This is a genomic window from Paenarthrobacter sp. YJN-5 (genome assembly GCF_015040095.1).
In the GTDB taxonomy this organism is placed as follows: Bacteria; Actinomycetota; Actinomycetes; order Actinomycetales; family Micrococcaceae; genus Arthrobacter; species Arthrobacter ureafaciens.
This window is the reverse complement of the sequence record NZ_CP053545.1, coordinates 269,497-378,578: the sequence shown is the minus strand read 5'-3', so window position 1 is coordinate 378,578 and position 109,082 is coordinate 269,497. Positions and strand designations below refer to the sequence as shown.

The window sequence follows — 109,082 nt, the reverse complement described above, 5'->3', positions numbered from 1 at the left end:
ACCCGCCGGGTCGCCCGCGAAGACCGGCGCCGTGCACGCAAGTCCAAGGCAAAGACGGACAAGCAAACATGACCGACGTAAGACTCTCCACTCTGTGCTGATGCCCGATTTCTGAAGACGTCCTGCGGGTGCGCCTGCCGAGCAGCGGTGAGGCGGCCTACGCTGTGGGTATAGGAATGTCCATGGACCGGAGACTCGCGACAAGGTCGCGTGGCAGCCAGTCCTTCACGCGCTCCATCGCGTCCATGTAGAGGTCGAAGTGCGGGTTCGTCATGAAGAGTTCGGGACTGCTGTCGACCCCGATTCTCGGACCCTGGCCCGGGCGGACACTTATTAGGTGGTCGGTGACCCTGTCTGTGGTCACAAGATCCTCTACAAACCAGGAACCGTCGTGCCAGGCGCACAGGCACCGGCGCTTCCCGTTGTCGACAAGTGTTGTGTAGATGTGCCTGGGAGTCGGAGTCGGGTCCCACTCGCTGCGCGGAGCCATTGGCCACTGACCCGAGTCCTTCACTGCCTGGATGTACGACTCAACGAGAGGCCGAATGTCCTCGACTTGCTGAAGGGCCCGCCGGTATCTGGCCGGCGCGTCTGAGGAGTCGGCGTCGGCAACGGCGTCTGACCATGAGATCGGCATGGGCTCATTATGCCAATGTGGCAGCTAACCACCGGGCACATTCTGCCAGGTTCCCCGTAACGGCCTGTCCCGGTGTGTATCGTGACGAGCGTAAGCGATACCGACCGAAAGGGCAGACCGTGGCACAGGGCGACATCGAGACGTATTGGGAAGACGGTTCGTGGAAGAACCGCCGAGAAGGCACTGACCGGGCTTTTGGAGCCGGGTACGGCACCAAGGACGAGGCGATCGCCGCCGGCCGGGAAGCTGCGCAGGCCGACAAGGTCGAGCACGTCATCAAGAACCAGGACGGCAGCATCTCCGAAAAGAACAGCTACGGCCACGACCCCCGGAACGTTCCGGGCTAACCAGCCAGGTGACGGCCGCCGGCACGGACTCTGACCCGACGGCGGCCGTTCCCGTCTCCCCATATGTCGACTCTTCCGCCGCCGCTGCGGCCGCCTCTGCCTCTGGCCGCGGCAAAACCCGTCAACCGCATCCCCGCCCCAACTGCCTTGCCCGGCGGGTGCCTCTACGAGCCCAAGTGGGATGGCTTCAGGACGTCACTGACGGTCACCGATGACGGCGCGGTGCTTTTCTCCCGGCAGGGCAAGGACCTGTCCCGTTACTTCCCCGACGTGATCGCCGCCGCCGAGGAGCAGATCCCGCCGGGCTGCGTCGTGGATGGCGAGACGCTCATCTGGTCGAACGGGCGCCTCGACTTCAACACCCTTCAGCAACGCATGACCACTTCCAAGGCCGCCCTGCCGGCCTTCATCCGGGAACGACCCGCCTCGTTCGCCGCCTTCGACGTCCTCGCCGTCGCAGGACAGGACACCCGGGCGCTGCCGCTACGGGACCGACGCACGCTGCTGGAGGAGCTCGCCCGGACCTGGGAGCCGCCGCTGAACCTCTCCCCCGCCACCAGCGACCCTGACGAAGCCGCCGTCTGGTTCGAGCAGCTGCCCGAGATCGGGGTGGAAGGCTTGGTCGTGAAGGGCTCCGGCCAACCCTATGAGGGCGGCGTCCGGCAGTGGCTGAAGGTGAAACACCGCCAGGACCTGGACGTCGTGTGCGCCGCCGTCATCGGCCGGCGGGACCGCCCGAGCGCCATTGTCGCCGGGCTCCCGATCGGGGGCCGGCTTTGGATCGTCGGCCGGTCTACCCAGCTGACCGCGGCGGCTTCCAAGGCCCTGGCCGCGCACCTGCACATCCCGCGCGAGAACCACCCCTGGCCGGAGGAGATCACCCCGGGCACCTTGGACCGGTTCACCCAGGACAAGTCACCTGTCCGGCTTACTCGTGTCGAGCCGATCGTCGTGGAGGTCTCCGCCGACGTCGCCTGGTCCGGCAGGTCTTTCCGCCACCCTCTGCGCTATCTGCGCGCCCGGCCCGAACTGGACCCGGATACGATCGAGCTTCCGCCGCATCTGGCCCGCGGGTAAAGGAACTCCTGGTTCCGCACACATGGGGTTCATGAGTGAAACCCCTGCCTCCTTCAGCGCCTCCATTGCCAAGGTCTGCGCGTCCAAAGGCCACCGGACTGTTGTCATGCTCAACAGCTCGCTTTACCAGGCACTGCCGCTGGCATTCGTCACCGTCACCCTCCGTAAAGGTGAGCTGTTCATGGCCACCGGAAGCAACGGACAAGTCCGCTACACCGAAGACCTCGAAGAGGCCTGGTGGTTTGCGCACTACAACGGCTCCGACGGAGTCCCCGACGCCATCCAGATCCTCAGCCCCTGCACCGCGGACAAGGGCATCAGCACCCTCAACACTCTCAGTGTCTACGAGCGGGCCGTGGCTGCATGACCTCCCTTGCCGAACTGACTGCCGCGGAGTTCGACGACATCCACTGCGGCTACGGCGAAGACATCTCCGTCACCGACGCCGCCGGACGCATCTACGATCAGGAAACGTGCCGCTGCGGAACGCCACTCGGGATGCACCTGCCCCTGGAACAGCACCGCGCCCAGGAACTCGAGAAGTATGTCCAGGAACGCATCACGAAAGCGGCCGGGAACAACCACACCGAAGTCCTGACCCGGGTTATCGCACAGATCGCCCATCTGGAGCGCGAGATGGCCGACTTCGACTCCGTGCCGATGCACATTCACGCCATCCTTGACCAGATCGGAACCGAAGCAGCCATCGACGCTGATCTTCCAGACCCCCGCCGGGCTGGCCAACAAAACCCGACCCCTATGGAGGACCTTTCATGACCGTCAGAATCACCCGCGAACTCATTCTTCAAATCCGGGACGACGTCGAACTGACCGACATGGCACGCGTCATCGAGGGCGCCCATCGGGAGGCCTCGTGGCAGGGCTTCGGCTCCGACTGGGACATGGCACGTTTCTCCGCATACATGCTCCGCGAAGCGGGGTTTGGCCGCCTGGCACAGGAAGCAGCCCCGGAGGCTGAAGCTGTTGAGATTCCAGAGGACGAACAGCACACCGCATGGTGCCGTGGCGGGCATGAGGGCCCCTGTCGCCGCGGGCGGCTGACCGGCACGGAGAAGTAGCCCCTGCATCCTCGGTGAGGCTTCCTGGCACCGCCCTACACATACGGCCCAGCAGCACACCGACTGCCACGTCCCAGCCAAGTTCGGCGGGGACTGGGGCAGCACCTACATACCAACCGAAAGGCCCGACATGTCCATTGGAACTGCCATCTTCCTGATCTTCCTCATCATCATCGGCGCCGTCGTGGCCTGGTACTTCCTCGTTCGCCGCCCAGCTGCCAAGGCCACCACCGCGCCGCGGGACAACTTCGTCCCCGCCCCTGTTACGGCACCGGCACCCTACGTGGCCCGTCAGGCAGCACCGCAGGCACCCGCCCCGGCCTTCTACGACCCGGCACCGCGGACCATCGTTGACCAGCGCCCCGTGTTTGTCGAGACGTACAACAACCCGACAAACGATCTGACCAACCTGATCATCGCCGAGGAGATCGTTGAGGGGATGCGCGAGCACCGCCGGGAAGAACGCTTCGAGGAGATGCGTGAAGAACGCCGAGAAGAACGGTTCGAAGAGGCCCGCGAGGAACGCCACGAAGCCCCCGCCTACGAGGCGCCGCAGGAGCAGTACCGCGAGCCCGATCGGTACGAGGCGCCCGCCTCCTATGAGACCCCGGACACCAGTGGTGGCTGGGACAGCAGCAGCGACTTCGGTTCCGGTGACTTTGGCTCCGGCGATTCCGGCAGCTTCTGACAGTGGCGGTCTACGTCGACTCCATGCGGATGCGGGCCACTGTCGGGCGCATCACGGCGAACTGGTCCCACCTGACCGCTGACACCACGGAGGAGCTGGTCGAGTTCGCCGCCCGGCTCGGACTGAAGCGGTCCTGGATTCAGAACCCCGGCCACATCTGGAAAGAACACTTCGACGTCACCGACTCCAAGCGGGACCTGGCAATCAAGCTCGGAGCCAAGCCCATCACGATGCAGGAAGCGGCACAGCTCTGGGCCGCCAAGCGAGAAGCAGCGAAAGAGGCAGCATGACCACGACGGATTCGGATCTCGCGCCGACCAGTCCGACGCCAGCAGTTGGCGTACGGCTGGATCACGAGAGGATCCTGGCCGTGCTGGCAGGGCATGTCTTCATCGAAGACGAGGACGGTGACGGCTGGAATGAGCCGCGCGCGTTCTGGTACCGCTGCTCGTGCAGCCGTCGTGAGTATGCGGAATGGACCCAGAAAGATCCGCAGATGACCGGGCTCGAAGAATTCCAGACGGAGGGGCACGACGCCGCGCTGGAACTCCACCACGCCCACGTCGCGACCATCCTCACCGGGACGGCTCCGGTGGAGTTCCCAAAGTCCGAGTACCGCGCCGTCCTGACAGCGGCCGCGATCGAGGCCGGCGCGAACCAGCTGCGGTCCCAGATCAACGACTTCACCTCCCCGGACATCCTGATGCGCAAGCGTGCCAAATTCGTTCTCCGGGCCGCCGTCCCCTACCTCGAGGTTGAACCGGTTTAAGCCGCGGGGAGGGAACACCCTCATGCCTCACACATGAGGCGCATGAACCCTTCCGGCCGCAATCCTTACGACCCCGCCGTCCGCTCCCTTGCCGCAGATCTGCTGGGCTACCTCCGGCTGCCCGGAGGCACGATGCCCAGCGGCTTCACCTACGGGCTGTTCGATCTCTGGTCGAAAGCAGATGAGGACAACCGGGCGCTGATCACTACGGGCTGGCCGTTTGTGGCTTTCGTCCTGCGTGCCCACGAGGAAGACGGCGAAGCAGGCCTGCGCCGCATCGTCGAGGACTAGAGCCATGCCCGGACCAGCCGAAAAAAGCCCCGACCCACCGGAGAAACCGATGACCACCAGCCTGCCGGAAAGCACGCCCCTTGAAGAGCGTGCCATCCGCCGCTTCGAACACGACCGCCAGTTCCACCTCCGCTGCTACGCGAGGGCGAAGCAGCTGGAGGGAATCCGTCAGGCAACCGAGCCCCTGGACTACAGGGGAGACCTGAGTCGGCGCCTGCAGGATGCGATGCGCGAGCTTCAGGCCGCGGACGAGGCGGTCCACGATGACGAGTCGATCGTCCGCGGTGCCCGCTACATCGGTAACGAGCTTCTCGGCATCCTCTACGAGACGGCGTCCGTCCCTGAGCAGGAAGGCCTCAAGGCCGCGGCCCGCCGCGTCCTTGCCGCAGTGGAGAACCGACCGTGACCGGCATGGATGCACGTCCCATGGAACTCATTGACCTGTTGCAGGGCTTCATCGACGCCGAGCCGCGCCTGGACATCTGGCGCCGCTACCCGGACATCACCGAGGCCGAGGACAACTACACGGACACGTGGGCCTGCGCGCAGGTCAGCGGGCAGTTCGCCGCCTTCGCCCGTGAGCACGGGTGGGAAGCCGTCGTGGTCCACGCCGACGAGCCGGAACAGCCTCTCGCCTTCGACCATGCCTGGGTCCGCCTGACCCGCGACGGCCGCTCAACCGACGTCGACTGGACAGCCCGGCAGTTCCACAACCTTCACGCCGCCGAAGGGCACGACCCGAACGTCCTGGCACTTCCCTGGCCGCTGGCCTGGGACCCGGTCGTCATCGCCCCCGACGACCACCTGATCGTGGGCCGCTACGGCACCATCACGAAAGAAGACAGGTAATGGTCCACGCAGACATCTACGACACCGAACCCGTCGAGGCCACCTGCTGGCTCTGGGCGCCCGGCGACCACTGGCACGCCATGGCGGAGACGGACATGGACGAATGGGCTGCCTCGAAGCGGATCACCGCCACCCGCTGGATGAAACGGCCCATCGGCAAGGTCCCCGAGGCCGGCTGGATCCACTACCGCGGAGAGGATGGCACTCCACAGGCGCGGCGTTTCTCCTACACGCCCGCGAAACAGCACAGCATCGACCTGCGCAAAGTCCTCAAATTCGACGACGAGGCGACCGCCGCGGTGCTTGAAGAGTTCGTCCTGGTGCCCCGCGCTTTCCTGCCCATCGCCGAATTCACCGGTGACGAAGGCGCCGTGCAGGCCGGCTCCGCGATCTATCCCGTCACGATGGACACCGACCTGCTGCGCGCCATGGCCGGAGCCCAGCTGGCCGTCGCGGACTTCATTGACGGACTCGGTGAAGAGAAGCCATGACCGCGGTCCTGGACTTCATTGACGCGGCGGCCGCGGCCCTCGCCGGCCATTCGTCCTATGCCTGGAACAAGGCCGGGACCCGCATCCGATGCAACGGAGAGGGATGCGCAGACATCTTGGACGTCCCTGCCGGGCCTGACAGTGGCGACGCCGTCGCTGCCTTCGCCCGCCACCAGGCGGAGCAACTGCCTGCCCCCGAACCGGTCCACATCAAGGATCAAGCTCCGGAACAGCCTGTGGCCGAGGTCGAATGCGCAGCCGACTATGCACCGGCCGTAGACCCCGAACACGACCCGGAGCCGGAAGGCGAACAGGACACCGAACCAGCAGGAGAACCCATGGAACAAGCCCTCTCCGAGACAACCCTCGCCCGCCACGACGCCCGCGAAGCCGAGGCCGACCACGCAGCCGGTCCGAAGCTTCGCCGTGACACCAAGGCCCTGACCGCCACCCTCGAGGAAGTCAAGAAGGGCGACCGTGTGAGCGCCACCTTCGACCACCCCCGCTACGGCATCTTCACCGTCGAGGGCACCGTCATCAAGGGCGGCGCAGGCCAGGACCGCAACCAGCTCATGGTCGCCGGCTGGCACCTCAACCTGAACGCCCGCGCCGCCAAGCACCTGCACAGACTGACCATCCTGGCGCCGGCTGGAAAGCACGAATTCGCCATTCCCAAGCCCTCCGAGCTGACCGAACACGTCGGCATCGGATGAGCACTACCCAGACCGGTATTCCGATTGCCATGTGCGGGGACTGCAGTCGGACACACCCCGTGACGCGGCGGCACTGCCGCGTGTGCCGCGCTGCGACGGTATTCCTGGGCCCCGACCGGGTGTGCATCCGATGCCAGGAGCAGCCACCACCCTCATAAGGCATTCCGGCCTTCTCCAGCTGTTCCACCCTCTGTTTACGAACCGCCAAACCCGAAAGAAGCACCCATGGCCCTGATCACCGACGATCGCACCCGGTTCCCCGTTGCACCGTCCAGCCTGCTCGAAACACGCTACGAACCCGGTGACGCCGGCACCCTGGAGACCCTCTTCGCCATCGGCAACGGACACCTCGGGGTCAGGGGCGCACACTGGGCCGCGGACGACGCCGAACTGCCCGGCACGTTCATCAACGGCTTCCACGAGACCTGGGACATCAAGCACGCCGAGAACGCCTACGGATTCGCCCGTACCGGCCAGCGGATCCTCTACGTCCCGGACGCCACCAACTTCACCGTGAACATCGACGGGGAAGCGCTCAGCCTGGCCGGCTCAACGGTTCTGGACTACGGACGGACGCTGGACTTCGGCTCCGGCCTCTACCTGTCCCGCATCACCTGGCTTTGCCGCTCGGGCGCCACCGTCACCACCACCGAACGCCGCGCCGTCGGGTGCAATTCCCGCGGCTGCCTGGGCATCACCCTGGAGATCAGTGCCGACCGCGAGGTCTACGCCGACGTCACCTCCTCGATTATCAACCGCCAGGACCGGGCCGTCGAAGACCATTCCGACCACGATCCGCGGCGCTCCGGCCGCCACGCAGGACGTGTCCTGCACCCGGTCCGGCTTGACGGCGATGCTGGCTCGTTCCGCCTTGCCTGGCAGACCGCGGAATCCGGCCAGCAGGTGGGCCTGGCCGTGGACCACTGGGTCTCCACCGGAACCGCCCCGTTCGGGACCGTCGTAGACCAGGACGAGAGCAGCGTCCGCTACGTTCTCGCCCTCACCCCCGGGGTCACCTTCCGGATGGAGAAGACCGTCAGCTACGCCGTCGACGGGCGCGATGTCACCGACCTGGCCGAGACGGCCGAAGCTGGCATCAGGAACGTCAACGCGATCTTCACCGAGGCCGCCACCCACTACCGGAACTACTGGGCCACCACCGACATCACCGTCAAGGGCCAGCCGGGCGTCCAGCAAGCGATCCGCTGGAACCTATTCCAGCTCTCCCAAGCCACCGCACGGGCTGGTGTCGCCGGGATCCCGGCCAAAGGCGTCAGCGGCTCAGGCTACGAGGGCCACTACTTCTGGGACCAGGAGGTCTACCTCCTGCCGTACCTGACCTACACGAACCCGTCCGCGGCCCGCCAGGTCCTCGAATCCCGCCACGGAATGCTGCCCCTGGCACGGAAGCGTGCTGCGGAGCTGAACGTCGACGGCGCCCTGTTCCCGTGGCGGACCATCAACGGGTTGGAGGCCAGTGCCTACTACGCGGCCGGCACCGCCCAGTTCCACATCGCCTCCGCGATCGCCTTCGCCACCCACCGCTACATGTGGGCCAGCGACGACCCCTCCTTCCAGCCGGACGCCGGCGCGGAGCTGCTCATCGAGACTGCCCGGATGTGGGCGTCCCTCGGATTCTTCGGCAAGGACGGCCAATTCCACATTCACGGCGTCACCGGCCCGGACGAGTACACCGCCGTCGTGAACGACAACCTCTACACAAACGTCATGGCCCGGTTCAACCTGCTGGCCGCCGCCGCCCTGGACGATCCCCGGATCACCGACGAGGAACGGGACGTCTGGACCCAGGCCGCGACCCGGATGCACCTGCCCTACGACGAGGACCTGCAGGTCTACGCGCAGGACAACGACTTCATGACCCTGGAGCCGTGGGACTGGACCACACCCCGGTCCAAATACCCGCTGCTGCTGAACTACCACCCGCTGGTGATTTACCGGCACCAGGTCCTGAAGCAGGCCGACACCGTCCTGGCGATGTTCCTGCAGTGGCAGGACTTCACCGCCGAGGACAAGCGCCGAGCCTTCGACTTCTATGACCCGATCACCACAGGAGACTCCACCCTCTCCGCGTGCGTCCAGGGGATCATGGCTGCCGAGGTCGGCTACGGGCAGGCCGCACTGGAACACTTCACCCACGCCCTGTTCATTGACCTGGACAACACTCACGGCAACACCGTTGACGGCGTCCACATCGCCTCCACCGGCGGGGTCTGGAGCTCTCTGGTCAGCGGCTTCGCAGGCTACCGGGACCAGGGCGCACTCCCGCACTTCGACCCCCGCCTGCCCGCCGGTTGGGAGGGCCTGTCCTTCCAGCTGAACATCCAAGGCCGCCTGCTGCTCGTACAGCTGGAGCAGGGAGCCATCTCCTTCACCGTCGCATCCGGTGCCCCACTGGAGGTCTCGGTCCGCGGTCGCAAGCATTTGGTCACCGACCGGACGCTGCGTGTCGGATTGGAGCCCGTGGCGGACCTCGGGATGCCCAGCCCGTTCAGCACCGGACTTCCCGCCCATGCCGTCGCTGTCGAAGCGATGGCTGCATGACCCGGCGCCGGTATGACACCCAGCGCCGCCACACCAGCGAGCTGCGGCGGATCAGGCTCGCCGGCTGCCGGCCCTGGATCGTCGGCCCGTATTACCGGGACCGGCTGTCCGCGATGCTCGACATCCCGATGGGCGACCCGAAGCAGATCGAGGCAGCACGGATCGTGGCTGACCGGGCAGCGCGACAGCGGCCTGTCAGCCGGCTGTGTGCCAACGGCCGCTGCACCGTCGTTGTGGACAGCACCACCGGCAGGACCTTGTACTCGATGGGCCCGGCCGGCTGCTGCGACGAATAGCCGGGGAGGGGCGGCAGGCGGTCCGCACACATGTGACCAAAGAACCGCCCTCACTCCTGAAAGGGACCCCATGACACACGAATCAGAGGAACCGAGCGACCTGGACCTCGAGAAGATGCAGGCAGTCCGCCAGATTGCCAGCTCCATCGGCGCCCACCAGATGGTCAAGCGCGACGGCCTCCCCGGTTCCACCTGCCGCAACGCGGTATGCGCCGAGAAGGGCACCATCTTCCTCACCCGCGCCCAGATCTACCAGCACCAGTCCATCGTGGCGGTCAACGACTTCCTCGCCTTCCTCCGCTTCGACCGCGAGATGGACCTGACCGACGAGGGCGTGGCCAAGGCGCACATGGAGCAGGACTTCACCTATTCCCTGCTGACCGACCTGCTGGATGCCACCCCCGCCGGCCGGACCTACGCCGAGCGCACGGCACGGCCCTGCAAATGACGACCAGGACGTTCATCCGCGACCCTCGCGTGGCGGCCGCTGCCACGGCGATCGCCGGCGTCGACTCACGCCGCAGCCGGATCAAGACACCGACGGATAAGCCCAGCGCCTCGGACTTCCACGAGGCTGTCGTCGCCGTGAAGGCCATAGACGAGGCCTCAACGTCTGCGGTGGCCGCAGTCCTCGCGCTGCACACTCCGGTCCGCCGATACCGGGCCGCCACCCGCCTCGACACGCACACCTACCCGACAGCGGAGCGCGCCCACCAGGTCAACACCCGCCACTCCATGCGGGGGTTTGAGGCACTGGTCATGGCCACCCAGGAGGACGTCCCGTTCATCGAGGTCTGCGCAGAATGCTCCCGGGTGGAGAACGCCTCCACCGAAACCGTCAACGGGTACGGCGAAGATCATGATGATCATCAGGATGGCACGGAGCTGTCTATGAAAGCCTCCGTCTGGCCGTGCGCCACGTACACCGCACTCAACAGCGCCCCAGCCCAACCCTCGCTCGAAGCAAAGGCCCTCGCGGCCGTCGCCTCCGTCCTGGAGCGGTGGCAGAACGGTGCCCTCATCAATAAAGGCGCCTACGAAGGCATCACCTGGGTTGAACCATTGTCACCACTGCCGCCCGGCGCCGACGAGATCCGCGAGGCGCTGAAGCAGGCCGGGATCCAGTGAGCGGCAAGCGGCTCACCCGCAACGATTTGCTCATGCGGGTCAGCAGGGAAATGTCCGCCCTTGCTGTCATAATTCCGACCAACCCGATGGACCTCACAGCTTTGGCACACAACGCGCGGGACACAGAGGAAAGACTTCGCCGACTCGCCCAGGTAGTGTCCTCGATGGTTCCGAGCTACAACTACGGCGGAATCGAAGACGCGAACGAGCAGTACCGCGACTACATGGCGGAATTCCACCCGGAAGGCCCAGAACCGAAAGGCAGCTGATGGACATCCCCTGGCGGATCTCCAGTGTTCCCGATGTGCGTGCGGTGCTGATCCACGAAAAGGTTGACGTCCCGGCCTCCTTCGCGCTCTCCCTGGGAGGCAAGTTGGAGAATCTGCCCGACGACATCCGGACCCAGATCGCCTATGACCGGAAAGTCGCCCGCAACCTGGCCTCGGGTGAGATGTTCTGGGTCTCCTCGGACATGGTCGCGCTGGCCCTGGACGCAGCCAGCGACGTTCCCGGCTTCACCCCGGGAGCCGATCTGCCAGCCACCCACGGTGTCATGGTGCTGGAGAAGCCCCTGCCGACGCTGAAGACGTGGATCGTGAACGCCGACGCGCAGCAGGTGGAAGTAGGCCTTTCCGTCGATGTCATCTCCTGGACAATCCTCGAGGGCATGGTCTTCATTGAGTCCTATTGCCGCGGTATCGCCCTGCCGGACCGGCTGCACGCGGCGGCCCTCGAACCGGTCCGCTACTTCCGCGGCCACGCGGACAGGTTCTTCGCCGCCGAGGATGAAGACGTCGACGCGAACAGTCACCGTCTGATGCAGTTCCTGGCGGCAGCCTCCCATCTGATGGCCAACTCGTCCGTCGCCGCCCGCACCATCTCTACACCGAAGACACCGGCAGCGCGGAAGGCTGCGAAGAAGGGCCACTCGAGCACGGTCACTGTCGTGGACCTGCGCGCCCCGGAGCATGTCGAAACCGGGGAGAAGTCCGCGTCGGGCCGGGTCTACACGCACCGGTGGATCGTCCGCGGCCATTGGCGGAACCAGGCGTACGGCAAGAACCGAGCCCAGCGGCGCATCACCTGGGTGCCTTCCTACACCAAGGGCCCTGCCGGCATGCCGCTGAAGGAGACCGATCGGGTGTGGGCCTGGCGACGGTGAGCACAGATCCGGTTTCGCCAAAAAGCGGCCGCCTCGAACCGGACAGGAAGCCCTTACAGCTAACCCCGCCCCCCCTCGGACACATCCCTCAACTTGAACCTCAACCGTCCCACGACAGATTAGAGTTTGGCCATGCCTATCAAACGCACCGTCCATTGGACCCTGCTCGCTGACCCCGACACATCGCTTGAAGCCGTCACCGCCGCCGTCTCCAAAGCCAAGTTCACCCTTGAGACCCAAACCCTCGGCCACCTCAAGATTGATGTCCCCCGCTCACTCCGCCTGAACCAGTGGGCCGCCAAGATCGAGGGCGCCGTGGAAGGTGAGGGCAACCGGACCCACATCAAGTGGACAGTTGAGGGCATGGGAGACAAGCACTACGCCCACATTGCCAAGATCGCCAAGGCCCTCCCTGAAGGAATGCTCTACGACCGGGGAATTCCGGCACTGATGGCCAAGACCCTCGGTCTCGCCTTCGCCATCGGCGAGATTACCCACCTTCCGAACGTAATGGACCGCGGCGAAACTGTCCTGGCGTTGGCCGTCGGCAAGGTCAACGGGAAATCGGCTCTCGGCGTCGTCACAGACAGCCGTGTCTTCTTCCTCGACAAGGGCCTGGTTACCGTCCGGGAGTCGCTTACCGCCTTCGATCTGGATGTGATTCAGACGGTGCATACGACCAAGTCCGCTGGAGGTGAGTCACTGACCATCACCTACTCGGGCATGACCGCCGTGATGACTCACATTCCCCACGGCTCCGGGGACACCCTCGCAGAGGCGATTCGCTCAGCCAAGGCAGCTCAGTCGGCATCAGCACCGGCCGCCCCGAGCCAGGTTCAAAGCCCTGATGTAATCGGGCAGCTGGAGCGCCTCGCATCGCTTCGGTCGCAGGGAATCCTCACGGAGGACGAGTTCCAGGCTCAGAAGTCTTCCCTGCTGGCCAAGGGATAACCGTCCTGGGCATCGTCACCGGGACGCTGCCCAGGGCGGACGGAGCTGCCGCTGCCCCGACTGGTGAGCGGACGCTCCGCTTCCGCACACATGAGCGGCATGGCTACCGCGAAGCGCAAGGATGAAGAGCTTGCCCTGCATATGTTCAAGATCGACACCGCCGACCACGCGATGGAGGTCGCCCTCGACCAGGGCCTCTACCGGCACCTGCGCTTCCGCAAGCCAGGCACCGGCCTCTACTGGTACGACATCGTCACGATGCCCGGCCGGTTGACCTTCCACGGCGACATCGGCACCTACGTGTTTGCCCGTACCGAGGACATGTTCACTTTCTTCGAAGGCAGCGGCGGCCGCATCAACCCCAGCTATTGGGCCGAGAAACTCCAGGCCCAGGACGTGCACAGCCCGGCGCGCGAGTACTCCCGGGACGTCTTCATTGGTCACGTCATGGAGGATTTCTGGAACAGCCGGGAGACACTGGACGACGCCGCCGACGTCTGGCGTGAGATCCGTGAAGAACTCCTCGACGAATACGGACCGTCCGGAGACCAATCCCTGGCCATCGCTGCCGCAATGGACTTCCGCTACGGCGGGTTCGAGTTCTACGACGTCACCGACTGGCGCCTGACCGCCTACAGCCACCAGTTCCTGTACGCCCTGCACGCGATCGTGGACGGCATCCGCCGGTACCGCGAACACAGCGCGTCCCTCCAGCTGGCAGAGGTTGCGGCGTGACACGTCGCATCGACATCAAAGGCCCGGACCATGACTGACTTCATCACCTACCGCGAGGTCCGCGAAATCACCATCCGGCTTCCACGCGACGACTACGAGGCGGAGCACTCCTACGGCGAGGACATCGTGAAGGCCACGGTGGTCTCCCGCGAGGAGATCGGCCGCCGCCACGAGGTCGACTACGCCCTGGGCACCGACCTTGAAGCAGAGCTCTACTACCTCCTGGCCGACGGCGAGAGGATCTTTGAGTCCCGCAGTCACGACGCGGTCGTCGAACACTGCGCATCCCTCGGCGATGACGTCTCCCGCATCTTCCGCTTCGGAGACCTCGACGAGCCTGACAAGTCCTGGAAGATCATGGCCGACAGCAGGGCCGCGGCCGCGAAGGCAGGCACGGAATGAATCTCCCCGCCGAGGCCCTTGAGGCGGCAAAAGAGGCCATGCGCGAAGTCACCCCACCGCCCGGGGTCAGCAAGGAGGACTGGCTTGCCGAGCACGGGACCTGGGCACTGTTCGCCGGTGCGATCGCGGCGGCCGCCCGGTTCATCGCCGCCCAGGCACTGACTGCCGCAGCCAACGACCTGCAGGAATCCGTCGACGTCATCCGGGTCCGCTCCTACGACGCCGGCATCAACAACCACGACACGCTCCACGCCATGACCACCAATGTGGGATGGCTCCAGCACCGCGCCGGCGAAATCCTCGCGGGCCACTGAAACGAGGCACCCATGAGCTACACCCCGATGCCCGCCCACCTCGACCAGCAACTGCAGTCCGTGGTGCGGGAGATCAGCAGCCCCAAGGCCGACGCCGGCAACACTGTCTTCGTCATTCGCGAGGCCCTCGCCCAGGCCTACGCGGCTGGGCACAAGGACGCACACACCCAGGCAATGAGCCACCGGTGGCTCACCGAGGAGCTCAAGAAGGCCTACGAAGAGCGACAAACCACACTGGACGAAGCTCGGGCCGGAGCCAAACCAGCGGAGAACATCGATGACTGACCACATCACCATCCGCGAGACCCTCGAGTACACGGTCCCCCTGCAAGGCTGGGAGAACGGCGACTATAGCCACCTGACTCACCTCGATGCGACCAGCACCAAGTCGGTCCTGCGGGAAATCATTGACCGCAGGCACGAGCCCGACTACGTCATCAGCCTGGACGACGACAGGCAGGTGCACATCCTCTTGGCCGACGGCGCCGAGGTGTTCGCCCACCGCAGCCACGACTCCGTCATCAACCACTTCCGCGAACTCACCGGCTACACCGGGCACCTCGAACTCTTCGGCGACCTCGAAGACACGGACAAATCCTGGAACGGGATGTGAACGCCATGACTCAGACCAGCACTTTGCCCGAACGCACCCCCGCCTCGGATCCCCGACCCGACTGGAGCGAATGGGCGATGAGCATCGCGGCCGCAGTTGCTGCCCGCGCCGACTGCTCCCGCGCACAGGTCGGTGCCGTCATCATGACCTCCGACATGCGCATTGTCGCCACTGGCTACAACGGAGCACCGTCGGGAATGGCCGGCTGCCTCACCAGCGGCGCCTGCCCGCGGGCGACGGTCGGCAAGGATTACGGCAGCTCCTACGACACCGGCCCGGGGGCCTGTATCAGCATCCACGCCGAAGCCAACGCCATCATCCGTGCCAGCTGGGCCGACATGGAAGGCTCGACGCTCTCCACCACGAAGAAGCCGTGCGACGGCTGCTGGAAGCTGATCATGGCCACACCGCTGGCCAGGGTTGAGTGGCCCGGCGGAGGCCACACCCTGAAGTAGCGACCCGTCCGGGGACCGCCATCCCGGGGTCCGCACACATGAGTGCCATGGAAACCTTCTATGGCCGAGTCCACACCCTTGAGATGTTCTTCTCCTATGGGCCCGACGGGAAGCTTCAGTTCAAGCCGTTCAACACCGCTTACGGCGTCGTCCATCCGTCGGACGGGCCGGGCAACGACATCAACGACGTCGAGCTCGTCCTCAACGACGGCGAATACTTCCAGGTTCACGGCTTCTACCGCGCCGCCGACGGTGGGAACTTCCTCAACTACCGTGACGCCTACCGAAAGGCACTCGGCAACGGTGAACAGGGCTCAGTCGCCGACATCGTCATCGTCGCCCCAGCCGAGCCCCGGACCGTAACAGCCCTGGCCGCCGAGGGCACCGAGGTCGTCATGGGCCAGAACACGCAGTGGCGAACTGTTCGCCTTCCGGAGCGAGTCCGCTTCATCAACCGCCCCGCCACAGATCCCGAAACCGCTTAGAGGAACCCATGGACCTGAATATCGTCGACACCAGCTACGGCCGCGACAGCCTGACCGCGAAGCTGACGCAGACCGCACACGCCCAGATACCCCACCCCGGCGTGCCGGCCCGGCACACCATCTTGCAAGTGCGCATCATCAATACCTCGCTCGACAAGAACGCCCACGCCAATGTCAGCGTCCTCAACCATGCGGCCATGACCTGGACCGAGCTGCTGTCCCTGCCAGCCAGCGAATGGCGGGCCGCGGTCCCCAACCCCACCGGGTCCACCGACCCCCAGGCTGCCATGGAAGAACTGGCGGCATCCCTGTTCGCACGGGCGGAACGGATCCTGGGCTACTGACCACGTCGGGCCGGGGAGCTTTTCGCTGCGCCCCGCACACATGTCGCCCATGAGAACACTTACCCAGCACACCGAGCTCCTGGAGCTTCCGCTCGAGTCGATCATTGTCGATGACACAGACACCCCGATGCAGGTCATTGACCCGAACCTGGTCGGCATCTTGGCTGGACCCGAGGCTGGCTTCTTTCGGGTCATCTCCGACCCGGCGGCCGTCGCCCTTCCCGCCACGGTGCGCTGGGAACCGGTGAGCTGATGGACAACCCCGCCTACTTCACCGTCGCATGGCGTGCAGACGACGCCGACTGGGACTTCACAGATGCAGGTCTTTTCGGCTCCTTCCGTGCCGCCAGAGACGAGGCAGCAAAACGCCAGGCCAACACCGACGTTCCCGACCTGATGTTCGCCCCGGCCGTCATCTCGATGCTGGACCAGGACCCCGTCAGCGGAACTCCGATGAGCCACCTCAATCCGCCCAACGCCACCGGCTATGCCATGGCGTCCCTGAGCGTTCCCGACTCGGCGCGCCGCAGCCTGGACCATACTCTCCATGAGGACTTCGAGACTGTGCTCGGCATGGCCGAAGGTGTCCGCAGCCATAACCGGCGCCGCGGCAACGACACCGTCGTCGACGTCGTCGCCGTCACTGTAATCGACCAAGCGGCACCTTTGAGCGCATCAGGGTGAGCGCTGCCGCGGCTGCCGCACACATCAGCGGCAGGGACACACGCCGTGGCCTGCACCCTTGGAACCGGAGACCTCAGATGCCCCCTCGCCTGCTTCCCATCGACACCGAAACGGTCGCCCGCCGCCTCGAACTGAACCCCGGCACCGTCACACTGGCAGCTGCCAAAGTCATCATCAACAGCCTTGGCTTGGATGCCGAGGCCGACGGGCACAGCGGACTCGCGACGGAAGCCTTCGAGCTCGCCATCGAAGTGCAGGCGATCACCGACGCTCCCGAACCTGGCGGACTTGTCGCCTCCGCCCGGATGATCCAGGACATGGACGACATCGTCCTGAAGGCAAACGAGCTGCGCACCACCACGGCCGGCACCTACGACCGCTACGACAAGCACACCGTCCAAGCAACCGAGGCCCTCGAGATCCTCACTGCCGTTGTCGTGAAACTCGAAGCTGCCGACTTCGAACTGCGGACCGGGACCCGCGCCGCCTAGCCTGCACGGGCAGGGCCCTTCAAGGTGCCGCACACATGAGGTTCATCAGAGACCCATGCCAGCCCCGAAGGATCATCATGTTTGCACTCTTCACGGACACCGCCCGCCGCGTTGTCGTCCTCGCCCAGGAAGAGGCGCGGATGCTCAACCACAGCTACGTCGGCACCGAACACCTGCTCATCGCCCTCACCAGTGACCGCGCCCAGGCCAGCCAGGCCCTCACTGCACATGGCGTAACCCGGGAGGCGGTCCGCGGGCACATCCTCGAACTCGTCGGCGAAGGAATAGCCGCATCCCCCGGTCACATCCCTTTCACGGTCGATTCCAAGCAGGTCCTGCTGAACGCACTGAGCAGCGCCAAGGGTTACGGCGTGACTGACATCGATTCCGGCCACATCCTCCACTCCCTGCTCACCGGCGACACATCCACGCCCCCCGTCGCCCATCTGGCCATCGCGGCATGCGGTGCCAGCACAGAGGCAATCAGCCAGAGCCTGACCGAGCTGATGACCGCCACCGGCGCACCGGAGGCCGGACCGGAGCCGATCTCCGTGCTTCTCCACCAAATACGCAGAGGACACCATGAGCGACCTGCCTAAAACCATCAAGCGGTGGTGCTGCGACGCGTACAAGTCATGCGGCAACACGACCCTGTACCTGGCCACGTTCGACGGCCCGGAAGGCTACCCGGCCCTCTACGACTACCAGCGCGGCAACGAGAACAGCTACACCGGCGGCTGGCCCACAGAGCAGTCCATCCGCGACTGGCTCGAAGCCACCAGGGACAACATCCAGAAGGAACGCAATGTTTGAGCGATTCACCCAGGACGCCCGCAACATCATCGTCCTCGCCCAGCGCGAATCCCGCGCGCTCTCCCACAACTACATCGGCTCCGAGCACCTGCTTCAGGGACTGATCCTGGACCGCGGGATCGCCGGCCAGGCCCTCGCCGAACTGAAAGTCATCTACGAGGCGGCCACCGCCAAGATCGTGGAGATCATCGGCCGCGGCAACGTCGCCCCGTCCGGGCACAGCCCGTTCACGCCCCGGGCCGCCGCCATCCTGCAGGCAGCCAATGAAATCTCACACGGTGCCGGCAGGCATCTGAATTACAACCGGGCACGGAACGCCGCTGACGCCGCCGGCGCCCGCGTCCACATCGCCGCCCCCGTAGCCAAAGCCGTCACCGCCGAGACCGCATCAGGCATCGAGGTGAACCTCGCCGAGACCGCCGTCTGGGAACCCGTCCCGTTCGAAGACAGGATCGAGGTACTGGCAGGCTAGGGGTTCGACCAGGTTGCTATTGCCTTGCCGCCACGGTGCTTTCCATCCGGAGAAGTTCCTTGGCCAGAACCGTCTGGATCTTTGAAGAATCCCAGCCGAGCGTTCGCATATAGGTGATGCCCTCACGCTGCGTGTTCAACGGGTAGACGTCTTCCGCGTGGACTCCGCGCGGCAACCCACGCAACTCACCGCCCGCGCTCCCGTTCCCGTTGGGGATAGTCACGATCCACCGCCCCTCCCGCATGACGATGAACTGGTTCCGCAAGGATCCGTGATCGGTCAGGTCCTCCGAGTCGGTGACCAGCCACCCCTCGCCGATCACTTCTCCTACACGGCAGAGGGTCTTGCTGCGGTTGAGGATCAGCGTCCTGACCGTTTCCGATCTGGCTGTCACGACGGTAAGGGGCCGGACCCCGATTGCGTCGGCCTGCCGGGAGAACTCCACCGACAGCCTGGCCATCTCGTCCACGACGTGCGCTTCCCAGCGCTCCCGTTCAGTTTGTTGACGGGCATTTTGCGCCGCCAGGTTCTGAGCGGCACGTCGGGTCTCGGCCAGCCTTCTTTCGAACTCCGTGACCGGTGGTCGCTCCACAGCCTCGCCCGCTTTCTTGCGTGCAGCTGCTTGCCGCGCCTCGAAGGCCGCCGACCCGTCGGATAATCCCATGGCGCAATCGTAGAGCACCCCGACCGGTGACGGGAGGCGGCCGTTCCGCACACATGAGTCACATGACGCACACACCCGACCCGCGCGCTGAAGGCCTGTCCATTAACGACTACTGCGCCCTGCTTCCACGCCGTCGCCACTCCCACGAAGGCCGGGGCAAAATCCTCCTGCTTCCTTCCAGTGGACTCGTCGTCGTCCCCTTCCAAGAACACACCGGAGGCTGGGAGGTCGCCGTTGTCGAAGGCCACGGAAGCTACCCGGTCGGAGGCCACCACCTTTCCGTCAGCGACGCCGAAATCGAAACTGCAATCGAAATTTCCCTCGGCGAGCCCGTCCCGCTGCACTTCGTCAACAGCGGCGCGGAAGCCGAAGCCCTGGAGGACGGGACCTACATCCTGACCCGCTCCCGCGGAGGGCTGTCCAAAGCGACCGTTGACGGCGAAACCCGCTGGGTCCGAACCATCATCGACAAGGTTTCCCTGCGCACAGATGAGATCGCAGACCAGTTCCCCGTTGTCGTCCCGGGATCGGCCACGCCGCCGTCCTCCGGCAACGCTGGACGTTCCCCGGAATTCGTTCACAACCGCGAAGAGGCCGAGGCGCTGCCGGACGGCGAATCGATCCTGACTCCGGGAGGCATCGTGTTCCGCAAATGGGTCGGCTACTACCGCGACGGTGAGACCACCTGGTGCCGCTTCATGCATAACCCGATCACCACCAACCTGCTCAGCGAGGAGATGCACTTCCCGGCCAAGGTCCTCGGCACGACAGACGCACACGTCCCCGAACAGAAGAAGGCTTCCAATGTTTGAGAAGTTCGACGACGCCGCACGGTCCGCCCTCCTCATGGCGAAAGACATCGCCGCCAAGTTCAACCAGGACCACATCAACACCAGCCACCTGCTCCTGGCTGTTACGGGATACACCTCCCCTGAAATCCGCTGGCACAACCCGCCGGGCATCTCCCCGAAGACGGAAGCCGTCATCGCCGCGCTCGGAACCACGCCGGATACGGTCATTGGCCAGACTGTCGCCGCCATGAAGTACGGCACCAGCTATGACGACGGCAGGCACCACCCGTTCACTCCGAACCTGAAGCAGGTACTTGAGTACGCGCTGCGGGCCTCCATGATGCTTGGCGACAACCACGTCGGTCCCGAGCACCTGCTCGCAGGACTTGCCCGCAACAGCTCCGGCACGGCCGGCGCAGCCCTCCTCCGGCTCGGCGTCACCGACCTCAAGATCCACACCGCCATCCAGGACTCCACCCCGGCGCCCTCCCCAACCGCCGCGCGCCCCTGCGCCGTCTATTTGCCGGTCGGCAAGTCGATCTTCAAGAACGGCGGCAAGATCTACCCGGACCTTGCCACCGCGCAGGCAGCGCACCCGGACCAGGACATCGCACCGTTCGTGATCCAGCTGGCCGAGGGTGAATTCTTCGACGTCGGCACCGTGCACCAGCGGTTCAGTTCGTGGGGCAGGTTCGCTTCCTTCTCCGACGCGTTCGCCGCCGCCGAAAAGTTCAGGGACGTCCAGGGCGCCGACGTTCAAATCCGCATCCTGGTCCCCGACGTGACGGAGCTGCGGGGTAAAGACTCCGCGGGCCGCGACGTCGTCCTGGGCCGATCGGTCGAATACACGCACGTGAAGATGATGTCCCGTATCGGAGCCGCCCAACCCGCTGCCGAGGCTGCCTCCGCGTGAAACGTATTGGCCGCATCCGCGGCAGTGTCGTCGCTGATAGGTGACACCCGTGCCGGCGTCCACACACATCAAGAGTGAGACAGGAACGTCCTGTCCGTTGAGCGATTCGGATCCCATGAACTCCCGCACCGCCGCTGACCTTAGCGCCGCACTCGATGATCTGAATGCCCTCGGCTCTGCCCTCATCCGAACCTTCAACACGGCACCGTTCCCGACGTGCTCACGCTTGGCACGCGCCATCCGAGCAACACTGAGCCACTCCGACGCCTGGAAGACGCTGGAACCGGACACACTTGACCGCGCCGACGCCATGCTCCTCGATGCCCAGGGGCTACACCTCGCCGTCGTTGATCTTCCCGGTATCGTCCAGAAACTCACCGCGCGGATCCTCGTCGTGAACACCGCGCTGCTCGAATACCGCGCCCACCTCCTGGAACCCGACAGTCCCGTCGCAACCGCCGCCGAACTCCTCGCCGCCTGAACTTTCCCCGGCTACGCTGGGCAGGACGGAACGACCCGCCCAGCGCGAGACGAGGATGAGCGATGGCTGACCAGCTGCCAACTTTCGAGGACATGCGTTCCAACGCGTTCGCCCTGCTGGGTGACGCCGAAGATGAACTCCGCTCCGACTGGCGTGAAGGCACCGGACCGAACCGTGAACAGGGGGTCGCCCTGCGCCAGGCACGCGAGGCGATAGCCCAAGCCAAAGCCGCACTCGACGCAGCCGCCCGCGCCGGGCGATAGCCGCAAGCTGTTCCCCTTCCCGCGCCGCCGTCAGGTGGTGCGGTGTGTCGGGCCGGCGGTAGCCGCGGCCCCGTTGTGGACAATCCGAACGCCTGGCGGAGCCGGAGCGAAAAGTTTTGAGTGACAGCAGCTGGATCGGCATATTAAGAGGACTCGGGGCTTCGCCCCTCGTCCTTGGCGTGATCCGATTTGTTCATCGTCCAGTCCATCGTGGTGTTCTCCGCGGTGTGGTTCTTCTTTGTGTTCTTCTGGGCCTGGCGGCCCGAGCCCCCGGCCTGGCGGCCGTGAGCTCCGCGGCATGCTTTTCGCCGCGGCACGCGGTTTGTTGTTCGTGCTTCGCTGCGCTTCGCGTCCGCGCTGCGCGCGGCCCGGCGTGTTGTCCTTCTCATCTCCCGCCTCGTGGTTCGTTCCGGGGCTCTGGCCGCTGCGCGGCCGGGGCCGTGTTCTTTCCGCTCTCCGGGGTCTTCGTTGTCGCTGCGCTCCGCCTCCGATCCCCGTTTCGCTGCGCGGTGCCGGTTCCTGCGTCACCTGTTGTTCTGTCCGCTGGGCGTCGTGTTTTTCTCAGGGCTTCGCCCTGGGTCGGGTGGTTCCTCCGTGGCGTGTTGTCTCGTCGTTGGTGGCGCCTGCGGCGGGCGGTCAGGTGCCCGGCTTGTTTGGCGTGTTGGTTCACGATTCGTTTCTCGTTGTCCGGGGCTGCGCCCCGTCCCCTGCACCTGCGGCGCAGTGCTTCGCCGGCGTCCGACCTTTTCATCTCGTCATCGTGATGTTTCTCCGGGGCTGCGCCCCTCGCTTGCCGGCTCGTCTTCCGTTGTGGTTCACGCCGCGTTTCCCAGGGCTTCGCCCGGGGGCGGTGGTTCTTCCGCGGCGTTCTTGTTCCGGCGTCGTGTGCGCCTGCGGCGGGCGGTGACCGTCGTGGCTTCCTCTGCGGTCCACGGAGTGTTTCGCTGGGGCTGCGCCCCGTCATGATGTTCGGAATGGTCACGCCGTGGTGAACAACATGATGAACAGGCGTCCGGGGCTTCTGCGAAGCAGAGGTCCGGGGCAGGACCGAATTTATGACGTCCTGGCTATGCGCCGGTGGCCGTCACGGCGGACACCGGACCGGCGTGACAAACCGTCCACGCCAACACCCATTGCGAAGCAATCCGTCCCGCACAACGCTGCATCATGGCGAACAACGTCACGCCCCAACCTCCAGCGCCGCAGGCATCCCACCAGGTCAGACAAGACCGAAAACCAGCCACCCACACCACCGGGGCGCAGCCCCCACCAACGCCAGAACTTCCACCCACCCTCTATGTGTGCCAGGCACCCACCCGCCGGCCGCAGGCCAACCCCGTCAACACCAATTGACGCACCCACAAGCCACACCCACGTGGCACCCACTGCCCGCCGCAGGCGTGTTAAAGGCCCGCCGCAGGCGACACACCGGCGAGGACACGACGACATAGGACCACCCAAAAGTTTTTGGGTGAAAGTTCGGTCAAAGGCCGTCACTTCCGCGGAGGAGCCGCACACAGGAAATGTAGAAGCGAAAGAGCAGACGGTCTGTCCGGAAGACACCAAAACGCTTGCGCATGACGGTCAGGCATGTTCTCGGCGATACACCATTTTTATAGAGGGGAAGCCTCGGCAGGCTGGCCGGCCCGGCTACGGGCGATTCGGGGATTTTTACAGCGAGTCAAAGTCTGTAAAAAGCCCCAAATCCGCCTAGTCGGGTCTGCAGGGCCTCCATCAGGCTATCTACGCATGTTCCAGGGTATGGAACAGCGTATTTTCCGGCTGGCGCGGGCCGGCGGCATCGACACCAACCCCACAACCTTCACGCAGCGGGCCGGAACCTTCGCGTCCGCCGCAACCAACACCGGACAGGCCACCCTCCTGACCCGCCGCGAGAAGACCGGGCTCAACGGCTACCTCATCCTCCCGGCCGCCGCGCTCGGAACCAACGCCCCGCTGCACTTGGCCCACACCGTCGGTGCCCGCGCTGAAGAGGCGCAGATGCCCGAGGATCTGGGCGACACTCCGGCCATCGGAACGCTGAACTACAAGCCCTCACCAGTGCTGCGGGAGACCCAGGCCGGCATCGACCCGACCGAACTTCCGCGACTGCTCGCCAACGCGATGCCCGAAGGCACCTGGGTTGCTGTCACCATGCGGAAACCGTCGAACAAGGAACGGAAGTTCTACACTCCGTGGCTGGCGAACCGCTTGGGCACCGCGGTTCCGACGCACCACTCAACGTCCCCGAACGCTGTCGTTGTCTCTATCACCGCAGGCGGTTCCTCTCGCGACGAAGTGACATCACTGCTGTCCCAGGTCACCGCGGGTCTGCCGGGTTTTGATCTCGACTCCGGGGTGCGGTTCGCGCCGAAACATCACGGACTGCTGTTCGGTCTTCCCCTCGGCCTTCTGCTGGCCGTGGCCACGCTGTTCGGGTTGCCGATGATCCCCGCCGAGTACGCGCAATTCATCCCGGCTGCCGTCTCCCCCGTGCTGCTTGCCCTCTCCGGCATCGCCGCCGTGCTCGGCGTTGCCGCCCTCACCGGCCGGGTCTCCTCACCGGAGACGAAGCTGCGCAACCGGCTGGCCGTGCCCGACTTTCCGGCGCCAGCAGCACGGCGCGGACGTCCCCGGCCGCCGCGGAGGGAGCAGACCATCCGCGGACATCGGAACGTCAATGGCGAGAAGGTCGCCTTCGAAAAGTTCGTGCCGGCTTCCGACGGTGACTACCCGCTGGCGCCGGACACCTTCATGGTCGGACCCAATGTTGTGGTGGGTATGGTCTCCCCGCACGCCGGTGCCGTCTCCGGTGCTGCAGCGACCCGGGCCCGCGCCACGCCGCCGGTGATGTTGCAGGAGATCGGTCCTCTCCTCGGGACCAACGATGACGGTTCGGCCCACCTGTCCGCGGCCGCCATGCTCTTCGGCGTGGCCGTGGTCGGTAAGCCCGGCTCGGGTAAGTCGCTGCTGGTCCGGTCACTGTTCGGCTGGCACTGCCTGGAGCGGGTCAACCCCTCGGGCAAGCCCGGCTACCCGGGCGCGAACAACACCCTCATCGCTTTCGAGTCCAAGGGTGACGGCGTGGCCAAGTACATCCAGTGGGCGCACACCCTCGGCGACAAGGTCCTCGCCATTGACGTCGCCGACCCCCGCACACCGGCCATCGACTTGTTCTCCGTCCCGGGTGACAACGCGACCAAGGCGGTGTTTTTCACCAACGCCCTCAAGTACACGTTCGGTGCCGAGGCCATCGGTGTCCGGTCGTTCCCGACGATCGTCGCCGTCCTCACAGCTGCATTGTCCGTGGACGAACGTGTCCTGGAATCGATCGAGGACCGCGACGACCGGATCCTCAAGCCCGGCATGTCCCCGCTTTACTACGCCTACCAGCTGCTCGCGGGAACCTCCGACAAGGTCGCCGTCCAGCTGGCCAACGGGATCAAGGCTTTGGGCATCAAACTGCGCGAACGCGGCGAGCCCGACGAAGTCCTGGAGCAGGCATACATCGCCATCTCCTCCCTCTTCGAGGACCGTACCGAATCGGCGCGCCGGCCGTTCCTGGAGCCGCCGCGGAACAAGTTCGAGCAGCTGCTCATTATGGAGGACTGGTGGAGCCCGTCCCGCAGGAAAGTCAGCTGGACCGACATCCTCGAAGGCCACCGCTCCGTTGTCATCAACACCGGGTCTTCCCCGTCCGGCGTCCTCCTCGATGACGAACAGAACCAGCAGATTTCCTCGCTGCTGATGTACGGGCTGCAGAACGCACTCAAGCGCACCTGCTCCGGCTGGTTGGAATCCGGACGGTCCGTATCCGTCTTCGCCGACGAGCTGTCCCTCCTGGCCGGCACCTCCCCTGAGATCATCACCTGGATCCGTGACCAGGGCCGGTCATACGGCATCCGCGCCATCCTGGCCACCCAGCGGCCCGAGCAGCTCGGAGCCGCCCTGCGCAACAACTTCCTCACCTACTCGACGCTGATCTCCTTCGCTCAGACGGACGTGACCACCGCCGGTGAGGTGGCTGCGAACGTCGGCTCCAACGGCGAATGGACGACCGAAGACATCCAGCATCTGGAGCCGTACCACGTCGTGGTCCGCGCCGAAGTGGACCAGCGCCGGCAGTCCGCGTTCATCGTCAAACTCCCCAACTTCGAAGCCGACATGTCCTCCTACGCGACAGCGCAGGGATACACCCACGAACCAGCAGGAGCCTACCCGTGGTAACCGTCGCCCCCGAACGCCGCATCATCGAAGACGGCATCCACGCCGAGATGATGCCCTCGGCAAACCCGGACGATGACCTGGCGATGCACAACCGCCGGGACCCGTACTGGGACCGACTCTGGGCACCAGGTTCGCAGGCGAACTGGATGACCGGCGCGATCGCCCGCTACGAAAAGGCCGAAGGCATCAACCGGGGAAACGCGAAACTGAACCTGGAGCCGGAAGCGGCGCTTCGGACCCTCACCTCCAACCGCGGACGCACCGACCGGCTCGGAGCATGGGGCGTGCTCGATTCCTGGCGGACCGTATCCTCCGAGCAGCTGGCAGCCTTCACCGGCAGCCGGTACTTCCTGGACCCGAACCACTCCACCCTCGCCGCGTCCTTCGCTCTGGACTTGATCGACATCGGCACCTACCCCAACAAGAGCCGGCCGAATCCGGGCATGAACCGCAACGTCATCTACCGCACGTCCAGCTCCGACACCTTCGACAAGGTCATCGAACCAACCCTCACCGGACCTGAGCTGCTGTCCGTCACCGCAGGACACCCATGGTCCTCCGGCGGCCAATACGACCGGCACAACATTCTTTCCACCGAGCTCGCCCTGCGAGCCGCCGAGTACCTTCCCGTCGGAGCCGTCCTGGGCGAGAAGCTCTCCACTGTGGACCTCCTCGCCGGCGCCGGCTTGGGAAAGAAGCTGCCGAAGGCGGACAACCGCCGCGCCGACGGCACCATCATCCGCGAAGACGGAATGCGCATCGTATTCGAACTGACCGCCACGGCATCCGCGTCCTTTGAGAACAAGGTCCGCCGCTGGGCGGAGCTGATCGCGGCCCGCCCACTGGAAACCTCCGGGCTGACCGTGGTGTTCATCGCCGCCCCCCACCCGGACCGGGCCAAGCACACAGCCGCCGACCCCCGCCATGCCATCTACAAGAAGATGGCCGTCGTGCTCCGGGACTTCCCCGGCCGAGGCAAAGACTCCCCCGCCGCGCGCATCGGCGTCGCCCACTGGGAGGAATGGTTCCCGAACCGGCACCTGCTCAGCGAAGCGTTCCTCAACCTCGAAGCCGACTTCGCGATCAACGATGCAACCGGGCCGGACCGGTGGGCGACCCGTGGGCTGCTCAACGACTACGCCTTCGAGCCCTGGCACACCTTCGACGCGACCGCCGTCCTGGAAAACTCGAAGCTGCTCGCCGCGACACCGCACTGGATGCGGAAGGGCGACCATACACATCTGATCGGGTCCCCCATGGACCGGGCCGGCGTCGACGTCCCCCACCCAGCACCGGCCAAACCGCACCTGACCAAGGGCCGGCCGCTGGGAGCTGCGGTCGGCAACGGCGGGGACGCGAAGCTGCCGGCCCGGCTCCGCATCGACTGGTGACCCGAGAGGTAGCCTGTAGCCAACCGGATGAGGAGATGGAATGACCAACCCTTTCGACCATGCCTACGACGCTGCGCTCCGGCGCGAGGAGGATGACCGGAACCGTGAACTGCAGAACCAGCGTGCTGACGCTGCCAACCGCCAGCACGCCCGCGACGTCGCCGAACCGTACCTGCTGAACGTTGCGCCAGCGGTTCTGCGCCGGCTAACCGGCCTGGGGATCGAGCCCATCACCGCTAACGTCGGCGGCCAACCCGCCTGGCTGGCACCTGCTCCGCCGACAAAGGTTCCGTATTGGCCGCTGCAGGCCACGTACGGGCCGGACGGACGAATCACCGCCCTCTACGGCACGCAGCTGTGCCTGACAGCCGAGGGGTACTTCGTGCTGAACCCGAGCCTGCCAGGGCCACAGGGCTTCACTGAATTGCTCGACTCTGTTTACGTCATCCGGCAGCAGCCGCTCTACAGCAACGTTGAACACTCTGCCCCGGTGGTCGTTGAAGACGGGACCGACCGCGTCTGTGTCGCCACCCATGGGTACGACAACGCCATCGTCACGGAGTTCTCGGACCATGTGGCCGAACAGGTGCGGCTCCTCCACCGCGCTTCCCAGCTCGGACCGATCTGGAACCACTAAAGACGCACCTCGGCCCCTCCTTTCCGGCTCCGCATCATCTGGCGGTGCGGCCACCCGGTCCACAGTGAACGTGCCAGATAACAGAGTTCCGGTGATTGACGTCAGTAGTAGTGCTGGTAAAAGCGGGTGTCGGCAATATCGGGCTCGTCGGCCACAATCCACCCGTCATCCTGGGATCCTCCTGCCAGGATCGCCGCCGCAATCGGCACCCCAATGAGTGCTCGCAGGACGTCGTCATCCCCGGGATAGGTAGGCGCCCTCCTGAGGCGGTAATCCGAAAGCAGCGTGAAGGATGAGCGGTGAGCGGGCTCGACATTCGGGTAATAAATGAAATGGGAGTAATTGGCCACTTCCGCATAGCCGCCCTTAATTGCGGTAAGTGATTTCTCGAAAACGACGCCAGCCTTCCATAGGGCTGCGTCTTTTGTTAACAAGACGTCAACTTGACTAAGACCGTCGTCATATTGCCAACCGCGAAGCAGCCAACCGTTGCCACGGTATTCAACGTGAGCCAGCCTCCTCCACTTGTATTGGCCCAGTTCAGGTGCCGCAACAAGTTCGGTTAGTAACCTCTGCGCGTACAGCGGTCTTGTTCGGGCACCACGTTCGACAAGGAGGTCGCGCAACTCCATGGTCCATGGGCTCGTCCACGGACTGAACTCCTCGTCCATCTTAGCCACCTGACGGTCTTTCGCTTCTCGTTGTGCCTGCTGAAACTCAGCAGCGTCATCCAATAGACCCACGGTGTCCCTCCTGCCATCAATCAGGTTGCGGATATGTATCAGGATGCCATCCGGGACACCTCTGCCCCCTATGCCTACGCATGTTTCAGGGCATGAGCGAAAAGAATCTGAAAGAACGCGTCCTGGATCAAAGCGCCAAGGACAAGCAGGCCATTGAAGACTGGATGTTCGGACCCGGCGGCAAGATCCTCGGAGCCATCATCGTCATCCTCGGCATCTGGACCATCGTCCGGTTTATCTGGTCCTGATGACCAACGGCATCTACGGCCGCGCCGCCACCGGCCTGCAGGACACGTCCTGGGCGGTGAACGAGAACGTCGCGAAAATCGGCGCCAAGGGTGAGCAGAAGACCGAGGCCCTGCTGAACGGTTTTGCCAAGAAGGCCGCCGTCCTGCACGACCTGCGCATCCCGCTGCCCGGCTTCAAATCGAACATCGACCACGCAATTGTCTCCGGCAAGTCGGTGCTGCTGATCGACTCGAAGATGTGGAAGCCAGGCTTCTACTGGTCGCTGCTCGGCTACCGCCGCGGCTGGGAGAAGACACCCCACATCGGCAAATCCCAAGAGTACGTCTCCACCGCGATGAACTCATTCCTCAAGGGCACGGGCGCGAAAGTTCTCACCCCGCACCTCGTCGTCTGGTCCTCCCGCGACGGGCAGCCGCTAAGCACCTGGATGCTCAACGTTCCAGGCGCCCAGGTCGTCAACGGACTGGGCATCGTCCCGGTGGTGAAGTCCTTCGTCCGCGGCGGCTCCGCCGACCCCGCCATCGTCCGGCGGCTCCAGGAACTGCTCGTCAGGACGACGCGGCCGACACGGCAGCCGGCTGCCGGTTTCTCCGACTCGGGCCGCTTCGCAACACCGTCCCGGCCGGCGCGTCCCGACGTGTACGCCGACGCTGACCCGTTCGCCTGACTGCCGCCGGTATCACAGGCGCATAGAAAAACCAGAACAGCTTTCACCCTAGAAAGGGCCACCCATGGCGGCACCACGCAGGAACCAGGCACCCGGAAAACCCATCACCGGACTCGTGATGCTCGGCGCCGTCGCCGCGGCCGGCTACCTCGTCTACCAGGGCTACCCCGGCATCGCAGCGATCTGGGCCGGACTGCTCGTCTCGGCCTGGACGTACCCGCCCGCGATGTTCACCGGCAAGAAGGACGCCCGCGGCTACCCATCGCCTGCCCACCCTGGCGAACAGGCTGCCATGAACAAGTACCGGCTCTGGGAAGACCTGAAGTTCAAACTCGCCCTGCCCAACCCCGACTGGCTGCCCGGACTCAAGCCGCGGCTGTCTTTCCTCATCGCCGCATGGGCCGGCGCCGCTGCGCTGCTGGTCCCGGTCAAGGATGAGACCCACACCGGCGGGTACGGCCCGTGGATCAACGCGGCCGCCGCGTTCATCGTCGTCGCCCAATACGCCGCGTCCCGCCGCCGGACCCAGGTCGCGGACGACGAGAACCCCGGTGCGCGCGTCGACTCGCTGATCGCCCTGGCCAAGAAGAACCTCGGCCAGGTCATCGGCCTGAGCATCGGCGGGCTCGCCGTCGGCGCCGTTGTCGGCACCGTCGCAACCGTGCTGCTGCCGATCGCCACTACCGCCTTCGGGGTCCCGGCTATCCCTGAGCCTGCCGTCTGGGGCCTCGTCCTCACCGGCGGCCCCCTGGCCCTGCTGTCCCGGGCTTGGATCACCGAGGCCCTGGAACATTGGCGGGTCGTGGTCGCCGCCCGCGAGGAATGGAAGAGCCGATGGGAGATGCTCAAGCAGGACCCGGCACCGCGGCTCATCGACCGTCAGGAGGTCGGCCCCGCCATCATCGACACCTTCGACGCCCCAGCAGGCACTGGCTCGGCTCCGTACTTCGTCATGGCCGACAAGATCAACCCGACCCTGGGCACCGGCGCGAAGTTCGCCGTCCTGGATGTTCCCAACCTGGACTCCAACAACTCACCGGTCCCCGGCACCAAGAACCCGCTGCGGTTCGAGATCGTTCGCTGGCCGGCAGACCAGATGCCTGACATCACCGACCCTGCAACACCCAAAGAGGTCGTCTACCAGCTGGCCCGCTGCGCGATCGCCTGGGCCGCCGACGGTGTCTACTCCCGCCCCGTGATCGACGACGTGCACCTGCTCACTGTCCCACCGGCACCGGCGGAAGAAGGAGAGGAACCTGCCCCTGCTGGCGGCGCCGCCTGGGCGATCACCTGGTACCTGCCAGACGGTCCTCCCGCTTCCTACATCCGCGCGAACGGCCGCAACGAAATGTCTGAAGCTCTTCAGGCCCTCGTCCTGGTCGACCACCGAGCACAGAACGGCGCCGGCTGCGCCTACGCCGGGGCGCTCCTGGATGCCGACACAAACTGGGACCCCGCCTGTGGTCTGACGACCAAAGACATGAAGAAGATCGCCGACGAGGACACCTGGAACCAGCGCTGGGCCGAGGCTGCGCCCAAGCATAAGGCGAACCCGCCGATCATGGAGGCCTCCACCGCTGCCACCGCCCGGTTGAAAAACGGCGTCACCGTCCACAACCTTGCGTTCATCACCCGGCAGGGCATGACCCCGCACGACTTCTTCCTCTTCGAAGACAAGCTGAACTCCACACTGAACGCCGCACCGTTCGTCTCGATGACCGGGTTTCAGGGATCGGGCAAGCGCCCGGGCGAACGACACCCGCAGGCCTTCTGTGTCCGCTGGGCCACCGAGGCGGTGCCGGCCAAGCCCGATGACCTGGCACCGGTCCCCCGTTCGGAGGCACCCAAGTGGGTCCTCGCCGGCCTGGTCAATCAGGCGTTCAAGGCCGCCAAACTCGCCGACCGGCCTGAGGTCGCCTCGGTCACCTGCCTGACCAAGCCCGAGTCGCGCCAGCACATCTGGCGCATTGACCTGCGCCTCTACGGCGGCGTCACCCTCAACGAGGTTCGCGGCATGGCGCAGAAGATCCGCCAGCACTGGGCGTCCGAATGGCTGCGGGTCGCCGCAGCCCCCGACGGCTGTACCATCGTCGTCGGCGCCCGCCCCTCCAAGGTCCAGCTCGCCAGCCCCCGCCACGAGCAGTACCTTGAATCCCTGAACTGGGACCAGGTCTTCCTGGACTCCGGCCTGTCCGGCATCGGCGGTCTCATGCCGACCCTGACCAACGTCGACCACATGCCCCGCAACCAGCAGGTCTCCATCCTGGACTTCGACCTGACCGGCACCGGCCTGGACTTCACCTCCTTCACCGGGGTCCGGAACAAGCTGGAGTCCAACTCCATGAACGCCTTCGTCGAACCGCGACGGGTGAAGAACAGCGCCACGGCGATCCAGCTGCTCACCTGCGAAGTGAACCCGATGCCCGAGAAAGCCGGCTACGACTGGGACTACGTCATCGACTCGGACTTCATCCCGTTTGCGGCTGGCGTCGACGGCGAGCCTGTCGAATACAACTTCAAGCTCGACCCGCACCTCCTGGTTGCCGGCGCCTCCGGTGGCGGTAAATCGGTACTGCTGCAGTCCCTGGCGTTCGGTGCCCTGATCCGCGGATACGAGCTGTACGTCGCCGACCCCACCAAGGGCGGCGCCGACTTCAAGTTCGCCGAGCGGTACGCCCGCGCGTTCACGGCGACCCCGTTCGAAGCCGCCGCGATGATGAAGGGCATCTACACCGAGGTACTGCGCCGCAAAAACCTCAACACCGAGCACGGCGTCGGCAACTACCGCGACCTGCCCGAGCACCTGCGGCCCAGGCACATCGTCATCCTGCTGGACGAGTTCACCTCGCTCATGGGGCAGGACCCGGTCCCGCCCCTGAGCGATGACCCGGAGATGGAGCTGGAGCGTGACCTGGTGATCGCCACCAACCGGGCCAAGATGGAGATCGGCGTGTACGCCGGCAAAATCGCGCGCGAGGCGCGCTCCGCCGGTGTCACCCTGTTCCTGGCTACCCAGAAGCTGGCCGCCAAGATGCTCGACACGATCCACGGCGCGGGCGACCTGAAGGTGAACCTCTCCCGCCTGCTGATGGGTAAGGCCACCTACGGCGACAAGCAGTCGGCCCTGCGCGCACCGCAGGATGCGCCGGACCTCGGGGACGCCATCCCGCCAGGACGCGGCCTGTTCGAAACCACCGCCGGCGCGGCCATGGCCATCCAGGCGTGGTACGACCCAAGAGAGCAGGAGGTGCTGAGAGAGAAGCTGGCCGAGCAGATTGAACCTCTGGACGAGGACGAGAAGCTGGACCTGTCCCCGTTCATGATGAAGATCCCCGAGCCCGCGGGCGCGGCCCCGGAGGCATCGACTCCTGCACCGCAGCCTGCCGCCGTTGTTGATCTCGGCGAGATCGAACTGGACCTCGATGACCTGGACTGGTCGGACATGGACGTGGACGCAGATGACAGCGACACCCCGGCCGCAGCTGCGGGCACCGCAGCTGGCCAATCAGCTTCTGGAGAAGACCCGGACTGGGCCGACGAGGATGTTGCCGTGAACGAGGAATCGGCCCTGCTCATCGACATCGACGGAAGCCTGTCACCCTTCACGTTCCGTGACGGTCTGCACCACATCGCGGCCCCCGGACACGGCACCATCATGTTCGACCCGGCCATCCTCGACCGCCTGGCGGCCTTCCCGGTCACCCAGGCGTGGCTGAGCTCCTGGGAAGACGACGCTCCGGACAACTTCGGACACATGTTCCCGAGGGCCACCGAGGTTCTCATCGCGGACACAGAGGACTCCGGCTGGTGGAAAATCGACGCCGCACTGGACTGGCTCAAGGAGAACCCCCAGATCCGCCGGGTGGCCTGGGTGGACGACGAGCTCGCCTCCGAAGACCCGATCCTTGGCCTGACCTACCGGGCGATCGCCGAGGACGCGTTCGAAGCCGCCGGCGTCGACACGCTGCTGGTGGTTCCCGACGCCGACCGCGGCATCACCGACGCCGAACTGGATGGCGTCGAGGCGTTCTTCGGCACGGCCGGCCCCACCTCTGGGGTTGCCGCGGCAACGGAGGTGCCGGTGGAAGAACCGGTGCCCGCACCGCAGGCTGCCGCTGTCGCCTCCGCTGACCTGGACTGGGCTGCCATGGAAGCTGACGTTGACGTTGCGTGCGCATCCGAACCGGACGTGGAGGACCCGTTCGCCGGGCCGGCTCCGGCCGACGCCATTCCGGACCCGCTCGAGGACCCGTTTGCCGATCCTGCCCCGCGGAAACGGTTCGTCCCCGACGACGAGGATCCGTTCGCCTAGGCCGCTAGAAACTCTCTTGCTCTGACAGACATCCGCCGTGCAGCCCAAGTGTGAGCAGTCCCAAGCATCCACCGCGAAGGCCACGCCGTTCAGACCAAATCACGCTAGTGCTGGCTGCTGTGCAGCAGTGTCCCCTACCACGATTTGGCGACCGCTCGGAAAAATAGCTTCAATCACCGCTGACCTCCAATGGATCCAGGCAATTTGACCCCCTAGGGCTGGCCTTCGGCGCATCAGACACCTCACCACTCGACATCTAACCCAGTTCTACCTCCGATCCCGTGGACGAATATATTCCCCACCAAGGCAGCGCTCGGCCATCTCGATCAGACCGGCAGGAGTGATCTCCGGAAGATCATCTGTCTTGGATTTTCGTTTGTCCCATCGGCCATGTTTTGACACAACCTGGGGAAATCTATGTCCACCCAGGCCGTAGGAGTCCGAGACAGCGAAGAGAAGTTCCCACCCCTTGGACCCCCGCTGGCTCATGGCTTCAGGCGAGAGAAGCAATTTGGGAGCTATGTGCTCCATTACAGATTCCAAAGCCAAAGAGATCGCATCAGAACCCTCCGCAGAACCAATTCCCTCGAGGACAGCCTTCTCAATCTGACTCAACTCTGGATCGTGTCTAATCCCCTTAACCCAATCTGAGAGTTTAGATGTGAGTTCAGCGCGAAGCCTCGCTGGACCATAGACCTTTCCAGGCTCAAGCCCATCGACTTCGGCAGGGTGTTTCTCCCACAGCCAACTTCCGTCGCGGAAAACAGTGAACTTTACTACCGGGTTTGGATAATCGCTCCAGGCGCCGTCCCCTACGGTAAGCGTGAACTTCGCCCCTTCCCAATGCCTAAGCAGCATTTTGTCGGTGAAATCCAAGGCACCTGCGAACTCATCGATTAGCGGTGTCAGATCCAAAGCTAGCCGTTCGCTCAACCTGTCTCTGGCACTGACCGCCGAGACCGTGCGCGCCTGATCGCCATCAATCTGTCGATTTGCGTCCTCTAGCATTCCCATGAATTCACCCGATTCCCTATCTTCACGACTCCTGGGGCGATTTTACGAGGAAAACCTTGTCTTCGAGATGACTATGTCTTCGAAGGAAAACCTTTCAATCCCAAAAGGAGGCGAGCCCGAGCCGCGCGTTTCGGCACACCCCTGCTGGGAGTGGCCAGCGTGTGGCGGCCCGCGATCAACGCCCTACGTCTCGTGCGCCCCACGCCCGCTCACTCCGGGTAGCTACAACAGCTTCTCCGCACACATCAGAGCCATGACTACTGCACGCACCATCAGATCCGAAGCCCACTGGGACTCGCTCCCGATCGGAACACTCGCCCGAGTCGGCTACATCGATCACGACGACGACGGCAATGAAGCTGACGGGGGGACCATGACGATCCTGCGCGTCGAGGGCAACTTCCGCGCCAACGCCGGGGACTACATGCTCGCCGGCGGCATCTACTGGACCGAGATTTGGGGCTGGGAGCAGGGCACGGTCGTCCTGAACACCTCCACGATCCCCGAACCGGAATTCGATGACACCGCGGACCCGTCCCACCTCGACGCGATCAGAGCCGTCGATGCGGCCATCGCCGGTCACGCCCAACGCGTTGCCGACCTGAACGCGACGCCATACGCCGAGTATGTCAAGATCCCGCGCGAAGCCCACCCGAACGAAAGCCCGGCGCAGGACATCGTCGAGGCGCTGGCAGCCCACGGCTGGGCACCCACCTTCGTGCCACAGGAACATAGGAAGCCACACACAGCCAAGACATGACACACCACAGACCCGCATCTCCCGCGGCATCCCCTCCGGCGGCCAATTCGCCGCCACCGCCCACTCCGAACCCACCCTGTCCCTGGACGCTTCAGCCACCGACCTGGCCGTTCGGCCAACCTGAACAGGTCACGGGTGCAGGTGACACTGACGGAGGAACAAGCAGCGAACCTGCGTCGGGCCACGACACCCATCGCCAACACCGCCGCCCGTCTCGACACTGTCCCCATCACCGTCGATCTAACCGCAATCGACAACCACATCCGTGACATCCAGGCGCGCCTCCGCAGCCGCTGACCATCGCCGCCCGGCCAAGGGTCCCCGTCTCTTCGGCGGGGACCCTTAGCCATGAGGCCGCACACATGAGGAAGAGAAACCAATTCTTCCGATTGTGAAAGGACTGCCCGCCGCCATGATGGGAGCCCACCACGCAGCCTGCGGTGCCGCCGCCTGGGTTGCCCTGACCACCAACATCCACGTCGACATCTCAGCCGTTGCCGACAAGGCCGCCTTCTTGCCGCACAGCCTGAACATCGGCTTCGGACTACTTGACGTCAGCCCGGTCGGAATCGTCACCGGCGCCCTGGTTACCGCCGGAGCCGCGATGCTCCCGGACGCAGACCACCACAACGCCACCATTGCCCATTCCCTGCCGCCGCTGTCCAACGCCATGTGCGCCGGGATCGGAAAGGTCGCAGGCGGCCACCGCCACGGCACCCACTCCGTTATCGGCATCGCCGCGTTCGTCTTCGTCGCCTGGCTTGCCGGGCTCTGGACCTACGACCTGCAAGGTTTCGGCACCATCTACCCCGGCGCCGGTATTCTCTCCGTGCTGTTGGTGGCCTTTGCCGCCAAGGCCTTGAAAATCATCCCGGACCGGATGCGCAAATCCCCGTGGGCGGTCGGGTTGAGCATCGGTGCCCTCATCACTTTCTTCGCCCCGCAGGAACAGGGCTGGTTCCCCATCGCCATGGGCATCGGCGTCATCATCCACATCCTCGGGGACATGATGACCACCGAGGGCTGCAACCTCGCCTGGCCGTTCGCCATCAAGCCTCCCAAGGCGATCGCCAACCTGCCATTCCTCAAGCAGTGCTGGCACTCCAACGGCTACATGACCATCCCGGTCCTGGGCCACGCCGGATCCATCCGTGAATGGCTGCTGCTGGTTCCGATCGGCGCCTACGCCATCTTCGGTGTCGGTTCCACCCTGGTGGGCATGGGCCAGTCCGGGCTTCACGAAATCGTCGCCATGGCCACCGCCCGCTGACCCGGTCGTCGCTAGAGGAACACCAGGACCGGCGGCGCGGCGGTAACAGCGGTAACGGGTAACGGCGTTACCATCGTTACTGACGATTGGAGCTACCGATGACCGCAGAGCAGACTCCCGGGCAACAGCAGGAGCAGACCCCGGAAGACCGCGCAGCCGCCGCGGCGGAAATCCTCGCAGCCGAAGGAGTGCCGGTAACAGCACGGGCCGTCCGGGAACGTTCGGGCGTCCGGATGTCCCTGGCCGCCGAAGCTGCCCGAGCCTGGAACGACCAACAGTCTACGGAACAGGCCATCCCTGAAGCGCCGGCACCGGTCCAGGCCCGCTTCACAGCACTATGGCGGGAAGCAGTCACTCTTGCCCGCGCCGAATTCAACGAGGCCCGGGCCGGCTGGCAGGAGAAGATCTCCAAGGCCGAACAGGAGCGCAACGACATGGCCGACGACCTCGGGAAGGCCGAGGACGACCGCGACAAGGCGCTGAAAGCTGCCGCGAAAGCTGACGGCGCCACCGCCGCCGAGCGCTCACGGGCCGATAAAGCCGAAGGCCGGGCCGAGGCCCTGGAAGCGGAACGGGACCGCCTCCTCGGGGAACGCGATGGCTTGTCCGAGCAGTTACGCGAGCTGCGTGAGCAGCTGGCGGCCGGCAAGGCGCAGGAGGCAAAAACCGAGGGCTAGCGCACGTCCCCGGGCATCGCCCCGGTGTACAGCCTGGCCATGCCGTTCAGGCCAGCGATGGCGTCATCAATTGTGGTCCTGAGCATCTCGTGCTCCACAAAGGCCGGCACCGCCTCGGCCGTCCGTTTCGCTTCGACGAACTGGATGACCTCCTGCGTTCTGGCTTCCAGGACGCTACCTGCCAGGTGCACCATCTCGTGCAGGTGGCCGATGGCGTGCCGGATGTAATCACGGACTTCAAGCGGGGTTCCGGCGAGCAGCTCAGGATAGTCCGGGTCCACGTCGTGGGCAGGCGCAGTCGCAGTGCCTACCGACAGCCAGTGCTCCGGAATTTCATCTTCGTCATCCTGCTTCCAGTAGACCTGCAAATCCGTCGAGGTTCTGCTGATCGGATCCAGAGTGGTAGCCCTGATGTTCAGGTTCCCGAACGGGCTCTCCTCCAGCATCACGCCGGCCAGGAAGCCCAGGCGGCAGTGACCGCTGAACTGATCAGCCCACACGTGCCAAGGCCGTGCGCCAGGGTGATCTTCCCCAACGCCGCCGTTCATCGCCAGGTACGCGACCGCGTTGAGCAGATCGAAGGCCATGTATGGGTTTGTGGGCTCAAGTTCATCAAGAATGACGGCCGCGGCTTCATGGATCTTCGCGAGCTGACCCGCCAAGTCGGCAATCATGTCCGCTTCATCCTGGCTCGCACCGGGGAAGACCAGTTCCGGTGAATCCATCCGCTGGACCCGGCCTGCGACCTGGATCCAGTCGAAACCGTCCGGGTCCGACCAAACAGTCAGCTCGATCTGGTCGTCCACGTCAACAAAGGCACTGGCAGTCATCAGCACTTCGCCGTCAGCGTCACGGGACCCGAACTCGACCGACTCAAGGTCGCTGTCGGCGCACAGGTGCTCAAATTCCGCTACCGCCTCGTCATCCTCGTCGAAGTCGTACTGCCCGGGGTGCGGATGGCTGTGCTCAGACACGGATGCTGCCTTTCGAATGAGAGGTTGTTCCGCGACAAGGCTACGCGTCGAAAGCGACAATTCAACCGGGGCCTGAGGTGATCCGGGTTGAGTGCTTTCCCCGCGGCCCCATCGAGGCCGGTGTCGTAGATTCCCCTAAAATCCAAGCCAGGGAATAGTCCGTCCAGCGGGCGGCTGTAGCCACCCCGCCGCGCTGCCGCACACATGGTCGGCATGGAGAACATCACCAACCGGGTCCCTGCCGGCATCGCCACCGGCGGCCAGTTCGCCCCCACTGGGCACAGAGAGCCATCCATTGCCCTCGTTCCGGCACCGATCGACGATCCGGACTTCGACTACGAGTTCGAAGCTGACCGCGGACCAGGCCTTCGCAAAGAACTGGAGGCCCTGCCCCGGATCTCGGCGAAGGCGGCCATCAATGCAGGGAAGGTAGCTGACCTGCTCCGGGACTCGTACCCGGAGTACTGGACAGGCGAGGACGGCGCACCGCAGACCCGTGCCGACGCCGTAAAGAACCTCGAGCAGGAGCTGCGCCACCTGCCACGGGACCAGCGCGAGCACCACATCGAGCTGGTCCGCTTCGCGGTCCACGAGGAAATGAAGCACTGGGCCGACCGCGGCCACGTCCTGAACCCGGAGCACCGGTACGAGCTGATCATCGACACCTCGGACTACGCCGACGAGGATGACTTGCTCGACAACGGCCAAGAGGAGAACCGCGAACGCTGGGAGCTGCTCGCCAACACCGCCGCGTACTACGCCGTGGCCGCCGACAATTCCTGCTCAACCCACCAAGGCGCCGCCGCCTGAGGTGACACGAAAAGAAGGCCCGCCTGAGTCACCAGGCGGGCCTTCGTCGCATGTCCCCGAGTTCAGCGCCGGTTCTTCTCCAGGACGATCACCACGCCCGCGAAGGCAATGGTCACCAGAGCCGCGATCATTGAGATCTTGTCCCCGCCCGCGGTGCCGCTGTAGTCCATGCCGCCCAAGCCCAGAGCGGCGATCAGGATGGCGGCCGCGAAGCTGCCAACAAGCCAGGGCGTGGCGCCTCCCCGCTTCCGCTGCTTGACGATGATGACGATGCCGGTGACGAGGCAGCCGATAGCCCCGACGATAATAAGGAAGTTCATCCAGCCCACAAACGGGGTGCTTGGGCCCAGGCCCTTGGTAAACAGCCGGACAGTGGCATACAGGACGCCCCAGGCGCCGAAGGCCAAGGCAACAACTCCGGCCGTGATCCGCCAAGGCGACGCGACGTTCGCGGTTCTGTTTTGGCGGCGGACCTTCTCCGCGGCATGTCCTGCTTCAGTAGGTGTTTCAGTGCTCAATGATTCTCCTTGGAAAGCTGCTTGTAACCACGCGGGAGAGCACGCAGCATCCTAAAGAAGTGCGAAATTCCCCCCATCCGAGAGCAAGTGTAAGTGCGGGTGTTCCCCGATCGGGTGCACGCCACTCATGTCGTAATTGTCAGAGGCAAGCACTACTGTCCGGCCATGAAGACATTGCTTGGAAACGCCGCACACATGCAGCCCATGATTACACCCCTGCCCGGCCGGCCCCTGGTCCTTGTCGATATGGACGGCTGCTTCTTCGACTGGGGCAACGCCCTCAACCGCATCCTGCTGCAGCTGGATCCCAACTACCCGATCGTGCCCCTGGGCGAGCAGATGGACTACAACCACCTGTGCGGTCCTGGCGGTGACCGCGCCATCCTCCTTCAAGCGATGAACACCGAGGGCCTCTACCGGAACCTCGACCCCATGCCCGGCGCTGTCGAGGCGATCCTGGCCATGGAGGAATCCGGACTGAATGTCTTCTTCTGCTCAACGCCTTTCGCGACGCATCCGACCTGCGCCTCCGAGAAGCTGGCCTCCATCGAGGAGCACCTGGGGAGCCGCTGGGTAAACAGGGTCATCCTCACCCATGACAAGACCCTGGTCCGCGGCGATGTGCTCATTGACGACAAGCCCGGCATCACCGGAAACATGGAGCCAACGTGGACGCACCTGCTCTTCGACCAGTCCTACAACCGCGCCCTCAGCGACGCTCCAAGGCTCAGGGAGTGGAAGGACTGGGAGGCAGCCCTCTACCCCCTTTTGCAGATGGCCGCCGCTTAGGCACTGTAACTCAACACTTGAAGCCGTACCGAAAGGTGCGGCTTCTCCTATGCCTGGACAACACCCAGTGCAATCCGCAGCGCCCGTGGTTCACCCGAATTCCGGGAAATCGATGAACCCGACGGCATTCCCTGGCGCCTTCGAGATGGGTGCGATCCGTTTTCCGGTGCTCAAAAGCAGCGCTGAAAAAAGCTCCTGGAAAGCAAAATGGCCCCCGTCCGGGAGCCATGTGATAACCATCGTCTCTAAGAGGCCAATGTCGTTCCTCAGGTTATCACATGAGGAGAAAGGCCCGTCTCTCACGAAAAGGGATTGCTGCACCGCGAAAAAGCAGGGAACAGCGGTGGAACTACCGGCGGTCGTGCCGGAAAACGGCCCTGCTTCCCAACACTGGCGCGGTTTTTGGCATCGGCATGAGCCTCACCCGACCCAAACCACCCGGGAGAGGACATATATATAAGGCCCCAAAGTACTCTCTTACTAAGAGCTGGAGGGGTCTCTGGGAAGAGAACAAGGGGGCCCCTTATATATATCTATCTTTTTGGTCGTTTAAGTAGAGTAGTAGTAGTAGGGGGCCCTATATTCCCCGCCATTCCGGGGATTTTTCCACCCAACCAGACGGCGGGTTTTCGGACGGCCGGTGGGAGCCAGGCGGTAGGGCGACCAATTGGGCCCCGAAGCCCTTCCGGCCGAACCCGCAGTCCCTTTCGGTGGCAGCCGCACACATACCTGGCATGACCACCTCTCAGAACCGGCAGCCCAAAGGCATCAGCACGGGAGGGCAATTCGCTCCCGGCATCCATGCCGAAGCCACCCTCCTGCTTGATCCGGCCCACCGCCCCGTGATCCTCGCCCCCGGCGACAGCGACACCTTCACCGAACTCGCCGACGGGGACGTCATCGAAACGCTGAACGTGAGCCGCTCCGATGATGGCTCCGGCTACTGGGTGTCCCCCGCCAAGACGGTGAACATTGCCAGCCTCATCACCGACAGCGACCCGCGCCTGAACGGTAAGGCCCTGGACGCCTGGCTGGAGCACAACAGCCCCGTCATCGAGGACTTCCTCGCCGAACGCTACGAGGCCGTCGTGACCACCGACGAAGGCTGGAGCGAAGCCGGCATCGAATGCACTGCCCAGCTCCCGGATGGTCCCCTCACCGAAAGCCAGGTTGTGGACGGCGCGTGGAACGGCACCAAGATCGTCCAGCTGCACAACGAATCCGACCACGGCTCCTTCGGTTCCGAAAACCTTGGCCGGCTCATCATCGAGCGGGTCGAAGGTGCCACCGTCATCGAAGACCCCTACGTCGCCCGCGGCGCCGGCCTCCGGCTTGGTCACGACGTGGTGGCCCGCCACGTCGATGAACGCCACGGAAAGCGTCCTGTCAGTGATGCCGTGGCCGTTGCAATCGCCAAGGAGCTCAACGGCATACGCAGCTCCCGCGGCATCATTGCCTACCCTGCGGTCGGTCGGCTGGCCACCCGCGGCTATGTCGACAACGCCGCCGTCGACCTCGAGCTGGAACGAGCCCTGACGGCAAACCAGCAATCCTTCTACCCGGACCGGAAGCTGGCCCGCCGGATCGAGTCGCTGCGGACCTGGCTGCGCGACGGCGGTGACAACGCATGAGCATCACCGCCCGGCACCCGCGCGGCACCCGTTCCGGTGGCCGCTTCGCCCCCGACGTCCGCACGGAACCGTCGCTGACCCTCTCCCCTGGCATGGCCTCCGCCGAGGTTTATCGGCGGTACACGGAGAACGAGATGACCAAGGCAGAGCAGCGTGACATGTCCCGGCGCCTTGTCCGCGGCGCCTACGACTCCAAGGTGCTGCACAAGATGGCAGGCACGGCGAACATCAATGAAGCTGGCGACGTTCTGGCGGCCGCCCAGGACGACGAGAAGCTGGACGCCGCCATCCACGCCGTCGTCACCAACGAACAGCGAAACCCCGGCACCGTGCACCCGGACAGCATCGGCTTCCAGCTGTGCCGGCAGCTGCTGAACGCCCAACGGGCCACAAAGCGCCCAGCCTAGGACGAGTCACCCCGAAACCCTGCCGCCCGGTCAGCCTGTGGGTCGCAGGGTTCCGACGCCTTTCGGCCCCGCCCCACACAGCACCGGTATGACCTTCACCGCCATGGAACACCCGCGCGGCGCCGGCGGGCGCTTCGTCCCAGCAGTCCGTGCCGAACCCGGCACCACCCTGACAGCACCAGAAACACCGGAAGCCATCCATGCACGCCGGCTCCGGGCAGCGCGCGAGATCCTGGCCGAGTATCCGGACCTGGAGATCATGGATCACTCCCCTGCCCGCCAGAAGACAGTCCGTCTCGAAGAGCTTAAGATCCGCGCCTGGCCTTGGGAAACTGCTGGGCCGCCACGAACGAAATCATCGAACAAGTTGGCGCCCGCGGGTTCGGCGCCGACTGGCTTGATGAGATCACGATCCGCCGGCGTCGCTTGGGCGGCCAGCATGTCGCACTCCTGGCCGGGGACCGTGACGGAACCTATGTCATGGACTACACCGCACGCCAGTTCCACCCTGACCTCCCGTTTCCGTATGTCGCCGGCGTCGAGGAATGGAAGGCAGGAGTGGAACGCGCCTCCGGCACCCGCTGGGTGGCCGCCGACTGAGCTGCGGCACGAGCACCATCAAACAAAAAGTGATACAGCCGCACACAGACCAGGCATGACCGAAATCTCCCGTCAGCCCAAGGGCATCCCTGTCGGCGGCCAGTTTGCCGCCACTACCCACTCTGAACCGGGCATCGCCCTGGAACCCAAGGTGACACCCGGCCAGGACGCCGACGGCACCCGCTGGACGTTTGACGGTGACGAATACACCGATGTGTACCTCAGCTCCGAGAACGGCATCGAAGCCCGCGTCACCACGGACATCCGCGAAGGTGGCGCCCGGGCCACCGTCGTGGACTTCCGCGGCCGGCATCCTCTCGAGGTCTCCGAGCAGACCCACTTCGAATCCCTCGACGAGGCCAAGGCCCACGCCAAGGCCGTCCGCGCACAGGCGATGAAGCACGAGCACGTCTACATCTCGCCCGGGTTCCGGTCCCCCTGGGGCGAGGTCCAGGAGACCAAGACCCTCGCCGTCGGCATCGACGCCGTCTACACCGCCGGCCATGGCGGCCTGAAGCTGAGCCACACCCGCGCTGCTGAGATCGACCCGGCCTGGGCTGAGACGGCTGGCTGGTTCGAAGAGGACTGCGCATGGGCCAAGGCCGCCATCACCCACCACCAGGACCTGCCGGCCAATTACGTCGCAGAAGCACACAAGATCGCCAGGCGCTGGTATCCGGAAGAGTACGAGGCCATCGTCGGCAAGGATCCGGCCCGGTATGGCCTGAAGGAATTCACACCGCAAGGCTGATGACGGTGCCGAAGCCGCCCGAGGTGAATCCTGGGCGGCTTCGGTATTTCCGGCGCCGGCCGTACACAGACCGGTTATGAGCACAGAGACCCCAGCCCGCCAGCCCAAGGGCGTTCCCGTCGGTGGCCAGTTCGCCGCCACAGCCCACGCCGAGCCCGAAGTGAGCCTGACCGCGCCTAAGGTCAGCTCCCGTGGCCGGACCACATCCGTGACCCTCCCCAACGGCACCGTCGCGACCCGCACCTCGAAGACCAAGGAGTACACGCACGCCGTCGTCCTCGGACCCGAAGAGCCCGAGCTGGTCATCAAGAACCGTGAAGCCCGGATCCGCAGTGCCCAGGCCGACATCGCGGCCCGCGAAGAGGCACTGAAGGATCCGAAGTTCGCCAAGAAGCAACGCTTCCGTGACAGCGACCCGGACCATGACCACCGTGGCGAGCCGGTCTACTACGGCTTTGAGTATTACCTGATGCCGGCCGACGGCAGCCGGGAGCCGCTGGAGACCATCCGCGGCAACTCGAAGGGCGACACCAGGGGCTGCTACGACCCGGAAACCTTCGACTACGACGTCCGCAAGGTCGGCCGTGCCATCCCGGAGCTGAAGCACCAGACCCTGCTGCGCATCAAGCAGGCCAAAAAGTCTATCGTCGAGAACCAGGCCGACATCGACGCCGTCAAGAACGGCACCTACAACTTCGGTACCTACGGCGTCCCCGCCTGGTCGAGCCGTCTGGACCTGGCCCAGAAGGCTGCCAACCAGTACGCCGGCTGGACCCGCCGCGCCACGGTGGTGCCCGTCGACGGCTAAACACCGCAGGAGGGGGTCGGATCTCCGGCCCCCTCGTCCTTCCCTCGTCTGGGCAGACTTTTACCGGCCGCCGCACACATCAGGTTCATGACCACAACAATCGCCGCAGTACGTCCCGAGTTCACCTTCGCCGCCGCCGAACAGGACTTCAGCCTGATCCGCAACGCCAGCGACCACTACAGCATCCTTGACTCCGCCGGCTCCACCTACACCATGTTCAGCTACGGCGGTGATCCGGAGGACAGCTTCGAATTGGAAGCTGCCGCGGTTGCCGCCGTCGAATACAAGATCACCCACGGCCTCTAATACCGGCCCCCAATCGACGCAAGCCCCGGCACATCGCCGGGGCTTGCTCTGTTTGCCGGCGATGTGATGCGGACCTGGGCCCTGGACGCTCAAGGAACAAGCCGACAAAGCCGACACCTCGGTCGAAGCAGCTGAAGCGAAGCTGAAGAACTTTGACTGGGCGGCCAGTTATCCGGGAGATGCCGCAGACTGCCCTCCGCGGCCAGGTACGCGGGCATGATTTTGGGATGGCCGGGAATCCTCCCGAAATCATGCCCGCCTTCCGCAATGAGGGGTCAGGCAGCGTGCCTGCTCTGATGCGGGTGCCGGCTGGCAGTACCGGCGATCCGACTCCTGGCAGAGTGGTCCGCGGGACTCTCGCCCGTTGAGCATCGGGGGCACAGGCTGAGGTCGGTTAGATCCCATCCGCTGCGGATGGCCATGCGAAGACTGGCGGCCACGTGCAGGTTTGCCTTGAACGTGGCACCGCAGGCGCATTCCGAAGAGGACCCGTCGCAGGAAATTACTACATTCCGCGTCGTTCGTACGCCCACTGTTGTCCCCTTTTTCGATAACCGCACCGCCGTCCAGCCGGGCTGCGAGATGTCCCCTACAGAAAAATTAGACATGTCCAATTCTTCCCCGTCGAAGAGTAGACACCAAAAAATTAGACATGTCCAATTCTGGTAACGTCGTATACGCAATATGCATTGGGGAACCAGCGCCTGCCGAGGCAGGCCAAGAAGGAGCACCATTGACTGCTGACGGGAAACATACACCCACGCCCGGCGCCGACCTGGCGAGGAAGATCAACCTCCTGATGGATACGGCGGAAGCTGAGGGCCGGAAAATCAGCGTCAACGACGTTCTCCACGCCATGGCGGAGGCTGGAACACCGCTGTCCCGCGCCAGATGGCACTACATGCGGGCTGGGACCGGTCCAGTTGTCAAGAAGATAGAGCTCCTGAAGAATCTCGCCAAATTCTTTGGTGTCAATGAGGAGTACCTCCTGGACACGAACAGTGACGTCCCGGTGAGGGTCGAGGCGCAGATGGAGCTGCTGGCCACGATGCGGGAAAACAAAATCAGGAACTATGCCGCTCGACAGCTCGGGGAACTGAGTCCCGAAACTCTCTTGCAGATCCGGGACATCATCGACAAGCGGCTAAAAGACCACCGTTCCGAGCAGTCCGACTGAGCCCGATGAGCCCCAAACCTGTGACCCTTCGCTGATACCCTCAGAGGGTGGGGGCTGGGGTCCTCACGGTCTCATCGAAACACACAAGGAACCACGCCATGGACTACGCCGCAGCCCGCGCTCGGGCCAAGGAAGCAGAAGACAGCCTGATGCTCACCGAGCCGGTTTCGTTGCGTTCGACACAGCGACATCTTGAGGTCCTTCGCGGCCGCCAGATTGTCATCGAGCCCATGGAAGATACCCCGACCGACAAAGTTTGCGGACTCTGGTTCGGCCTGGATGACGTGGACCTGATCCTCCACGCGGCAGCTGCCTCGGAAATGCATAGGCTGCAAATCGTTCTTCACGAGTTCGCGCACATGATCCTCCGCCACCAGCAAGAAGCGGTATCGCCGGAGTACGCCCGAATGTTCTTTCCGGACCTGGAGCCGGACAGGGTCATCATGGCGCTGAAACGCTCAGACTTCCTCGATGAGTTCGAGGTCACCGCAGAGCTCCTCGCGGATCGCCTCGCCGCCCGCATCCGCCGGTCACAACGTCTCAGCGCAGGTCAGCCTGGGAACTTTGCAGGTGTCTTCGGGTGACTTCGCTTCTTATGGCAGTCGCCCTGGCCATGCTGGCGGCCGCCCGGATCCCAGCCTCGCGGCGCAAGGGCTCCGATACCGTCTTTTTTGCCGCGGTTTTCGCGAGCCTGTCGGCGGTACTCATCTACCCTCCGATCTATATTCCGCTCGATGGCCTGCTCGGCGGAACCAATGTAGTCAAACTGGTGCTGCAAAGCCTCATGGTCCTTGGGCTGTGGTTCCTGCGGACCGCGATCATCGATGCAGTGTCCCCGGAAACCAGCAGCAGCCAGAGAACAAGCCTGCACCGAATCCCTCTGTTCCTTGCGCTGGCCGCCCAGACCGTTACGTTCATCCTCTCCGCCCCGACCCGGACAACAACGCAGTGGAGCGACGATTACGGTGCCGAGCTGATGCCGGCCCTGTTCTCGTTGACCGTTGACTGGTATGTGGCTTGGGTTTGCGCTGAGATTGCTTACACCTGCCTAAGGTTTATCCCCCGCATGTCCGGGACGTTCCGGCGAAGCTTCACACTCGTCGGAACTGGCTGTGGAATCGGTGCGATCACCATGTTCGTCATGGGCGTTGAAGCTCTATCTTTGGCCACCACGGTGATACCGACGTTCAACCTCCGCGACACCGCCACTTACAAACTCCTTGAACTGACCAGCATCGCGCTTGTAGGGATCGGGCTCACGCTGACCTCAATTATTGGGCGACGCGACAGGTTGCGGATAGCCCGATGGGAAGTAGATACCCTGAAGCAAATCAGGCCAATCCACGATAGAGCTCTTGGCTGTGTCGGGAAGAACCGCGCCTTGAGGGCCGACGAAACGGCCCCAGCTCAGGATCGTTTACACCGCATGGTTGTCGAAATTTGGGACGCAGAACTGGCCGCAGGAAGCAGCAGCGTCCTCACCGCTGAAGAACGCGACTACATCCTCAGCGTCGAACGGCGGCTAGACCTCGAACACTCTCACTGACCCGACACTAACTCCCTAGGATCACTTTGCGCTTCACACACCCCTCGCGACTTGCTGATAGGAATACGGCTGCAGCCTTCGACCTGTACCGGGACATGGTCCTGCACACGTTTAAGTCAGAATTTCGGGCCGGATTCTTCATCGCGTACTACCGAAATTTCGCCATTCCCACAATCGCAAAAACACTGGTCTCCAGGGGCGAGACAACAGCCCGCCCAATGAAACGCTCCTACGACACCGGCATCGTCATCCACGAAATTATTGTCAACGGCTTCGACAGCGAACGCGGCAGCGCGATGGTCGAGTTACTCCGCCGCGTTCACCGCAGCGTTCCTGGAAGCTCCGAGGATTTCCTCTACGTTCTGATGACCCTTCTGGTCATTCCAGTCCGATGGGCGGACCGGTACGCCTGGCGGAAACTAACTGAAGCGGAGCGGGAAGCATCCCTGGCGTTCTATACCGAACTTGGTTCCAGGATGGGTCTTGCCGAAGCACCACACTCATTCGCTGAAGCCGCCGCTTTCCTGGACGACTACGAAAACCGGAACATGAAAGCCAGCCCCGAGGGTGCGGCACTTATGGATGCCACGGCTGAAGCCCTGGCAGTGACCCTGCCCGGGCCGTTGAAAAGCAGAACCAGGACTGTCTTGGCTTTGATGATGGACAAACCGGAGGTCTCTGCCGCCCTGGGAATGAAGCCGGTCAACCCGGTATTCAAGCGTGGATTCGACATGATCGTTCGCGCGAGGGGCTTCATGACCAGGTTCAAGGAAGTACCGTCCCAGCCGGCGTTCATCCCGGGCACGTCCGGATCTGCGGTCTACCCAAACGGGTACCAGCTGGAGGAGATCGGACCGAGCTGACCTCGGCCACACAAAGTGTCGCGCAGCCGTACACAAACAGGGCATGACCGAAAACATCACACGCCAGCCCAAGGGCATCCCTGTCGGCGGCCAGTTCGTCGCCACCACCCACGCAGACCCGGTTGTGGATCTTTCGCGGGCAGCCGACCACCAGGCCGCTCTGGCTGAGATGGGTGCCGCAGCCCGCGCCGGCGTCACTCACTCCTCCGCCGGTTACATCGCGGCCCTGATGAAAAACAGCCCCACGGCGGTCTACGACGAGAACGCCGCCACACTGGCAGCAGCCAACGGCTGCACCATCGAGGACATCCGCGGCATCGACGCGGTCTTCAACAACGGCCAGCGACCGCTGCAAGTCACCGGTACCGGCGATGAGCTTACGGACCAGGTCGCCGCCGGAGGGCTCACCGGACAGCTCGCGCCCTACACCGGGTCCAACCCGGACATCGCCGACGGCGCCTGGACCTATACCTCTGACAGTGGACGCGAGCTCGTGCTCAGCCGCAACGAAGATGGTGACTTCATCGTCTGGAACGAGGACCGCGACGACGACTTTTCCTTCCACATTGAAACGGCGGCCGAGGATGTGACGCCCGAGTCAGCGGTCGCCTCCGTCCGGGATGCGCTCTGGACCGTGGCGGTCACCGACGCGAACTACAACATGCCCGGCGGCCTGCGCTCAGGCGATTTCTACGAGCTGCGCGAGGTCACTGTAGAGAAGGACGCCAACGGAAACCCCTACGGCGAAATTCTGGCCAGCAACGACGACGGCATGTGGACCACCCTCCGGCACGATTTCAAGACCGGAACCACCACGGTGGACCGGGACAGCCAGCGCCTGGACGGTGTGGCCGCTGACTGGGAAATGGCAGCCGTTTTCGAAGGCCTGCACAGCGAACCGGACAACGGCGACTTCCACGCCCACGCTAAGAACTTCTTCGGCGCCCTCCTCAACGAGTCCGCCAAGGACCTGGACGCACCCCGCTGGGCAGCGGAGTCTGCCAGCATCGAGGGTGCCCGATGAACGCCGCACGCCAGCCACAGGGCATTCCCACCGGCGGCCAGTTCGCCCCGGACTCCCGGTCCGAACCGACCATTCACCTCTCCCCTGCCGGAGACAAAACCTACACCGCCCCGCTGACCGGCGCTATCGAACTGCGCAACGCCAGCTTCGACCAACTGCCCGAGTGGCCGGCCGGTCTGCCGGACCCGGAAGTAACCTTCGACTTCAGCGACGGCAAATGCGAAACGAACATCACCGTCGAGAACAAGATGATGACCTTCTGGGACTCGGACAGCGACGGAACCATCAACGACGCCGACAACGGCAACAACCCGTGGGAAGACTTCGACGAGGAGGACCAGGAAAAGGCCCTCGAATGGGGAGAGAAGGTCCACCAGCGGATCGACTCATCCACGTACGGCATCATGATCGAGGCCTCGCACCAGCCGGCTGTCCACGACATTGTCCTCGCCCACGCGCTCGGCAAGGACCCCGCCGCCGCTGCCGGGCCCGACCTGAGCGACCGGAAGACACGGGATGCCTACGTGGTCGCCGCCTCGGAGCGCCTGGCTGCCGCAAACCAGGAGCTGCAGAACGTCTACATGATCGGTGCCGCCCAGGAGCTGCGCGCAGCCTGCCCTGTCATCGACTCGTTCGAACTCACCGTGGACGAAAGAGGACGCCTGGAGGTCGCGGCAGCCTGGGACGAAGACGGCAACTCCGTCGACGGCGAGGAGGTCTACGCGGCAAGCCACGAGGTTTTCCGCTACCGGAACGAGGACGACTTCAACACTTTCCTTGACGGACGGACCATCACCGTCGGGGAAGCGATCGCCTTCCGGCCCGCCGGCTGACCGCTGTACGTCCAGAGGAAGGGCCCTGCTTCGGCGGGGCCCTTTGCCGTGCCTGGACAGCAGCCGCACACACTCAAGGCATGACCAGCACCCCTAACCGCCAGCCCAAGGGCATCCCCACCGGCGGCCAGTTCGCCGCCACCGCCCACGCCGAACCTGACGTCATCCTCGCCACCACCCCTGCCGCCGGGCTGGACCTGCCCGAGGGCGCCTTCCTGGGCCGGCACGCCCGCTGTCCCGAACCCCGGCCCGAGGAATGGGTGTTCGGCGAGGATGCCTCCATTGACGCCGCAGTCGGCACCGTCATGGATGGGCCCCTCTCCCGCGGAGTCGTCAACGCCCAGCGCCGCGACGCGTTCCACGCCTGGCACGAATGGGCGATGGCCCGGGCCTTGGAAACCAAAGACCCCGCCTACGACGACTTCGTCGCGGGCCTTCGCACCGGGGTCGCTGCGCTCTACGAGAGCCGCATGGATCATTACGACCCCTCCCTGGACCGGTTCGAACCCGGTGGGACACCGGTCTACGTCGCCGACCACGCCCTGCAGATCTCCGGAACCAAGCGCACCTCCGGCAAGGACCGGGAGCACTGGCGCAAGCTGCTCAAGCACACACCGTCTGGCGCCTGGCACCGGGGACACCTCGCCGCCGGCCTGGTGCTCTCAGGAGCGGACGGGTACTGGGGAATGCGCCAGCACCCGGAAGACGCCGTTCACGGGCCGCAGGACGATGCACCGGATGACGTCGACGACGCCACGGACGAGTCCAACCAGATCTTCGACTTCGAGGTCATGGGCGAGGAGGGCCTGTCCACGTACAGCGTCGACAACCTCGGCGGCGGCAACTATGCCATGTACGACGAGGACGGAACCAGCATCGAGTTCGAACACCACGGTGACCCGGAGGACCACTACAGCATCCAGGACAAGGCGACAGCTGCCCTGAAAGCGCGGGGCATCATCGACGACGACACCTGGACCTTCTGACCGTCCGGGCCGCCCGGTGTTTCGGCGCCGGGCGGCCCGAGCCGCACACATCAGAATCATGACCACAGCCACAGCACGCCAGCACAAGGGCATCCCCGCCGGCGGCCAGTTCGCCGCCACCGCTCGCACCGAGTCCGGCATTGCTCTCCGCCAAGAGGCTCCCGTCATCCTGCCCGGATCATCGGTGGCCTACGGAGAAATCGTCGCCGAGCACATCCACGCTGACGGCAGTGAGAGCACGCTCCACGCCATGACCACCTCCCCGGAATTCGACAGCCAGCTCCGCGCCTACCTAGGTGTCGAGGACCCCGAGGCGCTGGTCACCATGACGATCGAATCGGTCTACTACGAAGTGGACGAGGGCCAGGTTTACACCGCGACATGCGGCGGCCAGGAAATCACCTTCGAAGTCCTCTCCAGCTTCCTGGACAAGATGGGGGCCGCCGTCGCCGCGAACGCCAACGCACAGGGCCGGCCGGTCCGCGTCCACCGACTGTTCCTGACCGCCGGAGAGCACGCGGCGGGAGGTGCGCCCATCAGGGAGGTCGAGCCGGAAAACAAGGCAGAGTCTGCGTCCCTGCTCAACAACCGGGCAGGGCTTCCCGACGGGGAGGTCCTGCACCTGGAACTGCACCACGAAACCACTCCGGACCACGGACGCGATGGCTACGTCGAAGTCGCAGGCCCAGCCGACGGCCGTCCGCTGATCGTTCACACCGGGTCCACCAATCACCACTTCCGAGTCGCTGCCGGCACTGCGGTCATCCGTGCGGACTCCTCTGCCGGCAACCACCTCGTCATCGGGTCCGGCGCCCGGGCCACCATCGTCTCCTCCCCCGACGCGCATGTCAGGGTCCACGTTGAAGACAGCGGTCACGCCCTGTTCCGCTGCGAAGCCGAAACGGACCGCTTCCTGGCTTTCACCGAGGGCACTGGCACCGTCGAGGTCCAGTACGGCACTTCCGGTCCCCTCCCCTACAACCGGCGCACCTGAGTGTCAGCCGCACACATCAGAACCATGACCACCACACCAACAGCACGCCAGCCCAAGGGCATCCCTGCCGGAGGCCAGTTCGCCGCCACCACCCACGCCGAACCTGGCATCGTTCTGGTCGGCGGCCGCGCCGAATTCGTCTCCGACTCCCACCTCTACGCCCGTGAACTCGAAGCCCTCGCCGGCCCCGGCGCGGTGATCGAAGAAAAACACCCGGCCACCAAGTCCGAGGCGCGCCGGCTGTTGAAAAACACCCGGGGCGAAGCCGGCGGGAAGATTCGACTGGTGCGCCTGGAAGCGTACAGCTCCCCTGACACGGAGCCCGGGGAGCGCGTCGAGATCGTGGGGCCCAAGGACGGCCGCCCCATCATCGTTGATGTCCGCTCAGGCATCCCCAACTTGAAGGTGGTTTCCGGCACCGCGATCGTGCGCCCACTTTCGAACTGGGGCAACTCCGTGGACGTCGGTCCGGGCGCCGAGGCGGTCATCGTTGCAGATGCCTCCTACAAGATCACCACCCGGTGTGACGAGGGCGGCAAGGTGACCTTTGTCTGCCCGACCGAGAAGAACCGGTTCCGGCCGTTCGGTGACGGCGAGATCTTCATGGCTACCGGCACTGATGCGGACCGGGTGCCCTATGAGCGCCCCGTTTACGAGCCGTTCTGAGGTTTCCGGAGTGGTGTAGAAGCGCCGGAAGAAGCTCTTCCGGCGCTGAATGCTGCCCTTTTCAGGGACCGCCGCACACATCCCAGTCATGAGTAAACTCGCACAACGGTCCGCACGGATCGTGGGCGGTCTGATGGCTACAGCATTCCTGGCCTGCACCCTCGGTGCGCCCGCCCACGCCACACCGATAAACAAGTATCCGATCAGCGGCTTCTTCATCAATGCCAAGACCACCGACGCGTTGAACGTCGACAAGCTGAAGGCCATCAAGGCCGTCGGCGGCGACACCGTCATCACCTTCGGCAACACACTCCGGCCAGCGACCATCAACAGTGCCGGACAGCTGGTTACGGGCGACAAAGTCAATCCCAATTTCAATGATTGCAAGATCAATGGGAGCTCATGCGTCACTGCTGTGACAGCCGGCTACAAAATCAACCGCGCCTTCACCTTCGAGAACTACAGCCGCATCTCGGGGACGGCGATAAAGTGCGCCAAGGACAAATCCTTTGTGAACAACGGTCAGTCCTACACCCTGTTGCTCATCCCGACCATCGACAACGGTTGCACCTCCTCGAACAATGCGTACGACCTGGTTGCCACCTACGGTGGTTCTGTCACCAACGCCGACCCGGCCCTGTCCGTGGCGGCGGCAGCAACTTCGCTGGGCATGAAGTTCTATGTCGGTCTGCCGGCACCCGCGAAGGACACCTTCACTCCCTGGCTGCCAGACATGTCTTACAGCGCCACCCTGCAGAAATTCACGGAGCGCTTCGTGATGTTCCATGCATCGCGGAACGACGTTGCTGGGTTGGCTGGCTTCTACCACCACACCGAAATGCCGATGACCCCCTCCGCGCATTACGACCCCATCCTTGATGTCTACCGGATGCAAAACGCTGCCATCAAGAAGTACATGCCGGGCCGGGAAGCTCTCGTCAGCCCGTACATTGATGCCCGCATCGGCAAGGGCGCCCTGACTCCTGACCAGGCCCGCGACGCGGCCAAGAAGATCGCTGACACCAATTCCGGGATCCATCTCAGCATCGCCATTCAGGACGGCATGGGAACGTCCAAGGGAGCGGCCTACATGGGCAACGAGGCTGGTTTGAGCGTTGATCCCTTCGCCGAAGCCTACGTTGGCAGTGGCACCTGGGGAAGCAAGTACGTTGCCCCAGTCAGCGAATACTTCAAAGCCGCCGCAGAAGGTGTCAAGGGTACTGGTGCCAGCCTGTGGTCCAACCTGGAGGGCATGGCACCGACCAACGACAAGACCGCCAACAACTGCGACAACCAGCTTCGTGGCAAGACCACGAAGTCCCGCCTCGACCGTCAAGTCCAGGCCGTGGGCACCACGACATCGAAGAACATCTCGTTCATGTGGGACAACTACTTCATCTGCGCAGTAGCCCCAGGCAGTAACACGCTGGCCCAAGACCTGACCGCAAGGGGTAACGAGCCGATCATCAGCGACACCAGCCTTTCCGCAAGCGGACAGATCATTGTCAGTGGCTACAACCTGTCCGGTTCCAAGGTCTCAGTGAAATTGCTCAACCAGGGCCGCAAGGCAGAAACGAAGTCAGCCAACCTCGAGTGGATCGACGTGACATTCGGTGCCCGAACCGGCCTGGATAAGCGAATGGAAAGGGCCTCCTTCAATCTTGGACCCGTATCCGTCCCTGCAGGTTCCTACTACATGGTGAACATCACGAACTCGACGGGCGCCACCAACTCATCCTTCTACTCCAAGCTCTACTAGGAACAGAACCGGCAGCAGCATATGGCCCTGCGAACACCAGTCTCCCCAAAGGGTCGCTGCTGTCGGTCCAGTCTCTATCCCGAACACCCTCACTGATGACTCGCGAGGATCCAGCTTCCCCGACTCAACACGGCCCGAGTGCTTGATTCACCTCGCGAAAATCAACTGACAGTTCGTTACCGAATACTCCACCCACAACCAAGGAGGCGTCTTGCATCGCCCATTGAAAAACGAAGCTGGCGCCTTCGACCTGCCGTCCATCATTGTCGGCGCTGCGGTGGTCGCAATCCTCGCCTTGGGGGTTCTGGCCACCCTCTTCGGCGTCATCCCCTGGTCCCAGGACCTTGCGGCGAGGCAGGACCTGAAGGCGTTGGCCGATGCGGAGAAGACCGTCAAGGCCATAGGCGGTCAGGACACGGCGCCACAGAACATACACGGTCTCACCGGATACCAGGACTATCAGGTGCTTGTTGATCACGAAGTCCTCTCCGAAAGCGACGGCCTCGCTGCAGAAGCCGGCCAGCTCGGTAGCTGCTTCGTAGCAACAAGCACGTCCGCCACCGGGAAGGTCTTTTGGACCGACAGTATGAACGGGGAAATTACCGAATACAGGTCTGGGGACACCAGCGGATGCGGAGACCTCCAAAAACTGGCAGGAGAAAGCCCCCGGACGCCCAGCATCGCAATGGTGTCGACATGGAATACATCCGCTCCAGGTTGCGGGACGATCCAACTGCCGATCGACGGTGCCGTTTCCGGGACCATCGACTGGGGAGACGGAACAACGGATCCAATGAGTATCCGTCCCACGCACGCATACGCCAGCCCCAGCCCCTCCCAGAAGATCGCTCTCTCCGGGACCTTTACACAGTGGACGGGGACGAACGCGGCGCTCACGGCGGCGCTGCCCTGGTCGAGGGACTGCATAACTTCTGTCGACGAATGGGGTGAAGGTACCGGGGTGCAATCAATAGTCGGCGGCTTCGCGATAGCCCCGCGCCTGACCGATGTTGCCAAACCGCCGACCACCGTAACCGATATGACCGCCGCCTTCTACTACTCACAGGCCTTCAACGGTGACATCAGCGACTGGGACACCAGCAATGTCACCAGCATGCGTTCAATGTTCAATGACGCTCAAGCCTTCAACGCGGACATCAGCCGCTGGGACACCGGCAGCGTCACCGATATGGGCATGATGTTCTACCGCGCCAGCACGTTCAACCAGCCCATCGGCGGTTGGAACACAAGCAAGCTCACGACGATGGGCAGCATGTTTTCGTCCGCTACTTCCTTTAATCAGCCCGTGGGATCGTGGGACACCCACAACGTGAACGACATGCGAATGGTCTTCTCTGGTGCTAGCTCGTTCAACCAACCAATCGGCACCTGGAACACGAGCAAGGCCAACAGCCTCATCTGGATGTTTGCCAACGCCCCCGCTTTCAACCAGCCGATCGGCGATTGGGACATCAGCAATGTCACGAGCACATCCATGATGTTTGCTGGCGCATCCTCCTTCAATCAGCCCATCGGCAAGTGGAATACCGGAAAAGTAACTACCATGAGCGGCATGCTCGAAGGCGCTTCTGCGTTCAACCAGCCCATTGGAGCCTGGGACACCCGTAACGTCGAAAATATGGCCTACTTGTTTGCAGGCGCCTCCTCCTTCAACCAGCCGCTGGATGGTTGGAACGTCGACCGGGTAACAATGAAGGGGAACATGTTCACAGGTGCTGCATCCTTCAACCAGGACCTCAGTTCCTGGAAGGACAGCCTCCCGTCATGGGACACAGCTGGGTTCCCAGCACAGTTCCCCCGGGAATTTTGGCCGACCGTCCGCTAGCGAACGCAGCCCCGCCTTTCGTTGGCGGGTTTACGGTGAGCCGCACACCTCATGGGTATGACGACAATGAACCCCGCACGCCAACCCCAAGGCGTCCCCACAGGCGGACAGTTTGCCGCTGTCCCCCATGCAGAGCCTCGAATCTGCCTCGCCACCTCACCAGAGCTGGCCCCGCTCGGAAAATACCAGGTCTCCGCACCGGCACTCCAGGCCGCACGCGAAGTGTGGGCTGCCGTGGAAAAGGAACCCGGCTGGAGGCGGCATGAGGCCGCAGAGGTCTGGGCAAAGGAACGCGGCTTCGAAGCCGACACCTTCGACTACTACCCCGCCGCCGACCAGGCCCACGGTAACGGTGTCGTTCTGGTCAGTGAATGGGGCGCCGCCGTCACGCTCAGCGGCCAGGGCCGGCGCAACTTCTCCGTGGACCTCGACGGCGACACCGACACCCTCGACACCGGAGATGACGGAGGCAAGATCGCCCCGGTCACCTTCATCTACGTCTGACCCGCCTCAACTGAAAGGCCCCACATGACGACAGCCGCCATGTCTGCCCGGCACGCCGCCCACACCCTCGTCGACCCTGCGCTGGGCAAGAAAGCCTGGGCTCACGAGTCCACCGGCAGGCACTACGTTCCCCAGAGCCTGCGTGGATACCTGCTCGGCCGGGCCCTGGACGTCGTCATCGTTGCGGCAGCATCCTTCGCCCTGGCCAAGGGAAGGACGGCAACGACATCACCCCGGACGACAAACATTGGCACCTCCGCCGCACAGAGGGCGATGACCAGCTCGACCCCGGCGCGGCCGTCCACCTGTACCGGGTAGCAGCGGCTTCTTCAGCTACGAGCACGAAGGCGTCGGCTACGACACGGAGACGAGCACATTCGTCATCGACATGGACCACAAATTCTCCGCCTGACCAGACCAGCAGAAAGCAGGACAATGACCACCGCACGACAGCCCCAGGGCATCCCCACCGGAGGCCAGTTCGCCGCAACCACCCACTCTGAACCGCAGATCACCTTGCCGGCCGGTTCGACCAGCATCGAGGAATTCGTGGCGCAGCGCGACGCCGTCAGGGAACGCCGGGACGATGCCCGGGACGACTACGATGGCCTCGACATCCTCGCCCAGCGTCTCTCCGCCCGTGGAGTCGCGGCCTCCATCCTGGCCAAGTACCCCACCGCCGCAACGCTCAGGGTCGCGGAGAACCAGGACGGCGAAAACCAGTTCGACGCCATCTCGATCACCGCGGCCGACGGCACCGTGCTGGAGCATGTGGACGACGATGACGCGTGGACGTGCCACGAGATGACTCCAAACGGTCCGCAGATCCAGGAGCTGGTCTGGGAGTTCAACCCGAGGGACGACCGTTGGGCCCATAAGATCGGGGAGATCACCAACAGCAAGTTCGACGGCAAGACCGTCGACATTGACCTGCACGCGGCACTGAACGCCTCACTCCCCGACGAACAGAAGGACTGAGACAGCTGCTGCCAATAAGTGCCGGGGCGCCACCGTCCCGGCACTTTTGCGTCCCAGCCGTACACATCCCAGGCATGACCACAGACATCAGCCGCCAGCCCAAGGGCATCCCCGCCGGGGGCCAGTTCGCCGCCACCGCCCATGCCGAACCAAGCCTCGAGCTCGTCCCGGCGAACCCGAAGACCGTGACAGAGCACTTCCTTGGCCGCGAAGCGATCTTCGCCAAGCGGCGCCGGATCCACGAGCAGCTGGAGCGGCTGGAACGGATCCAGTCCGCACACTCGCTGCGCAGCGTTGCGGCCACGGTCCTGGCCCGCTTTCCCGGCGCAGCCACGCTCCGCGTCGGCGCCGACGAGGACGGCCGGGACGAATACGCACCTGTTTCCATCGCCAACGCCGACGGAGGTCTCCTGCAGCTGAACACCACACAGGCCGACTACGACGACGAGTGGATGTTCGAGCAGATGGTCCAGGACGGCCCCGACATCCGGGAACTCGTTGCCGATCTTGACTTCCATGACGACAGCTGGACCGAAGGCGTCGGCTTCATCCACGGAACCGGTAAGCGCCAGCGCAAGACAGTGGACATCAACCTCCAGGCCGCCCTGAACGCCCCCGACCCGTTCATCGCCGAAGAGCATGACCCCCGCACCCGGACGCTCTCCTCGGATGAGCAGACTGACCTGGTGGAGGCCGCCAACCACGGCGTCGCTGCGATGGAAGACGTCCTGGAAGACAACAACAGCTTCGATGAGCACCGGCAGTTCGAGGTGCTGGAGAACCTCAAGGACCGGGTCAACACCCTCCTGACGGTGACCAAGCAGCCAGAGTAGAAAACGAGAGGGCCCGTCCGGCACACGCTGGACGGGCCCTCTGTCATGTTGAGGATCAGACTGGCTTATAGTCCTCGACGGTCAGGCTGTCCAGGTCCAGAGAGACGAGATTGCCTGCCTTGTACTCCTTGTCCAGGACGTGCACTCGGGTTTCCAGGCCCGGCATGAGCCCGGTACGGCGCTGGTGCCAGTGGCCAGAGAAGACCAGCTTCGGCTCAGTGTTTCGGACCGCGTCACGGAGCAGGGAGCGGACAATGTAAGACTCGCGCTCGAGCGCCTCGGGCAGGTCGAACATGGTCTCCACGTCGATGCCCGCCGGCACATCGTGGGTGATGAGGACATCCAGCGGCTCCGTCCCCAGCAACCCGACGTCGCTTGGGACGGTTGTCTCTTCCAGGAACCAGTCCCGTCCTTCAGTGCCGCGGTACCGGTCTATCGAGTACGCACCGCCGAGCGCCCCGAAGCGCACTCCCCCGAAGTTCCACCGGTGCCCCCGCGGGGCGTACAGCAGCCGGTCGCTGATGACTCCGAACCCGTCCATATTCAATAGCAGGGCCCGCAACTTCGGGTGAACGTCATGGTTGCCGTCGACGAAGATGAAGGCCAGGCCCAGTTCCTCCAGCAGGCGGGCCAACTCCGCGGTGAAACCGCCGGGTTCGGGGTAGTCCGGGTACTCGTCGTACCAGAGTACCTTCAGGTCCCCGACATGGACGATCACCTTGTAGCCGTCCCGTGCGGCGCAGGTCAGTGCCTGGCGCATCCAGCGGTGTTGCCGTGCCAGTCCCCCGCGACAGCGATCTTGCGAATCTCGTCGGGCTCAATCCCGAGCCGCATCAGTGTTTCCATTCCCATCATGTGTGCGGCACAGGCGATGTCCGCACTCCCCCGTGCCGGCGGAAATGCATCGAGCCGCACACGTTCCGGGTATGACTACGATTACGGCCCGCCAGCCCAAAGGCATTCCCGCAGGTGGCCAGTTCGCCGCGACCGCCCATGCCGAGCCCGGCACCGTCCTGACGGCACAGCCCTCGTTCCAGGCACACTCCCATGCTGAACTCCTCAGCGACCGTCTGAACCACCTGGACGAAGCACGGGTCGCCCGGTCAGCGATCTACGACGCCCTGGAGCGTGGCGAATTTGGCGACGCCGGCGTCGTGGTCCGTGATCTCCGCAACGACGACCGGCTCCTCCGGCTCGCCATCGACCGCTACGTCGTAGCCGAGCACCAGGAACCCGGCTCCGCAAACCCCGAAGCTACGGGCCACGGCCTCGGCCAGCACCTCATCGACCTGCAGAACGAGGACATCGAGGACGGCGTCTACGCCCTCAAGGACGTCCGCTCATGACCGTCACTGCCCGGCAGCCCAAGGGGATCCCGGCCGGCGGCCAGTTCGCTGCGAGCACGCACGCTGATCCATCCATCCAACTGCAGCTGCTAAAGGAATCGGAGGACGTGTTCGGCATGTCCCCCGGCACGCGTGTCATGGCCGGAAACGAGTTCGGCACCATCTCCGAGGCCGGCAAGGACCGCAACGGCAACGTGACCGTCGACCTGGACGGCGGCGGCTCGCTGCACCTGAAAGCCGACCGTGTCGTGCCGTGGGAGGCATACCTAGACACGGTCATGCCGGCGGTGGACTACGACCCCGACCCGGAGACCCCTAAGATCGACCAGGCACAGGCGGACCGCGCCCTTCGGGGAAGCTTCGTCCGGATGCGCAACGCCCTGGACTCCGCCAACCGCAGTGGCGACACCTACTTCCAGGGCGTCGCCTTTGGCGAGGCAGAGGTGGCCGCAGCGCTGATGAACGCTGACGCTGATCCGGAGACGATCGGACGCAGCCGCGGTGAAGTGCTGAAGCTCGGCCTGCCGCTTGGCGCCGACCATGAGGCACTCTCCGCTGCTGAGATCAAGAAGCGCACGTCGGCACCCCTGACCTCGCTGCGGGCACGCCGTCTGGCCGGCTACTTCACGGCCCGGGCTGTCGAAATGCAGACCCACAACGGATCCATCCCCCAGCGCGACTGGGGTACGGCCGAGTGGACGAAGCAGGGTGCCCTGCTCGCGTACTCCCAGGCTGCTGTCCGGCTGGCTGATGGTATCCCCCACAGGGAGGACAGCTACCGCGAGAAGCGTTTCACCCGGCTCCTGGCCGATGGCGAAACGAACATCAACACGATCATCGGCGAGACGTTCGACGACGGCGCCTGGTAGCCATCAGGTCAGCGGCGCTGTGCGCTCCTAGTAGGCCCCGGGATCCGTTCCGCCGGCCTCCTCTCAGTCCACCGTTTACTAGCCCTGGACACTGGCTCCGGACCCTCAAAGCGTGTTAGCAGAACGGGCAGGTTGCCTCGTCGGTGATGGCCCAGCCGGAACGCTGCGCTGCGCGGACGGTTGCAGCGATCGTGATTGCTTCAAAGGTTGCAAATGACGACCGCAGGCACGTGCCTGACACGCATCCGTCACCCGCGAGTGTAGTGCGGTAGCTGACCTCGATGCTCATGAAGTCCCCTCACAGAGCGGCCCCATGCCGCGCTGATGTCCAGGACAAATCTACGAGGCCCCCGGACCATAGGGGCCAGTGGTGTGAAGACTTCACCCTGCCTTTCACCCCGTCAAACGGACTGAAGGACCGGCTACGAACAGATCCACTGGCTCCAGGCACTCCGAGAGCCTGTAACTACCAGAGTCACGGAGTGCCAGACAGGCGGACACGCAGGCACTCCGACCTTCAGGCCGCCATAGTCCGCGACTCTGTTGCATACAGACTGACAGGCGCTGGCAGTGGCCTGACCGCCAGAGTCCCTAGGGCCATAGACCCGCGCACCCACGGCCTCAGTGACTCTGTTTCCCCCGGATGCGCGGGGCCCGTGACCCTGTGACAGCCAGACTCGCGGATGTCTGTGACACCCAGACCCACAGACGCGGCGACCCTGTGACAACACACGCCGAGAGCCACAGACACTGTAGTTCTGTTCCTTCCAGAGTCCCTTGGTAACGGAGTCTGCGACCCACGGACTTACAGCGCCCCCGGAGACTGTGACACACAGACCAGCAGCCGCACGGTCTCTGTGACAACACACGCCGAGAGCCACAGACACTGTAGTTCTGTTCCTTCCAGAGTCCCTTGGTAACGGAGTCTGCGACCCACGGACTTACAGCGCCCCCGGAGACTGTGACACACAGACCAGCAGCCGCACGGTCTCTGTGACTCTGTTCCTCACAGACTCACCTACCCGGTGAGCCTGCGGCTAACAGATACACGTGATACGAGAGTCCGTGACACACGGACTCACAGACGACCGTCCGGGACCAACATAGCGACAGCCCGAGTGAGTCTGTAACTTCCTGCGCGACGGTGCCTGCGAGTCTGTCACTTACAGGCTCGCCGTGCGACAGAGTCCCGGACAAACAGGGTCCCTGACTCACGGTTCCCGTGCACGTGCAGACCCGAGAGGCCGCATGACCTTGTGACAACGCGACTAACAGAGTCCGGGACCGCGCGGCCCACGGACTCGCAGACCAACAGTGCCACGGACCACGAGGCCACAAAGGGGCTAATCCCTGGAATGGTGCACGGAGTCACGGACTCACTGCGTAACAGCGCCCGGGGACACGTGACTCTGTTACTACCAAACCAGCAGAAGACTCCGAGAGTCGCCGACTAACAGACTCACAGCCCATGTCAGTCACGGCGCCACAGCGACACGAAGTCACAGACACGCCGATGAACGGACTCTGTAAAAACTTTCTCGGCCCGCATCTCAGGGCGTCATGACGTGGCCCGAAAGCGACAGCGAGCAGTAACCGTCAGCGGAGCGGGGGAGTGGTCGGCCACTATGGCCCTCTGCAGCGGCCTGGAGCAGGGCCATACAGACGGCGAGGGCCGCGGGCGCGCAGCAACCCCTGCAGGCGCTGCCGGGAGCGCAGAAAGAACCGCCACAGACTCACAGAGTCGCGGACACACGTGCTCTGTCGTACGTTGAGTTTGAATACTGACGGCGGTTCTCCACGATGGGGGAGGTGTTGCCTGCTAACTTCTTCTTAGCGCTTCCCGGCGGCAACGAACCAGAGTTCCATCAAGGTCATCTTTTGGCCCATGAACTATTGGTACCTTCGTCAACCCGTCTGGCCTCAGCGCACGACGACGTTATCTATAGAAGGAAGCCACCATGAGGATCGTTGCGGTCATCAATCAGAAGGGCGGCGCGGCCAAAACCACCACGGTGATGAGCCTGGCGGCCATTGCCGCGCAGCATTCCAAGGTCCTGGTCGTCGACGTTGATCCCCAGGGATCGGTCGACCTCTGGGCAGCCAATGCGGAAAGCCTGCCCGAAAACGAACAGCTTCCCTTCGACGTCGTGTCAGAAACCGACCCCACGCACCTGCTTCGGATTCGAGAACTCGACTACGACATGGTCTTCGTGGACACCCCGGGCAACATCGACAACACCGCCGTACTACAGGCTGTCGTCGAGAACTCGGACTTCGTGCTCATGCCGACCGAGCCCGCCGGCCTGGGTCTCCTGCCCCTGATCAACACCTACAACAAGGTCGTGGCCAAGTCAGGGAAAGATTATCGCGCAGTCATCACACGAGTTGACACCACTTCTCTCGGTGACGCCGCCGATGCCCAGGAGTTCCTGCGCAACCACGGCCTCAATGTCTGTGACACCATCATCCGCCGTTACAAGGTGCACGAGCGGGCGCCACTGACCGGAGCCGTGGTCACCGGCTACGAGAACAGCAGGCACGCCCAGAAGGCTGCCTTGGATTACAAAGACCTGAGCCTGGAGCTGATGAGCATCTGGGCCAACAACAACAAGACGCTGGCCGGCGCCGCGTCCGGAAAGTAAGGAGTAGCAGCGATGGCACGCTTAGGCGCTATGAGCAGCATGTTGTCGGCCCGGGCCGAAGAACTGGTTGAAGTGACCAACCAGCCGCAGGTGCCCAAACTGGTTGCGGTGCAGCAAGACAACCAAGCTACGGATGCTCCCGCAGCCGTGGATCCGGAACCGGAAGCTTCGGAGGCCGCTGATGCCGAAGCACCCGCCGGCGACACCGCCCCGGCAGAAGTAGCTGCCCCGGAGGATGAGGAGGAAGACGACGCCGAAGAGGAAGAGTCCGCCCCTGCTGCTGCAGCTCCCGCGGTCGTACAGGAATCCAAGACGGTAAAGAAGACCAAGTCGACGGCAGCCAGGCGCAAGCCCAAGCCCGAGGCACCCGTGGTTCCGGCTCCGCCTGCCGAATCCAATGGCCGGGCCCATTACACGGAGCTGATCCGCAAGGAGCTTCGCCTGCACCCTGGGCAGTCTGCAGACCTGACAATCCTTACAGTCACCATCCACAACAAGAAGCGGGGGAGGGGTGAGCGCATTACGGACAACACCCTTATGCGCATTGCCCTCGACCTGCTCCTGGAGCGCAAGCACGAACTCCAAGGAACCACCGAGGATGAGCTGCGCGCTTCGGTCGGCCTACCACCTGTACAGTACGGCGACTAACGCGTGGGGGAGTAAGGCCCGCATCCCGGTAGGGGAGCGGGCCTTTTCTGTGTGGTCCGTGACTAACAGAGTCCGGGTGTGCGCGACTCCGTTAGTCCGGTTCTCCGTGTAGCTGTTCGTCACGGAGGATGTACGCCTGCGAGTCTGTTGCGCTGTGACTCTGTGAGCGTCACGCCGGGCGACTACATGTCATCGTATCGCCAGTCCGTGGCGTGGCCGGGGGAGGCCACATCCAGCCGCCCCACCCACGGTCAAGCAGGACGGCTGAACGCGATGTCGGCGAGCATCCAGTCGTCGGGAGGCCCTTCGTACTCATGCCAGGGATAGTCATCGTCGGGTGAGAGCAGCTCCGCGACCGTTCTGACATTCCGCGCCAGCCATTCGCGCCAGATGGTCCGTTCGATGCGGTAGCGCTGCAACTGCGCCGCCACTGCCTCCAGAACGCCGAAGTGTTCCGCCAGGGCCTTCAAGGAAGTGGACGCCACCCGCGACCACGCCAGGTCCCGACCGCGACGGGTGAGATTCCATGCGGAGAGCAGTTCCAGCGCCTCAATCACTGCGGTGCGGGAGAGCCTGGTAGTGCGGACCAGGGCCATCGTCGATAGGGGAGTGGGGGAGTGCTCCAGCGCTTCATAGACGAACGCAGCCGGTAGTCCTAGTTCCCTGAACACCGGCCGCAGCGCGTGTATCTTGCCCTTCTGCCAGGACACATCCTCTGCTGCCTCTTTCAGTTCTTCGGGCACGGTGAGCATGTAGAGATCGCCCTTCGTGCCGCGTCCCTGTTCGATGAGCGTCACGAGTGGATCCGGTTCGGCCCTGAGGGCCCGGAGGTGGACGCCGACACTGGTGTGGTCCATCCCAGTGGCCACAGCCAAGGACCTGATCCCGAACTCGATGAACCTGCTGCCCGTCATATGGGCTGCTTCTCCAAGGGCACGCAGGAGCATTCTCCGGCCAAGTCCGCTGCGGGCGTCCTGGTAGCGGACTTCCCGGATCCGGAGTGCATTGCGCCAGGTCCGTATGTACCGGTGCTCGGCATCGGAATTTTTCACAGGTGAATTACTGCCCTGTAATCCTTGCGGCTGTGTATTTGGCTGGCTTGTGGGGGATTTACGGACATGTCTTTGGCCTGACTGGCTAGGGGGATTTTTCTTGAGGTGCTCGATGGCCTTGAGCCAGTCGCGCTTCAGGGAAGGCGCACGGTGCCGGGAGGCGTAGCGGGCGTAGAAGGAGGCCAGACCTGGCCAAAGGCCCTGCTTGAGGCGGCGGTCGACATCGGTCAGGCTGAGCCCTGCGGCTGCCGCGCCGGTAATGACTGCCTGCCTGGCGTCCGAATCCGAGGTGTACCGTTTGGTGTCGTACAGTCCCGTCGTGGCGATGAGCTGCATGGCGCGGGACATACGCCCGGCTGAAGGAGTCGCTGTAGGAGCGTCAAGATCCGGGGCGAAGGCTTCCTGGTTGCGGCGGGCACGGACGGCCGCGATCTCTGCAGCCAGGTCGCCGGCCAGTGCTTGCCATACCTCTGCACTGTTGGGCCTGCGGACGACGTCGTAGGCGTGGGACAGGCTGCCCTCGAGCTGCTGGTGGCCGCCGCGTTTGTGTGGGGATCCCGGGGTTCGCATGCAGCCGTGAAGGAGGTTTTGGTGCGGTGTCTTGTCGAGGCTCCGTAGCCTGGTGCCAAGGGCTTCAACGAGGTCGCGGGCTGCGGCGAACGGGACACGCTCTGCCAGGGGAACGTAGAGGTGGCGGCCGCCAGTGGGGGAGTGGTCCTCAATCCACCGGGCCCCGAAGCGGCTCAACCAGGCTTTCGTGGCGTTGGTCTCCGCGTCAACCAGAGTTGTTCCGCCGACAGAGGTATCAAAGTCGAGGAAGATAGCCGTGCAGCAGCCGTCCTTGCCGAAAATACGCACGGCGGCGGGGACGGAGGGGAGACCCTCGGTCAGGTTGCGTTCGTGCTTCAGCGGATAGGACTTGCCGCCATCACGGGAGAGGCGCACCCGTGCCTGGCCGGCCAGGCACGGTGAAAGAGCGGCCCACACGGTGGCTGGGTCGTCAAAGCTGGGGGACACGCCGTGACTAACAGAGTCACGCAGGACGTGAGCGTGCTGGGGTACGATATTAGTATTCCTTCAAGAGGGAATGGCTAAAGGCCGGTCCTGGCAGACCGGTTTTTGCAAAAAGAAAGCCTGAACAGGGCTTTTGTCTGATTTACGAACTGTCCGCCGGGAAGCAAAGCAGTTCGTGAATCACTGGCTTCGAAGGCCCGCCTCGTGCGGGCCTTCATCATTTAAGAGGCTATTTGGATCGGTAGCTCCTCCTGGCGCCTGATCTTGCTCAGGTCCGTGTGGTCGATGCGTTCATTGACGATGTGGGCCAGCCAGTCACTGACGTACTCGAAACCTTCGGCTTCGGCCAGCTCCCGGACAATATCCGCGCGCGGCGTGGCGAGGCGGAACGCCATGACGCGTCGGTCGCCCTTGCCGGGCCTGCCGGCCCGTCGGTTTGTTGTAGCCATGTTTCTCACTGTCCTTTGAATTCCAGCGCCCCTTAGAGCGGCTCGATTTGTTCTCGTGACACCGGGCCAATTGGCCTTCAGAAACTGCCTGGCAGCAATTGCTGAAATCGTCTCCGATCCCCTTGAACGTATCACTCACCTGTGTTAACTCCGTGGATTAAGCAATTTCTGAAATTACAGCGTGTCCTCTCACCTGCGGAAACAACGGGCGGCTGTGCGCGCGCTCCTTACCGCTGGCCGAATGCAAGATCGGCCAGGCTCCATTCGTCCGGTGGCCCCTCGAACATCTCCCAGGGGTAGTCGTCGCTGGGGGATAGGAGCTCGGGAACGGTGTTGACGTTCCTGGCCAACCATTCACGCCAGATGATCCGCTCGTGGCGGTAACGCTGGATCTGCTGCGCCACGGCTTCCAGGACACCGAAGTGTTCGGCCAGCTGCTTCAGGGAGGTTCCGTGAACTACCGACCAGGCGCGGCCCGTGTCACGGTTGACCAGATTCCAGGCGGCCAGGATTTCCAGAGCTTCGTGAACTGCAGACCGGGACAGCCTGGTGACCGCAACGACCTCCATAGTGGATAGCCCGGGGGATTGCTCCAGTGCTTCGTAGACGAACGCCGCCGGTAGACCCAGTTCCCGGAAGACCGGGCGGAGGGCGTGGATCTTTCCTTTCTGCCAGGTGGCGTCCTCGGCCGCGGCCTTCAGATCCTCGGGGACGGTAAGCATGTATAGGTCGCCCTTTGTTCCGCGGGCTTCCTCAACCAAGGTGACAAGGGGGTCCTTCTCCGCGCGAAGCTCCCGCAGGTGAAGGCCGACGGTGGTGTGGTCGAGCCCGGTGGCCACGGCGATCGACCGAACCCCGAACTCAACGAATCGGGAAGCCGTCATATGGGCTGCTTCCCCCAAGGCCCGCAACACCATCCTCCGAGCCATACCGGTCCTGAACTGCTGATAGTTCATCTCTCTGATCCTGAGAGCATTGCGCCAGGTCCGGATGAACCGATGCTCTGCATCGGGATTTGAAAGTGAGTTTGAAGCCTTTATCGCTGCCGCCTGTGTATTTGGCTGGCTTGTGGGGGATGTGCGGACATTGTTCTTCCCTTCCCGATTCGTCGGGTTTTTGCTGAGGTAGGTGACGGCTTTCATCCAGTCCCTGCGCAGGGCCGGGAGTCGGTGCCGGGCTGCATACCGGGCGTAGAAAGAGGCAAGTCCGGGCCAGGTTCCCTGGAGCATCCGGCGCTCCACATCCACCAGCTCGAGGCCGGCGGCCGCGGCGCCAACGATGACTGCCTGGCGGGCGTCGGAGTCCGTGGCGTAGCGGTTCGTGTCGTACATCCCGGTCTGGGCGAGTACCTGCATGGTCCTGGACATTCGGCCCACGGGCTGGTCGAGGATGGGGGCGTCCGAGGATGCCGGGTTGAACGTTTCTTCCAGGCGTAGCGCCCGGACGGCCTTGATCTCGGCAGTCAGGTCTTTGGTCATTGCCGCCCAGATGCTCGGGCTGTTGGGGCGGCGGGCAACGTCGTAGGCCATGGACAGGCTCATCGCCAGCTCCTGGTGGCCGCCGCGCTTGTGCGGAGAACCAGGGGTGCGCATGCAGCCGTGAAGCAGGTTCTGGTGCGGGGTCTTGTCCAGGGTCCGGTATCGGGTGCCTAGCGCCTCGACAAGATCCCGCGCTTCGGAGAAAGTGACCCGCTGCGCCAGCGGGACGTAGACGTGGCGGCCACCGTTGGGGGAGTAGTCCTCAATCCAGCGGGCCCCGACTGAGTGCAGCCAGGTTTGGACGGCCCGGACGTCGGCTTGGACCCAATCGGGGCCGGCTACTGACGAGTCAAAGTCGAGAAAGATGGCGGCGCAGGTGCCGTCCTTGCCGAAAATACGGACTGCCGCGGGAAACGACGGGAGCGCCTCGGTGAGGTTCCGTTCATGTTTCTGCGGGTAGCTCTTACCGGCGTCGCGGGAGAGGCGGACGCGTGGCTGTCCGGCAAGTAAGGGGGAGAGGGCCGCCCAAACTTGGGCAGGGTCGTTGGACTGGCGCGACACGCCAGCCTCGGGCAGGGCTGGCAGCACGCGCGCGTGCTGATGTACGATGAGGACATTCCTTTCAAAGTGAGCGCTTCGGAGGGCTAACAAAGGGCCGGCCCGCCAAGACCGGTTTCATAGCACAACAACTGGTGGACCCGCCAAGGTCTACCACTCGACTTACAGACTGAGCGCCGGGAAGCAATCCAGAATGTAAGTCTCAAGCTTCGGAGGCCCGCTTAGTGCGGGCCTCCATTTTTATGAGGCGATGCGGATGGGCAGTTCCTCCTGGTGGTGGAAGTGGTTGCGCAGTGCCCTGTCCTCGATGAGCGACCGGGCAACGGCGGACGAGACGTAGTCAGAAACTGTGATGCCCTTCGCTGCGGCGACCTGGGCAACTTCTTCAGCCGTCTCTTCCTGTACGCGGAAGCCAATGTATTTGCGGAGGCCCCTGCTGGGTCGTCCGCGTCCACGCTTGATTTGTGCAGCCATTGTCTCGTCCTTTGAATCTCGTCCAGCTGCCGGGCCGGACTGCTTCATCGTTGGTGTTGCTGGTAGCCGATCTGGCCCTGCATTTTTGTTTGCAGGTTTGCGGCTGATTCGAAGTTAGCACCGGCGCCGATAGCAACCGGGTATTTGTTAACTGCAAACACTAGGCGTGTCGCAGGCAACGCGGGAACATGCCGACCGACGCAGTGTCCACCGCATCAATGTCCTCCTCCCAAAGGTTGAGATCGAATCTAGCCCGCCAAGCCGGGCCTCGGCGCTGTATCGGCCGTTCTTCACCCCTCGCTTAACCCCTCCATTCGTCCCAGGCCGGCTCGAGCCCGGGGGAGGGGTGACAAAGTTAGTGATAGCGGAAAATCAGGTCCAAGCCGGTCCGCTGGCAGCAGGTGGTATTTTCAGCTATCACTAAGTGCGCCGGTTGCTCATCAGGTCGACGCTACTGAAGTGGCCAGGCCGAAGGAGAGCCTCGGCGCATGCTGGTCCGGAGAGCATCGTTGGAAGAGCCCGGCGCGGGCTCACACGCGCGGGCGCGCGGAACCAACGTTAGTCGCCGGAACCCAGACGACCCTCTATGTCGGCTGAGCAGCTACTGCGCCTGGTCCGGATCCCAGTCGTCGTTCTCCAGGCTCTTCAGGGTTTCGATGAGTTCCTCAGACCGGGGTAACTGGTCGGCCGGCAGGGCCGGTGAGGTAGTCCGCAGCTTCTTTGGCCGTAAGGTCCCCGTCAGCCGGCAGTCCGTCCCGTCGTTCTTGGTCCAATCAGGCCCCCTCGTTGGTGGACTAACACCCGTAGGCACTCTTGACCGGACTCCAGTCATTTACCCGGGTCATCATAGGCCGAGCATCGTTTCTACGTGGCGCCACCTGCATGTGCTCACTCATAGTTCGGGGGAGTCGGTGGTCAAGACCGTGGTGGCAACATCGGCGGCGGTGGCTGGAGCGCTGGCATGGTAGCCCCGTTGCCCCACCCCATGGCTCTGGATATGCTCATCTTGCCCGTGCCCCGTCGGTACGGCATCACGGCTTGAGGGACTTGATGCGACGTTTATTTTTGGGTGCTTGCGTAATTGCCGCCACGATGTTGGGCAGTGTCGCCTTCGCTGGACCCGCCCGAGCCGAGGACTTCTCGTGGCATAACCTTGTCCAAGATGACCGGGACGGCGGCCTGATTTTTGGGGACCTCGTCACCATTCGCGACGATGGACTCGCTTACGTCTACGCAGACAACGGTGTCTCCCAGCCTGAGCGGACAGCCGGTTACGTCGGACCGGACGTCAACGCGATACTCATGCCGGGGGACTGGGACGGCGATGGCTACGCAGATTGGATCTATCGAAGTACCGATGGATCACTCCACCGGATGCCAGGCTGGAGCGGTGGCACACCAAGGAATCAGATTGGCTGGGGATGGGACGTCATGACCGCCCTGACATCCCCGGGGGACTGGGACGGCGACGGCGCCCCGGACGTCTTGGCCCGGGACGCCAGCGGTGCGCTGTGGCTGTACCGCGGTGACGGGGATGGTCATTGGTATCCTGGCCGCACACAGGTGGGCTCCGGATGGAACATCATGAACGCAATCTTTAGCGGACATGACTTCAACGGTGATGGATCATCAGACGTCCTCGCCCGTGATGTCTACGACGCCCTCTGGCTCTATCCGGGAAACGGCACCGGTGGCTGGCAAAACCGCGTACAGATCGGCAGGGGCTGGCAATCGATGGCAAAATTCGCCGCACCGGGTGACTTTGACCGGGACGGCGTCGGAGACGTCATAGCGCAGGACATCAACGGGAAGGTCTGGCTATACCCAGGAAACGGCACCGGCGGCTTCACGGGCCAGCGCTTCCTGATGGACGTTCCGGCGTCCAAAGTCATGGGGTAGTGGCCCGCTAGCTTGCCGACCAACTGTTTTCCGCAGAGCCGAATTGATGCATCAGATGCAATATCAACCTCTTTTAGTGGCGTCCCTGCGGATTGGATGTGGACGTATTCCTCGTTGTGAGGTGAACCGTTCGGCTACTTCGGTGGCCAGGGCCCGTCGAGGAGCTTCTTTGCTTCGTCGACAATCAGCTGACCTATTTGGTGTCGGTCAATGGTCCAAGATGGTGTCCAATCGTCCCACTCGCTCACTTGGCCGACGAGTGGTCTGAGTGATTCGGGATATCCGAGTTCGTCCCATCCTTCCCACCAGATGAGGCGACCCGCATACTCGGGCTTTAGTTCCCCGTCTACCAGCGCCTGGCACAGCCATCTGACCAAGTTCCAGCGTTCGGGCGTCGTCTTCGCGGGCGTCGGCGGCGCAATGTTCAACTCGTTTACGACTGCGTTGAATAGATCATGCGCGTCGCCTTCCTCCCGTCGCGTAAGGCCAGCTAGGAGCGGCAGCGATGGAGAATCTACGCCATCCAACAGAGCGTTTAGAGCTGTTGCAATCAACACGTCGGCGCCCACAATTTCCTCGTAAAGGGCTTCCCGGATGGCAAGCACGCGGAGATCGTTTCTATGCGTCATAGGACGAGTTTCGCAGAGGGCACGACTGCGTCGATACATTCGTCAGTGCGGACGTCTCCATGCTGGAGAATATCCCGTGTGGATAGAACGAAATTGGTCGAGTCGGCCTTCGCTGGCGCTTTCAAGTTGCGTGGTTTCCGTAAGCGGGGTCGGAACTGGTTCCGGACGACGTCGGCCGGTGAGTATCAGGTGGTTAATCTTCAAAAGTCCCGGTGGGGGAGCGGAGACTTCTATCTGAACCTGGGTTGGGACTCATCGGTCCCTAGTGGGGAGTTCCGTTCAGAAAATTTCTGCCTTCTGAGCCTTCGAGCCGAAGAAACAGACGTGATTCCGACGATCGATTTTGCTCGACCTGATGGCTTGGTTGCACGGGACCTTCCGGGAACCATCCTGCTCGACGCTGAAATGGGTAGCCGGATCCCCGAGGATTCGTTCCTCAAACAGCTCACTGAGGTTGTCATCAACCCGGTCGCAGACTTTATGGACAGTACCCCGTCTGTGGTCGATCTGGTTCCGCTGCTTTCTGCCAAGCCCCAGTTCGCTTTCGTTCCCGTGCGGGAAGAACTTAGCCGCCGAGGATATGAGCTGCCCCAGCGCTAGGACACGGCGGGATTCATGGCAACCAGAAATCGTGGTCGTCCACAATCCGATTATCGGCGAGAGCCGTGGTGCCAGAGGCCTAGACCCTCAGCAGGGGCAGCGGCACGACGTAGTATTCCTTTGCTTTCCTGTTTGTCACGAAGGTGCGGCATCGGGATTGGGCTTCTTCTTCGGAGTTGAACCGTAGTGCCTGGTTTTCTCTGGGGGTCCATTCGTCGCCGGGCCGGTCGGGATGCAGGTAGTAATAGAACGTCTCGCCCGTGTCCAGGCGCACGACGATGCCCCACGCGGCCGGTTTACGCTTACCCATTCTGGTCCTTTCGTTTGGTGTCTTTCAGCTTTTCTGGAGTGTGGTTTGTCCGCCGGTTGACGTAGCGGGTCCATGCGTCGCCGGCGTTGTCGGCGTGAATGAAGGCTACTTGGTGGCTGTAGCCGAGTGCGTCGGCGACCAGCGGTGGTGGTGTGATGGTGAGGAGTTCATCGAGGGCGGTGTTTCGTGCCCCGCGCAGGTCGATGCCGAGGCTGCGTAGCCTGTCCATGATGGTATTGGGGTGAAGGTGTTGACCTGCGCGGGTGCCTGGGAAGAGCCAGGGGCTTTGGGTGTTTGATCCGGTTCTGAGGTTGGGCCGGTCTGCCAGGTGCTGTTGGATGAGGTCTGCTACGGGTGTTGGGACGGGCACTGGGTGCAGGCCCAAGCTGATTCTCATGTTGCCGGTGGTGTAGTTGGTCTCTATGGCGTCGGTCCGGAGTTGGGCGACTTTCACGAGCGGTTGGGCGTAGAGAAGCAAGAGGGCGCCGGCGACGCGGTAGGGCAGGGATTCGCTGGTGCCGGTGAGGAGTTCCCGCAGCCAGGCGAGGCGCTGGTCCTGGGTGATTGTGGGTCGTGTTTTCGCGGTGTAGTAGCCCATGTTGACGCGGTGGTTGGTGCCGGTGTTCTTGATGAAGATGATGAACGTGCGGATCTGTTTTCTGGTCGTGGGTCCGGCGGCGAGCCAGGCGTCGATGTCTTGCTGGGTGCAGGTCGCTGCTGTTCGTTGGTGCGTTTCCCAGAGCCAGAGGAGGAATTTGGTGGTTTCGGTGATCTCTTGTTTGGCCGAGTGCACCGGGCCGCGGGCGTTCTTTTCCGGTGTTGTGGTGGTCCGGATGCGTCGGAGGTGGTGCCAGGTCGCGAAGTGCTCGACTGGTTTGGCGACCTCCTCGGGCAGGGGGTCGAGTTTGGCTTTGATCCAGGTTTCGAACCGGGCCACGTAGGGGTCTTGGTAGGGGAGCAGTTCGTGGTGGACGAGCAGGGCGCGTAGGTGGTTTGTTGCTCGTTCGGCGGTTTTGGCGTAGGTATCGAGGCCTTCGTGGGTCAGGGGTGTTGTCCCGTTGGCGAGTGATCTCAGGAGGGCTTGGACTGTGGCGGAGCGTTTCCAGGTGATGATGCTTTCGGGGCGCTGGGCTTGGCAGAGGACCTCGATGAGCCGGGTTGCTGTTGAAGGTTCAGTGGGGTTTGTGGGGAGTAGTTGGGTGAGGTCGTCGCGGAGGGCGCAGCGGGCGCAGATGCCCGTTCGGTAGAACTCGCCTTCGTGGTTGCAGCGGGTGCAGTGGAAGTCGTGGGTGATTCCGGCGCAGGGTGCGCATCGTGGGCCGCCGTTGGGTTCGGGTGGGCCGGGCAGGAGCCGGTGTTGGCCGCAGTCGGGGCAGGTCCCGTGGGTGCGTGTTGCAGTGGTGAAGCAGGGGCCGCAGATTTTTCCTTCGGGCCAGGTGGCGCGTGTTCGTCCGGCGCTGCGGCTGCAGCGGGCGCAGGTGGCGGTGCCGGTGGTGCGTGGCCTGCCGCGGGTGGTGTTGCGGGCAGTCAGGCCCGTGGGTTGGTCAGTTGTCATCGTTGATGATGCGGGCCCGGCGTGGGCGGACGGTGCGGTTCAGGTCGACGACGTTGGGGGAGTTGGTGCCTGTTTTGCGGGCGCGGATGTCCGCGGCTGTGACGGTGATGAGGTCCTCGGGTCCGCAGGAGAAGATGTCGCAGATCGCTGCGATGACTTGTAAGGCGACGCGTTCGGGTTTCTGGTTGACCAGTCGATAGACCTGGGGTCGTGACAAGGTGATGCCGCGTTCGGCGAGCAGGGGGATGAGGTCGGTGGTGTTGTGCAGTCCCCGTGCTGCCATGAGCTCGGCGAGCCGCCATCTGTATTCGACTTCGCGTTTCACCATTGGCCTCGCATCTGCGTGCCGAGGACGTCGTTCATGGTGCCGTCCAGGGCTGCCCGGAGGGCGGTGTTGCGGAAGTCGTCGCTGACGAATTGGTAGATCCCGGTGGTGGAGGCGTGTTCGTGGCCCATTTGATATTGCACGAATCTAGAATCCCACCCATCCTCGAGCAGGTGCGTCGCATAGGAGCGTCTGAGCGAGTGAAGGTCCAGGCCGTCCATGGGCATGCCCAGTTCTTTCAGGTAGCGCCGCAGGCGGCGCAGCAGGGTCGATTCGCAGATCACCCCGCCCCGCTCACTGGGAAACAGGTCGAGGGTGTCGAGGGTTCCGCGGCCGTTGGCGAGCCAGTCGTCGATGATGCCGGAGGTCCAGTCGAACACGGTCAGGACGCTGCGGGATTTGTAGGGGGAGCCTTTGAGGGACTTGCCGAAACGGACTTTGCAGATTCCTGTTTTCCCGAACCTTCGTGCTTGCGGGTTGGTCGCGAAATCGACCGTTTGCAGGTGGCGGAGCTCGTTGAACCGGAGTCCGTAGGAGTACGTGACTTTCAGCATCACGGAGTCTCTGTAGGCTGCTTGCCAGCCCTTCTTGCCGGAGGCCGCGATGAGTTCAACCTGGTCATCCGCGTGGTCAAACAGCCGTTGCAGCTCAGCCCTGGTGAACGGCCTCTTCGAGGGCCGGCCTTCGTACTCCTGGGTGTGGGATGCGGTGTTCCAGTCGAAGAAAACCTGGGACGGGTGGGTGCCGAAACGTTCCTCGCAGACTCGGTCCCAGCCGTAGTCGGGATTGGAGACGTAGGAGCAGAACCGGCGAAGGGAGGACTGGTAACCGCGGATAGTGGACTGCTTCAACTGGTAGATCGAGCGCAGGTCACCGAAATACTCCTCGACATGCTCCGGCCCCCAGTTCCACGGAAACTCGTTCACATGGTTCACGAACCTCTTGACGCAGGCGATGCCCTTATCGATCGTGTCGAACTGCAGGTTCCTGGAGAGCTGCTGGTTGCGCCACCCGGTGAACATGTCCTCGAGCGTCTGCTCCTCTGGATGCAACAGGCGAACAGCACTCAGCTGCAGCACACGCCCGGAACCATCGACCGCCATTATTCGCCTCCAAAATCGCCCGAGAAAACATGCTCAAAACTTGAATCAATGATTCATCAAATGCATCATCAAGGCAAAACAGCAGGTCAGAGGCGCTTCTTGTGTCGTCATCCACGCGCAAAGCATCACGCCAGGCCACCAGAAGAATCTCCGTTCAAGGCCAACTGAGCGCCCAGATTCCGCGGAACTACGGGCCGATGCGGCAGGCCCAGGCAGGGACAGGGGATCGGACGTATTGATTCATCTGATGAGATACGCAGACTATTGGTTGACATAAGCTCTGTTATCGGCGTTTCCAAACCACGCAGGGGAGAGACTCGGAAAGACCGCTGAAACACCCCTGCACAGTGCCCTCAGACGGCCGGCCGCTTACCGGCCGAATAAGGTTCGATCTGCTGGCACGACGGCTTGCCGGTCGTCGTCGATTCGGTAGATCGTCCTGAAGTTGGCAGTGAGCAGTGTGATGTCTTCAAGGGTGATGCTGATGAAAGCTGATCGCTTTTTCAGGTACAGGAAGAGCTCCTGCGACGGCCACATCAGCTCGTCCATGTAGGTGTTGAAGGATCTGCCGCTGGCCCTGGTGTAGGCCCTGAGTGCCGCCTGGTCAGTGATCCGCCGGCCGTAGGTGAGTTCGATGTCGACGTCGCCGACAGGGTCGACCTCGGGATCCAGGTAGCTTCCGAAGACCCGCAGCGTGTCGATGAACATCGGCTTGGACGTATCCGCGTTGTATGCCCTGGCGCGGCCCAGCAGCTCGACGACGAGCCGGTCTGCGGTCTTACGGCTGATGGGCCTACCGAAGCTGGCCATCGCCAGCGAGTTGCCCAGAATGGTGGTATCCCACCAGACGTCCCCGTCCTGGTCGGTCCGGATCTTCTCAAGGTAGCCGGCAGCTTCCAGATCAGCGAAGACAGTCTGGAGGTCGAATCCGGTGCCGGCGAGCAGGTCCTCGGCGATCTCGGCGACCGTCTCCCGGCCGCGGAACTTACGGCAGATGGCGCGGGCCAGCTCGGCCGGCAGCCCGGCTATCACATCGGTTTTCGAAACCCTCACATGGGACAGCCTAGACGACCTCGGATGGGACTAGCTCGCCTCATCGATGGGTGCGGGCTCGATCAGCGCTGGACCGTTGTTGCGGACGCTGTTGACCCTGGTGCTGACCACGCGCGGGACCAAAGTCGGCTCCGGCAGGGAGTCCAGCAGATGCTGGATGTCGCCCTTGTCGGTCAGGTCCGGGTCGAGCCACTCGGCGTACCGGTCCCGCGGGATGATGACCGGGCTGCGGTCGTGCACGTGGCCCAGGGCGTCCTGTGCGGTGGTGGTGAGCACTGTGCAGCTGAGCAGCCACCGGCCAGGGTCGTCCTCGGGCAGCGACGGGTCTGCCCACCATTCGTACAGGCCGGCGAAGCCCATCAGGTCCTCATTCTCGGAGTAGAGGTAGTTGGGGATCTTCTTGCCGTCTTCGGTCTTCTGCCACTCGTAGTAGCCCTCCGCCGGGACGATTGCTCTACGCTTGACGGCGGCCTTTCGAAACGAGGGCTTCTCCAGGATCGATTCGCTGCGAGCGTTGATCATCTTTGCGCCGATCTTGATGTCCTTGGCCCACGAAGGCACGAGGCCCCAGCGGGCGACCAGCAGGTGCCTGTCAATGCTGCCCTCGTCCAGCCGCTCAGCAACGATGGGTATGGCCTGCGTTGGCGCCACGTTCCAGCTGGGAGGTGGCGGGGCGCCCTCCACTTCCTTTGCCTCAAAATGGCTCAGCAGGTCACCAGTAGCCTTGGACATCACGTATCTGCCGCACATAAGCCAATTCTGCCTCACCATGGGTGCCTTGGTTCATCCGGAAGGCTGCATCAGCTACATAGAGCAGGGCCTTCTACAGTGGTGTTCCGCAAGCCGGCATGCTGCAAGGGCTCTGCACTCCTGTCCCGTCAGCGGCAGCCGTTAGGGAGCGGAGTTGGTTGTGAGAGACCCGCGACTAGGGAATGCGGGCACCGTGCTGTACGTTGCTTTCCGAGCAATCCGAACAGCAGAAAAGAGATGCACCGAAGTGGCAACTGATTACGACGAGCTCCGCACTGACGTCAAGGAATCCCAGGACAGCTCCCTTGAGGCTCTGCAGTCGGCGAAGGCCCCTGATGCGAAGTCCGTGGTCCTCGAGCTCGATGAAGCAGACGTACTGGACGGACTGACCCCGGGGGGAGAATTCATCGCCGAAGAGTTGACCGTCGACGTGGTCCCCCAGGCTGCCGATGAGTTCACCTGCTGGTCTTGCTTCCTGGTCCGGCACCGCTCACAGATCGCCCGGCAGAAAAACGGCCACACGTACTGCACCGACTGTGAAGGCTGAACCAGCCCGAATACCGGCGATGCGCGGCGAAGTGCCCGAGAGCGTCTGGGCCGCCATCGAAGCCGAGTTCACCCTGCCGTCCCTGGAACAGGTCCAGCAGAAGCTCGGAGAGCAGACCGCAGACCCTGAGCCTCTGCTGCGCCGACTGGTCCGCGTCTTCATCGGCGAGGGTACCTACTGCCCCGGCTTCCAGTTCACGGCCGCAGGCGGCCTGCACCCCGCCGTGACCGGGCTCTTCGAGCGGGCCATGGAGCTGAAGATCCCGCACGACTACTTCACGCCGTGGATGATCACGCCGTCCACGGATCTGCAGGGGGCCCGGCCCGTTGATCTGCTCAACGATCCCCTCCGATTAGGGTCGGCGCTCGAGGTGTTCGCGCGCCGCTAGCGTCCTGCCCGGCCCGCTAAAACCTGCTCGTGAGTGCCTTGGCGATCGCTTGCTCCTTGCTGAAAAAGAAGCCCGGTCTGGCCTCCGGGCGGAATGGGCCTTCGAGGACTTTCCTCGCCTCCTCCGCGTACTGGGGAGCGTAAAAGTAGATGCCGTGCTCCGGCCGGCCGTGCTGAGCTGGATGGCGGACCCCGCTCGCTCCGACAAAAATTGTCGCTGACTCGCTGTAGCCGTCATCGGTGTAGGTTGCCGAGACTGGCCACGCCCTGATCGGCGCCAGGTCAATGATAGATTCGACCCGTTCCGTCCGTCCGGTCCAGGTCCTGCGCTCGGTGAAATGCTTCACTCGGATCAGCGTTTGGGGCGGCTCGCCCTGGCTGCTGGCAAACAGCCGGCCAGCGGTGTCCAGTGAATCCGGGTGCGACCATGGCACATGGTGCCCGGCGGCCCGCAGGGTCTTCTGCCCCACCGTTTCGCTGACATGCCATTCTCTGCCGGTTGTCCATGACTCATTCCGGAGCAGGACCGAGGCGATCGTCTCCGGCCGCGCGTCGGTGTGATCCCGAAAAGCCCGCGCATACTCGGCCGCCACCTTGTCGGTAGCCCGTGCGTAGCAGCGGGAACACAATGTGCCGACTGGGGCCCACGCTTCATGCAGGGCGATGAACAGTGCGTGAGACGGCTTGCCCTCGTGATTCCGGGCGGCCTGGAACAGGGCGGTGTTGTGGTACGTCTGGGGGTGGTACATATGAGACGTGCAGATCGTCGCGGTGCACCGGCACCGGAACGTCGCTTGGTTTCCGCATTCGCAGTAATCAGACACTTCAGTCCCCCGTCGCTGCCGGCCCTGTTGCCGAAAGTATAGCCACCTGACCGGCCCGCCCTGGAAAGCCCGCGCCCTGCTAGCCTCTCCCCTTCGGGAGGCCCCAGCGGCCGCATGAGTCCGCCGAAACGCCGTCGTCTACGCATGTTTCCGGGTAGAGACATTGGCGAGACGAAAGGCCAGCACAGCGTGGCTTCCAGCACTGAACGCATCCGGGTGCGGCTTCCCGACAGGTTCGATCCGGCCCGGCACATGGCCCAGCTGATGAAGAAGATCACCGACACCCACGGTGAGGGCTTCGAGGTCGACTCCATTGAGGACGGAATGGCTGTGGCGACCCGGCAGGTGGCCGTGACTGAAGTCAGCCACAACGACAAGTCCAAGACCAAGGAGGTCCGGCTCCCCCGGTCAGTGAAGCCCAACGACGGCGAAAAGATGGCCGTTAAGCTGGCCGACCAGCACGGGGACGGCTGGGAGATGACGAAGTTCGAGCCGTTCCTGGGCAAGGCCGTCCTGACCCAGCTGAGCCCCGAGACCGCCCGCTGCCGGGGCGCGGCCGCACTGGCCCTGGGAGTGAAGCCCTGGGAGGTCCAGGTGAAGCCGCGCCGCGATGGTGGCTTCGATCTGGAGCTGCCGCGCACTTACATGCCCTCCAAGCATGATTCCAAGCTGGAGGAGGTCGCGACCAGCGTCGTCGGCCGGGATGGCTGGTACGTGAAGGTGAACGCCCAGAAGCTCACCGCGTCGATCATCCCGTCCGCTCCCCCGACGTTCCCGGCGATGATCCCGACGCCGATGGATTCCGTAGTCAAGTTTGACCACACCAAAAAGGAGACCTTCAAGATCCCGCTGGGCATGAAGCTGCCGCCGGCAGGGGAAACCGTCGGCGAGACGTTCTACCTGGACATGAACGCCGGCGCGCATCTGCAGATCGGCGGTACCTCCGGTGCCGGTAAGTCGGTCACGATCAACTGCTACCTCTCGACCTGGCTGGCCAAGGGCGCCGAACTTGCCATCATCGACCTGCCGACGAAGAGCGCTGACTTTGAGTGGGTCAAGGATTTCGTCCGACCGGGCGGCTGGGGATGCGCCTCCCCCGCCCAGTCCGCGGTAGCGATCCGGCTCATCATGGAAGAAGGTGAACGCCGATCCAAGCTCATCAAGAGCCACGGCGTCAACGACTGGAAAGACCTGCCCAAGTCGGCGGCCCTGAAACCGCTCATCGTGGTGGTCGACGAGCTGACAGGCCTGTTCGCGCTCGAGTCGGTGCCCAAGGCCGGCAAGGACGCCCCGCAGCTTCTCAAGGACATGGCGGCCGACGCTAACCGGACCAACCTGTTCAAGGAGATCCTGAAAAACGGCATCAAGCGGGTCGCTGCCGAGCTGCGCTTCACGGGGGTCTTCCTTCTACTGGCCACCCAGGTGGCGTCGGCGAACACCGGCATCGACCCGTCCCTGCGCACCAACCTGCACCACAAACTGCTCCTGGGTGCAAAGCCGACCGAGGGCAACCGCCGACTGGTCTTCTCCGACCCGGACCGTGTGCCGCTGATCCCCGAGAATGTCCGCTCCGACAGCGGCGCCTCCCGCGGTGTCGGCTCCTCCGAGCCTGAAGGTGACGAGCCGGCCATCTTCAAGTCCTACTTCGCCTCCGTGGCCGACTACCGCGCCTGGCTGGAGAAGCTGGGCGTGCCCAAGACGTCGCAGCCGGAGCCGACCAAGGCACAGATGGCCCAGCTGGAGGACGCCTTCGAATCTCCGGAGGACCAGGACGATGTCGCGACCCGGCGCGCTGCCATGCGGGACCCGATGGCCGATCTGATGGGCGATTCGGGTTACGACGAGAACGGACGGCCGCTCAGAGGTGCCGCACTGGCGGCTTCCCAGTCCCGGCAGCTGTCCAACATGGCCGGCAGGGCCTGACCGCATCTGGACACGAAAAAGGCCCCGGCAGGTTTTCTGCCGGGGCCTTTTTGTCAGGTCTCGCCTTAGGCGTTCTGGGCTTCCTTCTTGCGCCCGAAGAGCCCCAGCCCGGGCTTGGGTGCCTCGGCCTGCTTTTCTTCGGGCGCAGGGGCTTCCGCCGACTCACCAGCTGGCGGATCCAGCGGCGCCGGTGTGTCGAAGAAGCTCGGGTCCAGAATGGCGTCGCTGTGCAGGTCCGGGGCCGGGATAAGCACCTGGGTCATGGGCTCCGGCGCGGTTTCATCGGTCCGGGTTTCCGGAGCTGAGGGCGCTGCTGCCGCGATCACCTGCTCCCAGTCGTCCTCAGCGGAGGCCGGTTGCGCCTCCGGTGCCGGTGCCAGGTGTGGGGCGGGAATGCCGGCAAAGAAGTCCTCCGATGGCGCGGGCGCGTCGGCTTCCGGTGCCGGAACAGCCTGGTCCTGGCGAATCTCTTCGCCGGAGGCCTCTGCCGGGAAAGCCACGGTGAACAGGTCGGCTGCTTCGGCCAGTGCGGGGTTGTCTGCGGCGATCGCTTCAATGATGCGCACTGCCTCCACCCGGATACCGGCCTCGGCGGCCCGTACGCCCTCGGAAAGGCGCTGGTCAAAGGTCTCCTGGGCTTCGCGGACGTAGCGCGTGTGCGCTTCGTTGGCGGTGCGCAGCTTGCCGTCGGCCTCGTCCAGGGCGTCATCGCGCTTGCCGATCTCACCGCGGAGTCCTGCACTGACGTTCCGTTCAGCTTCGAGATTGGCGCGGAGCCCTGCGCTGACACCCCGCTCTGCCTCAAGGGCGGCGCGCAGTTCAGCAATGATCGGGGATGCTTCCTCGGTGCCAGGGCTCGCTACGGGGGCGGGGGCAGCCACCGGGGCGGAGTCTTCTGAGTCGCCGGCAGCGAAAAAGTCTCGCGTGTCCGGGGTGGCGCAGACGTGGGTGCGGTACTCCTTGAGCTCCAGTGCCTGCTCGCCCAACTGGTTTTCAGGGGTCGTTTGCGGGAGGGGGCGGAATCCTACGCTAAGGCTTTGGCCAGCGATATTCTCCGGTGAGATTGATGTGTTCCCATCCGAGCGGCGAAACATGGGCCAAGAGATCGGGCGATAGCAGCTTTCCATCGCGTTTCTGGTTTGCAACGACCTCGCCGAGCTTCATGGTGTTCCAGAAGATGATGATGGCGGCGAGCAGATTCATGCCGGCGATGCGGTAATGCTGGCCTTCGGCGGAACGGTCGCGGATTTCACCGCGGCGGTGGAAGCTGATTGCCCGCTTCAGCGCATGATGAGCTTCGCCTTTGTTGAGCCCGATCTGGGCACGCCGTTGGAGTTCGGCATCCAGAATCCAGTCGATCATGAACAGGGTGCGCTCGACGCGACCGACTTCCCGCAGGGCTGTCGCGAGCTCGTTCTGCCGCGGATAGGAGGCGAGTTTCCGCAGAATCTGGCTTGGCGCGACGGTACCGGCAGCAATGGTGGCGGCGATGCGCAGGATGTCGGGCCAATTGCGCTCGATCATGGCTTGGTTGACCTTTCCGCCGATCAACGCTCGCAGGTGCGCCGGGGCGGCCGACGGATTGAACGCGTAGAGCCGTTTGGATGGCAGGTCGCGGATGCGCGGAGCGAACCGGTAGCCGAGAATGGCACATGCGGCAAAGACGTGATCGGTGAAGCCGCCCGTGTCGGTGAACTGCTCGCGGATATGGCGTCCAGCATCGTTCATCAGCAGGCCATCGAGGATGTAAGGCGCTTCGCTTGCCGTTGCAGGAATCACCTGGGTTGCGAACGGCGCATATTGGTCGGAGACGTGGCTATAGGCTTTCAGGCCCGGGGTATTGCCATATTTCGCGTTGACCAGGTTCATGGCCTCACCTTGCTCTGTAGCGACGAAGAACTGTCCGTCGCTCGAAGCCGACGTGCCCATGCCCCAGAACCGGGCCATGGGTAACGCTGCCTGTGCCTCGACCACCATGGCCAGCGCCCGGTCATAGGCTTCGCCCTCGACATGCCACCGTCCAATGCGGATCAATTCCCAGAAGGTGTGGGTGTTTGTCGCATCCGCCATTTTGCGCAAGCCGAGGTTGATCCCTTCCGCCAAGATAACGTTCATTAGCCCGATCCGGTCAGCGCAGGGTGCTCCTGTGCGCAGATGGGTGAACGCTTCGGTGAAGCCGGTCGCCGCATCCACCTCCAGCAGGAGATCGGTGATGCGCGTGGGCGGGATCTGCTTGTAGAGATCGAGCACCAGATCTTCGGCGCCTGTCGGCGCGGCGGCTTCGAGTTTCTCGATATGCAGAACGCCGTTTTCAATCGACCCGCCCGGGATCGTGCCTGCGCGAGCGGCACGGCCAAGCTCGCGCAACCGCATGTCGAGGCGAGCTTGCCGGTCTGCCAGCCATTCCTCCGGCCGCAATGGCACAGCGAGACGACCGCCTTCCGCGATGGATTGTGCCGGAACGAGTGCGTGTTTCAGATCGCCATAGCGCCGGGACCTAGTAAGCCAGACATCTCCGGAGCGGAACGCATCGCGCAGATGGAACAGCACCGCGATCTCCCATAGGCGAGCGTCGCCAGCCCTCTGGGCCCGAAGGTGGCGATGCCATTTCGAGCTGGGCCGCAAGAAGCTGGTCATCGCGGCATCGTTCAAACCGGTACGAAGGGCCGTCACCGCTTCCAGAAGCGGCAGTGCAACGGGCGCAGCTCGCAGATCGAGCAGGCGCAACATGCGTGGAGCGTATCGGCGGAAGCGGTGATAACCGTCGAGCACATGATTGAGCGGATCGTCGGCCATGGTGGCGGTCAGCCTGGTTGCCATTGCAACAAGGGTTTTTAAGCCGTCCCACCCTGACCCACTCGCGATGACATCGCCCAGCGGCTGGCCATCATCCTGTGCATCGACCAGGGCGCCCCCGATCTCGGCGAAGGATTTCAGGGTGTCACGCACCACCCCCGCTTCGTCTGCGACCTTTGCATGGCAAATACGCTCCGAAGCACGGTAGAGACGGCCGACGATCCGGTCGTGGGTTTCGACCACTGCGTCGGCCAACATCGCCTGCCATTCCGAGACGCAAACAGCCAAGATCGCAAGCCGCCTGTCCTCCGGGAGATCGCGCATGCCGTCGGCATAATACCGTTCACCCTGCCTGCGCAGACGAGTCACCCGATGGGCAGGAACGCCGGCAAGCAGATCCTCGGGGAGATCGATGCGTTGCAGATATTCGAGCCGGTCGAGCAGCCGGTTGGCCGACGAAGAGTTCGAGCCAGGCTCGAACTGGCGCAGCCACACAAAACGGGTCACCCGATCATCAGCCGTCTCCTCGAGCAATGCCAGCAACTGTTCTCGGATCGACATAGGCAGCCGACTGGCGATCCTCGTCTCGATGCGTCGCTCGGCATCGACGAGAGCCGCGGCACAAAGCCGCTCGATCGTGGATGTCGCGGGAAGGACAGTGCGGGTGCGTCGGCACTCGGCTACGAAGCGACGGGCGATATCCTCGTTCGACACCGCCATCTCGGCTTCTCGGAACAACCATTCCTTCAGCTCGCTCGCACCACGTCCGGAGAAGGTGCGGAAGCCGTAGAGCCCCCGTAACTCGGCAAGATGCTCGTGCCGTGTTTCCTCGCGGGCAGCATAGTCTACGAGATCGTCGGCACCCAGGCCAAGCTGCGCTCCGATAAATTCGATGACCTCTGCAGGGATCAGTTCGCCTGGAGCCAGCACCCGGCCGGGATAGCGCAGGACACACAATTGCAGGGCGAAGCCGAACCTGTTGTGAGCGCGCCGACGCAGCCTGATATGCCCAAGGTCTTCATCACTCAGCGTATAGTGCTTGAGCAAATCCGTCTGTGAAGTCGGCAAGCGCAACAGCGCGTCTTTCTGCCGATCGGTTAGAGTGACGCGACGCGGCATACATGTTCCTTTTTCAAAATCTGATAGCGTTCAAGACGCTTTGTTTATGAAGCTGGTTGAGATACATTTCCAGAGGTCAATGCAATCGTGGCCGAAGCGCCGCCTCAAACCAACGTTTGTGATACATGCTGATCGGATATGCCCGCGTCTCCAAAGCCGATGGCTCGCAGTCTCTCGACCTGCAGCACGACGCCTTGCGCGCCGCAGGTGTCGAACGGGACAATATCTATGATGATCTTGCTTCCGGCGGTCGTGATGATCGCCCTGGCTTGACTGCCTGCCTCAAGTCATTGCGTGACGGCGATGTGCTGGTGGTCTGGAAGCTCGATCGCCTCGGACGATCGCTTGCCCATCTGGTCAACACGGTGAAGGAGCTGTCAGACCGCAAGATCGGCCTGCGGGTTCTGACTGGAAAGGGCGCTCAGATCGACACCACGACTGCGTCCGGTCGCATGGTGTTCGGAATCTTCGGCACCTTGGCCGAGTTCGAGCGGGATCTGATCCGAGAGCGCACCATGGCGGGTCTCGCCTCCGCGAGAGCGCGCGGTCGCAAGGGCGGACGAAAATTCGCGCTCACCAAAGCTCAGGTGCGTCTCGCGCAAGCCGCCATGGCCCAGCGCGATACTTCAGTTTCCGATCTCTGCAAGGAACTCGGCATCGAGCGCGTCACTCTCTACCGATATGTCGGTCCCAAAGGCGAGCTCAGAGACCATGGAAAGCATGTTCTCGGACTTACGTAGTGGACTTGCCTCGGTTTCGTTCCGGTCTTTTTGAGAGCATTATTTGTTATCAAGGAGACCATATATGTCATTAAAGCATAGTGATGAATTTAAGCGTGATGCAGTTCGCATAGCACTCACTAGTGGCTTAACACGCCGTCAAGTTGCGTCAGATTTAAGTATTGGGCTTTCCACGCTTGGGAAATGGATCGCATCAATTTCCGATGAAACTAAAATTCCTACCCAAGACACTGATCTTCTGCGTGAGAATGAACGTTTACGCAAAGAGAACCGTATCCTTCGGGAGGAGAGGGAGATATTAAAAAAGGCAGCAATATTTTTCGCAGTACAAAAGCTGTGAGATTTCAGTTTATTACGGATTACCGTGGCTCTCTCTCACGTTCACGCATATGTCGTTTGATGGGCGTAACAGATCGTGGTTTACGTGCATGGAAACGCCGTCCTCCATCACTGCGCCAGCGTCGTGATCTTATACTTCTAGCGCATATACGTGAGCAGCATCGGTTGTGTTTGGGGAGCTATGGTAGGCCGCGTATGACAGAAGAGTTGAAAGCGCTGGGCCTGCAGGTTGGGCAGCGTCGGGTTGGACGTTTGATGCGCCAGAATAACATTACAGTTGTTCGAACGCGTAAATTCAAACGGACAACGGATAGTCATCATACCTTCAACATTGCACCGAACCTATTAAAACAAGACTTTAGCGCAAGCGCACCCAACCAGAAATGGGCAGGCGATATCACTTATGTTTGGACCAGAGAAGGATGGGTCTATCTTGCTGTTATCCTTGACCTGTATTCCCGTCGCGTGATTGGCTGGGCAACAGGTGATCGATTAAAGCAGGATCTTGCATTAAGGGCACTGAATATGGCGTTGGCTTTACGCAAACCACCACCGGGTTGTATTCAACACACAGACCGTGGGAGCCAATATTGCGCTCATGAATATCAAAAGCTACTGCTCAAACATCAATTGCTGCCGTCCATGAGCGGGAAAGGCAATTGTTTTGATAACTCCGCAGTAGAAAGCTTCTTTAAATCATTAAAGGCTGAGTTGATTTGGCGCAGACACTGGCAAACAAGGCGAGATATTGAGATTGCAATCTTCGAATATATAAATGGCTTTTATAATCCACGCCGAAGACATTCAACACTCGGCTGGAAATCGCCGGTGGCATTTGAGAAAAAAGCCGCTTAAAATGAGAGATAGACCGGAACACAACCGGTGCAAGTCCATAGCAACTCGTTTCTTTTCGCAGGTTGAGCCACCTCCGCGCTTCATCAGAAAACTGAAGGAACCTCCATTGAATCGAACTAATATTTTTTTTGGTGAATCGCATTCTGACTGGTTGCCTGTCAGAGGCGGAGAATCTGGTGATTTTGTTTTTCGACGTGGTGACGGGCATGCCTTCGCGAAAATCGCACCTGCTTCCCGCCGCGGTGAGCTCGCTGGAGAGCGTGACCGCCTCATTTGGCTCAAAGGTCGAGGTGTGGCTTGCCCCGAGGTGATCAACTGGCAGGAGGAACAGGAGGGTGCATGCTTGGTGATAACGGCAATTCCGGGAGTACCGGCGGCTGATCTGTCTGGAGCGGATTTGCTCAAAGCGTGGCCGTCAATGGGGCAGCAACTTGGCGCTGTTCACAGCCTATCGGTTGATCAATGTCCGTTTGAGCGCAGGCTGTCGCGAATGTTCGGACGCGCCGTTGATGTGGTGTCCCGCAATGCCGTCAATCCCGACTTCTTACCGGACGAGGACAAGAGTACGCCGCAGCTCGATCTTTTGGCTCGTGTCGAACGAGAGCTACCGGTGCGGCTCGACCAAGAGCGCACCGATATGGTTGTTTGCCATGGTGATCCCTGCATGCCGAACTTCATGGTGGACCCTAAAACTCTTCAATGCACGGGTCTGATCGACCTTGGGCGGCTCGGAACAGCAGATCGCTATGCCGATTTGGCACTCATGATTGCTAACGCCGAAGAGAACTGGGCAGCGCCAGATGAAGCAGAGCGCGCCTTCGCTGTCCTATTCAATGTATTGGGGATCGAAGCCCCCGACCGCGAACGCCTTGCCTTCTATCTGCGATTGGACCCTCTGACTTGGGGTTGATGTTCATGCCGCCTGTTTTTCCTGCTCATTGGCACGTTTCGCAACCTGTTCTCATTGCGGACACCTTTTCCAGCCTCGTTTGGAAAGTTTCATTGCCAGACGGGACTCCTGCAATCGTCAAGGGATTGAAACCTATAGAAGACATTGCTGATGAACTGCGCGGGGCCGACTATCTGGTATGGCGCAATGGGAGGGGAGCAGTCCGGTTGCTCGGTCGTGAGAACAATCTGATGTTGCTCGAATATGCCGGGGAGCGAATGCTCTCTCACATCGTTGCCGAGCACGGCGACTACCAGGCGACCGAAATTGCAGCGGAACTAATGGCGAAGCTGTATGCCGCATCTGAGGAACCCCTGCCTTCTGCCCTTCTCCCGATCCGGGATCGCTTTGCAGCTTTGTTTCAGCGGGCGCGCGATGATCAAAACGCAGGTTGTCAAACTGACTACGTCCACGCGGCGATTATAGCCGATCAAATGATGAGCAATGCCTCGGAACTGCGTGGGCTACATGGCGATCTGCATCATGAAAACATCATGTTCTCCAGTCGCGGCTGGCTGGTGATAGATCCCGTCGGTCTGGTCGGTGAAGTGGGCTTTGGCGCCGCCAATATGTTCTACGATCCGGCTGACAGAGACGACCTTTGTCTCGATCCTAGACGCATTGCACAGATGGCGGACGCATTCTCTCGTGCGCTGGACGTCGATCCGCGTCGCCTGCTCGACCAGGCGTACGCTTATGGGTGCCTTTCCGCAGCTTGGAACGCGGATGGAGAAGAGGAGCAACGCGATCTAGCTATCGCGGCCGCGATCAAGCAGGTGCGACAGACGTCATACTAGATATCAAGCGACTTCTCCTATCCCCTGGGAAAACATCAATCTTACCGGAGAATATCGTTGGCCAAAGCCTTAGCGTAGGATTTCGCCCTCTCCCGCAAACGACCCCTGTACGTGCCCCTCGCCGAACCGATGGACGGGGCAGAGGCACGCGAGCTCGTGGCTGCTCTCGCCCGCACCGCCCCCAGCATGGACGCGAGTCCGCACCAGAACCCCTCCACCGGGTGCATCCGCGTCCCTGGCGCCCTCCACAAGCGCGGCGGCCGCCAGCAGCTCGTCACTCCCCTGTCCTCGGCCTACGACATCCTCAGGCGGCGCAATACAAGCGGCGACGTCGACCGGCTCCACAGGGCACTCGTCCCCGAGCTGCGCCGCAACCGCCAAGAGGCCGCGCTCCGGGCCAAGACCGCAGCAGCCCCCCGGCCGCCGCAGGACGCCAGTGCGCCCCGGCTCTGCACCCCGGCCGGCGGATGGCAGTCACCGCTGCGCACGATCGCCCAGACCGGCCTGTTCGACACGGCCCGCTACCGCACCCCCTCAGAGGCCCGCATGGCCGTCCTGAACCACTTCGCCGCGTGCGGCTGGACCCTGGAGCAGGTTCGTGGCGAGCTCGCAGGCCAGTTCCGGGGCCTTGCCGCGCTGTACCAGTCCCCCGCCCAGCTCACCCGGCTCCTCGAGGCGGAGTGGGCAAAGGCCCTCGAATTCACCGCCAGCGGAAGAGGGGAGAGAACTGCCCCTAAAAGCGACACAAGCCCCACTAAACCCACCGGGGGGGCACTCAGCGTGGCTGCACTTCACCAGCTGGTCAACGATCTGGAGAACGTGCTCTACGCGGTACTCGATGCACGGTTCCAGAAGTACGGCCGCGAGGGGATTGGCCTGCGGTTCCTCATCAGGGGCGTTCTGGCCTACATGAGGACCATGGAGACCAATACGCTCGACGTCGGCTGCCGGACCTTCGCACTTGCCCTGGGACAGCACCACAGCACCGTGGCAAGGCTCCTGCGTCGCCTGGCGCAGCTTTCGGATGGCATGGTCACCAAGGTCGCGGACGCGCGCCACCGCAATGCCGACGTCTACCTCGTGGAACTCCCTCAGCAGTACCGTGAGCTCGCCCGCTCCCTCAGTTGGCGGCAGGGCAAGATCCACGCCATGCGACCTGTCTTCCGCGTCCTGGGTCCCGCCGCAGCACTCGCCTACGAAGTCATCGAACGCAGCCGCCTCTCCCCCACCACCAAGGAGGTCGCCCAGCAGGCCAAGATCGGTGCCAGCACCGCCGAGCGCGCTCTGGCCGAGATGTCAGCGCTCGGCATGCTCCACCGCGACCAGGACAAACGCTGGCACATCACACACACCACAAGCCTCACCCAGCTCGCCCAGCGACTCGGTGCCGACCAGGACGTCGCCGCACAGCTCACCCTCCACCGCCAGCAACGCGCCGCCTGGCATGCCTGGCTCGACCGCCACCACCCAGACCACCAGTTGGCAGAAGCAGACCTCTACGACCCGGAGATAGACGAATACTGGCCGCCCCCCGGCATGTACGCCGATGCCGAAGGGATGTGGAACATCCGTGCGGCATGCTAGACACCGGTTAGGTCGTATTGCTTGCAATATTGCACCTTGCAAGCATGCAATACGGGAGATAGGGTGCTTGCAATACGGCAAGCAATACCGCCGTATTGCAAGCAAGAATGCAATAGTGCAACAAGGACTTTGGAAGGATGCCAGATGGCCCATGTGATCGCGGTAGGGAACAGGAAGGGCGGGGTCGGCAAAACCAGCTACGTTCTGAACCTCGCCAACGCGCTCCAGATCATCGGTTGCCGGGTCCTGGTCGGCGACCTCGACCCGCAGCGGAACCTCACTGATGTGCTCGTGGGCAATCAGACCGAATTCGACTTGACCATCTTCGATGCTGTCTACAACGAGCAGGCCGGAACCCTCGGACAGGTTGTTGTCTCCACGGACTTCGAAGGAATCAGTCTGCTGCCCGGAGACGAGCAGCTGGCGCGGATTGAAGCCGAGAACCTCATGGCTCCAGAGCAGCGGCTCCGCAACGCAGCAGACGGTTCCGGGATAGACGAGGAGTACGACGTGATCCTCCTGGACATGCCGCCGGCCCTTGGCCGACTGACGCTGAACGGACTGATCTATGCCAACGAGACCCGAGTTGTGGCTGACGCTGAAGCCTTCAGCGTCAAAGGCGTGGTGAAGTATCTCGAGCTCGTGGACCGAGTGCGGGGGAGCGCCATGTACAACCGGTCCCTCGGAGAGCCCAAAGTTGTGATCAACCGCTACGCCAGGACCGCGGAGCACGCTTACCAGCGGCAGGCCCTCGTCGATGCTTACGGGGAGGCTGTGGTTGAACCCGAGATCCCACGCACGACTGCCATCGCTGACGGGCAGTCGGCTCGTGTTCCGCTGACGCGCATCTCATCCCGCGGTGCGGCGAAGGCGGCTGAAGCATTCACCCTCCACGCCCACGCCATCAAGAAGGAGCTGAACATTCGATGAGCGTCAAACGCCAGCCACAGATTCCACTGTCCAGGGCACCCCGCGAAGATGTCGTCGGCGCGGTCGCCGCCGGCGCTGCCCGCGAAGAGTCGGCCGCCGCTGCGCAGCCGATGGGGGAGGCCAGGCAGGACCGCAACCCGCAGCACTTGGCCCGGCGCCCCAAGAAGAGACTCGTCACCTTCACCAATCGACTGGACCCTGATCTGCTCGACTGGCTTTCAACGTACAAGGACGAACAGGGCACCACGATTGCCGCCGTCCTGGACGAAGCTGTACGGGACTACATCGAGAAGGTCACCGGCGCGCGGCCGAAGCCCTGAAATATTGCAATATTTCGGGATAGACCCACACGAGACCGCGGGGAGGCACTCGAATGAGCGACTCGACGTTGCCCCACCCCCATCGGCACCTCGGCCGCGCAAGATCCAGGCCCTCAAACAGGCCTCCCGTGCTCCCCATCCCGTTCGCCGTGCAGCAGCTGCTCGCGGTCCTCGCCATCGTCATCCCCTCCGCCATCCTCACCCCCGCGGCCGCCCTCACGGACTCTCTCCCGGGTGTCGCAGCGACCGCGTCGCCGTCGCCCGCCGGCGGCGTACCGGCGAAGCAGCAGGCCGCGAAGAAGCGCGCCACCGCTCCGGTGCAGGCCGCCGGCGTATCCCTCCCGCCGTGGCAGGCGCCGCAGCCGGCGCACCCGCAGAACCCGACGAACCCGCTCGCCAACCGCCTCTGGGGTGTCTACCACGGCCCCCAGGACCAGCTGTACAACGTCTACGAGTCCGCGAACGCGCAGACGCGCGCCGCCCTCGACACCATCCGCGTTCGCCCGCGCACGAAGTGGTACGGCAACTTCCTCGCCGACCACGAGATCCAGTCCCGCGCGAAGGACTACATCGTGAACTCCCAGGCAGGGAACCCGACCACGCTGTCGCAGATGGCGGTGTTCCGCATGAAGCCGTGGGAGCACGACGCCTGCACGCGCGTCCCCACGCCGGTCGAGCAGGCCAGCTACAAGACGTGGATCCGCAACCTCGCTGCCGGCATCGGCGACTCCCCCACCCTCATCGTCATGCAGCCCGACGGCCCGTTCCTGTGGTGCGTCCCGGACATCAAGACGACCTCGAAGCTGCTGCGCTTCGCCACCAAGACGCTGTCGAACCTCCCGAACACGTCGGTCTACATCGACGCCGGCGCAGCCGACTGGTGCGAGAACGGTCGCCGCGCGACCGCGGCGCGCTGCGCCGGCATCCTCAAGCGCACCGGCATCAAGTGGGCTCGCGGGTTCGCGATGGACTCCACCCACTACACCGGCCCGGTCGACAACATCCGCCTCGGCTCCCAGATCGTCAATCACCTCCGCGCACGCGGGTACGGCGAGAAGCACTTCATCGTCGACACTGCGAAGTCCGGACAGCCCACCAACTGGCTCGACATGAAGCCGTCGGCCCCCGGAGAGCTCAAGGACAACGCCCGCACGTGCTCGCGCCCTGGCATGAAGCGGTGCGTCACCCTCGGCATCCCGCCGACCGCAAGGCCCGGGGACCCGCAGTGGGGCCTGCCGGCCGACGTCGCCGAGCTCGCGGCCCGCAACGTCGACGGGTTCGTGTGGTTCGGTCGCCCGTGGCTGTACAACCAGGCTGACCCGTTTGTGCTGCAGCGCGCCATGGACATGGTTCGCACCACCCCGTGGCCCGAGGCCGGCTGAGCACGACCGGCTCCCCGCAGCCAGAAACGACGAACCCGCCCGAGCGTTGCTCGGGCGGGTTCGGTGCTTGAGGCGTCTCGCTCAGGAGGTCGCCTCGTACGGGTTGGGAATGGAGGTGCCGGGGCAGTTGGAGCGTGCCTGGCGGTGGATGTAGTAGTACTTCTTCGACTCACCGCGGCGACCGCAGTCGCGGCAGCGCCACCGCCAGCGGCGGTAGGTCCGGACGCTGAGCGCGAACGGGACCCAGGCGAACCAGAAGACGAGCGCGAGCTTCTCCTCGCGTGACCAGCGCCTCGCCTCCTCGATGGCGACGATCGCCAGGACGCCGAGCATCCACACGTTCGTGCAGATGAGGATGACCTCGAGTGTGGTCATGCCTGGCTCCCGGCGAGAGCCTCGAACTCGCGGTCGCGAAGGACTCGGACGCGCTGCTCCTGCACCGAGATGCCGTGCAGGCGCCGAATGAGGCGGTGGTAGCGACGCCGGGTCTCTGGGTGCGACAGGACGTAGTCACGCGTGCGGGCCTCTACCTCCGTGAAGCGTGCCGTGACCGGAAACTGGTCCCGGGTCAGGTCGACCGTCGTGCCGTCCGGCAGGAGGTTGAAGTAGTGGCTGACGCCGTCGGCCGTGGTCCGCATCAGCTGGCCGCCGAGGCGGTTCTGGATGACCAGCGCGGTGACGGCGCACTGGCCGTACGACTTCGTCGCGTCGGGGTCGGCGTACCCGTCGGGGTCGGCCGTGGTCTCGGACGACCAGGCCTCGAGCAAGCGCTCGTGAAGCCCAGCCAGAACATTATCGATCATGAGCCCTCCTTGAGGGTCGTGGTTTGGGTGCGATGTCCAGCACCGTCCGGGCCACGTCCGGGGCACGCAAACGCCCACCGTCCCAAGGAGGACCGGTGGGCATGGGCGCTGGATGAGATGGGACCCGGCCGCGGCCGGCGGGGTCAGTCCCAGAGGGCGCCGAGGTTGTCGGCCACCCAGCGCAGGGAGCTCTTCACCGCGGCTTCGGCGGCCGCTTCGGCGTCCTGCATCTCCTTCCACGCCAGGTCGGTGCGGACCTCGTCCCCTACCTCGCCGGTCCGGTCGCTGGCCATGCGGGCGTCGTGCCAGACGTCGAGAAGCCGGTCTGCTTCGTTCGGGTCGCCGTAGCCGCCGGTGGTGAGCACGACGGCGTGACGCCGGAGCTCGCCGGTCCAGTCCTCGAACGTGGCGTACTTCGATCCAGCCGGCCACCCGCAGGCGTTGTCGGCGAGCCAGGCGAGCTGCTCGCCGACGTGGCGCGGCAGGCTCGTGCCGAGGTTGTAGGCGTCGGCTGCGACCCATCCGCGGCGCACGCGGTCGACCGTCTCGACGAGCACAGCGGTCAGGTCCGAGAGCTTCGCGCGTTCAGCGCGCGCGGCGACGGGCAGCCACCAGGGGTCGGGCACGAGCTCGGTCTCGATCTCGCGCTGCCGCTCGAAGTGGCCCCAGTTCAGGTGGTCGTCGAGCAGCACCTTCGCGGACCCTCCGGTGGTGCGGCGCTCCTCAATGGCCGCCCACTCGGCGTTGCGAGCACCTGCTGCCTGGCGACGCTCCCACAGGGCGTCGTCGGCGCGGCTGGCCAGCTGCGAGGGCGAGAACGGGAGGGAGTCCAGCTTGCGCGCCAGCGGGTGCAGGGCCCGGACCCAGCGCGGCGCGCCCGCGCGCACGACCGGCACCGGGGCCGCCTCGGACACCCGGGGTGCTGTCGGTTCGGGCGAGGTCGCGGTCTCGTTGCTGGTCATGCGGGACACCGTGCCCCTCCCTGTCTCCAGCGCAAGCGGCTCGCGCGTGCTTGCCCTGTCGCGGTTGACGGCCACGAGCTCTCCGGTCAGGACGGTCCCCGGGCATGTCTTCCACCTCCCCGCTACCGGCTCAGCCCGGCACCTCACCTGAGCCCACCGAGCCCCTGAAGCTGCCTGCGTCGAACTGGGGGACCAAGACCTCCCAGGTCGTGTACGAGAACCCGTGGCTCAGCGTCCGGGAGGACATCGCCATCCGCCCCGACGGCACCGAGTGCCTCTACGGCGTCGTCACCGCGAAGGGCACCGGCGCGCTCATCGTCGCGTTCGACACCCGCGACCGCATCTGTCTGGTGACCGTGGACCGGTACCCGCTCGCGGAGGTGCTCGTCGAGGTCCCCGGAGGCGGGGTGGACCCGGGCGAAGATCCCGTCACCGCTGCCACTCGCGAGCTCAAGGAGGAGTGCCACCTCGAGCCGAGCACGGTGGAGCTGATCGGAACGATGAACGTCCTCGGCGGCCTGGTGTGCCACCGCAACGCCATCGTCGTCGCGCGCGGCTGCCGTCCGGCTGCTGGCGAGGCCGAGACGCCCGAGGGAGACCTGCTCGGGCACACGTTCGTCGACGTCCGGGACGTCATCAAGATGATGGCTCTCGGCGCCATCACCGACGCCGAGAGCGTCACCGCGCTCACCCGCGCGATGCTCCACACCGGACATCTCGCCGCAGCCATGCCGACCGTGTCCCTCTGACGCCGCCGCAGGGCTAGCTGCGCGAACCGGCCACAACCTGGATGGTCACAACCCGAGCAGCGCAGGCAGGGTGACCTGGCAGTCGCCTGGCACCTGGACGAGCCTCGACGCAGCATCGCGGACGGTCACGTCGACATCGGGAAGCATCCTGGCCGGGTCCAGGTCCAGCCAGGCGCCGGGGATGCCACGGGACACGGGCTCGAGCACCAGGTCCGCTGCCGGGTGCACCTGCAGACTCGTGCCGACGGCCAGCACGACGTCAGCCTCCTCGGAGGCGCGCCATGCCCGCGACCAGACCGCCATCGACAGCCGCTCACCGAACAGGACCACGTCGGGTCGCAGACGTGCGTTGCACTCCTGGCAGCGGGGGACGTCCTCGGGTGACTGCGGCATCGTCTCGAGGCGCACCTCGGTTGCGTGCTCGTACTTTGGGTTGAGGCAGCGGGCACGAGCGATGGTGCCGTGCAGGGCCAGCTCGGTGGACCCGGCGAAGGCGTGCAGGCCGTCGATGTTCTGCGTAGCGACCGTCACGGTGCGGGCGGTGTCACCGAGAGCGGCGAGCGCGCGGTGCAGCGGGGTGGGTCCGCCAGCACGGAGGCCTCCGACGTGCTGCCAGACCTTGTGGATGCTGCGCGAGGTGGCGTCGGAGGCGGTCAGCGGGATCACGCCGCCGTCCTTGTAGAGGCCCCCGTTGCCGCGGTACGTCGGCAGGCCGGCCGCCACAGACACCCCGGCGCCGGTGAGCACGAGCACCCGAGCGTCGGGGCGCTGCAGCCGCTCACGCACGTCGTCCAACGTGGGGGCCGGGCGGGCAGCGCGGGGCAAAGTCTCCATGCACCTCATGGTGCAGACCGCCGACGCGCCGGCAGTCACCCCGGGGGTCAGGCGGAGTTCGCTGCTTCACCTGGCGCCAGATCAAGCCATTCGGTTGATTCGCCGACTCCCGGCTCTGTCTGCTCCGTTGCCTGCCTGCCTGTCCCGCCTGATGGTGCCGCTCCGACTCCCCCGTCGGGCACGCGAGGCCCACGTGTGCCCATTGACGACCCGCAGGCGAGCCGGACCGTGCCCGCTACCACCACCACAAGGCCCGACCCGCGGGCCACCAGGATCAGGAGCAGCACCGTGCAGGACTACCAGGACGCCCCGCCTCCCCCGGACAACGGCCCGGACCACGGGTCGGAGCTCGCGCCGTACGACCAGCCGTACCCGCCGTCCCAGCACGCACCTTCCCCGGAGCCCTCCGACCGTGTCTCCGCGGTCGACTTCGCCGCCGAGGCCCGCGTCCTCGCCGCCCTGTTCACCGACCAGTCCCTTCTCGACGAGGTGGCCGAGAAGCTGAGCGGCGCCGACTTCGGCATCGTCGCGCACGAGCTCATCTTCGACGCCATGCTCGCCTGCGACTCCTCCGGCCGAGCAGTCGACGTCGTGACCGTCATCGACGAGATGACCCGCGCCGGCTCCCTGCGCCGCGCCGGCGGGATCGAGGCGGTCCGCAACATCGCCGCGGGCCGAGCCGACTTCACCGAGACGAGCGAAGGTCTTCTCGGCGCAGCCGTCGCCGAGTTCCCCACCTGGGTCGACATCGTCGCCGACCGCGCCGTCCGTCGGCGCCTCGCCATCGCCGCGCGATCCATCGCCGCGTCCGCCAGCTCCGGCGAGCGTGACTCCGCCGACCTCGTGAACGAGGCCGAGCAGGCGCTGTACGCGGTCTCCGACGCCAAGTCGGGCTCCACGATGAAGACGATGGCGCAGGTCATGGCCGGCGTGACCGCTCGCATGGCGAAGGTCCGCGACTCCCTTCTCGTCGGGCACTCCTATGGGTTCAAGGTCCTCGACGAGGTCACCGGCGGCCTCCAGCCCGGACAGCTCATCGTCATCGCCGGCCGCCCCGGGACCGGCAAGTCCAGCCTCGCCGTGCAGATCGGACGCCACATCGCGGACACCACCGACACGATGGTGCCGCTGCTCTCCTACGAGATGGAGCACGACGAGATCGGCATGCGCATGCTGGCCTCCGCGTCCGGTGTCGGTCTCGGCGAGCTGATGCGCAACCGCATCCCCGAGGGCATGGACCAGATCGTCGCCCGGGAGATCGAGAAGCTCAACGAGTCCCGCATGCAGATCGACGACGCCCCGAACCCGAACATCGCAGCGGTGTGCTCGGCGATTCGCCGGATGTCGCGCCGCGCCGAGCTCGGTGCGGTCGTCATCGACTACATCCAGCTGATGCAGGGCTCCGGCAAGCGACGCGACGCGAACCGTCAGGAGGACGTCTCGGAGATCACCCGCGCGCTCAAGCTGCTGGCCTCCGAGCTGAAGATCCCCATCATCGCGCTCTCCCAGCTCAACCGTGGCCTGGAGCAGCGGCCCAACAAGCGGCCGATGCTCGCTGACCTTCGCGAGTCGGGGTCAATCGAGCAGGACGCGTCGGTCGTGATCTTCACGTACCGCGAATTTCTGTACAACCAGGCCGTACCGGAGACCGAGGCCGAGCTCATCGTCGGGAAGAACCGTGGCGGCCCCGCACCGGTCACCGCGTACGTCGACTGGCACGGCGCGCAGACCCGGTTCGTGGACTCCGACCGCACCGAGCCGACGGCCGGCCTCGTCATCCCGAACGGTGACGGCGGCTACGGTGGCGGTCACGGCGGCGGACCGGCTGCTCCCGGCGGCTTCGGCTTCGGTGGCGAAGGCGGCTTCGGTGGTGGCGGCTTCGGCGGAGGTGGTTTCGGTGCCGGTGCGCCGGCGCCCGGCGCCGACCCGTTCGGCAACAGTTTCAACTGACCCTCCAGCCTGCACGGTGGCGCTCATGACTCCTCAACCACATGACAGCGACGTTCCGGTGACTGCCACCGGTTCCGTCCCGACCCGCGAGAGCGAGGTCTCGGCGTACGCCGACCCCGAAGGCGACACGCCTTGGGCGATGCAGCTGGTGGTGCGCGTGGAGAAGGCCTCCCCGCCCTCACGGCAGCAGGTCGCCGCCCTCGCGGCCACCGCCGTCGCAGCTGTGCTCGGCGACCCTCGCGCGGTCAACGGTGGCGAGTGGCAGGACGCCATCGCCCGCTGGACCGACGGACGCATTCGCAAGCACTGCCGCCGAGCCCGCGGTGCCGCCTGGACGCGTGCCGAGGCCGCCGGCCCCGGCATCACCGTGAAGCGTGACGGTGTCGAGGTGCGCGCCTGCGTGCCGACCGCGGTCGACCAGATCCCCGCCGACATCGCACGCCTGCAGCTCACCTCCACCTCCGAGCTCCCCGACGTCCCCGTCGACGAGGCCCCGGAGCACGCACTGCACGTCCACATCCCCGCGGACCTCCCGTGGGGGAAGGCCGCTGCCGCGGCCGGGCACGCCGCGCAGCTCGCCATGCCGCCGCACTACCGGGCCCACGGCGTGAAGGTCGCGCCCTGGTGGGACGCCGGGTTCCCGGTGCACGTCACCTACCACGGGCCCGACACGTGGCCGGCCGTCGTCGAGGCGTGCCCGCTGCAGATCGTCGATGCCGGTTTCACCGTCGTCGAGCCCGGCACCGTCACCGCGGTCGCCTCGTTCAACCCCTTCGCGTCGGCCTCGCTGCCGTCGACCAACGATGCCGTGGTGATGTGCCCGTCGACCGTGCACGAGGGTGAGCCGGTCCCCGCCGCGCTGGCGGGCATGTTCGACCCGACCAACATCGGCAACGGCGCGAAGGCCCATCCGGCGTCGTACTGCGTGCGGTGCGCGGTCGCCCTCGAGGAGGGAGGCATGTTCATCCCGCAGGTGGCGCTCGTCCCGCAGACCGACGAGTCCTTCAAGGCCGCGCTCAACCCCGAGTTCGTCGCCAACTGGGACGTCACCAGGTACGAGTCCTACCGGATTTCCGTCGGCTCCTGACTGCTCCGGGAACTCACCCCGGCAGCCCGAGACAGTCAGCCCGCAGCATCCCGAGCCCCCGTCCGCACCACGCGGACGGGGGCTCGTCCGTGCACGGGGGACATGGCGCCAGAGGCCCCGTACGGGACCAGTAGAAGCATGCGCTCCTCCTCCGCCCGCCCGACCCGTCCTGTCCGCCGCACCGCTCTCGCCGCGTCCGTCGTCACCGTCGCTGCGCTCGTGTGCGCTCTTCCCGCCACCGCGGCGGTCAAGCCGAACAAGCCGGCCGCTGCCGCCGCGAAGGACACGAGCAAGAACGCTGCCAAGCCGAAGCCCGGGAAGAAGGCTCCGAAGACGAGCAAGGCGATGAAGGCCACCCGCGGGGACGACGTCCTGCTCGGCAACGGCAAGGCCAACCACATCACCGGCTGGGACGGCAACGACCTCATCAAGGGCCGCGGTGGTGCCGACCTGCTTCAGGGCAACAACGGCGACGACACCCTCGACGGCGGCGCCGGCCGCGACACCCTCGAAGGCCAGCCCGGAGCCGACAAGCTCATCGGCGGAGCCGGACACGACAACCTCGCCGGCGGCCAGGAGAACGACACTCTCTACGGCGGCACCGGGAACGACGAGCTCTCCGGCGGCACCGAGGACGACCTGCTCTACGGCGAGGTCGGCAACGACAAGCTGTTCGGCCACCTCGGGAACGACCAGCTCTGGGGCGGCCCCGGCGACGACATCGCCGACGCGTTCGGCGGCAACGACGTCATCTACGGCGAGGACGGCCGCGACACCCTCACGGGCTCCGACGGTGACGACGTCATCTACGGCGGTCCGGGTGACGACAACCTCCCGCCGTTCAAGAACCACGTCGGCGCGAACGGCAAGCCCGGTCCCGGCGGCCTCCTCGGCGGACCCGGCAACGACCGCGTCTACGGCGAGGACGGCAACGACCACGTCTCAGGCGGCGATGGCGACGACTACATCGACGGTGGCGTCGGCAACGACGAGCTCGACGGCGACCCCGGCAACGACACGCTGGTCGACGGCCCCGGAGACGACGACATCACCGGCGACGAGGGCAACGACATCGTCTACGTCGGCACCGGCGCCGACAAGGTCTTCCCCGAGGAGGGAGACGACATCGTCTACCTCACCAACGACGGGTCCCCGGACGTCATCCGCTGCGACGACATGGACGACGCTGCCGGGAAGGCCACCGCGGGTCTGAACGACCGCGTCATCTACGTCGGCTCCAAGGACCCGCTCGACGTCATCTGGCCCAGCTGCGAGTCCATCGAGGTCATCGAGGCCTCCCCGGATGGCTGGCCGTACGAGCCCATCCTCGCTCCCGTCGCCGTCCCGGCTGCCGCCGTGGCGGCTGCGGCCGCGGTAGGAGCTGTGGCTGCAGCGGCCGCCCCCGCACGGTCGATGCAGCCGGCCGCAGCTCCTTCGGGCGTGGCCTACATGTCCCGCGTCTGGTGACCAGCAGCTGGCCACGTCGACCGTCAGCGACGCGGCTGGATGACGAGACGCACGAGGACCGGGCTCGGTCCGGCGACGCGTTCCATCGTCGCGATCGTCGTCCGCGGCGTCATGCCACCGATCCCCGCCCCGATGAGCGGCAGCGCGACCGAGGCCACCTCGTGAGCGCGAGAATGCTCGAGGACCGCGATCAGCGCTGACTCCAACGCCTCATCGGTGGCGTTGCGGCCTGGCTCGTCCTGGGAGGCCAGGTTGTACACCCACCTGCCGTTCGGCAGGGGCCAGGGGAACAGCATCCCGGGGCGCAGGCGCTTGGCGAGGCACTCCTCGCGGTAGCTGTCGAACATGTCGGAGAACCGGCGACGGAACTCCACGGCGATGCCTCGGCCCATGACGCCTCGGCAGTTCACGCCGTGACCGATCGCTGCGACGTCGCGCTGGGCGAACAAGTCTCCCTGCACCTGCTCGAACGTCACACCTGTCTCCTTGCCGTGTCGTGCGGGCCCGGATGCCCGACGCCCTCCACTGTGCCCGCCAGCCGCTGCAACGCACTCGAGCCGACCGCTTCCCACGCGCGAACCCGTCCCGGTCGAAGAAGTTCCGCGGATCTGCCGTCCTGCCGTTTGCGGGACTCGGCGCGAGAGGCACGGTGCCCTGCAACGGCCCCCACCGCGGGCGCCGAGACGACTGTCGAGGACGAGCTCGAGAGTCGCACCGGACCAACAGGAAGGCGGCTCAGTGAGCAGGCAGGTACTCGCACGCAGCTGGCTTCGCGACATCGCACGCACGCACCGCCCCGGCACTGTCCCGCCGATGGTGCTGAACCTCGAAGCGCCGGACGTGGACACCATGCGCGACCCCGCCAGCCTGCTGCGCTCGTGCGTCCGCCTCACCGCTCTCCCCCACCCCAGCATCCACTCACTGCTGATCGCGGCCGGCGCTCGTCGCAACGACGGCGTCTACACCGTCGAGCTCGCACACGCTGACCTCCCTCAGGTCGCTCGGGCGCTCGCCCTTACCCCGTCGTCCACGTGGACGACAGCGAAGGGCACCACTCTTGAGCAGGCACTCGCTCCCCTGGTCGGACACCTCCCGCCGCTCGACGCCGGCAAGCGCCGACCCGACCGCATGGCCGGCATGCGCATCGTCATCGCCAGCAGTCGCCGCACCCTGCACCTCGACATCGCACTCGACGGCCCCCTCGTACGCGGATGGCCCATCGGTGAACCCGTCGGCCGCGGCTCTGCACGGACCACCACGCTCGACCTGACACCCAGCGACGCCGACGCGATCTCCGACGCGGCGCTGCAGCAGCGCCTCATCCTCACGACCGGAAGCCCTGCTCGGCTCGAGGAGATGTGGCAGCGAGTCGACTCCGGCGCGACCATCACGGCCGCTCCCGGTGCCCCCGGTCTCGCGCTCATCAACACCGGTCGCGACCTCCAGCGCCCACCGGCCGGCCCGGTCCCTGCTGCCACCGCTACTGCCTGGCTTCCCGCGCGCTCCACGAGCTACGCAGGCCGCGGGCCGCTCCCCCAGGTTGCCGTCTCCCCCGCAGTGACGCAGGCCGCAGCTGTCCACCGCATCCTGTCCGCTCCGACCCCGGTCGCTGCGCGCGAGCGCCTGCACCCGTGGCAGGACGCCTTCGTCGATGCGTTCCTTGCCTCCGGACCCGGCATGGTGAACTCCCTTCCCCCGGGCACCGGCAAGACGGTGTGCGCGTCCGCCGCCATGGCCGAGCACGCCGCCAGCGGCACCCGCTACCTCGGCGTGGTGATCGCTCCCAAGGTCCTGCGTGCCCAGTGGACCCGTGAGCTCGGCATCTTCTGCCCTGCGGTCTCCGTCGTCTGCCCGCCCAACGCGCACGAGCTGGCCTCGGCCCTCGCGGAATCCGCCGACCAGCCGGGCAAGCGCGTCGTCATCGCCACCCCCGCACTCCTGGCCGGCGTGTACGGCGAGTTCGCTCCCGCCCCGATCGACGACCTCGTCGTCGACGAGGCCGTCTACCTCAGCGCGGCCTCGTCGCTGCGCACGGAGGCGACGTGGTGGCTACGACGTCACGCCCGGCACGCGATGCCGATGTCCGGGACCCCGGACCAGCACGGACCCGAAGGGGTCGGCCGCCTCCTTGCGTTCGCGCGCGGCGAGGCCGACCTGTTCGCCGAGGTAAGCCTGCCCGCGGACTGGCGGCCTGCGGTCGGCCAGCTCGTGTACGCCGGCAACGACTCCCTCGGCAAGCAGCTGCCGCAGGTCCACGACACCGTGGTCACCTGCCCCGCCGGCCGGCTCGAGACTCTCATCGACGAGGCGGCCGCGAAGATGTCCGTCGAGCTCCTCGGACGAGCCAAGCCGTCCGCGCTGGAGGCTCGTAGGCTCCTCGACTCCTGGCGCCTCGGCCTCGCGTCACCGCGGGCGCTGCTGGAGTCTCGCCATCCGCTGGGCCGTCGTCTGCGCGATCAGCTCGAGGCCGACGAGGCAGACCTGAACTCGGAACTGGCTGCGGCCGGTGAGACGGGGAAGGTCGGCTGGGTGGTGTCGTGGATCCGCGGACGAGTGGACTCCCCCACCCTCGTGTTCTCCGACTTCCCCTCCGCGCTGGATGAGGTCGCCGCTGAGCTGCGCGCGCACGGCATCGCCTGCGCTTCCATCACCGGAGCCACCTCGGCCGCGGACCAGCAGGGTGCCGCGGCAGCGTTCACCACCGGCGACATCAAGGTGCTGCTGCTCTCCGGCGCCGGGCACCTGGGCTTGAACCTGCAGGTCGCTGACGCGGTCGTGCACCTGGACGTGCCGCCCAAGGCTGCAGCGATGGTGCAGCGCACCGCCCGCGCAGCTCGACTGGGCTCGGCGACCGACCAGGTGCACGCGATGGTCCCCGTCATCGAGAACGCCGGCGATCACCTCCTGCACGCAGCACTGCACCCCGACCTGCATCCCGAGCTCAACGCCGGACGCAGCACCGGCAGGGCGCGGTCCGGGAGGCGCAAGCAGTCGTCCGCACCTGCGCTGACCGATGGCGCCGGCCCACTGGACGTTCTCGCCGCTCTCGTTGGCTGACGGGGCGGCTCTCGCCCTGCCCCGCTCCGGAACGCAACGAGACCCCAGCAGAAGCTGGGGTCTCGTGGTGGTGCGGGGTCCGAGCCGTTGGCTCAGGGGAGGTTGATGTTGTCCTCGGCCACCGCGGGGGGCTCGGTGACGTTGGTGTAGGGGGTCAGGCCGCGGCCCTCGTGGACGATCGAGCCCACGTAGTGGGCGCCGGTCTTCCCCTTGTTCTTGCCCTTGGACTTGCCCTTGTCCTTGGTGCCCTTCTTGATGCCGTCGAGCGCGAGGGTCAGGGTGCCGCACTTGGCGGGGCCCTTGGCCTTGGTCGGCTGCATGCCGAGGACGCTGGCGTCGAACGCCAGGTGGCCCCTGCTCGGTAACCCACGAACATGTGTGAGTAAGGCCCCGGCCCGCAACCACTCAGCGAGTCTGAGCGGTCACCCCATACGGTCTAGACCGCGATGAGAAAGCAGAAATGTTTCGATTTGACAAGGCGGACTGAGGGACCGGGTGCAACAGTGTTCGCGACGTGCAGGTCAGGCCGTCCGACCCAGCGGGAGACCAGTGCCACGCGGTGTGACTCGACCGACGAGGAGCGGCGCCGGGGAGCCTGCAGAGTGTGCACCGTGCACTGTGGTGGTGGAGATCATGTGCGTTGAAACCACAGACGAGGAAGCTGCGGAGACCTAGCGTAGAGCCATCGACGGACGATCGTCAGTTGAGTCGTAACGCCACCCAAGGGGAAGTCATGTCAGATCAGTTGTGGTCAAAGAGTGCTACCGAGCTTGCCGGATTGGTTCGCTCCAAAGTCGTCTCAGCGACCGAGGTCGTAGAAGCACATCTTCAGCGGATCGAGGACGTGAATCCGGAGCTCAACGCCATTGCCGTCGTGCTGGCGGATGATGCCCGGCAGTCTGCCCGCATCGCTGATGAGAAGACTCGAACGGAGCCAGACCAGCTGGGCAGACTTCATGGCGTCCCGATCACCCTCAAGGTGAATATTGACCTCGTCGGTTCGGCGACCTCGGACGCCGTACCCGCTTTCAAAGACTTCTACCCGCCTATGAACACGCCTCTAGTGGATCGACTCTTGGGGGAAGGCGCCATAGTTGTCGGTCGAACGAACATGTCGGACATGGGCATGCGCATGACGACCGACAGCACGCTGCATGGACTCACGAGAAACCCATGGCATCCGGGGCGCACGGCTGGCGGATCGTCAGGCGGCGAGGGCGCCGCCCTCGCATCTGGCATGTCGGCGCTGGGAGTCGGGAATGATCTCGTTGGTTCTCTGCGGAATCCTGCGCATTGCTGCGGCATCTCGACTCTGAAGCCCACCCCCGGCCGTATTCCGTGGGCGGACTCAATCCTGCCGCCTGACGGCCCGCTCTCCTTCCAAATGATGTTGGTGCACGGCCCCATGGCGCGTCAGGTGGCGGACGTTCGGCTGGGCATGGAGATCATGAGCGGTGCTCACCCACGCGACCCCTACTCGGTTGACGTTCCGCTGTACCGCGCCGATTCCAACCAGCCGTTCAAAGTCGCCGTCATGGCGGCGCCTCCTGGAGCACCAACAGACCCAGAGGTGTCCTCTGTGGTTCGCAAGGCAGGGGAGGCGGTGGCCGCGGCTGGCTACGAAGTCGACGAGATCGATGCTCCCGAGTATTTAGAGACGAGGCAGATTTGGCTCGACTTCCTGATGACCGAAGTCAATGTTCTTCAGGATCTCATAACCGAACCGATGGGCCCTGCGGGACGCCAGTTCCTGAGCGACTTTGTCGACCTCGCGGCCCCGCTTGACCTTCCCGGGTACATCGACCTGTTTGTGCGGCGTCGTCGGATGAGCAGGGTCTGGAACGACTTTTTCCAAGAGTACCCGGTGATTATCGCGCCCACGTGGCTTGATGTCGCGTTCGAGCACGACTGGGACTTGAAGTCGGTTGCGGACACTGTGGATAACTGTGGGCCGATCGTGCCTGCCAACGTTCTAGGTCTTCCGGCGGCTGTGACCTTCGGGGGCCTCGCAAAGGGTATGCCTGTTGGTGTCCAATGCATCGCTGCGGCCTTCCACGACGATCAAGCGATGCAAGTCGCTGAGGTCATCGAGGCCGCTGTGGGAGCAACCCGCCCCGTCTCGCCGTTCATCAACGCTGGTTAGACCGACGATCGGCTCCGCCGCAGCCGTCACGCGATGCCCGAGCTTGCCATGTCTTTCCGCAAGCGGCTCGGGCCGCCTGTACTCGGTAAGGCCATTAGAAGTCTACGGATTGCGTGTGGGAGACCGCCGCTCTGGGATGAGTGTGTGGTGTGCCCACGATCGCGCGTGTAGCGGGCCACGGGAGATCCATCTGACTCGCACGGCGGACATTTCGGGCCTCAGGCCACTTGGTTGTTAAGAAAGGACGGCCCGTGACATTCGTCATCACCGGCGGTTGCTGCAACGACAGTTCCTGCATCCCCGTCTGCCCGGTGCAGTGCATCCGTCCAAGACCCGGAGACCCGGACTTCACGACGGCCGAGCAGCTCTACATCGACCCGGCGACGTGTATCGATTGCGGCGCTTGCATGGACGAGTGCCCCGTCGACGCGATCCACGGGGAGTGGGACCTGCCCAACCAGCTGGGTGATCACCTAGCCATCAACGCCGAGTACTTCGCTGACAATCCGATCGAGGCCTCGCCGCCGCCAGACCGACACCGGCGGGCGCTGCCGGCGGGATCGGAGGTGCGAGTCGCCGTGGTCGGCACAGGACCAGCCGGGTCCTACGCGGCGGCTGAGCTTTGCGAGATCGAAGGAGTTCAGGTCTCGGTCTTCGACCGCCTGCCCACACCGTTCGGCCTGGTCCGCGCCGGTGTGGCACCGGACCACGACAGCACGAAGCTGATTACCCAGCGCTTCGCCTCGGTGTTCCGCCGCGCCAATGTTCACTGTTATCTCAACGTCGAGATTGGCAAGGACCTCACGGTCGAGGAGCTGCTCGACTCGCACCACGCCGTCATCTGGGCAGCGGGCGCCTCGGACGACCGCAGGCTCGGGGTCGAGGGGGAGGACCTCGACGGCTGCGTGCCTGCACGCGAGTTCGTCGCTTGGTACAACGGTCATCCGGACCTTGGCCGCGTCGGACGCGTTCACCGCGACACGCTGCGACGACGACACCGGCGCGTCGGCGTTGGCCGGGGCGGCGAACGTGATGGCAGCGATGACGGCGACGGGCAGGAGAGCGAGCTTCTTCATGATTCCTCCGAAGAGTCGGTCCGCAGTGTGCGGCTCTGGTTTGTGGTTCCAGAGACCGTGCGGGCCCCGCCGAGCGGGCCAACCCCTACCAAGGGAGGCACTGCTCACGGAGGCGCTCACTGAGGTGCTCACGGAGGCGCTCACGGAGCTGGTGCGTGCCTCGAAGTGCCGCGACGGTCAGCGCATCGCGAGCATGAACACCGAGTCGTAGACCAGCCAGCAGCAGGCCACGACCCAGCCGACGCTGAGCCAGGGCCCGAACGCGAACGGCTCCTTGCGGTGCACGCGGCCGGCCAGGCGCGCGGCGAACCAGCCGAGGCCGCCGATGACGAGGCCGGCGAACACCGACCAGAACCCGACGCGGTAGTCGGATGCCAGGACGGGCGGCACCCCGACGGTCGCGATGATGAGCAGGGTGTCGCCGAAGCCCTGGCCGTCCATCCCGCGGACGAGGCGGAACAGCAGGTTCGTGCCCTCCAGCGAGATCCCGATGATCGCGACCATCATCAGTCCGGCGAGGATGCGGCCCGGGTCGCCAGCGGCCAGCGCTGAGGCGATCGCTGCGGCCCATGCGAGGCCGGTGCCGGCGGCCCACACGGGGACGTCGATGTAGAGGGTGTCGAGGTCGACTAGCGAGACTGCGACCGACATCGCGCCGAGCGCCACCAGGGAGACGAGGGCGAAGACCCAAGCCGCACCGGTGACCGGGAAGACGGTCAGCCAGCCCGGGATGAGCGCCGCGCCGGCCGCGCAGACGAGTGCGGTGACCGCGCCCCGCAGCCGGGTCGTGGGGGTGGCGGCGCGCGCCAGGGGCGGGTCGTCGGTCGAGGTGGAGTTCGGGTTGGCGGTCGGCACGACGAGGCCGGACCCGGAGAGGCGGTTGCGGTCGTTGCCGCACGCGATGACTTCCTCGGCCGCGGTGACGGTGGCGACGTCGAGAGCATCGCTGCTGGCGGTCACGTCCGCTGACAGCTCAACTCCGGCGACGAGCTCCTCGAAGCGGGCCAGGTTGAGCGCCGGCTGCGAGCTCGCGGTGGCGAGGAGGTGCCGGACCTGGTCGAGGACCTCGCTCCGGTGCGGGGCGAGCTGTTCGCCGATGCGGGCGCAGTCGTCGGCGTCTGCGTTCTCGCCGATGACGCCGTTCTCGCCGAGCGCGCGGACGAGCGCTTCCCAGATGTCGTGGTGGTGGGCGGCCGCG

Annotated in this window: 126 protein-coding genes and 1 pseudogene (2 of these 127 only partly in view); 97 read left to right on the top strand and 30 right to left on the bottom strand. The window is 64.4% G+C overall.

The features are described 5' to 3' along the window. Positions 1–72, top strand: the 3' end of a protein-coding gene (locus tag HMI59_RS23435; protein ID WP_193593993.1) for a hypothetical protein. It extends 339 nt beyond the left edge of the window; 72 of the gene's 411 nt are visible here — the last part of the coding sequence; its start codon lies beyond the left edge, outside the window; it ends in the stop codon at positions 70–72. Between the two features lie 85 nt (positions 73–157). Here the strand turns inward: HMI59_RS23435 and HMI59_RS23430 are convergent, their stop codons facing one another. Further along, the gene (locus HMI59_RS23430; protein WP_193593992.1) at positions 158–637 is read right to left on the bottom strand and encodes a hypothetical protein; all 480 of its coding nucleotides are present in this window, start codon (positions 635–637) and stop codon (positions 158–160) included. A 119-nt stretch (positions 638–756) separates the two neighbouring features. Here HMI59_RS23430 and HMI59_RS23425 point away from each other — a divergent pair, with 119 nt between their 5' ends. The 34 genes from HMI59_RS23425 to HMI59_RS23260 all read left to right on the top strand — a co-directional run bounded on the left by HMI59_RS23425 (position 757) and on the right by HMI59_RS23260 (position 18,848). Further along, positions 757–984 (top strand): DUF2188 domain-containing protein, encoded by a 228-nt coding sequence (locus HMI59_RS23425; RefSeq protein ID WP_193593991.1) that lies wholly within the window; start codon positions 757–759, stop codon positions 982–984. Positions 985–1,047: 63 nt separating this feature from the next. Continuing rightward, on the top strand, positions 1,048–2,061 hold the full coding sequence (locus tag HMI59_RS23420) for an ATP-dependent DNA ligase (protein WP_193593990.1): 1,014 nt from the start codon (positions 1,048–1,050) through the stop codon (positions 2,059–2,061). 31 nt (positions 2,062–2,092) lie between these two features. Then, positions 2,093–2,428 (top strand): hypothetical protein, encoded by a 336-nt coding sequence (locus HMI59_RS23415; RefSeq protein ID WP_193593989.1) that lies wholly within the window; start codon positions 2,093–2,095, stop codon positions 2,426–2,428. Further along, positions 2,425–2,838 carry a hypothetical protein gene (locus HMI59_RS23410; RefSeq protein WP_193593988.1) on the top strand — a complete coding sequence of 138 codons (414 nt, stop codon included), beginning with the start codon at positions 2,425–2,427 and terminating at the stop codon, positions 2,836–2,838. Before HMI59_RS23415 ends, HMI59_RS23410 begins: the two co-directional genes overlap by 4 nt. Then, complete coding sequence (locus HMI59_RS23405; protein WP_193593987.1) at positions 2,835–3,140, top strand: hypothetical protein; 306 nt, start codon at positions 2,835–2,837, stop codon at positions 3,138–3,140. Before HMI59_RS23410 ends, HMI59_RS23405 begins: the two co-directional genes overlap by 4 nt. A 130-nt stretch (positions 3,141–3,270) precedes the next feature. Continuing rightward, on the top strand, positions 3,271–3,828 hold the full coding sequence (locus HMI59_RS23400) for a hypothetical protein (RefSeq protein WP_193593986.1): 558 nt from the start codon (positions 3,271–3,273) through the stop codon (positions 3,826–3,828). Between the two features lie 2 nt (positions 3,829–3,830). Beyond that, positions 3,831–4,118, top strand: coding sequence for a DUF4031 domain-containing protein (locus HMI59_RS23395; protein WP_193593985.1), 288 nt, complete (start codon positions 3,831–3,833; stop codon positions 4,116–4,118). Further along, entirely contained in the window at positions 4,115–4,597 is a 483-nt protein-coding gene (locus HMI59_RS23390; protein ID WP_193593984.1) for a hypothetical protein, read from the top strand. Before HMI59_RS23395 ends, HMI59_RS23390 begins: the two co-directional genes overlap by 4 nt. 42 nt (positions 4,598–4,639) lie before the next feature. Continuing rightward, a complete protein-coding gene (locus tag HMI59_RS23385; protein ID WP_227471675.1) occupies positions 4,640–4,888 on the top strand; it encodes a hypothetical protein in 249 nt (82 codons plus the stop codon). A 49-nt stretch (positions 4,889–4,937) separates the two neighbouring features. Then, positions 4,938–5,294 carry a hypothetical protein gene (locus HMI59_RS23380; RefSeq protein WP_193593982.1) on the top strand — a complete coding sequence of 119 codons (357 nt, stop codon included), beginning with the start codon at positions 4,938–4,940 and terminating at the stop codon, positions 5,292–5,294. Between the two features lie 5 nt (positions 5,295–5,299). Next, positions 5,300–5,737: a hypothetical protein gene (locus HMI59_RS23375; protein ID WP_193594379.1), complete on the top strand. Its 438-nt coding sequence runs from the start codon at positions 5,300–5,302 to the stop codon at positions 5,735–5,737. Next, positions 5,737–6,228, top strand: coding sequence for a hypothetical protein (locus HMI59_RS23370; RefSeq protein WP_193593981.1), 492 nt, complete (start codon positions 5,737–5,739; stop codon positions 6,226–6,228). Before HMI59_RS23375 ends, HMI59_RS23370 begins: the two co-directional genes overlap by 1 nt. Beyond that, entirely contained in the window at positions 6,225–6,941 is a 717-nt protein-coding gene (locus tag HMI59_RS23365) for a hypothetical protein (RefSeq protein ID WP_193593980.1), read from the top strand. Before HMI59_RS23370 ends, HMI59_RS23365 begins: the two co-directional genes overlap by 4 nt. Before the next feature lie 225 nt (positions 6,942–7,166). Beyond that, positions 7,167–9,503 carry a glycoside hydrolase family 65 protein gene (locus HMI59_RS23360; protein WP_193593979.1) on the top strand — a complete coding sequence of 779 codons (2,337 nt, stop codon included), beginning with the start codon at positions 7,167–7,169 and terminating at the stop codon, positions 9,501–9,503. Further along, positions 9,500–9,799 carry a hypothetical protein gene (locus HMI59_RS23355; protein ID WP_193593978.1) on the top strand — a complete coding sequence of 100 codons (300 nt, stop codon included), beginning with the start codon at positions 9,500–9,502 and terminating at the stop codon, positions 9,797–9,799. Before HMI59_RS23360 ends, HMI59_RS23355 begins: the two co-directional genes overlap by 4 nt. 70 nt (positions 9,800–9,869) lie before the next feature. Then, positions 9,870–10,247, top strand: a complete 378-nt coding sequence (locus tag HMI59_RS23350; protein WP_193593977.1) for a hypothetical protein — start codon at positions 9,870–9,872, stop codon at positions 10,245–10,247. Continuing rightward, positions 10,244–10,927: a hypothetical protein gene (locus tag HMI59_RS23345; RefSeq protein ID WP_193593976.1), complete on the top strand. Its 684-nt coding sequence runs from the start codon at positions 10,244–10,246 to the stop codon at positions 10,925–10,927. Before HMI59_RS23350 ends, HMI59_RS23345 begins: the two co-directional genes overlap by 4 nt. Continuing rightward, positions 10,924–11,196, top strand: a complete 273-nt coding sequence (locus HMI59_RS23340; protein ID WP_193593975.1) for a hypothetical protein — start codon at positions 10,924–10,926, stop codon at positions 11,194–11,196. Before HMI59_RS23345 ends, HMI59_RS23340 begins: the two co-directional genes overlap by 4 nt. After that, entirely contained in the window at positions 11,196–12,089 is an 894-nt protein-coding gene (locus HMI59_RS23335; protein WP_193593974.1) for a hypothetical protein, read from the top strand. Before HMI59_RS23340 ends, HMI59_RS23335 begins: the two co-directional genes overlap by 1 nt. A 132-nt stretch (positions 12,090–12,221) precedes the next feature. After that, a complete protein-coding gene (locus tag HMI59_RS23330) occupies positions 12,222–13,040 on the top strand; it encodes a PH domain-containing protein (protein ID WP_193593973.1) in 819 nt (272 codons plus the stop codon). A 99-nt stretch (positions 13,041–13,139) separates the two neighbouring features. Next, positions 13,140–13,775, top strand: coding sequence for a hypothetical protein (locus HMI59_RS23325; RefSeq protein ID WP_193593972.1), 636 nt, complete (start codon positions 13,140–13,142; stop codon positions 13,773–13,775). Positions 13,776–13,805: 30 nt separating this feature from the next. Then, on the top strand, positions 13,806–14,177 hold the full coding sequence (locus tag HMI59_RS23320) for a hypothetical protein (protein WP_193593971.1): 372 nt from the start codon (positions 13,806–13,808) through the stop codon (positions 14,175–14,177). After that, a complete protein-coding gene (locus tag HMI59_RS23315) occupies positions 14,174–14,491 on the top strand; it encodes a hypothetical protein (RefSeq protein WP_193593970.1) in 318 nt (105 codons plus the stop codon). Before HMI59_RS23320 ends, HMI59_RS23315 begins: the two co-directional genes overlap by 4 nt. Positions 14,492–14,503: 12 nt before the next feature. Beyond that, positions 14,504–14,776, top strand: a complete 273-nt coding sequence (locus tag HMI59_RS23310; RefSeq protein WP_193593969.1) for a hypothetical protein — start codon at positions 14,504–14,506, stop codon at positions 14,774–14,776. Continuing rightward, a complete protein-coding gene (locus HMI59_RS23305) occupies positions 14,769–15,104 on the top strand; it encodes a hypothetical protein (protein WP_193593968.1) in 336 nt (111 codons plus the stop codon). Before HMI59_RS23310 ends, HMI59_RS23305 begins: the two co-directional genes overlap by 8 nt. Before the next feature lie 5 nt (positions 15,105–15,109). Continuing rightward, positions 15,110–15,559, top strand: a complete 450-nt coding sequence (locus HMI59_RS23300) for a deaminase (protein WP_193593967.1) — start codon at positions 15,110–15,112, stop codon at positions 15,557–15,559. A gap of 47 nt (positions 15,560–15,606) precedes the next feature. After that, a complete protein-coding gene (locus HMI59_RS23295) occupies positions 15,607–16,044 on the top strand; it encodes a hypothetical protein (protein WP_227471674.1) in 438 nt (145 codons plus the stop codon). Positions 16,045–16,052: 8 nt separating this feature from the next. Further along, on the top strand, positions 16,053–16,388 hold the full coding sequence (locus HMI59_RS23290) for a hypothetical protein (protein ID WP_193593966.1): 336 nt from the start codon (positions 16,053–16,055) through the stop codon (positions 16,386–16,388). Between the two features lie 49 nt (positions 16,389–16,437). Next, on the top strand, positions 16,438–16,641 hold the full coding sequence (locus HMI59_RS23285; RefSeq protein ID WP_193593965.1) for a hypothetical protein: 204 nt from the start codon (positions 16,438–16,440) through the stop codon (positions 16,639–16,641). Continuing rightward, positions 16,641–17,072 (top strand): hypothetical protein, encoded by a 432-nt coding sequence (locus tag HMI59_RS23280; RefSeq protein WP_193593964.1) that lies wholly within the window; start codon positions 16,641–16,643, stop codon positions 17,070–17,072. Before HMI59_RS23285 ends, HMI59_RS23280 begins: the two co-directional genes overlap by 1 nt. A 77-nt stretch (positions 17,073–17,149) precedes the next feature. Next, positions 17,150–17,563, top strand: a complete 414-nt coding sequence (locus tag HMI59_RS23275; RefSeq protein ID WP_193593963.1) for a hypothetical protein — start codon at positions 17,150–17,152, stop codon at positions 17,561–17,563. 77 nt (positions 17,564–17,640) lie between these two features. Further along, positions 17,641–18,162, top strand: coding sequence for a Clp protease N-terminal domain-containing protein (locus tag HMI59_RS23270; protein WP_193593962.1), 522 nt, complete (start codon positions 17,641–17,643; stop codon positions 18,160–18,162). Further along, entirely contained in the window at positions 18,146–18,376 is a 231-nt protein-coding gene (locus HMI59_RS23265; RefSeq protein ID WP_193593961.1) for a hypothetical protein, read from the top strand. Before HMI59_RS23270 ends, HMI59_RS23265 begins: the two co-directional genes overlap by 17 nt. Further along, on the top strand, positions 18,369–18,848 hold the full coding sequence (locus HMI59_RS23260) for a Clp protease N-terminal domain-containing protein (RefSeq protein ID WP_193593960.1): 480 nt from the start codon (positions 18,369–18,371) through the stop codon (positions 18,846–18,848). The genes HMI59_RS23265 and HMI59_RS23260 overlap by 8 nt, the downstream gene beginning before the upstream one ends. A 16-nt stretch (positions 18,849–18,864) precedes the next feature. Here HMI59_RS23260 and HMI59_RS23255 read toward each other — a convergent pair whose 3' ends face one another. After that, positions 18,865–19,512 carry a hypothetical protein gene (locus HMI59_RS23255; RefSeq protein WP_193593959.1) on the bottom strand — a complete coding sequence of 216 codons (648 nt, stop codon included), beginning with the start codon at positions 19,510–19,512 and terminating at the stop codon, positions 18,865–18,867. Between the two features lie 62 nt (positions 19,513–19,574). Between HMI59_RS23255 and HMI59_RS23250 the strand changes: the two genes are divergently transcribed. From HMI59_RS23250 to HMI59_RS23235, 4 genes are all read left to right on the top strand, one after another. Then, positions 19,575–20,324, top strand: a complete 750-nt coding sequence (locus tag HMI59_RS23250) for a hypothetical protein (RefSeq protein ID WP_193593958.1) — start codon at positions 19,575–19,577, stop codon at positions 20,322–20,324. Continuing rightward, positions 20,317–21,216 carry a Clp protease N-terminal domain-containing protein gene (locus HMI59_RS23245; RefSeq protein WP_193593957.1) on the top strand — a complete coding sequence of 300 codons (900 nt, stop codon included), beginning with the start codon at positions 20,317–20,319 and terminating at the stop codon, positions 21,214–21,216. The genes HMI59_RS23250 and HMI59_RS23245 overlap by 8 nt, the downstream gene beginning before the upstream one ends. 97 nt (positions 21,217–21,313) lie before the next feature. After that, the gene (locus HMI59_RS23240) at positions 21,314–21,697 is read left to right on the top strand and encodes a hypothetical protein (RefSeq protein WP_193593956.1); all 384 of its coding nucleotides are present in this window, start codon (positions 21,314–21,316) and stop codon (positions 21,695–21,697) included. Between the two features lie 62 nt (positions 21,698–21,759). Then, positions 21,760–21,960: a hypothetical protein gene (locus tag HMI59_RS23235; RefSeq protein ID WP_193593955.1), complete on the top strand. Its 201-nt coding sequence runs from the start codon at positions 21,760–21,762 to the stop codon at positions 21,958–21,960. Between the two features lie 143 nt (positions 21,961–22,103). Here the strand turns inward: HMI59_RS23235 and HMI59_RS23230 are convergent, their stop codons facing one another. Next, entirely contained in the window at positions 22,104–22,349 is a 246-nt protein-coding gene (locus HMI59_RS23230) for a hypothetical protein (protein ID WP_193593954.1), read from the bottom strand. Positions 22,350–23,721: 1,372 nt separating this feature from the next. On the opposite strand from HMI59_RS23230, the gene HMI59_RS23225 reads away from it, so the two are divergent. From HMI59_RS23225 to HMI59_RS23215, 3 genes are read left to right on the top strand one after another with little or no spacing between them, the layout of a single operon-like run. After that, positions 23,722–26,187 (top strand): type IV secretory system conjugative DNA transfer family protein, encoded by a 2,466-nt coding sequence (locus HMI59_RS23225; RefSeq protein ID WP_227471673.1) that lies wholly within the window; start codon positions 23,722–23,724, stop codon positions 26,185–26,187. Continuing rightward, entirely contained in the window at positions 26,181–27,578 is a 1,398-nt protein-coding gene (locus HMI59_RS23220) for a hypothetical protein (RefSeq protein ID WP_193593952.1), read from the top strand. Before HMI59_RS23225 ends, HMI59_RS23220 begins: the two co-directional genes overlap by 7 nt. 40 nt (positions 27,579–27,618) lie before the next feature. Continuing rightward, positions 27,619–28,215: a hypothetical protein gene (locus HMI59_RS23215; protein ID WP_193593951.1), complete on the top strand. Its 597-nt coding sequence runs from the start codon at positions 27,619–27,621 to the stop codon at positions 28,213–28,215. Positions 28,216–28,316: 101 nt separating this feature from the next. On the opposite strand, the gene HMI59_RS23210 is transcribed toward HMI59_RS23215, so the two are convergent. Then, on the bottom strand, positions 28,317–28,958 hold the full coding sequence (locus tag HMI59_RS23210; RefSeq protein ID WP_193593950.1) for a hypothetical protein: 642 nt from the start codon (positions 28,956–28,958) through the stop codon (positions 28,317–28,319). Positions 28,959–29,050: 92 nt separating this feature from the next. Here HMI59_RS23210 and HMI59_RS23205 point away from each other — a divergent pair, with 92 nt between their 5' ends. The 3 genes from HMI59_RS23205 (at position 29,051) to HMI59_RS23195 (ending at position 34,186) form a co-directional block, all read left to right on the top strand. Continuing rightward, complete coding sequence (locus HMI59_RS23205; protein WP_193594391.1) at positions 29,051–29,206, top strand: hypothetical protein; 156 nt, start codon at positions 29,051–29,053, stop codon at positions 29,204–29,206. Beyond that, entirely contained in the window at positions 29,206–29,874 is a 669-nt protein-coding gene (locus tag HMI59_RS23200; protein WP_193593949.1) for a nuclease-related domain-containing protein, read from the top strand. Before HMI59_RS23205 ends, HMI59_RS23200 begins: the two co-directional genes overlap by 1 nt. Before the next feature lie 64 nt (positions 29,875–29,938). Beyond that, entirely contained in the window at positions 29,939–34,186 is a 4,248-nt protein-coding gene (locus HMI59_RS23195) for an FtsK/SpoIIIE domain-containing protein (protein ID WP_193593948.1), read from the top strand. Positions 34,187–34,453: 267 nt separating this feature from the next. Here HMI59_RS23195 and HMI59_RS23190 read toward each other — a convergent pair whose 3' ends face one another. Continuing rightward, a complete protein-coding gene (locus HMI59_RS23190; protein WP_193593947.1) occupies positions 34,454–35,200 on the bottom strand; it encodes a hypothetical protein in 747 nt (248 codons plus the stop codon). A gap of 253 nt (positions 35,201–35,453) precedes the next feature. On the opposite strand from HMI59_RS23190, the gene HMI59_RS23185 reads away from it, so the two are divergent. From HMI59_RS23185 to HMI59_RS23170, 4 genes are all read left to right on the top strand, one after another. Continuing rightward, positions 35,454–35,960 (top strand): hypothetical protein, encoded by a 507-nt coding sequence (locus tag HMI59_RS23185; RefSeq protein ID WP_193593946.1) that lies wholly within the window; start codon positions 35,454–35,456, stop codon positions 35,958–35,960. A 141-nt stretch (positions 35,961–36,101) separates the two neighbouring features. Further along, positions 36,102–36,257 (top strand): hypothetical protein, encoded by a 156-nt coding sequence (locus HMI59_RS23180; protein WP_193593945.1) that lies wholly within the window; start codon positions 36,102–36,104, stop codon positions 36,255–36,257. Positions 36,258–36,351: 94 nt separating this feature from the next. After that, positions 36,352–37,230, top strand: a complete 879-nt coding sequence (locus tag HMI59_RS23175; protein ID WP_227471672.1) for a metal-dependent hydrolase — start codon at positions 36,352–36,354, stop codon at positions 37,228–37,230. A gap of 98 nt (positions 37,231–37,328) precedes the next feature. Beyond that, positions 37,329–37,907, top strand: coding sequence for a DNA-binding protein (locus HMI59_RS23170; protein WP_193593944.1), 579 nt, complete (start codon positions 37,329–37,331; stop codon positions 37,905–37,907). On the opposite strand, the gene HMI59_RS23165 is transcribed toward HMI59_RS23170, so the two are convergent. Then, the gene (locus tag HMI59_RS23165) at positions 37,904–38,881 is read right to left on the bottom strand and encodes a hypothetical protein (protein ID WP_193593943.1); all 978 of its coding nucleotides are present in this window, start codon (positions 38,879–38,881) and stop codon (positions 37,904–37,906) included. The two genes, HMI59_RS23170 and HMI59_RS23165, sit on opposite strands and share 4 nt — an antisense overlap. Positions 38,882–39,094: 213 nt before the next feature. Between HMI59_RS23165 and HMI59_RS23160 the strand changes: the two genes are divergently transcribed. Continuing rightward, complete coding sequence (locus HMI59_RS23160) at positions 39,095–39,691, top strand: hypothetical protein (protein ID WP_193593942.1); 597 nt, start codon at positions 39,095–39,097, stop codon at positions 39,689–39,691. 62 nt (positions 39,692–39,753) lie between these two features. On the opposite strand, the gene HMI59_RS23155 is transcribed toward HMI59_RS23160, so the two are convergent. After that, positions 39,754–40,209, bottom strand: a complete 456-nt coding sequence (locus HMI59_RS23155) for a hypothetical protein (RefSeq protein ID WP_193593941.1) — start codon at positions 40,207–40,209, stop codon at positions 39,754–39,756. 165 nt (positions 40,210–40,374) lie between these two features. Between HMI59_RS23155 and HMI59_RS23150 the strand changes: the two genes are divergently transcribed. From HMI59_RS23150 to HMI59_RS23045, 22 genes are all read left to right on the top strand, one after another. After that, positions 40,375–40,998 (top strand): hypothetical protein, encoded by a 624-nt coding sequence (locus HMI59_RS23150; protein ID WP_227471671.1) that lies wholly within the window; start codon positions 40,375–40,377, stop codon positions 40,996–40,998. A gap of 734 nt (positions 40,999–41,732) precedes the next feature. Beyond that, positions 41,733–42,629, top strand: coding sequence for a hypothetical protein (locus tag HMI59_RS23145; protein ID WP_227471670.1), 897 nt, complete (start codon positions 41,733–41,735; stop codon positions 42,627–42,629). Further along, positions 42,626–43,036, top strand: coding sequence for a hypothetical protein (locus HMI59_RS23140; protein WP_193593940.1), 411 nt, complete (start codon positions 42,626–42,628; stop codon positions 43,034–43,036). The genes HMI59_RS23145 and HMI59_RS23140 overlap by 4 nt, the downstream gene beginning before the upstream one ends. A gap of 324 nt (positions 43,037–43,360) precedes the next feature. After that, positions 43,361–43,636 carry a hypothetical protein gene (locus tag HMI59_RS23135; RefSeq protein ID WP_193593939.1) on the top strand — a complete coding sequence of 92 codons (276 nt, stop codon included), beginning with the start codon at positions 43,361–43,363 and terminating at the stop codon, positions 43,634–43,636. Between the two features lie 55 nt (positions 43,637–43,691). Beyond that, positions 43,692–44,387, top strand: coding sequence for a hypothetical protein (locus tag HMI59_RS23130; RefSeq protein ID WP_193594390.1), 696 nt, complete (start codon positions 43,692–43,694; stop codon positions 44,385–44,387). Positions 44,388–44,463: 76 nt separating this feature from the next. Next, positions 44,464–45,195 (top strand): hypothetical protein, encoded by a 732-nt coding sequence (locus tag HMI59_RS23125; RefSeq protein ID WP_193593938.1) that lies wholly within the window; start codon positions 44,464–44,466, stop codon positions 45,193–45,195. 87 nt (positions 45,196–45,282) lie between these two features. After that, positions 45,283–45,501 (top strand): hypothetical protein, encoded by a 219-nt coding sequence (locus HMI59_RS23120; RefSeq protein ID WP_193593937.1) that lies wholly within the window; start codon positions 45,283–45,285, stop codon positions 45,499–45,501. Positions 45,502–46,234: 733 nt separating this feature from the next. Continuing rightward, positions 46,235–46,678, top strand: coding sequence for a hypothetical protein (locus HMI59_RS23115; RefSeq protein ID WP_193593936.1), 444 nt, complete (start codon positions 46,235–46,237; stop codon positions 46,676–46,678). Between the two features lie 98 nt (positions 46,679–46,776). Then, complete coding sequence (locus HMI59_RS23110; RefSeq protein WP_193593935.1) at positions 46,777–47,262, top strand: hypothetical protein; 486 nt, start codon at positions 46,777–46,779, stop codon at positions 47,260–47,262. 11 nt (positions 47,263–47,273) lie between these two features. Continuing rightward, positions 47,274–48,224, top strand: a complete 951-nt coding sequence (locus tag HMI59_RS23105; protein ID WP_227471669.1) for a hypothetical protein — start codon at positions 47,274–47,276, stop codon at positions 48,222–48,224. 95 nt (positions 48,225–48,319) lie between these two features. After that, the gene (locus tag HMI59_RS23100; protein WP_193594374.1) at positions 48,320–49,087 is read left to right on the top strand and encodes an oxygenase MpaB family protein; all 768 of its coding nucleotides are present in this window, start codon (positions 48,320–48,322) and stop codon (positions 49,085–49,087) included. A 43-nt stretch (positions 49,088–49,130) separates the two neighbouring features. Beyond that, on the top strand, positions 49,131–50,111 hold the full coding sequence (locus HMI59_RS23095) for a hypothetical protein (RefSeq protein ID WP_193593933.1): 981 nt from the start codon (positions 49,131–49,133) through the stop codon (positions 50,109–50,111). Beyond that, complete coding sequence (locus HMI59_RS23090; protein ID WP_193593932.1) at positions 50,108–50,944, top strand: hypothetical protein; 837 nt, start codon at positions 50,108–50,110, stop codon at positions 50,942–50,944. Before HMI59_RS23095 ends, HMI59_RS23090 begins: the two co-directional genes overlap by 4 nt. 80 nt (positions 50,945–51,024) lie before the next feature. Next, positions 51,025–51,930 (top strand): hypothetical protein, encoded by a 906-nt coding sequence (locus HMI59_RS23085; protein WP_193593931.1) that lies wholly within the window; start codon positions 51,025–51,027, stop codon positions 51,928–51,930. 58 nt (positions 51,931–51,988) lie between these two features. Further along, complete coding sequence (locus HMI59_RS23080; RefSeq protein ID WP_193593930.1) at positions 51,989–52,924, top strand: hypothetical protein; 936 nt, start codon at positions 51,989–51,991, stop codon at positions 52,922–52,924. Between the two features lie 24 nt (positions 52,925–52,948). After that, positions 52,949–53,590: a hypothetical protein gene (locus HMI59_RS23075; protein WP_193593929.1), complete on the top strand. Its 642-nt coding sequence runs from the start codon at positions 52,949–52,951 to the stop codon at positions 53,588–53,590. An 88-nt stretch (positions 53,591–53,678) separates the two neighbouring features. Further along, the gene (locus tag HMI59_RS23070; protein WP_193593928.1) at positions 53,679–55,349 is read left to right on the top strand and encodes a DUF4434 domain-containing protein; all 1,671 of its coding nucleotides are present in this window, start codon (positions 53,679–53,681) and stop codon (positions 55,347–55,349) included. Positions 55,350–55,572: 223 nt separating this feature from the next. Then, complete coding sequence (locus HMI59_RS23065) at positions 55,573–57,195, top strand: BspA family leucine-rich repeat surface protein (RefSeq protein WP_193593927.1); 1,623 nt, start codon at positions 55,573–55,575, stop codon at positions 57,193–57,195. 57 nt (positions 57,196–57,252) lie between these two features. After that, positions 57,253–57,699, top strand: coding sequence for a hypothetical protein (locus HMI59_RS23060; protein WP_227471668.1), 447 nt, complete (start codon positions 57,253–57,255; stop codon positions 57,697–57,699). 24 nt (positions 57,700–57,723) lie between these two features. Then, positions 57,724–58,017: a hypothetical protein gene (locus HMI59_RS23055; RefSeq protein ID WP_193593925.1), complete on the top strand. Its 294-nt coding sequence runs from the start codon at positions 57,724–57,726 to the stop codon at positions 58,015–58,017. Between the two features lie 117 nt (positions 58,018–58,134). After that, positions 58,135–58,677, top strand: coding sequence for a hypothetical protein (locus HMI59_RS23050; RefSeq protein WP_193593924.1), 543 nt, complete (start codon positions 58,135–58,137; stop codon positions 58,675–58,677). Between the two features lie 74 nt (positions 58,678–58,751). Beyond that, complete coding sequence (locus HMI59_RS23045; RefSeq protein ID WP_193593923.1) at positions 58,752–59,510, top strand: hypothetical protein; 759 nt, start codon at positions 58,752–58,754, stop codon at positions 59,508–59,510. Between the two features lie 55 nt (positions 59,511–59,565). Here the strand turns inward: HMI59_RS23045 and HMI59_RS23040 are convergent, their stop codons facing one another. Then, positions 59,566–60,270 carry a metallophosphoesterase gene (locus HMI59_RS23040; RefSeq protein WP_193593922.1) on the bottom strand — a complete coding sequence of 235 codons (705 nt, stop codon included), beginning with the start codon at positions 60,268–60,270 and terminating at the stop codon, positions 59,566–59,568. 166 nt (positions 60,271–60,436) lie between these two features. Between HMI59_RS23040 and HMI59_RS23035 the strand changes: the two genes are divergently transcribed. Continuing rightward, positions 60,437–60,856 (top strand): hypothetical protein, encoded by a 420-nt coding sequence (locus tag HMI59_RS23035; RefSeq protein ID WP_193593921.1) that lies wholly within the window; start codon positions 60,437–60,439, stop codon positions 60,854–60,856. Next, on the top strand, positions 60,853–61,725 hold the full coding sequence (locus tag HMI59_RS23030; protein ID WP_193593920.1) for a hypothetical protein: 873 nt from the start codon (positions 60,853–60,855) through the stop codon (positions 61,723–61,725). Before HMI59_RS23035 ends, HMI59_RS23030 begins: the two co-directional genes overlap by 4 nt. Positions 61,726–61,840: 115 nt before the next feature. Here the strand turns inward: HMI59_RS23030 and HMI59_RS23025 are convergent, their stop codons facing one another. Next, complete coding sequence (locus HMI59_RS23025; RefSeq protein ID WP_193593919.1) at positions 61,841–62,014, bottom strand: hypothetical protein; 174 nt, start codon at positions 62,012–62,014, stop codon at positions 61,841–61,843. Between the two features lie 1,669 nt (positions 62,015–63,683). Between HMI59_RS23025 and HMI59_RS23020 the strand changes: the two genes are divergently transcribed. Then, on the top strand, positions 63,684–64,367 hold the full coding sequence (locus HMI59_RS23020) for a ParA family protein (protein ID WP_193593918.1): 684 nt from the start codon (positions 63,684–63,686) through the stop codon (positions 64,365–64,367). A 30-nt stretch (positions 64,368–64,397) separates the two neighbouring features. Next, entirely contained in the window at positions 64,398–65,015 is a 618-nt protein-coding gene (locus tag HMI59_RS25850; RefSeq protein WP_227471667.1) for a hypothetical protein, read from the top strand. A gap of 251 nt (positions 65,016–65,266) precedes the next feature. Here the strand turns inward: HMI59_RS25850 and HMI59_RS23010 are convergent, their stop codons facing one another. The 4 genes from HMI59_RS23010 to HMI59_RS22995 form a co-directional block, all read right to left on the bottom strand. Next, positions 65,267–67,084, bottom strand: coding sequence for a MarR family transcriptional regulator (locus HMI59_RS23010; RefSeq protein WP_193593917.1), 1,818 nt, complete (start codon positions 67,082–67,084; stop codon positions 65,267–65,269). Between the two features lie 218 nt (positions 67,085–67,302). Beyond that, entirely contained in the window at positions 67,303–67,530 is a 228-nt protein-coding gene (locus HMI59_RS23005; RefSeq protein ID WP_193593916.1) for a hypothetical protein, read from the bottom strand. A gap of 227 nt (positions 67,531–67,757) precedes the next feature. Continuing rightward, the gene (locus HMI59_RS23000; RefSeq protein WP_227471666.1) at positions 67,758–69,596 is read right to left on the bottom strand and encodes a MarR family transcriptional regulator; all 1,839 of its coding nucleotides are present in this window, start codon (positions 69,594–69,596) and stop codon (positions 67,758–67,760) included. 210 nt (positions 69,597–69,806) lie between these two features. Beyond that, positions 69,807–70,040: a hypothetical protein gene (locus tag HMI59_RS22995; RefSeq protein ID WP_193593915.1), complete on the bottom strand. Its 234-nt coding sequence runs from the start codon at positions 70,038–70,040 to the stop codon at positions 69,807–69,809. A gap of 1,050 nt (positions 70,041–71,090) precedes the next feature. On the opposite strand from HMI59_RS22995, the gene HMI59_RS22990 reads away from it, so the two are divergent. Next, complete coding sequence (locus HMI59_RS22990) at positions 71,091–71,939, top strand: VCBS repeat-containing protein (protein ID WP_227471665.1); 849 nt, start codon at positions 71,091–71,093, stop codon at positions 71,937–71,939. Between the two features lie 134 nt (positions 71,940–72,073). On the opposite strand, the gene HMI59_RS22985 is transcribed toward HMI59_RS22990, so the two are convergent. After that, on the bottom strand, positions 72,074–72,568 hold the full coding sequence (locus HMI59_RS22985) for a hypothetical protein (RefSeq protein WP_193591318.1): 495 nt from the start codon (positions 72,566–72,568) through the stop codon (positions 72,074–72,076). Here HMI59_RS22985 and HMI59_RS26150 point away from each other — a divergent pair. Together HMI59_RS26150 and HMI59_RS25840 are read left to right on the top strand one after the other, a co-directional pair. Continuing rightward, positions 72,560–72,802, top strand: a pseudogene (locus HMI59_RS26150) (DUF4304 domain-containing protein); the annotation flags it as partial. The gene HMI59_RS22985 and the pseudogene HMI59_RS26150 overlap by 9 nt on opposite strands. 90 nt (positions 72,803–72,892) lie before the next feature. Then, the gene (locus HMI59_RS25840) at positions 72,893–73,168 is read left to right on the top strand and encodes a hypothetical protein (protein WP_227471658.1); all 276 of its coding nucleotides are present in this window, start codon (positions 72,893–72,895) and stop codon (positions 73,166–73,168) included. 79 nt (positions 73,169–73,247) lie between these two features. On the opposite strand, the gene HMI59_RS22975 is transcribed toward HMI59_RS25840, so the two are convergent. The 6 genes from HMI59_RS22975 to HMI59_RS22950 all read right to left on the bottom strand — a co-directional run bounded on the left by HMI59_RS22975 (position 73,248) and on the right by HMI59_RS22950 (position 78,264). Continuing rightward, positions 73,248–73,478 carry a hypothetical protein gene (locus HMI59_RS22975; RefSeq protein ID WP_193591320.1) on the bottom strand — a complete coding sequence of 77 codons (231 nt, stop codon included), beginning with the start codon at positions 73,476–73,478 and terminating at the stop codon, positions 73,248–73,250. Beyond that, entirely contained in the window at positions 73,471–75,033 is a 1,563-nt protein-coding gene (locus HMI59_RS22970) for a recombinase XerD (RefSeq protein ID WP_193591321.1), read from the bottom strand. The genes HMI59_RS22975 and HMI59_RS22970 overlap by 8 nt, the downstream gene beginning before the upstream one ends. Continuing rightward, complete coding sequence (locus HMI59_RS22965; RefSeq protein ID WP_193593734.1) at positions 75,023–75,358, bottom strand: helix-turn-helix transcriptional regulator; 336 nt, start codon at positions 75,356–75,358, stop codon at positions 75,023–75,025. Before HMI59_RS22965 ends, HMI59_RS22970 begins: the two co-directional genes overlap by 11 nt. Then, a complete protein-coding gene (locus HMI59_RS22960) occupies positions 75,355–76,461 on the bottom strand; it encodes a site-specific integrase (RefSeq protein ID WP_193591322.1) in 1,107 nt (368 codons plus the stop codon). The genes HMI59_RS22965 and HMI59_RS22960 overlap by 4 nt, the downstream gene beginning before the upstream one ends. Before the next feature lie 369 nt (positions 76,462–76,830). Then, the gene (locus HMI59_RS22955; RefSeq protein WP_193593913.1) at positions 76,831–77,514 is read right to left on the bottom strand and encodes a hypothetical protein; all 684 of its coding nucleotides are present in this window, start codon (positions 77,512–77,514) and stop codon (positions 76,831–76,833) included. 30 nt (positions 77,515–77,544) lie between these two features. Further along, complete coding sequence (locus HMI59_RS22950) at positions 77,545–78,264, bottom strand: SOS response-associated peptidase (RefSeq protein ID WP_193593912.1); 720 nt, start codon at positions 78,262–78,264, stop codon at positions 77,545–77,547. A 247-nt stretch (positions 78,265–78,511) separates the two neighbouring features. Here HMI59_RS22950 and HMI59_RS22945 point away from each other — a divergent pair, with 247 nt between their 5' ends. Together HMI59_RS22945 and HMI59_RS22940 are read left to right on the top strand one after the other, a co-directional pair. Further along, positions 78,512–78,811 (top strand): DUF4193 domain-containing protein, encoded by a 300-nt coding sequence (locus HMI59_RS22945; protein ID WP_193593911.1) that lies wholly within the window; start codon positions 78,512–78,514, stop codon positions 78,809–78,811. Further along, complete coding sequence (locus tag HMI59_RS22940; protein ID WP_227471664.1) at positions 78,801–79,199, top strand: hypothetical protein; 399 nt, start codon at positions 78,801–78,803, stop codon at positions 79,197–79,199. Before HMI59_RS22945 ends, HMI59_RS22940 begins: the two co-directional genes overlap by 11 nt. A 16-nt stretch (positions 79,200–79,215) precedes the next feature. On the opposite strand, the gene HMI59_RS22935 is transcribed toward HMI59_RS22940, so the two are convergent. Next, positions 79,216–79,947 (bottom strand): hypothetical protein, encoded by a 732-nt coding sequence (locus tag HMI59_RS22935; RefSeq protein WP_193593910.1) that lies wholly within the window; start codon positions 79,945–79,947, stop codon positions 79,216–79,218. 264 nt (positions 79,948–80,211) lie between these two features. Between HMI59_RS22935 and HMI59_RS22930 the strand changes: the two genes are divergently transcribed. After that, complete coding sequence (locus HMI59_RS22930) at positions 80,212–81,945, top strand: FtsK/SpoIIIE domain-containing protein (protein WP_193593909.1); 1,734 nt, start codon at positions 80,212–80,214, stop codon at positions 81,943–81,945. Between the two features lie 65 nt (positions 81,946–82,010). Here HMI59_RS22930 and HMI59_RS22925 read toward each other — a convergent pair whose 3' ends face one another. Both HMI59_RS22925 and HMI59_RS22920 read right to left on the bottom strand, forming a co-directional pair. Next, positions 82,011–82,931, bottom strand: a complete 921-nt coding sequence (locus HMI59_RS22925) for a hypothetical protein (RefSeq protein WP_193593908.1) — start codon at positions 82,929–82,931, stop codon at positions 82,011–82,013. A 43-nt stretch (positions 82,932–82,974) separates the two neighbouring features. Continuing rightward, positions 82,975–85,860 carry a Tn3 family transposase gene (locus HMI59_RS22920; protein WP_001138082.1) on the bottom strand — a complete coding sequence of 962 codons (2,886 nt, stop codon included), beginning with the start codon at positions 85,858–85,860 and terminating at the stop codon, positions 82,975–82,977. A gap of 125 nt (positions 85,861–85,985) precedes the next feature. Here HMI59_RS22920 and HMI59_RS22915 point away from each other — a divergent pair, with 125 nt between their 5' ends. From HMI59_RS22915 to HMI59_RS22880, 8 genes are all read left to right on the top strand, one after another. Continuing rightward, positions 85,986–86,600, top strand: a complete 615-nt coding sequence (locus tag HMI59_RS22915; RefSeq protein WP_193593888.1) for a recombinase family protein — start codon at positions 85,986–85,988, stop codon at positions 86,598–86,600. 64 nt (positions 86,601–86,664) lie between these two features. Next, positions 86,665–87,794 (top strand): IS3-like element IS1133 family transposase gene (locus HMI59_RS22910; RefSeq protein ID WP_085959879.1). Its coding sequence is split into 2 segments (ribosomal slippage): positions 86,665–86,911 and positions 86,911–87,794, totalling 1,131 coding nucleotides; the frame shifts between segments, so codons are not numbered across the junction. A 106-nt stretch (positions 87,795–87,900) separates the two neighbouring features. After that, positions 87,901–88,704: an aminoglycoside O-phosphotransferase APH(3'')-Ib gene (aph(3'')-Ib, locus tag HMI59_RS22905; RefSeq protein WP_001082319.1), complete on the top strand. Its 804-nt coding sequence runs from the start codon at positions 87,901–87,903 to the stop codon at positions 88,702–88,704. Continuing rightward, positions 88,704–89,540: an aminoglycoside O-phosphotransferase APH(6)-Id gene (locus HMI59_RS22900; protein ID WP_000480968.1), complete on the top strand. Its 837-nt coding sequence runs from the start codon at positions 88,704–88,706 to the stop codon at positions 89,538–89,540. The genes aph(3'')-Ib and HMI59_RS22900 overlap by 1 nt, the downstream gene beginning before the upstream one ends. Before the next feature lie 111 nt (positions 89,541–89,651). Beyond that, a complete protein-coding gene (locus HMI59_RS22895; RefSeq protein ID WP_193593907.1) occupies positions 89,652–91,124 on the top strand; it encodes a hypothetical protein in 1,473 nt (490 codons plus the stop codon). 144 nt (positions 91,125–91,268) lie between these two features. Continuing rightward, complete coding sequence (locus tag HMI59_RS22890) at positions 91,269–92,054, top strand: ParA family protein (protein ID WP_136611063.1); 786 nt, start codon at positions 91,269–91,271, stop codon at positions 92,052–92,054. Then, entirely contained in the window at positions 92,051–92,374 is a 324-nt protein-coding gene (locus tag HMI59_RS22885; RefSeq protein WP_193593906.1) for a hypothetical protein, read from the top strand. Before HMI59_RS22890 ends, HMI59_RS22885 begins: the two co-directional genes overlap by 4 nt. A 128-nt stretch (positions 92,375–92,502) precedes the next feature. Then, complete coding sequence (locus HMI59_RS22880; RefSeq protein WP_193593905.1) at positions 92,503–93,756, top strand: glycoside hydrolase family 6 protein; 1,254 nt, start codon at positions 92,503–92,505, stop codon at positions 93,754–93,756. Positions 93,757–93,837: 81 nt separating this feature from the next. Here the strand turns inward: HMI59_RS22880 and HMI59_RS22875 are convergent, their stop codons facing one another. The 3 genes from HMI59_RS22875 to HMI59_RS22865 form a co-directional block, all read right to left on the bottom strand. Further along, positions 93,838–94,131: a hypothetical protein gene (locus HMI59_RS22875; RefSeq protein WP_193593904.1), complete on the bottom strand. Its 294-nt coding sequence runs from the start codon at positions 94,129–94,131 to the stop codon at positions 93,838–93,840. Continuing rightward, a complete protein-coding gene (locus HMI59_RS22870; protein ID WP_193593903.1) occupies positions 94,128–94,559 on the bottom strand; it encodes a hypothetical protein in 432 nt (143 codons plus the stop codon). Before HMI59_RS22870 ends, HMI59_RS22875 begins: the two co-directional genes overlap by 4 nt. 143 nt (positions 94,560–94,702) lie before the next feature. Then, entirely contained in the window at positions 94,703–95,521 is an 819-nt protein-coding gene (locus HMI59_RS22865; RefSeq protein WP_193593902.1) for a hypothetical protein, read from the bottom strand. Between the two features lie 104 nt (positions 95,522–95,625). Between HMI59_RS22865 and HMI59_RS22860 the strand changes: the two genes are divergently transcribed. Then, positions 95,626–96,270, top strand: a complete 645-nt coding sequence (locus tag HMI59_RS22860) for an NUDIX hydrolase (protein ID WP_193593901.1) — start codon at positions 95,626–95,628, stop codon at positions 96,268–96,270. 45 nt (positions 96,271–96,315) lie between these two features. On the opposite strand, the gene HMI59_RS22855 is transcribed toward HMI59_RS22860, so the two are convergent. Then, complete coding sequence (locus HMI59_RS22855) at positions 96,316–97,104, bottom strand: Sir2 family NAD-dependent protein deacetylase (protein WP_193593900.1); 789 nt, start codon at positions 97,102–97,104, stop codon at positions 96,316–96,318. Between the two features lie 195 nt (positions 97,105–97,299). On the opposite strand from HMI59_RS22855, the gene HMI59_RS22845 reads away from it, so the two are divergent. The 3 genes from HMI59_RS22845 (at position 97,300) to HMI59_RS22835 (ending at position 101,608) form a co-directional block, all read left to right on the top strand. Further along, complete coding sequence (locus tag HMI59_RS22845; RefSeq protein WP_370583594.1) at positions 97,300–99,054, top strand: replicative DNA helicase; 1,755 nt, start codon at positions 97,300–97,302, stop codon at positions 99,052–99,054. Between the two features lie 25 nt (positions 99,055–99,079). Beyond that, positions 99,080–100,141, top strand: a complete 1,062-nt coding sequence (locus tag HMI59_RS22840) for a hypothetical protein (RefSeq protein ID WP_193593897.1) — start codon at positions 99,080–99,082, stop codon at positions 100,139–100,141. Between the two features lie 138 nt (positions 100,142–100,279). Next, positions 100,280–101,608 carry a calcium-binding protein gene (locus HMI59_RS22835; RefSeq protein WP_193593896.1) on the top strand — a complete coding sequence of 443 codons (1,329 nt, stop codon included), beginning with the start codon at positions 100,280–100,282 and terminating at the stop codon, positions 101,606–101,608. A gap of 23 nt (positions 101,609–101,631) precedes the next feature. Here the strand turns inward: HMI59_RS22835 and HMI59_RS22830 are convergent, their stop codons facing one another. Then, entirely contained in the window at positions 101,632–102,084 is a 453-nt protein-coding gene (locus HMI59_RS22830; protein WP_193593895.1) for a macro domain-containing protein, read from the bottom strand. Positions 102,085–102,346: 262 nt separating this feature from the next. Between HMI59_RS22830 and HMI59_RS22825 the strand changes: the two genes are divergently transcribed. Next, complete coding sequence (locus HMI59_RS22825; RefSeq protein WP_193593894.1) at positions 102,347–104,665, top strand: DEAD/DEAH box helicase; 2,319 nt, start codon at positions 102,347–102,349, stop codon at positions 104,663–104,665. Positions 104,666–104,757: 92 nt separating this feature from the next. Here the strand turns inward: HMI59_RS22825 and HMI59_RS22820 are convergent, their stop codons facing one another. After that, positions 104,758–104,985, bottom strand: coding sequence for a hypothetical protein (locus HMI59_RS22820; protein WP_193593893.1), 228 nt, complete (start codon positions 104,983–104,985; stop codon positions 104,758–104,760). Between the two features lie 413 nt (positions 104,986–105,398). Between HMI59_RS22820 and HMI59_RS22815 the strand changes: the two genes are divergently transcribed. Continuing rightward, positions 105,399–106,808, top strand: coding sequence for an amidase (locus tag HMI59_RS22815; RefSeq protein WP_193593892.1), 1,410 nt, complete (start codon positions 105,399–105,401; stop codon positions 106,806–106,808). Between the two features lie 251 nt (positions 106,809–107,059). Continuing rightward, positions 107,060–108,007, top strand: a complete 948-nt coding sequence (locus HMI59_RS22810; RefSeq protein WP_193593891.1) for a 4Fe-4S binding protein — start codon at positions 107,060–107,062, stop codon at positions 108,005–108,007. A gap of 54 nt (positions 108,008–108,061) precedes the next feature. On the opposite strand, the gene HMI59_RS22805 is transcribed toward HMI59_RS22810, so the two are convergent. Further along, positions 108,062–109,082: the 3' portion of an A24 family peptidase gene (locus HMI59_RS22805; protein ID WP_193593890.1), read on the bottom strand. 224 nt of this gene lie beyond the right edge of the window; 1,021 of the gene's 1,245 nt are visible here — the last part of the coding sequence; its start codon lies off the right edge, out of view; it ends in the stop codon at positions 108,062–108,064.

What these genes read in the sequence shown, in the direction of transcription:
- HMI59_RS23040 (WP_193593922.1), bottom strand. Translation starts at nt 60,270, where the DNA reads ATGCGCCAGGCACTGACCTGCGCCGCACGGGACGGCTACAAGGTGATC.
- HMI59_RS23405 (WP_193593987.1), top strand. Translation starts at nt 2,835, where the DNA reads ATGACCGTCAGAATCACCCGCGAACTCATTCTTCAAATCCGGGACGAC.
- HMI59_RS23125 (WP_193593938.1), top strand. Translation starts at nt 44,464, where the DNA reads ATGAGCACAGAGACCCCAGCCCGCCAGCCCAAGGGCGTTCCCGTCGGT.
- HMI59_RS22820 (WP_193593893.1), bottom strand. Translation starts at nt 104,985, where the DNA reads ATGCAGCCGACCAAGGCCAAGGGCCCCGCCAAGTGCGGCACCCTGACC.
- HMI59_RS23410 (WP_193593988.1), top strand. Translation starts at nt 2,425, where the DNA reads ATGACCTCCCTTGCCGAACTGACTGCCGCGGAGTTCGACGACATCCAC.
- HMI59_RS22870 (WP_193593903.1), bottom strand. Translation starts at nt 94,559, where the DNA reads ATGATCGATAATGTTCTGGCTGGGCTTCACGAGCGCTTGCTCGAGGCC.
- HMI59_RS23160 (WP_193593942.1), top strand. Translation starts at nt 39,095, where the DNA reads ATGGAGAACATCACCAACCGGGTCCCTGCCGGCATCGCCACCGGCGGC.
- HMI59_RS22920 (WP_001138082.1), bottom strand. Translation starts at nt 85,860, where the DNA reads ATGCCGCGTCGCGTCACTCTAACCGATCGGCAGAAAGACGCGCTGTTG.
- HMI59_RS23295 (WP_227471674.1), top strand. Translation starts at nt 15,607, where the DNA reads ATGGAAACCTTCTATGGCCGAGTCCACACCCTTGAGATGTTCTTCTCC.
- HMI59_RS23130 (WP_193594390.1), top strand. Translation starts at nt 43,692, where the DNA reads ATGACCGAAATCTCCCGTCAGCCCAAGGGCATCCCTGTCGGCGGCCAG.
- HMI59_RS23020 (WP_193593918.1), top strand. Translation starts at nt 63,684, where the DNA reads ATGAGGATCGTTGCGGTCATCAATCAGAAGGGCGGCGCGGCCAAAACC.
- HMI59_RS23070 (WP_193593928.1), top strand. Translation starts at nt 53,679, where the DNA reads ATGAGTAAACTCGCACAACGGTCCGCACGGATCGTGGGCGGTCTGATG.
- HMI59_RS23300 (WP_193593967.1), top strand. Translation starts at nt 15,110, where the DNA reads ATGACTCAGACCAGCACTTTGCCCGAACGCACCCCCGCCTCGGATCCC.
- HMI59_RS23100 (WP_193594374.1), top strand. Translation starts at nt 48,320, where the DNA reads ATGGTCCTGCACACGTTTAAGTCAGAATTTCGGGCCGGATTCTTCATC.
- HMI59_RS23150 (WP_227471671.1), top strand. Translation starts at nt 40,375, where the DNA reads ATGAAGACATTGCTTGGAAACGCCGCACACATGCAGCCCATGATTACA.
- HMI59_RS23035 (WP_193593921.1), top strand. Translation starts at nt 60,437, where the DNA reads ATGACTACGATTACGGCCCGCCAGCCCAAAGGCATTCCCGCAGGTGGC.
- HMI59_RS23170 (WP_193593944.1), top strand. Translation starts at nt 37,329, where the DNA reads ATGACCGCAGAGCAGACTCCCGGGCAACAGCAGGAGCAGACCCCGGAA.
- HMI59_RS23185 (WP_193593946.1), top strand. Translation starts at nt 35,454, where the DNA reads ATGACTACTGCACGCACCATCAGATCCGAAGCCCACTGGGACTCGCTC.
- HMI59_RS23245 (WP_193593957.1), top strand. Translation starts at nt 20,317, where the DNA reads ATGTTTGAGAAGTTCGACGACGCCGCACGGTCCGCCCTCCTCATGGCG.
- HMI59_RS23090 (WP_193593932.1), top strand. Translation starts at nt 50,108, where the DNA reads ATGAACGCCGCACGCCAGCCACAGGGCATTCCCACCGGCGGCCAGTTC.
- HMI59_RS23260 (WP_193593960.1), top strand. Translation starts at nt 18,369, where the DNA reads ATGTTTGAGCGATTCACCCAGGACGCCCGCAACATCATCGTCCTCGCC.
- HMI59_RS22900 (WP_000480968.1), top strand. Translation starts at nt 88,704, where the DNA reads ATGTTCATGCCGCCTGTTTTTCCTGCTCATTGGCACGTTTCGCAACCT.
- HMI59_RS23060 (WP_227471668.1), top strand. Translation starts at nt 57,253, where the DNA reads ATGACGACAATGAACCCCGCACGCCAACCCCAAGGCGTCCCCACAGGC.
- HMI59_RS23110 (WP_193593935.1), top strand. Translation starts at nt 46,777, where the DNA reads ATGGACTACGCCGCAGCCCGCGCTCGGGCCAAGGAAGCAGAAGACAGC.
- HMI59_RS23255 (WP_193593959.1), bottom strand. Translation starts at nt 19,512, where the DNA reads ATGGGATTATCCGACGGGTCGGCGGCCTTCGAGGCGCGGCAAGCAGCT.
- HMI59_RS23415 (WP_193593989.1), top strand. Translation starts at nt 2,093, where the DNA reads ATGAGTGAAACCCCTGCCTCCTTCAGCGCCTCCATTGCCAAGGTCTGC.
- HMI59_RS23370 (WP_193593981.1), top strand. Translation starts at nt 5,737, where the DNA reads ATGGTCCACGCAGACATCTACGACACCGAACCCGTCGAGGCCACCTGC.
- HMI59_RS23080 (WP_193593930.1), top strand. Translation starts at nt 51,989, where the DNA reads ATGACCACAGCCACAGCACGCCAGCACAAGGGCATCCCCGCCGGCGGC.
- HMI59_RS23025 (WP_193593919.1), bottom strand. Translation starts at nt 62,014, where the DNA reads ATGAGCATCGAGGTCAGCTACCGCACTACACTCGCGGGTGACGGATGC.
- HMI59_RS23275 (WP_193593963.1), top strand. Translation starts at nt 17,150, where the DNA reads ATGCCCCCTCGCCTGCTTCCCATCGACACCGAAACGGTCGCCCGCCGC.
- HMI59_RS23390 (WP_193593984.1), top strand. Translation starts at nt 4,115, where the DNA reads ATGACCACGACGGATTCGGATCTCGCGCCGACCAGTCCGACGCCAGCA.
- HMI59_RS22815 (WP_193593892.1), top strand. Translation starts at nt 105,399, where the DNA reads ATGTCAGATCAGTTGTGGTCAAAGAGTGCTACCGAGCTTGCCGGATTG.
- HMI59_RS23305 (WP_193593968.1), top strand. Translation starts at nt 14,769, where the DNA reads ATGACTGACCACATCACCATCCGCGAGACCCTCGAGTACACGGTCCCC.
- HMI59_RS23385 (WP_227471675.1), top strand. Translation starts at nt 4,640, where the DNA reads ATGAACCCTTCCGGCCGCAATCCTTACGACCCCGCCGTCCGCTCCCTT.
- HMI59_RS22840 (WP_193593897.1), top strand. Translation starts at nt 99,080, where the DNA reads ATGACTCCTCAACCACATGACAGCGACGTTCCGGTGACTGCCACCGGT.
- HMI59_RS23030 (WP_193593920.1), top strand. Translation starts at nt 60,853, where the DNA reads ATGACCGTCACTGCCCGGCAGCCCAAGGGGATCCCGGCCGGCGGCCAG.
- HMI59_RS22990 (WP_227471665.1), top strand. Translation starts at nt 71,091, where the DNA reads ATGCGACGTTTATTTTTGGGTGCTTGCGTAATTGCCGCCACGATGTTG.
- HMI59_RS23285 (WP_193593965.1), top strand. Translation starts at nt 16,438, where the DNA reads ATGAGAACACTTACCCAGCACACCGAGCTCCTGGAGCTTCCGCTCGAG.
- HMI59_RS23430 (WP_193593992.1), bottom strand. Translation starts at nt 637, where the DNA reads ATGCCGATCTCATGGTCAGACGCCGTTGCCGACGCCGACTCCTCAGAC.
- HMI59_RS25850 (WP_227471667.1), top strand. Translation starts at nt 64,398, where the DNA reads ATGAGCAGCATGTTGTCGGCCCGGGCCGAAGAACTGGTTGAAGTGACC.
- HMI59_RS22975 (WP_193591320.1), bottom strand. Translation starts at nt 73,478, where the DNA reads ATGGGTAAGCGTAAACCGGCCGCGTGGGGCATCGTCGTGCGCCTGGAC.
- HMI59_RS23350 (WP_193593977.1), top strand. Translation starts at nt 9,870, where the DNA reads ATGACACACGAATCAGAGGAACCGAGCGACCTGGACCTCGAGAAGATG.
- HMI59_RS23095 (WP_193593933.1), top strand. Translation starts at nt 49,131, where the DNA reads ATGACCGAAAACATCACACGCCAGCCCAAGGGCATCCCTGTCGGCGGC.
- HMI59_RS22950 (WP_193593912.1), bottom strand. Translation starts at nt 78,264, where the DNA reads ATGTGCGGCAGATACGTGATGTCCAAGGCTACTGGTGACCTGCTGAGC.
- HMI59_RS23205 (WP_193594391.1), top strand. Translation starts at nt 29,051, where the DNA reads ATGAGCGAAAAGAATCTGAAAGAACGCGTCCTGGATCAAAGCGCCAAG.
- HMI59_RS22890 (WP_136611063.1), top strand. Translation starts at nt 91,269, where the DNA reads ATGGCCCATGTGATCGCGGTAGGGAACAGGAAGGGCGGGGTCGGCAAA.
- HMI59_RS23050 (WP_193593924.1), top strand. Translation starts at nt 58,135, where the DNA reads ATGACCACCGCACGACAGCCCCAGGGCATCCCCACCGGAGGCCAGTTC.
- HMI59_RS23055 (WP_193593925.1), top strand. Translation starts at nt 57,724, where the DNA reads ATGACGACAGCCGCCATGTCTGCCCGGCACGCCGCCCACACCCTCGTC.
- HMI59_RS23120 (WP_193593937.1), top strand. Translation starts at nt 45,283, where the DNA reads ATGACCACAACAATCGCCGCAGTACGTCCCGAGTTCACCTTCGCCGCC.
- HMI59_RS23200 (WP_193593949.1), top strand. Translation starts at nt 29,206, where the DNA reads ATGACCAACGGCATCTACGGCCGCGCCGCCACCGGCCTGCAGGACACG.
- HMI59_RS23290 (WP_193593966.1), top strand. Translation starts at nt 16,053, where the DNA reads ATGGACCTGAATATCGTCGACACCAGCTACGGCCGCGACAGCCTGACC.
- HMI59_RS23375 (WP_193594379.1), top strand. Translation starts at nt 5,300, where the DNA reads ATGGATGCACGTCCCATGGAACTCATTGACCTGTTGCAGGGCTTCATC.
- HMI59_RS22885 (WP_193593906.1), top strand. Translation starts at nt 92,051, where the DNA reads ATGAGCGTCAAACGCCAGCCACAGATTCCACTGTCCAGGGCACCCCGC.
- HMI59_RS23265 (WP_193593961.1), top strand. Translation starts at nt 18,146, where the DNA reads ATGAGCGACCTGCCTAAAACCATCAAGCGGTGGTGCTGCGACGCGTAC.
- HMI59_RS22985 (WP_193591318.1), bottom strand. Translation starts at nt 72,568, where the DNA reads ATGACGCATAGAAACGATCTCCGCGTGCTTGCCATCCGGGAAGCCCTT.
- HMI59_RS23230 (WP_193593954.1), bottom strand. Translation starts at nt 22,349, where the DNA reads ATGAGAAGGACAACACGCCGGGCCGCGCGCAGCGCGGACGCGAAGCGC.
- HMI59_RS23330 (WP_193593973.1), top strand. Translation starts at nt 12,222, where the DNA reads ATGCCTATCAAACGCACCGTCCATTGGACCCTGCTCGCTGACCCCGAC.
- HMI59_RS23270 (WP_193593962.1), top strand. Translation starts at nt 17,641, where the DNA reads ATGTTTGCACTCTTCACGGACACCGCCCGCCGCGTTGTCGTCCTCGCC.
- HMI59_RS23075 (WP_193593929.1), top strand. Translation starts at nt 52,949, where the DNA reads ATGACCACCACACCAACAGCACGCCAGCCCAAGGGCATCCCTGCCGGA.
- HMI59_RS22875 (WP_193593904.1), bottom strand. Translation starts at nt 94,131, where the DNA reads ATGACCACACTCGAGGTCATCCTCATCTGCACGAACGTGTGGATGCTC.
- HMI59_RS23140 (WP_193593940.1), top strand. Translation starts at nt 42,626, where the DNA reads ATGAGCATCACCGCCCGGCACCCGCGCGGCACCCGTTCCGGTGGCCGC.
- HMI59_RS22835 (WP_193593896.1), top strand. Translation starts at nt 100,280, where the DNA reads ATGCGCTCCTCCTCCGCCCGCCCGACCCGTCCTGTCCGCCGCACCGCT.
- HMI59_RS22855 (WP_193593900.1), bottom strand. Translation starts at nt 97,104, where the DNA reads ATGGAGACTTTGCCCCGCGCTGCCCGCCCGGCCCCCACGTTGGACGAC.
- HMI59_RS23215 (WP_193593951.1), top strand. Translation starts at nt 27,619, where the DNA reads ATGACCAACCCTTTCGACCATGCCTACGACGCTGCGCTCCGGCGCGAG.
- HMI59_RS23310 (WP_193593969.1), top strand. Translation starts at nt 14,504, where the DNA reads ATGAGCTACACCCCGATGCCCGCCCACCTCGACCAGCAACTGCAGTCC.
- HMI59_RS23250 (WP_193593958.1), top strand. Translation starts at nt 19,575, where the DNA reads ATGACGCACACACCCGACCCGCGCGCTGAAGGCCTGTCCATTAACGAC.
- HMI59_RS23195 (WP_193593948.1), top strand. Translation starts at nt 29,939, where the DNA reads ATGGCGGCACCACGCAGGAACCAGGCACCCGGAAAACCCATCACCGGA.
- HMI59_RS23005 (WP_193593916.1), bottom strand. Translation starts at nt 67,530, where the DNA reads ATGGCTACAACAAACCGACGGGCCGGCAGGCCCGGCAAGGGCGACCGA.
- HMI59_RS22935 (WP_193593910.1), bottom strand. Translation starts at nt 79,947, where the DNA reads ATGTACCACCCCCAGACGTACCACAACACCGCCCTGTTCCAGGCCGCC.
- HMI59_RS23420 (WP_193593990.1), top strand. Translation starts at nt 1,048, where the DNA reads ATGTCGACTCTTCCGCCGCCGCTGCGGCCGCCTCTGCCTCTGGCCGCG.
- HMI59_RS23045 (WP_193593923.1), top strand. Translation starts at nt 58,752, where the DNA reads ATGACCACAGACATCAGCCGCCAGCCCAAGGGCATCCCCGCCGGGGGC.
- HMI59_RS22995 (WP_193593915.1), bottom strand. Translation starts at nt 70,040, where the DNA reads ATGGCTGCACAAATCAAGCGTGGACGCGGACGACCCAGCAGGGGCCTC.
- HMI59_RS23315 (WP_193593970.1), top strand. Translation starts at nt 14,174, where the DNA reads ATGAATCTCCCCGCCGAGGCCCTTGAGGCGGCAAAAGAGGCCATGCGC.
- HMI59_RS23345 (WP_193593976.1), top strand. Translation starts at nt 10,244, where the DNA reads ATGACGACCAGGACGTTCATCCGCGACCCTCGCGTGGCGGCCGCTGCC.
- HMI59_RS22865 (WP_193593902.1), bottom strand. Translation starts at nt 95,521, where the DNA reads ATGACCAGCAACGAGACCGCGACCTCGCCCGAACCGACAGCACCCCGG.
- HMI59_RS23325 (WP_193593972.1), top strand. Translation starts at nt 13,140, where the DNA reads ATGGCTACCGCGAAGCGCAAGGATGAAGAGCTTGCCCTGCATATGTTC.
- HMI59_RS23360 (WP_193593979.1), top strand. Translation starts at nt 7,167, where the DNA reads ATGGCCCTGATCACCGACGATCGCACCCGGTTCCCCGTTGCACCGTCC.
- HMI59_RS23320 (WP_193593971.1), top strand. Translation starts at nt 13,806, where the DNA reads ATGACTGACTTCATCACCTACCGCGAGGTCCGCGAAATCACCATCCGG.
- HMI59_RS23280 (WP_193593964.1), top strand. Translation starts at nt 16,641, where the DNA reads ATGGACAACCCCGCCTACTTCACCGTCGCATGGCGTGCAGACGACGCC.
- HMI59_RS23355 (WP_193593978.1), top strand. Translation starts at nt 9,500, where the DNA reads ATGACCCGGCGCCGGTATGACACCCAGCGCCGCCACACCAGCGAGCTG.
- HMI59_RS23145 (WP_227471670.1), top strand. Translation starts at nt 41,733, where the DNA reads ATGACCACCTCTCAGAACCGGCAGCCCAAAGGCATCAGCACGGGAGGG.
- HMI59_RS23225 (WP_227471673.1), top strand. Translation starts at nt 23,722, where the DNA reads ATGGAACAGCGTATTTTCCGGCTGGCGCGGGCCGGCGGCATCGACACC.
- HMI59_RS22860 (WP_193593901.1), top strand. Translation starts at nt 95,626, where the DNA reads ATGTCTTCCACCTCCCCGCTACCGGCTCAGCCCGGCACCTCACCTGAG.
- HMI59_RS23235 (WP_193593955.1), top strand. Translation starts at nt 21,760, where the DNA reads ATGGCTGACCAGCTGCCAACTTTCGAGGACATGCGTTCCAACGCGTTC.
- HMI59_RS22960 (WP_193591322.1), bottom strand. Translation starts at nt 76,461, where the DNA reads ATGGCGGTCGATGGTTCCGGGCGTGTGCTGCAGCTGAGTGCTGTTCGC.
- HMI59_RS23380 (WP_193593982.1), top strand. Translation starts at nt 4,938, where the DNA reads ATGACCACCAGCCTGCCGGAAAGCACGCCCCTTGAAGAGCGTGCCATC.
- HMI59_RS23400 (WP_193593986.1), top strand. Translation starts at nt 3,271, where the DNA reads ATGTCCATTGGAACTGCCATCTTCCTGATCTTCCTCATCATCATCGGC.
- HMI59_RS23085 (WP_193593931.1), top strand. Translation starts at nt 51,025, where the DNA reads ATGACCAGCACCCCTAACCGCCAGCCCAAGGGCATCCCCACCGGCGGC.
- HMI59_RS23105 (WP_227471669.1), top strand. Translation starts at nt 47,274, where the DNA reads ATGGCAGTCGCCCTGGCCATGCTGGCGGCCGCCCGGATCCCAGCCTCG.
- HMI59_RS22915 (WP_193593888.1), top strand. Translation starts at nt 85,986, where the DNA reads ATGCTGATCGGATATGCCCGCGTCTCCAAAGCCGATGGCTCGCAGTCT.
- HMI59_RS23335 (WP_193593974.1), top strand. Translation starts at nt 11,196, where the DNA reads ATGGACATCCCCTGGCGGATCTCCAGTGTTCCCGATGTGCGTGCGGTG.
- HMI59_RS23190 (WP_193593947.1), bottom strand. Translation starts at nt 35,200, where the DNA reads ATGGGAATGCTAGAGGACGCAAATCGACAGATTGATGGCGATCAGGCG.
- HMI59_RS23365 (WP_193593980.1), top strand. Translation starts at nt 6,225, where the DNA reads ATGACCGCGGTCCTGGACTTCATTGACGCGGCGGCCGCGGCCCTCGCC.
- HMI59_RS22970 (WP_193591321.1), bottom strand. Translation starts at nt 75,033, where the DNA reads ATGACAACTGACCAACCCACGGGCCTGACTGCCCGCAACACCACCCGC.